The sequence below is a fragment of the Ruegeria sp. K3 genome (assembly GCF_056531845.1).
Window position 1 is genome coordinate 1 of the sequence record NZ_JBQFMM010000013.1, and the last position, 115,343, is coordinate 115,343.

Consider the following 115,343-nt stretch of genomic DNA (forward strand, 5'->3'; position numbering starts at 1 on the left):
CCATCAAACGGCCCTGCATATCGACCATGCATACCAATACGGTGTCGATTTCCCCGGCAGAAATCTGCGCCTTAAGATGCTCGAATGTCAGTGTCGCGCTCACGATGCGCCCTCCCTGATCGTGATATCGTTCAGCGCCGGTTCAAGCAGCGCCAGTATGTCCCGGGACATGTTGGCAACCTGTACTTCATTGCCCAAAAGATCATTGCGTACTTCGATCATCACATTGGCCAGCCCCCGGCTCAGCGCATGAAGACGGAGCGAATGCGTTACACCGTCAGCGGGGCCATAGGGCTGATTACGTTCCGTGCGGCGATGCGGGATCTGATCCATGTGATCCAGCATGGCATCGACCAGACGACTGTCCTCGTCATGGAGAAGTCCAAGTTCAACCGCGCGCGGCTTACCAAAATAGACTGGCGTGAAGGAGTGTATAGTCACAACGACTGTATCCGGACCGCGCGCATCCAGAACCTGTGCAACAGCCTGACAGAACGGGGCATACACTGCCTGGGTACGTGCATCGCGTTGCGATTGATCGAGGCCCACATTGCCCGGCACTTCGATCAGTTCTGATTTCTCGGGCATTGCGCTTGCCGCCTCGGGCGGACGGTTGCAATCATAGACCAATCGCGAGACGGTCGAGGCCACGACCGGAGCATCAAGCGCTGTCGACAGCGCCCGTGTCAGCGCCATTGCGCCCGGATCCCAAGCGGCATGGCTGACGCGCGCGGATGCGGACAATCCCAAATCATCAAACTCTGCCGGAATGCGGTTGCTTGCATGTTCACACAGCAGAACCACACGCCCAATGCCCGTCTCGTTCAGGATTTCGACTGATCCCGTCACCCTTTGACCTCAGTATCAGCGTCCTGCTCCATCTGTGGGAATTCTTCGATCAGGCGGGTTTCAAGCAACTGCCCGTTGCGATATAGGATCGGATAGGCGACGGCCGCGATGTGACTGTTGAATTCGCGAAAGGCGCGCAGCGTTTCGAGGTGGATGTCGCTGGTTTCAAAGCTTTCTGCGCTGCCATGTTGCAAGCGTTTAAGGTGGCGTTTGCGACTGTCACGCTCGGCCCGCTTGATTTCGGTTTTTTCCAGGCTCAGCAGACGCGCGCTTTCCAGATCGTCCGAGATCAGCACGTTCGAGGCCAGTTTCAGGTTGGCCACAATCCCCTCGTGCATTTCGACCAGCTCTGACCAACCTTCTTTCGAGAACGCGGCCCCCTTTTTGCGCATGTCATCCGCCAATGCCGTCAGGCGTTTGGCCACCACGTCGCCCGCGGTTTCCAGGCGAATGGCATATTCCATTAGGTCCCGCGCAATCTTGGCATTTTCCTTGCCGAACGCATCAGCGGGGATAGCCGCCACATATTGCCGGATACCAGAAAGGCAATCGTTCACATCAGTATCCATGTCCCGAATGGCCCGGATCTGCTCCTTGTCGCCGCTGCGATAAAGCTCCAGCGCAGGCCGGAACATCGAGCCAACCATGTCGCTCATCCGCAGAAGCTCGCGTTTGAGGTTAGACAGGGCCTGATTGGGTCTGCTGAGGGAGTCGAGATCAAGTGCGCTGATCGGTTGCCCGGGCTGCGCGCTGCTTTCAGGACTTTTCGGATCGGGCAGCAGTTTTTCGAATGGCGCGCGCAGCATGCCGCAGAACGGCAGGGCCAGAACCAGAAGCGAGGCGTTGAAAATCAGATGTGCATTCACCAGCATCTGCCCGCCTTGCAGATCGCCCAATACTCCGGTTCGCAGCGCCAGGTTGGCAGCAAACAGCGAGACAATTGACCAACTGCCCCGCAGCGCCAGATTAGCGCAGGGAATGCGCCTTGCAGACAGGGCCATGCCGCGTGTCAGCCAAACCGGGATGAAGGCGGACCCGAAATTAGCACCCAACACCAGCGAGAGCCCGGCGGCAAACGGGATCGCCCCGATTTGCACCAGGGTCACACACATCAAGATCGCAGCGACCGAAGAATGCATGACAAAGGCCAGCGCTCCACCGACCAGGAACGCTGTGATGTAATCACGCGCAAGATACTCGGCGATGGCGGGTAGAAAGGCGCTGTCACGGATCGGGTCCATCGCCTCGCGCAGAAAACGCAGTGAGATCAGGATGAATGCGACACCCATCAGAATACGGCCCAACTGGCGCGGTTTCTTGGCCTCTGTCTTGACGAACAGATAGCCGCCGACCGCAAGCAGTAGCGGCACCAACCAATCCAGTTTGAAGGACAGAACCTGAATGATCAGCGCCGAGCCGAGATCGCCACCCAGAACCATCGCGAGCCCGGTCGGAAAGGCCAACATCCCGCCCGCCGCAAATCCGGAGGTCAGCAATGCAACCGCGGCCGAGCTTTGCAAGACGACGGCCATTGTAAGCCCTACCATCGAGGCCTGCGCATAGCTGCGCTGCCCCGTCATCACCCGCTGAAACGATGCACCATAGCTACGCTCGATGCCCGTGCGCACCATGCGCACAGCGTAGAGCAGCAGCATCGTTGCACCAGCCAGACTTATGAGGAAACTGACAATCGCCATTCCGTTATCCGTTCACCAGATCAAGCAGCTCGGAATGCAGTTGCGGCGTGGCCGCCGATATGACTCGGCCGTCGGAGTTCAGACCTAGCGGCTTACCCTCCCAATCGCTCATGATCCCGCCCGCAGCTTCAACTACGGCGGAAACCGGCAGATAGTCATAAGGCTGCAGATCATAATCGATGACCGCATCAACATGGCCCATCGCAAGCAGTGCATGCGGGTAGCAGTCATAGGCAAAGCGTCGGGTCTGTCCCGAATTCATCAACCGATCAAACAGGGCCGGATGATCCCGGTAAATCTTGTCGCCTTCGTTGACGAAAAAAACTGCGTCGCTCAATTGGCGTGTAACGCTGACCGAGACAGGCTTGCCATTCAGTGTGGCCCCTTGACCTTTCATGCCGATCAGAAATTCGTTCAGGGCAGGCATGCCGATGACCCCCAATCGGGGAACACCATTCGTGAGATATCCCAACAGGAACCCAAACAACGGATGCCCCGACAGGAATGACCGGGTGCCGTCAATGGGATCTACAATCCAGACATTCTGCCGATCCTGACCTTCGAACCCCTGCTCTTCGCCAAAGATACCGTCATCTGGAAAGTTCTCAGCCAAATATTGTCGCACAACGGCCTCGACACCCTTGTCCGCCTGTGTGACCGGGCTTTCGTCCGCCTTGAACTCAACCCCCAAACGTCCCCGAAAGTACCCGCGCGCAGCCTGCGCGGCGATATTGGCGATTTCGGCGGCGTGAATCGCGATATCTGACGTACCTTCGGGCGTTGCAACGGTATTTGGTGGGGTTAGCATCTGTTTTTGTCCCTCATTGCAATGCCTTAAGCAGTATTCAGAGACGCCGTCATGGTACAGGTAAACTGGATGACTAACGGATCGCCATTGCACATGGGTGTTCCGGTTGTATCGTCACTCTGCGATGCTGCATTACGCAACATCTTTTAAGCATCAACGTCACAAAACCCCACACAGCACAGCAACATTAACCCACAAAAAACAACTTATTCAACTAAATTATTCCGTTTTTGGTTGATTAGCGGTTTCGTTTGTGGATTTTTGAGCGGTGGGTATCGCCATTCCGAGGCAAAGCAGGCAATACCGCCGCGTAGTTTTGGCAGGAATACACGCGCAGGGCCAAAGATTCGGTTCAGCGATCAGGAGCACCGGGATATGACAGACAAACACAACGTCCTGTTTATCATTACCGACCAGATGCGGGCGGATTGTTTGTTTGGGGCATTGGAGGCCCATGTTGACCTGCCTCACATGCGCGCATTGATGGAGGACAGTGTTTCTTTCACGCGGCACTTTTCCGTTACCAACCCCTGCGGGCCATCGCGCGCCTCATTGCTGACCGGGCAATACGCGATGAACCACCGGTCGGTACGAAACGGCACGCCCCTGCGCCACGATGCACCGACCATCGCCAGCGAGATGCGCAAGGCAGGGTATCTGCCGATGCTGTTTGGATATACCGACACATCACAGGACCCGCGCGTGTTTGATGCAAAAGACCCGGCGCTCAGGTCATATGAATTCCACATGGCCGGTTTTCAGGAAATGCTGGAAATGCGTTTGGAGATGTCATTCCCATGGCGTTCTCATCTGAAAAACCTTGGATATGAGTTCGAAAACTATATTGACGTGTTCAAACCGGTCGCACCCAATGGCGGCCAGCCTGCACTGAATGACCCGGCCTTCTACGCAGCCGAGGATAGCGATACCGCCTTTCTAACCGATCGGTTTCTGGAAACCATGCCGGCGTATGCGGATGATGACAGGGGATGGTTTGCACATCTGACCTACATTCGCCCGCATCCACCGCTGGTAGCCCCGGCACCATATAACCGAATGTATGACCCTGCCTCGCTACCATTGCCATCGCGACTGCTAACCGCCGAGGCCGAAGAGGCGTTGCATCCGTTTTTCGCTCCGGCACGGGCCAACAGCACGGTTGCCGGGTTTGTTGAAGGTTTCCCGGACCTTGAACCGACGGACGAGGTAGTGCAGACGCTGCGTTCGATCTATCTGGGTCTTGCCACGGAGGTAGATCATCATATCGGCCGCGTGGTTTCGTTTTTGAAAGAAACCGGGCAGTACGACAACACGTTGCTGGTGGTCACCGCAGATCATGGCGAGATGCTGGGGGATCGACACAGTTGGGGTAAGATGTCGGTTTATGATGCGGCCTATCATACACCCTTGATCGTGCGCTTGCCCGATGGAGCCCGTGGCAAACGGGTCGAGGCACCCACGGAATCGATTGATATCGTTCCGACGATTCTCGAATGGATCGGGCAGACAATACCGGATTCCATGAATGGGCATTCGCTGTTGCCCTTCCTTCAGAGTGAATCCTCAACCCCGGCTGACTGGCGCCGCTATTCATTCTCGGAGTTGGACTTCGCTGATCCGCTGAACCCAACCCGCTGGCAACGCGATCTGGAAACGGGGTTAGAGGACAGCTGCCTGAGCATCCTGCGCGACGACCGGTTTACATTGGTTGAGTTTGCGGCTGATCTTCCGCCCATGCTGTTTGACGGTGAAGGGCAGGGTGAGATGGAGAACGTGGCAGAACATCCTGAACACGCCGCCACATTGGCACGCATGACACGCGACATGTTGCGTCACCGGATGCGGAAAATGGACAAGACCCTGTCAAACTGGATGATCACCCCGGATGGTCCGCGCCATCCGTGACATTCCTATATGGCTGAGGATCGTCAACCACCCCAGGTTACAGTCATCAGCATATCCTCGAACTCTGCGGTGTCGAAAAACAGCACGATCTCACCCGTTGGGCCTGCGGGCAACGGAACCGTCGCCAACTGACCAACCGCCAGATCGCCCAGTTCCGGACGGCGGGTCAATGTGTCCTGAACCACACCTCCGTCGCTTGTATCAGAACGATCAGACACCGTGATTGTTGCCGGAGCAGCATCCAGACTGCTTTCAGCAAAAAGATCGCACCGTTTGAGCGTCGTGAGGCGACCAGCCGACCAATAGGGATAGTGCTCGGGTCGGAGTGTCAGCCGCAGCTCGTGACGCCCACCCGCAGGTGGTGTTTCGCGGCGGAAGCGTGCCCATTCTGTCGGGAACTCGTGCCGCAGTGAGAATAGCCGCACATTGCCCACAGTCCCGTCTGCCGCGATATCGGCTTTCAGATGATCAACCGCCGCATTGCGCACAGGTCCACCGCCATCCCGCGCAGTGTAGCGCAGGTGCAAGACGACGTCCGAGATCGTGTCATAGTCGAACTGTTGCGGATCGCCCTGCGTTGGGTCCGCAGGCAGCTCTAGCCGCCATTCGCTGACTGCGCCCACATTCTCGAATGGTAAATAGCGATCATCAGGCATGCCCTCGAACTGACCGGTTTCCATTTGCGCCGCACTGAACACATTGCTTTCGGCGCTGTGAATATCGGCGAAACGGTCGTCTTCGGGGCCCGTGCGAACATAGCCATCCCCGATATCCGGTCGTTGCCGGATGCTGCTCTTGAGATGCACAAGTTTCGCATGGGTTCCTATATAGGGCCCGGAAACACAGGGCAGGCTGAGCGCAACACTCTTGATCCGGCGGAAGTAATGGCCCGGCCCATCCAGATCGAACTGGGCCTCGGGGATTTTAAAGGTACACCGACCTGTTCTTCGCAGATTGACCAGGGCCAGCGGATCGATTTGTAGCAGGCTGACATGTTTGGTCAGCTCGTATTCGTTGCGATTGTGCTCGTGATACGCAAGCTCCATCCGCTTGACGTCCAGCAGCAGCGCCTCGCCTGAAAGAAGCCCCTTGCGACCGCCATCCCAATAGTTGAACTGCACCAGAGTTTTCTGATCCAGCTCGGGCCGCATCAGTTCGGCTTTCATGGTCTGCTCGGCGCGTCGCGCGGTATCGAAGGCAAAGCGGTAGTACTCGTAATACAGCTTTGACAACTCGCCTTGCAGCCAGCCATAGAGCTCTTCGTTGGTGTACTTGTCCTGCAAGAAATCGCGGGTTTGCTCTGATAGACGGATTGCCTTCTTCAAGTTCAGGTATTCGCGATGCTGCGCCTGTTCCGCGATCAACGATGTCAGAATCTGACGCCCGATCTGCATCACATCATGGGCCGCCAGATTGTGCTGCAATATCCATTCATCGGCGCGACGTTCATAGGCGGCAGTGCGGGCCGCCATCCCGGCCTGATCACGGTTCCAGTCCGCGATCATCCCGGAAACATCCCCCGCGATCCGCATGACCGAGGACAGCACGGTTCCCACCTTAAAATCGATGGTGCCGCCGAGACCCCAATAGTGCAGATCAAGTTTCGGGTCGGGGATCGGGGTAAGGGTTGCTGAAATCGAGTGGAATACCGATTTGGCCAGCGTTGTGTCACGGGCTATTGGCAGCAGAGTATTAAGCTCTTCATCCTCTTTCTTAGACAGGTGAAGGTCTCCGCCCCCGGTCTGACCCGACGTTTGTGCGCCGTCGCCATCGCCCGGGCGCTCAAGATCGGGAAACTCGAGCCGCTGAACCGGGACGTCATATTGCGCAACAAGCGCCTCATATGCTTCATCAAAATTGGCCTTTGTCAGGTTTTGACGGGTCAACTCAAGGGTTTCAGGCGCATTTGGATCAGCCTCCTGACCCAGCAGGCGCTTGTAGTAGTTCAATCGCTCAAGCGCCGCGCCGCGACTGCCGATCAGAGCTTGCGTCGCTGCCTCGGTGTTTTTCCATTGAAGGTAACGAAGATCGACCTGCAGTTTCTGCAAGCTGACTTCGTGACCTTGCCGCAACAGGGCAAGTGCCTCGGCGTCGCGTTTTTCCAAGGCGGTCAGCAAGGCCGACCCGATATTGCGGACCTCTCCGGCCAATTCCGCCGCCTTCTCGATCAACACGCGCGAGCGGACGGGGCTGACCGGTTGATTCAAACCCGAAACGACAGAGCCGATATCCAGCCCAGCCGCCGCCGCCTTGACCAGCATTCCCGGATCGATCGGCGGGTCGAACAGGGCAAGCGGACGAACCTGCCCTTCGATATCCATACAGTTGCGGATTTTGAACAGCCGGTCGGCAACCGTATCCCAATAACCCAGCAGCTTTTCATTATGCGGGATGCAGAAATACAACGTGCGGGCCATACCGAATAACGGCGCAGCGCTGTCGCTGGTGCCCGCACCTGTTGGCGTTGTGAAATTGAAGGGGAACGCGCCTTCAAGCTCGACCAATGCATTGCCCATCGGATCAAGCCCTTGCGCCCGAAGCTGCGCAAAGGTGCGTGGCGTGGTTGTTCCACCCGCAGGTGAACGCTGCGGCTTGTCGCCCAGCAAGTTCGAGGCGAGCACATAGATCTGCAGCGCTTCCATGATGGCTTCGCGCGTGAATTGCTGGAACAGGTTGTCACCCCAGGCAATCAGATTGTCGAGGTACTTCATCACCACGTGCATCATGAATGAAATCGTCCGTGTGCGCGCGACTGCAAAGGGCTGAAACGGGGTGTTTCGCACCGCTTCATACCCATTTAGGATCGCTTCTTTCTCGGCCAGCTCCGCGTCGGTGCATTCGTCGTTTGGTTTGCTGAGCAGGGTCAACAACGTATCGATGGATTGGGCTTCGCCCTCGCGAAAGGCAAGGAAACGCCAATAGCGTGTGGGCACCGGTACATCGGGGTCATTCTCGGTCGGATCGAAAATCAGATGGAACCAGCGTTGCGCTTCGGCGAAACGTTGGGTCTTGGACAAGTGCACCGCAATGGTCAGCGGCACATGGAACATCAGTTCCCAATTGTAGTTGGCATAAGGCCCACCCATCCGCGTGTCGATTTCCTTCGGGAACGAATGGATGTCGATCTTGTCGGTTTCCTGCGGGGAATAGAGGGAATTGAAGAATGACTTGCGCAAGCTTTTGTGAAACTCCGGGGACAACATCCCGGGCACACCCTGTATGTTCAGACGCTCGATCAACTCCGACACGAAGGGGTGGAAGAAGTTTTCAAACGTGTAGTCCCAGTGTTTTTCATAGCTTATAAGCTTCATCTTCTGGGGGCCGAAAATGTCCTGATCAAGCAGGTGATGATAGCCATAAGTGCTGATCTTGCTGGTATCCATGATCAAAGTCCTTTCCGGATCAAGTGCGACGCATGCGGACGGTGCTGCCCATCGGGCCGATGTCGCGGTCGCCAAAGCGGACCGTGCCACCGGTGCCCAGCGCTGTATGGACAAAGGCGTCTTCGGTCACGAATGCACGAAGAGTGCTCAGGTCGGCGCTGCCAAAGCCGGGGATTGCAGTCACCCGTTCAATCCGGTCGGGCTGCTCGGCAAGCGGCTCGAATGCCAGCACCATGGTATCGATTGTCGGGTCAACTTCGGCCACGCGGCCAAAATCAAGCCAGGTCACAACTTCGACGATCCGCTGCTTCGTGGACACGTAGAACACATGTCGCGGGTCGGCATAGAAGAACGGCGACTCCCAGGCTTCTCCATTGGTCGGGTGATGCGGCTGTGTGGCCTGATCGGGCGCCTTATTGGACAGCAACCGATGCGTGATCCCGTCATTGGAATAGATCGCTGTAAGGCGGTTTGACCCGGTCGACGTAATACGTTTCGGCAAGAAATGCGGCGCCTTCTTGGGTGAGCGCGTATCGGGTGTGCTAAACGTGTTGTACATAAAGAACGAAACGCCCAGCCAATCCTTGTACGAGATCGATATCCGCATCCCGTTGGTCCATGGGAATGAAGACAGGCGGATGCCTTTGCGGAAATTGCGCATCTCTCGGGCTGGCACGTTTTCGCGCAGCAACAGGGGCTCATCAGGATCCGAACTGCGCGGCGGTTGCCACACGCCATCCACCCGTTCAGTCCAGTTCAGCATGACCTTGACGTCAAAGGTGGGTTCATCAACATCCATCAACGATGACGCCTCAACCTCGGCCAGCGGGCCTGATCCCGCATTGGGTGTTCCTTGTGCCGTGTTTTCCGGCATCATCTTGATCCAAAACAGGAACAGACGATTGTTCCAGACCAGCGGCATGACCGGATTATCCTCGATATCCAGCGGGATTTTCTCCCACGCGCTCCACGAGCCATAGGCACGGGTCCGGTGGTAATAACTGCGTTTGGCCCCGGCGGTGCGCCCGATAACATGCAACACGTCGTCTGCAGCACCGGGATCGCCTTCGATCTGGTAGAGACCGCATACTTCCAGCTTGGCGACCTCTTCCAGTTTCTGCAGATACCCGATCAGCGAGGTGGCTGCGCGTTCCTCGGTGATGTCACCCTGCAGCAATTCACTCATCGCTTCGCGGAAGAAGGGTGACTGGTCGTCGCGCAATTCCGGCTCCATCCAGTTTTCAGGGTACAGGAAGATTTTCCGGTTTGCCTCCCACACGCGGTAACGCTTCATCCACTCCCAATGCTTGGACCGAAGGCTGGATGCAGCCACACGGGGTTCAAGGTTCATCAGGCAGCGCTCGGTAAAGATCTGGACCGAGGACAATGCGTGACGAACCCGCGAAGTGAGCATGCACGGCTCCATCTGCACATCCATCAGGAAGTATTCGAACAACTTTTCGGGCGTGTTGATATGCGCCGCATCCGGACGCCCGCGCAGATCGTGCAGGATATGCGCCACCAATGCATCACGCTGGCGCTTGCGCAGGCGGTCATTGATCGGTTGCAGGATTTTGAGCCAGTCATCCGGGCTGTAGCGCGCGCGAAGGGCGGCGCGGAAATTCCGCACAATGGGTCCGGTTGGGGCGGGTGTTGCGGCAGCGATAAGCGCTGTCGCCGGAATCCCAAGTGCCGTCAGCCATTCGGCGATGTCATGAAGCCGCTCCAGAACGGCCAGATCGCTAATATCGGCTGAGGTGAGTCCGAAATGTACCAACAGGGCGGCGATATCCACGGGATCCCAGCGCGTGACTTGGAACAACTCAGCCTCGGCGTCGGCTATGGCGAATGCTGGATTCTCGGCTATCGAGACCAGCCGGGCATTTTCAGGGGCATATGCCGCCTTTAATCGCGCCATGCGCAGGTGGGCCGTTAGCACCCCCATCAGCGCGGCAGAGGTCGGATCATCGGGTGTGCCGCTGACGGGCAGGCTGTTTGGCCAGGCCGCACCCGCAATCTGCAAATCGCCATGTGTCGTCAGGTGCAAGATCTCAGCGACGTCAAGTTTCAGCGTTTCGGACAACCGTGCAATGCGGCGCGTGCGCAGGTAGGCCGCGCCCAGATGCGATACCGGATCAGCCGGGTAGAGATGCGAAGCGCCGATGACCTCAGTTCCTCGGCCCGGTGCACTCCAACGCAACGCCAGACGGTCGGTCACATTGGCCACGCCCAGCGCGATTTCGACCAAAGTGCCTGCGCGAAGCTCGATCGCGTTGGTGTTTGACCATATGCCGCCCGCCTCGGTTAGAAGAACAGGTTCGCCTGCGATGCTGAGTGTCACGGTCGCGCCCGCATCAGCTTCGACATCAATGTTGAAGAATCCGTTTTCAGGCGCTTCCAGATATCCCCGTAACCGCATCGAAATCGAAGAACCTGGTGTGGTTTGATTGTCTGGCAGCACTGTTCCAGTGGAGGCAAAATCAATCGCGCCAGATAAGGTTTCGACCCGCGCAGGCGGTGCAGTGTGGGCCGGGCCATCGCTGATTTCAGCACCCAGACCCCCGGATTCGAGCATCAGGGCATCCTCAAGCGCGGAGCTGGCCGGATCAGTCGCCGCATGCAGAACCTCGGCCTTTTCGAACAGGGTGGTCGCCATGTCAGCCTCAACTTCGATCGCAGTTCCCAAAAGCTGCAGCGCTACCTGACGTTTCCGTCTTGAGATCAGCTGCGGCAGGATGCCTTCCAGCAGGGCGCGATAGGCCTCGGCCTTTGGAGCGACTGAACTGCGATAGGCGTCGTGCAGCGGCAGCAGCTCTGGGAAGCGGGTGAAAAATGGCTGCGATTGTGCCTCGCTGGCGTTGAACAAGGCGTCAATAGCTGGCGCGAAGGCGGCAGGGGTCCCGGCAACGGCCTGCAGGGCATCCCTGACCGTGGTCGACATGAGCCCGCTGAAAACCAGAACCTTGCGGAAATCATCATAAGCGATTTGATCGGGTGCCTCGGCCAGAATTGCAGGCTCCAACACGGGTGCGGAATGGTCATAGGCAACCTCGGTCGAGGATGTGGCCTCAAGATATCCAAAATATTGCTCGGTCGCTTCGGCCCCGTAGACCAGAGACATATGGGACCGGGCAATGCCGCCATCGGGATCATCCACCAGCACAAAGTCATTGGTGATAGCCGCAAACCCTGCACGCAGATCGCGTGCCAGGGTCGTGATGTTTTCTGCGGGCGGTGTCGTCTGGCCACTTGGGTCATGGTTCAACAGCAGCGCCAGCGCTGTTTCCAGCGACAGGCCTAGCTCGGACAGGCGATGCACCAGATCGATAACCGTCAGCAGAGCGGGTGCAGTGGCGTCTTGCGGGCCATAGGGGTCAAGACCGGTGGCTTGAAGCAAACGCTCCAATCCCGGCACGCTTTGCTCAAGCGCGCGCGTCAACCAGCCGCGACGGTAGATTGCGCTGACCGTCTCGATGGTCAGGGGTGTCGTGTCATCGAACCCCAAAACAGCGACGATCCGGTTAAATTCCGGACCCGTCAATGAAAAGGCCGCGCGCAAGGTTTCAACCTCGGGCAGCAACAGGGCCGCAGGGTCTGTAAGCACACCGCCAAAACCATCTTCGGCAAAGGCGGGGTTTTCGCGAGCAGGTCGCTGGAACATTTCACGGAATAGCGCGGCGGTTCCATTGGTGCCGATTGGTCCAAAGAGGGCCAGGATCGGGCGCAGCGCGTCCTCGGGCCTTAGCTCCAGCGCATCAAGGGCCGACATGGCGATGCCCAACTGTGGCAGGAGCTCGGCAAAGCCGGCGTCCATGCGAGCCAGGTCCACCTGCGCGTCGGCGCCGCCCGGCATCTGGTTCGTCGGATAAAGCGCCGAGATGATAGCATCCGTGTCGGCAATGCTAAGTTCCAGAACACGCCACATACGGACGAACCGGTTAATCCGGATAAAGTCATTCCATTCAAGGCGGTTGGACAGCGGATCAGGGTCTGGGTGACGCAGTTCAAGCGCGCTTAGGTCGCACATATCCGACGGGTCTTGCGGATTTGTAAGCACGATCAGACCCATGATCCGGTCGAAAGTAGTGTCATCAAGCAACCATGCCTCGATATCACCGCCATAGCGTTCAGGCTCGACCCCTGCCGCCATCCGGCTTTGTAGTTCTGCGGAGTTGATCGCGCCGTCCCGGAAGGCCCGGATATCGTCGAAGCCCAGGCCAAGATGCTCAAGCTTCGGGATCAGCGCGGCTCCGGGGTTCACGAACTCGGTCTTTAGGATGTTCACGAGATCAACCGGCGTGATCTCGGTGCGGCGGCATAGGTCGCGCACGCTTTCCAAACCATCACGCACTTCGGCTGCGCTGACACCCGCATCAAAACCATAAAGCGAACGCACTGTCAGATCGGGTCGCGCTGACCCGGCAACCGCCACGCTTTCGGTCAGGACGGCGTTGAGACCGCGCGAGATGTTCAAGCGCTGCAGCCAGATGTCGCGCCATCCGTACGGTGTATCGTCCAGCGCGTCTGACGAACGCAAGTCGGCCATAACCCGATGTAAAGGCGCGTCGAAACGATTGAAAAGGGCCTTCAGTGCCTCCAACGAACGGTCAAACGGCAGGGGGGCAGGGAATTGGGCGGTGGCCAGCGTGGCATAGGCGGCATCGCGTACAAATTGAGGGCTGGCCAGCAACTCTTCAGGCGGTGTTTGACCATCGGTCGAATGACCCTGATATCCACCCAAAGACATGCCGTTGACAACGAAATGCTCCAGCACCTCGTTCACCAAGTCGATGTATGGCACAGGCGTCAGAGTGTTTTCGCAAGTCAGAGGCAGGTGTTGAATATCAGGCCGCCGATCAAGCAACACATCAAGTGGATTGGTGAAGCCGTTCGGAATCTCGGTCGCGGGGCGATCGAGAAACAGCAGAAGATCGACAAGATAGGCTGCGGGGCTGAGGACCGAACGGCAATGCTCGCACCCGCAATAATCCATCGAACCAAATAGCTCTTCTAATGTGGAGTATGCGATCACATCGCCAAAATTGTCCGACCCGCCCGGGGTAGGGTTCAAAAACCCGTCAGCAGCACCCACGCTGGGGCCGATCGCTGGCATCATCCGGTGAGTCATATAAGCGGTGGCCAGATTCAGAACCGCTCCATGGACCTGTTCGGCCTTGCGGTAGATCTGCATCGCGACGGCCTCGTTCAGAACGGCCTTGTGGGCGCGCAGGAACTCATCTTGTGGCAGCGCCACGACCGCATAGGCCGAATCCAACCCTGCAGCCAGCATGGCATTCATACTGCTGTCGTCGGGCGAGATCTGATAGACTCGCTGAATGCGTGAGATTTCGCGCACCACTTCTGGCGGTTCGTCCAGCGCATTTTTTGCAATAAAGCGCGCTACGGGCTGCTGACCTATCTGGAAGGTATCGGCATGTTTTGCGAGGAATTCATGAACGTTGTTCGACAACCCGGTATCGACCAATGGCGTCTCCTGCGCCCGGACCATTTCCGCAACAACCGCAGTCGGGAAAGACAGCCGCACCTGAGCGGCCATGAATTCTGCATAGTTGGCGCGTCTTTCGGCGGCATCCCGGCCCTGAACTGCCTCTGGCACGGGGTCGGTATCATCCATGATCGCGGCCCAGGCGTCGGCTTTATGAAAACCCGCCTTCACTAGGCCTCCCAACGTACCGTCCGCATCGCCATCGGTGTCACGATGCAAGCGTTCGACCAGCTTGGAGTTGTTGAGCGTCAGATAGGCAAGCTTGCCATCGGTCTGCAAACGGGCGGCTTTGTCCTGACCCAACTTACCCTCTACCTCGGTCCAGAATGTATCGAGATCATCACCATGCGCCGCATGGAGCGCGGCAAAAGTTTCACGCTCGTCATCCCGCGTCAGCGAAAGTGCAAGCAAAGGCTGCATTCCGGCCAAAGTCCCGGGAGGGGGCGTATCCAGCCGCACGCGCGCGGAGACTTCGGTAAATCGGGCAAGGGAGGCATCTGTCTGATCCGCCAGTTTGGCGTCGATCAATCCTTCATCCAGCGCGGATTTCCAGATTTGCGCCACTTTAGCAGGGGGCGTGCGGAAAACCGCGGTGTCATCGGCGGGAACACCTGCACGTAAAAGCGCATAGAACAGGCCAGAGTCGATGCGTTGACCACGCCGTCCAGCGGTCTTGTCAGACAACTGCTGGGATAGCGACGCCAGTGCCACGGCGCGCGCGTCCCAACCTGTTTTATTGGCCAGATATGTGATGTCCTGACGGGTGTCGCTTTCTTCAAGTTTCGACAAGGCACCGTTGAACTGACCAGAGAGCGCCTTGGTCAGTGTGGCGTGTTCTGACGACAGTTTTGCGGCACTTTCAGCAGGCAGAACCACGGAAAGCTCGGAATCCGGTCCGGCGTCATATTCCACCGCCGAAGCGGCAACCACATCGTCATTCAAACGCACCTGCACCTGAAGGTCTGGCGCATCCTTGCCGCGCTTGGTGATCTGATCTCCGGCAAACACAATCTCGAAGGCACCGCGTTTACCGGTTGTAGCCTTCCCCAGTTCAACGTCGCCGCCGACACCTTTGTCGACAACAACAACAGCAAGGCCATCAACAGCCGCACTTTGCGCACTTATGACGCGACCGCTGACACGGTAGGTGCCAAAATCCGTCGGTGTGTCCAGTCGAGCGACCAGATCGTTAATCACAGCCGCCGTCCTTTTATCGACACTGCCGGTCGGGGACAGATCGGCCTCTTTCTGAACCAGGCGAACGGCTTCAGTGGTGCCTTTTCCGTAGGTCGGTGTGCGGCCATCCTTTTCGCGCGACACGATATCGGCCAGCGCTCGGCGCGCGCTGATATCATTGGCCAGCAGCAAGCCTTCACGCAGCAGTGCCAGCAAAGCGGATTGCAGATCGCCCACCGTAGCGCGGCGCATTCTGGGCTTTAGCGGATGCGTAACTTTGGTCATGAGGAGGTACCCTTTCTGACAACTGCGTTCACCATTTCAAATGGCCTTTGATGCCCTGGCCTTGCAGGATCGACATCGTGCCTGCCGCGCCCAGGCCAAGGTAACCAGCGGACCGTCGGAAGAAGCCGCCAACGCCGCCCTGACGATGGCCTGCATCGATTTCGTCCACCCAATAATCGGCCGCTTCGCGCGCGGCGGTTTTTTCGCCTTTGATTGCGGAGCGAGCTTCGGTTCCGGCCAGTGCAATTGAGCCGAAAGCTGCGAGCCCGGCGGCAAGGACCGATCCGGCACCACCACCCGTGACGAGCTTGCCCGACACCGAGACCACGTTGAGAGTGCCCGAGGCCGTGCCCTCGACCACATTTGCAGTGCCAACGCCGGTCTCGCCTTCGGCGATTTGAGTGATCCCTGTGCCAACCTGAATGCCGCTGGCCGCCATACCGATCACCATGAGCCCACGGCCCATGACCCCTAGGATGGCGCGGCCCCCGGACAGGGTCTGCGACACTGCCTTGCTACCCCGCATTGCTTTGGCGAGCTTGGAGATTGAGGTGATTTTGCCTTGCTTGTTCACCATGTTCATGGTGTCGACTTTTTGCACCATCGACGCAGTGTCAGGCGCAGCGCCCGGGCGGTAGACTTGCACGGTGCCCTTTATCATGCCGGTATTGGTGTCGAATGAGGTCAACATTCCGTTTCCCTGTTTCGGGATCTCGATCAGCGTCCAATTGCCGTTGCCATGCGCCACCAGGTGAGACCTGACTCCGGCGACCTTCACACCCTGGGCATGGGTGGTGTTGACGTCTGCAAAGGAAACCATGGCAGTGGGCGGGTGCGTGTGTGCGATAGCCGTCGTTCCCTTTGGAATCGAGACCTCGGGCTTGGTGGCCGTGCCCTTCAATATCTTGAACGTGTTGTTCTCTTTGATAAGGGCGAACTCCTGCACGCTGCCTTCGGTGTTCCTGACCTGAGTCGCCAGCGCATCAAGCGTCTCAAGACCCTTCTGCAACGATGCAACTTCAAGGCCTCCGTTGGGCACAGTGGGCGGCGCAGTGCCCTCGGGATCGTTGAGCGTTACCGGGTTGTTATAGGCATAGGCATAAAGGTTCAGCCCGCCTTCAATTCCGATGGGATCGGCGCTGATCCATCGGCCGAGCCAAGGGGCGGCATAGCGGGCACCATGATGGTTAAGCCCGGTTTCGGCATCCCGCTCCATCGCGGTATATCGAAAACGTTTCGGACCTAGGCCAGCGGTGGCAACGCCTTGATAGGTGGTACTGCCAAAGGGGCTGTATTCCTCGTAAGACAGAACATTGCCGTTCTCGTCCAGTTCGATCCCCACACTGCCCACATGGTTACTGTGCTGATAACGAATGACGCGGCTGACCGCACCACCGGCGATCGTCGTCTCAACCAATGCAATACGGCCAGCTTCGTCCCCCACATGCAGGGTCTCTCGGGTCCGCGGGTTTGCACCCGGTTCGCGGATAATGTCGAACCCGCCCAGCGAGATCGTCTCGCGACGGATGGCTCCTGCAACGGTTTCTGTCACTTTTCGGATGCGGGTCCCGTCAGATGCGTAAACAAAGAATGTGCGGTCCCCCTGATGGGCAAGGCCGTCCGTATCACCCGGTCCAACTGCCTGACGGCGACACATACGCAGCTGGTTGTCGTGATCCCATTCAATCTGATCGAGGTGGGAAAGCCGCAACATGTTACCCATCGCGTCATAGCCATCGCCGCCCTGACTGATGATATCATTCAAGGCACCGACCGATGTTTGACTTAAGCGGTTCGAGGATACCCCCGCGGCCAGATCGCTGTCCTCGCCATAGGTGTAGGTCCGCGTCCAACCGGGCGCCACGGGATCAGAGCCCCGGTGGCGCATCTCAATCAAGTTGCCCGCAATGTCATAGTGAAAACGCTCAAGATAACGGCCAAGGGCGAAACCATCACTGCGGTGTGGCAGCCGGGTTCGCGCGGCATCGTTATAGCTGTGGGCACCGGGTGCGCCGCCTTGCTGGCCCAGATGTTCGCGGCCCGTCGCCTCGATCAAACGATGCAGGGCATCAAACGTATAGTCGTTAGAAGCATCAACACGGCGATTGCGGAAAAAGATCTGCTGTTGCGCGCTGTCGCGGATGTGGGTCACGTGGCCAGACACATCGTAGATCATGTGCTGCGCCTGCAAGTGGCATCCTGGCCAGCCTGCAACTGGCGGTGTCGGACAGTCCGAGCCAAATCCGATTGCATCGCGCCGGGTGATGATGCGTTCGGTGAGACGGGTCAACGGATCATGTAGGATTTCTGTTTCAACCGCGTTGCCATAGGTGATGCGTTCGCGGTCGCCCCAAGGGTTGTATGCAATGCCTGTGACCGCGGCATGATCCGCAGTGGCGGGATCCAATAAAGTGTCAGGTGCCGCGGGTCGTGCGTGCCAGGTGTCCACCCGATCAAGCCGCGAGGACGGGTTATAGCGGTACTGCACAACCTGGATGCGCGCGCCCGGCCCTTGCGGTTGCAGCGGCACCAGTTGGACCGGACGGTCCAGCGCGTCAAAGCGGGTTTGCCCTGCGAAAATCTCGGGCTCAGTCGCCACGGGTGCGGCCCAATCGAGCGTGGTGCGAAACTCCTGCGCCAGTTGCCGCTGGCTGCGGATTGGGTTGCCTTTGAAATCATGGGCCAAAATTTCCATCGTGCCGGATTGGTCGCGGCTGATCGCAATGCGTTTGCGATGGTTCAGGGCTTCGGGCGTCGGCAGCGATTCTCCGTAGATCGTTTCATCGATCCGCAGCTCAGGACCCGCATTGATGCTTAGATGAGTGGCGATGGGTCGGCGCAATACATCGAATTCGTGGCGCAGCCGGTGGTCGCGCGCATCCCACGTAAACGCCGTTTCGCCACTTACATCCGTTAGCCGCCAACGGGTACCGCCCTCCATACTGTCGGTCCGAATGGCGGTGCTGAGCATGTCGAAAGCGGTACGCTGAACCTCGCGCCCAAGCTCATCCCAGGTTCGGCGCGTATTGCCTTCGATATCGATTTCGGTCGCAACGCGGTGGAGTGTCTCGGTCGGTAGGGTGCCCGGGGCCGTGTTGCTGTAGAGCGTGCGGTTCGTGGTGAGGCGCGCGATCAGCGCACCACGGGTATCCGCCAATGCCCGCATCGGTGTGTCATCATAAAGCGCCGATTTCGATGCAGCCTCAGTGGCGCGCTGCCGGTCTTCGGGATCGGGGAAACGGGTAGCCAACGCCTGCGCTTGCGCCGGATCAGTGCGCAGCGCGTGCCAAGTGGGTAAATAGGCAGCCTGCGGCAACCTGCGGAAATGGTCGCCAAGATCGGGGTCTTGGGCGGGATCCGAAATCAGTACAATATCGCCCGGGTCCCATGTCGTCTGGTCCCAAACAGAAAACCGGTGTTTGCTCCATGTATGATCGGGATTCAAAATCCCGATCTCTCTGCCCAATGCGTCGTAGAAGAAAATTGGGCTTACACCGATGCGGATGTCGGACTCATAGGTCGGGCGATCTGTGAAGAACGGTTCGAACTGTCGAACAATATTGCCTTTGTTGTTGCGCACTTGCCAGCTGGTACCGACCCAGCGTGGCGACGGCGATGCGGACATAACCGGTCGACCATCAGGACCCAACAGGATGTTCCCCGAGCCATCACGCGTTGGGACCGGACCGTCTTCGGCCTGAATCTTGCGTTGAATTTCCTGCCCCATCCCATCTGTAAAGGTAAGTTCGGCCAGGAACGGGGTGGTTTGACCCGGCAAAAGATCACTGTCGTGAACCTCTCGATGCAGGGAAAGACCGATGACGGGTGATGGGACAGGATCCCCACGAGAGTGATAATAGGCCCAGGGATCATAAACATAACGCATTGTCGCGCGCCCAAGTGCTGCCAGAGCTTCAGGTCCACGCGGATTAGTCAGCACTTGGGTGCGTGCTGCAGGCACCAGTGTCGGATCAAAGCCATCCAGCCTGTCACCTTCGTCGGGCCCATCGACCTTGCCCATTCGGGCCATGCCGGTCACGCGGCCATAGGCGTCAAAGGTCACCTCGCTGCGATTGCCGTTCTCATCGGTCAATACCGAGGCTTGCAAAACGCGATAATCCTGTCGGCGTTCGGTGATTGCGCCAGCTGGACCGGTCGAGCGTACCCCTGCCGACATGCGATTGCCCAATGCGTCCTGCGTTTCCTCGATCAGCAGGTCGAAAGCGTCATAGCGGGCTGTTGTTTCCGTATGTGTCGCAGGCTGATGGAACGGGTCCCGCAGGCGATGTGGTCGAAAGAAATGCTGTCGTGCAAATGCCAGCTCTTGCGCGGGCGTATCACCGCTTGAGGGCGACAAAAGCTGACGGTCCGATGGGCGCCACCACTGGCCGTCGCCGTCAATCTCGGTGTATCCCGCCTGCGCCATCTCGGCCGCACCAACGCGGCCTCCATAAACCTGCGTGACAAGACCCGGCGTGAAGGCCAGTTGGAAGCTTTGATGGAGAAGCCCCAAACTACCCAACTGGCCTAGCGGCAGTGGGCCGGTCAGCGTATCTTCCCTGAAGTACTGACGGCGGTGTTCGATCAGACGACGCTGCACCTGACCCGCGGTTGGGGTCGCTTCATAAGCAAGATCGGCTGCAGCGTTCGCCTCTGTCTCGATCTCATCAAAGGACAAACGCGTACCCTGCGCTGGGCTTAAGCCGGTAAGCTCAAAGCTTTGTTCTTCACATGACACCGGGGCGCGGTAGGTTTGATCTGTCGCGATCAGGTCCGTGACGCGCCGCGTGTGTAATACCGCATGTAACTGCGCCTGACGCACCTGATCTTCAGGCGTCAGCGTCGGATCAGGTGTTTGCCGGCCATACATGACATCGACGCGGCGCAGTTCAGTCCCAAACGGGTCAACCTCCAGTATGACCTGATGCTGAAGGCGCGGGTCATCGGGGATCCGCTCATAATGCGCGGTTAGACTTTCCCGGGCATGGGTCAGAAACACGGCATGACGGTTGAGTCCACGGGACTGCAGCAAATGCACAGTCTGCGTTTGCTCGACCACCTGATAGGGGTGACCATTGGGATAGCCGGGCTCCGCCCTGCCATCGAGCGCATAGGTTTCACGCCGCAGCACCGTGCCGCGAAGCGCGCGCGCAGCCTCGCGTGTTTCTTCGGTTGTCAATCCGGGTGGCACCACCGTGTCGGGCAAAAGCCGCCGCCGCGCTTCAACATCGTCGTCACGCCAAGCGGGTGCGTGCCAGTATTCCCCACGATCCTGCCCATCAAGCAGACCAGCCAAGACATCGGGCAGACTACCTTGGTCGAGATACACGCCAGTATGAAACCATGTTCTGGTCAGGACGGGCGGAACATGAGATGCCGGGTCTTCGTTTGATGCCAGTGGCCCCAGCGCATCTGACGAGAGCGCTGCGAATTCCTCGGTGTCCCATTGTTCGACCATGCCGAACCCGCGAAACTCGCGTTCGACCCCGTCGAAATGACCATGGTGAAAGGCAAAGCGAGATACGAACCGGGTTTGCGCCACACGATCATGTGTGACGATGCGATCAACCACCTGCACCGGGAACGGCAGGCGCGTGGCCCAAGGACGTCCTTCATAAAGGTCTTGCAGGTAAAACCGCGACGACGAGGCATAGCGCAATTCGGTCTCGCCACCGAAATTGTTGACATATCGGGTCATGAGGTGCGGTTTTTGTCCGCCCATCAGATCGACGTAACGCAGTGGCTGACCTGCGTCGCGGGACAAAGTAGAGGACCACACAAGACAGGCGGTGCCCGTTCCAAATAGATCGAGCAGATCAACCGAAGTTTCGGTATCAAGCGGCGGCACATTCCCTAGGCGTCGACGCGGTGCAAGCCGGTTGCCAGACATGTTGAAATAGAGGTCGATACCTTCTGCACCCAGATAGACAATGTCGGTGGTGCCCGAGCCGTCGATATCCGTCAGGCGCAGGCGGCTGCGGTCGAACATTTCGGGGCGATCAAATTGTGGCGCGTCGTCCATCGCCACTTTGGTGCCGAAACGCCCATATCCGCAATTGGGCCAATAGGCGACTTCACCACAGCGGATACGAACCAGATCAGACAATCCGTCGCCGGACATATCCGCCAGAAAAATTGCAGCCTCAGGATCGGAAAACACAAGTCGGGGTCCGTCAGTGTCGTTCCATGGCTGCGCTTGCCTGCGCGCGGGGCCAAACCCGGCCTCGCCTTCAGAGGGGTGCCAGACAAAAGCGGTGTCCTCGGTCAGAAGAATGTCTGCAAGGCCATCGCCTGTCAGGTCAACCATCTTCATGCTGTCATTGGACGCATCTACATGTGGCCAATATTCAAACGCGCGGAAGTCGGACCAACCTGATTGCGCGTCGCGCTCATGGAACCCCGGGGTTGTCCGGTCCATTACCACCAGATCCGGGCGACCATCCCCGGCAAGGTCCATCCATTGACCTGACTCGGCAAATGCAGGCCGTTCGGCAACCAGCACGGGGGCAGCAAAGCGCGCCGTTCCATTCATTGGTCCAAGGTTGCGAGTGTAATGCCAGGCACCTGGGGTCGAAGTCAAAATTCCACCAACACCGTCACCGTCCAAATCAACCCAGTTTGCCGGATCGGTAAGTCCGGCCGGAGCACCTTCGGTCTGCTCGCGGTCAAGGCCGTGCACAATATCGTTCACTTCAGCTCGGCTATAGGTGAATTCCACCGGTGGAATTGCCTGTCGTCTGTAGGCGAGGAACGTGGCTCCGTTCACATCGAGCGGTGCAACCGTATCGTCCGGAGCGAAGCCCGACTGCGCGACCGCCATGAGGAATGAGCCATAGCGCGTACTGCCGGGGTGCTGACGCTCGTCATCAGTATCAGCACCGGGAGGGGTGAAATCGTCATAGGAAAACTCGGTTGCCTTCACGAGACCGCGATAGCCCGGTTCGCCCGTCGGCAAGTCGGGGATATCATGAAAGGTCAGAATTCGATGGCAGCGGCGATAGCGCCGAACCTCAAAGCCCGCGCGGTAGCTTGATGTGGGGTCCGGGCGCACTTGCCAATTTCGGCCGGGATCAGCGGATGCATGGACAAGCTCATGCTGCGCGTCCGCCGCCACGTTGGGATCAGGTGCGATTGGCAACAGGTGGTCTTCGCCATAATCGAATACGACCGTGAACAGCCATCCAGCTGCATTCACATCCGGATCAACCAAACGAGAGACTCGATTGCCGTAGCGGATGCGTTTCAGGTACCGCTCGGCTGTGCGGGACCGATTGGCTTCGTGCGCCTGCGCCTGATCGATGCCAACTGCGTCTTCGGCGACATGCTCGTATCGGATGGCGTTGCCTTTGTCGTCAAAGGTCTCGGACAACAACCAGCGAAATACACGGGCGGGGTCGTCCGGGTCTGCCACCCTTGATAGGCCTGACGCGCCATAGATCGAAGTGACGTTTTCGCGCGACGTGACACGCCAATGCGCGATACCCGACGCCTCGTCTGTCCACCGCTCAATGCGGGCAAAAGTGCTTTCGATCCGTGGGTGGAACCTGTGGATGGTCACACCTGGAAACCGCGCGCGATCTTCCCATTGTGCCCCCTGAGAATCGAGCAGCGGCACCAGATCTTCAGACCCAGAAATCAGGAAGACATCCGATCCGGCGGCATCGTCGTATCGGGGCAGGCCTTTTTCCGTTTTGCGCGTGATCTCGGGCAGCGAAAGTGACCATCCAAAGCCGAATATGCCGCTGCTGGTGCCAGCCTCATAGCTCAGTTGCAGCTCTGGTGTGAAACCACCGCGCCCGGGGCTGACAGGAACCGGAATCGTCAAGGACGCAGACCCGGTCACCGGGTTCGAGGTAATCTTTTCACCAATACCAGAAATCGCGCCACCGCCTTTCGGCAGATTAAGCGACAGCACATCTTTGTTGGCGCCATTGTCACCTGAAATGGCGGATGCTTCCGACCTTTGAGGTCGGGAAATGGCAGTGGAGCCTAACATTCGGCCACCATAAATTCGTCATAAAAATATCAGCGCCACAGGGGTGCTTTACGTAGGGTAAGCAATCGGAAACCGCTGGGTCAATGCAATCAGATGGGATCGGCGATTGTCTGCCGTACCGTTCTGGTTGTGTTGTTAAGCACAACCTCGCAAGCCTTGGACAAGGCTACGAAGTTTCATTGCGCCGGCAGATTATCACCGGGGTTGCGGGACCTGCAGAAACAATAAACCAGTAGGGGTAAGGGCAGGGTTCGCGTGCGAATCCGGTTCATGCGGACAAGCTAGAATCAGCGATCCGACTAACGGACGCGCCTGAGGTAAACGTAATAGGCGCCATCGCCGCCATGGCTGATATGTGCGGGTGTTACCTGCAGCACCGCTTGTGCAAGTGGTGGAATAGATAACCAGTGGGGCACCTGATTGCGCAAGACCCCACGCGGTGTTGGAATGGGTCCCGGTTCGTCCCGGTCCTTGCCCTTGCCGGTTATGACCAACACCAGCCGTTTGCGCTGTGCCTGTGCGGTCAGGATGAACCGAACCAATGCGGGATGGGCTGCGCTCATGCGCATCCCGTGCAGGTCCAGCTTGCCTTCGGGCTTGAGCTTGCCGCGTTTCATGCGACCAAAAGACTTGGTGTCCATCTGCACCGGATTTGTCCGTAAACCTTCGGTGATCGATGGCTTCAGGTTATTCCGTGACGGTTTGGTTGGCGCAGTCTGACCCAGTTCAAAGGCTTCTATCCGCGCCTTGGGCGTTTTGGTCGGTTTGGGCTTGGGCAAGGTAGTGGGGTGCACAGTCTGAGGCAGTTCGGGGTGCAAACGCTCAGCCTGTTTGGCCACCTTGCGCCACAAATCGATCTCATCCGCAGTCAGTTTGCGCCGGGTCATCAGAACTCATCCGGTAACAGGGCGTAGGCCCTCTGGATCGGCAACAGCACAACCATACGGCCGGGATCCTTCAAGCGACCGGCGGCCTGCCCGGCATCATCCCCTGTGCCAAAGAAAATGTCGGCACGTTGCGCACCCTTGATCGCCGATCCGGTGTCTTGTGCGATCATCAATCGGCGCAGCGGGTTTTTGCCATCCTTTTCTACCCAAACTGGCGCGCCCAAAGGTGTATAAGCCGGATCTGCCGCGATACTGCGCATCGTGGTCACTGAGCGGTTCATGGCGCCTAACGGCCCGAACTCGGGCGCGACACGCGTCACTTCACGGAAGAAAACATACGAAGGGTTGTGTAGTAACAGCTCAGCCCCGGCTTCAGGGTTTTTGCGTACCCAGGTCCGGATCATCTGCGCGCTGACCTGGTGCGCGCCCAGCGCACCCCGTCGGACCAGTTCCGCGCCGATCGAGCGATAGGGATGCCCATTCGCACCGCCATATCCAACCCGCAATGCACCGCCATCGGGCAGACGTATCCGGCCCGAGCCTTGAATTTGCAGAAAGAACAGCTCAACAGGGTCATCGACCCACGCTATCTCAAGGCCCCGACCTGTCAGGGCGTCACCGGTCAGCAGGTCACGGCGACTGAGCCACTTGCCCGCCTCTCGCGCCTCGGGCGGCATCCGGTAGAGTGGATAGCGGTATTTGTCAGTTGGGGTTTTCGACCCATCCAGTTCAGGTTCAAAATATCCGGTGAACAGGGCGTCATCGCCGTCTTCGACCAGAACAGGACGAAAGAACAGCTCGAAAAAAGCCCGCGCCGCGCCAGGTTCATAACTCTGAGCCACGCCACACAGCGCCTGCCAATCAGGATCGTCCAGATCACCACAGGTGTTCAGAAAAACCGAAAGGGCCGCCCCGTGATCGTCGGCGGCCCAGCCATCGAGGTCATCGAATGACAGGATGGATCGCGTCGCCTCGGCTCCGGCGGCGCTGGCAGTGGTCATGACGACCCCCAGAAATAGCGACCGGAGCGCTGCAATCATGCGTCCGTGGCAACAAGCAGCCAGTTCGGATCGTCCGCGCCCATGACACGGGCAAAGGTCCAGCTGTCCTTTTGGCGTTTGACGGTGTTCGGGTTGCCTTCGACAATATCCCCGCCGCGATCGCGCACGACCGACGTCAGCTCACCGATAAAGCGCATGGTGATCTCGGCCTGATTGGTATCCTTATCGAAGGTCGCATCGACCAGAGTGGTTTCACGCACCCCGATGAATTCGGCTTCGATGGTCAGACCTTTGTCTTCGCGATCCGCAACAACCGATACAAAACTGTCGAATACTTCTTCGGACAGGAACGGCTGGATTTCGTCCAGATTGCCCTTTTCAAAGCCCATCACGATCATCTCATAGGCGCCGCGCGCGCCCTGTACAAATTCGCTGACAGAAAAACTGGGTTCGACCCGCTTCATTGCGGCCAATGTTTGCGCCTGTTCACTGTCTTCGGCCACATGGTCGGTGATGTCGTGATCTGGCCCGCCTTCAATCACTTCGAAATCACGGCGCGCGCCATTGGTATCAGGCTGTTGCTGAAGGGGCGGTTTCTCAAAACCTTCGCGTGTACCCAACACGCTTTTCAAGCGCAGGATCAGGAAAATGGCAATTCCGGCCAGCACCAGAAGCTGGATCAGGGGTGAGTTCATTTCGTCCTCTTTTCAGAACCCGGGCTTTGTATACGCTGCCCTCTGCCACTATGTAGGTGACAGTCGGGGCCAAGTCCACAGCCCGGACCATGCTAAAGGATACCGCAAATGTACTTGTTCTTGGCTTTTTTATTGGTTCCGATCATCGAGATCGCCCTGTTTATCCAGGTTGGCGGTCTGATCGGGCTTTGGCCGACGCTTGCAATCGTGGTTCTGACCGCCGTTCTGGGCACGGTTCTGGTGCGGACACAAGGTCGCATGGCGCTGGCGAATTTGCAGCGATCCTTTGCCGAATTGGACGACCCAACCGAACCGCTGGCCCATGGGGCGATGATCTTGCTGTCCGGTGTTTTGCTGCTGACACCAGGGTTTTTCACCGATGCCATTGGTTTTGCGCTGCTTGTTCCCGGCATCCGGGTCGCAGTGTTCCGCTATCTCAAGTCCAAGGCGACCATCACGCATTTTCAAATGGGCACCGGCGCACAATTCAGGTCGGGGCCAAACCCGTTTGATCAGGACGATGTGATAGATGGCGAATTCACCGAGGTTCGCCCTCGCCAGAACTCCGGAAAGCCGTCTAAGTGGGTGGAAGGCCCGCACCAGCATTGAGCTATCCGGCCCAAATTGCTAAGCAGTGCCGAATTTCAATTCCGGAGAAGTTTCATGGCTGACGAAAGCCCTGCAGAAAACACCGCCGCACAGGCAGCCCCTCAGATCCAGATGCGCGTTCTGGGACAGTTCATTCGCGACATGTCCTTTGAAAACGTCATGGCGCAAAAAGGCGTCTCAGGCGACGTACAGCCCGAGATTTCAGTTCAGGTCAATCTGGACGCAAAGAAACGCACGACCGAGCACCAGTATGAAGTCTCGATCAAGCTAAAACTGACATCCAAGGCCAAGGGCCTGGAAGACGTCCTGTTCCTGTGCGAAATCGACTATTGCGGCCTGTTCCACGTGGAAGGTGTGCCCGAAGATCAAATGCATCCGTTCCTGATGATCGAATGCCCGCGCATGCTGTTCCCGTTCCTGCGCCGCATCGTCAGCGACATCACACGCGACGGTGGCTACCCGCCGGTCAACCTGGATAACATTGATTTCGTGGCGCTCTATCGCAACGAACTGGCGCGCCGTCAGGCGGCCGCACAAGAGCAAAAAACCGACGCCTAAGGTTTTGGTCCGCGTCTGGTTCGGGTCAGGCGCGGGTCCACAGGGCGTTCTCGCCCAGCTTTTCAACAAATTTCTGATGTGCTGCGCGCTCATCCTCGGTGATCCGGGATGGCAGGGCATCGGGTCGCGCTGTCGGGCGCCATTCCTCACCACCGCCAGACGCTGCACTTGCCGACGTTGACAATCCAAAGTCGGGCTGACGGCCTCCGATCAGCTCCAGATACACTTCGGCCAGAATTTCCGAGTCAAGCAGCGCGCCGTGCAGCACCCTGTTCGAATTGTCGATGCCAAACCGGCGGCACAATGCATCCAACGAAGCGGGTGATCCCGGAAACCGTTTGCGGGCAATGGCCAGCGTGTCGATTGCCTGATCCATCGGGATCAGCGACACCCCCATCCAGCCCAGTTCGGCGTTCAGAAACTTCATGTCGAACGAAGCGTTGTGGATCACCAGCTTGGCGTCACCCACGAATTCGCGAAACCCTTGCCCAACCTTGGCAAAGACAGGTTTGTCCTTCAGCGTGACTTCGCCTTTTTCCGGCGGGCGCGGGTTTTCCAGCAGGTCGGGGCCGATGCCATGCACACCAAATGCCTCTTCCGGCATAGAACGCTCAGGGTTGATGTAGACGTGATAAGTTTCTCCTGTGGCAACGTGGTTCCACAGCTCAACCGCGCCGATCTCGACGATCCGGTCGCCGCTTTCGGGATCAAACCCTGTGGTCTCGGTATCGAGTACAATCTCACGCATCTGCCAACCCTGCCCGTATCTGCCTGACGATATCCTGCACCTGAGCGCGAGCATGGTCCAGGGTATCCGTGACAATCACGAAATCCGACCGCGCGCATTTCTCTTCGTTTGGCATTTGCTTGGAGCGAATCTGCTCAAACTGCGCCTCATTCATCGTGCCGCGCGCCATGACCCGTCTTTTTTGTTCTTCAGCAGAGATTGAAACACAAGCAACAGCATCCATCGCCGCATCACCACCGGTTTCAAACAACAGCGGAATGTCGAATACCAAGATATCGGCGGACGAGGTAGATCGAAATGAGGCGCGATCCGCCGCTACCAGAGGGTGTACGATTTTTTCAATTGTTTTTAGCGCGTCAGGATCATTCGCAATGATTTGCTTCAACGCATCCCGGCTGACCGCATCCTCGGCAATGGCGGTAGGAAACGTAATCCGCATGGGCTCAACCGCCGCACCGCCTTTTGCATAGAGCCGATGCACCGCAGCATCCGCATCCCAAAGCGCACAGCCTTCATCTGCAAGCATCTGAGCGGTCGTACTCTTGCCCATACCGATTGATCCGGTGAGCCCCAGCGCAAAACTCATGCCAAGGCCGCCGCGCGGGTTTCAGCGTCCACTTCGGGGCGAACACCGAACCAACGTTCAAACCCAGGAACAGCTTGATGTAGCAACATTCCCAGCCCGTCGACCGTTGTACATCCAACCTCTTCCGCCTGTTGTAACAGATGCGTTTGAAGCGGCGCGTATACCAGATCGGTGACAACAGCGCCGGGTTGCAATCCATCCAGTGGAACGCGTAACTCTGGCTGCCCTTGCATACCCAAAGACGTGGTGTTCACGACTAGTTCTGCGTCTTCGATCACATTTCCCGCCTGCACCCAGTCAACGACCGTAATCCGTTGGCCGAACTCTTCCTTCAAATGATCCGCACGGGTGCGGGTGCGGTTGGTCAACAGGATTTCAGGCACTCCGGCTTCTGCCAGCGCTTGAAGCACCGCCCGCGCAGCACCGCCCGCACCAAATACAACCGCAGGCCCATCCTGCGGGTTCCAATCGGGCGCACCGCTGCGAAGATTGGCCATGAACCCGTAGCCATCCGTATTATCCGCGTGAATTGAACCATCCTCGCGGAATACAAGCGTATTTGCCGCCCCGATGACTGAGGCACGGTCCGAGACATGATCCGCCAACCGCAAAGCAGCCTCTTTATGCGGTACAGTCACGTTGGCCCCAACAAACCCAGCCTTGGGTAGTGTCCGCAGAACGGTTTCCAGATCGGCCGGGGCGACATCCATTGGGATGTAGTGCCCCACCAATCCATAGGTTTTCAGCCAATGCCCGTGCAGTTTTGGCGAGCGGGAATGTGCAATGGGTTGCCCAATCACGCCGGCCAGAGGAACGCGATGCTCCGTCATTGATCGATTACTCCCTTTGCGGCCAGAAAATTGAGCAACTCTAACAGGGGCATACCCAAAACATTAAAATAGTCGCCGTCAATGGTAGCAAACAGGCGCACGCCTTCTTCTTCCAGTTTATAAGCCCCCACTGCGTGCCGAATACTGTCCCAGTTCCGCGCCACGTAATCACGTAAATAAGCATCCGAGCTGGCCCGCATCCGCAAACGCACCTGACCGACTTGCCGCCAGATGGGCTCACCATCCTGATAGATCACCGCCGCCGACAGCAACATATGTCGCTTGCCGCGCATTGCTTTAAGCTGCGCCAGTGCTTCTTCCGGCGTTTCCGGCTTCGACAGCATCTGACCTTCGAAATCCAGAACCTGATCGCAACCCATAACCATAGTGCCGGGCACTTTGTCACTGATCTTACGTGCTTTCATTTCGGCAAGCGCATCGGCAACATCACGGGGCGGAGCTCCCTCAGCCATCAGGGCGCGTTTGGCTGTGTCTTCATCCACCCGCGCGATCTGAACCGAAAACGGGACGCCTGCGTTTCTGAGCAACTGCGCGCGGATCACGGACCCTGAGGCAAGGACTATGGGGACAGTCATGTGGAAAACCCCGTGTGCAAATCAATGAGTAGTCTCGAATGGTTTGTATGGCTTTCCGGTTGACACGCAACCCCGGGAATTTGGCGCAAGACTTCCCCGAGTCGCCCGGATCCTGTCCAGACGGGACAAGGATAAGTTGGAATACTCGGATAAGCATCCCGTCCCGGATTGTTCCAATGGTTATCCACAATTCAGCCCGAGCTTTTATCTCATAATTTATTGTTATTAATAATTTTTTTTCTTGATCAACAGATTCTGCGCCGATGTGCTTCACTTTTTCCACCTGGGGAAAAAGGCAGGACAAAAAAGTAATCCACCGAATTTGACCTCCCTACAAAACCATCATCCTTTTTCTTTCTTATTTTTTTTATTAGGAGGGTTTCAGGTAAGCCCGGAATACCCAATGACCGATATTCTTTTCGCAATATACCCTTGGGTGAAATCGCTGCACATCATGGCCGTGATTTCATGGATGGCTGGTTTATTCTATCTGCCCAGATTGTTCGTGTATCACGTTGAAAAGGCGCAAGCCGTAGAGGGTGCGCAACAGATTTTCTTTGAAATGGAAGAAAAGCTGCTGCGTGTGATCATGCGCCCCGCAATGGTCGTGGCCTGGGTTTGCGGGCTGATCATGGTGTTCACGCCTGGTATTGTCGGATGGGATTGGAGCTGGCCGTGGGTCAAAGGCGCAGCAGTGATCGGCATGACATGGTTTCACCATTGGCTTATGGCTCGGCGCAAGGACTTTGCTGAGGGGCGAAATAAGCTGACTGGGCGGCAGTACCGCATGATGAATGAGGTTCCGACCGTTCTAATGGTTGTTATCGTTCTAGCGGTCGTTGTGAAGTTCTGAGGGCCTGTTTGACTCTTCTTAGGTAAGCGCTTATCTAACGCGTAACGCGCCCGTCCGGGCGAGGTATCTTCCGTTCTGAAATTCCACTCTGGTGCCGCGATCCAAGCGGCCGAGGTTCGTATCATCATGACAACTGAATCCCTGAATCTGGCCGATCTGAAGGCCAAAAGCCCCAAAGACCTTCTGGCCATGGCCGAGGAGCTTGAGGTCGAAAACGCCTCAACCATGCGCAAGGGCGAGATGATGTTTCAGATTCTGCGCGAACGTGCGGATGAGGGCTGGACCATCGGTGGCGACGGCGTGCTGGAGGTTTTGCAAGACGGGTTCGGGTTTCTGCGTTCGCCCGAAGCGAACTATCTACCCGGACCGGATGACATTTACGTTTCGCCTGACATGATCCGCAAGCATTCGCTGCGCACTGGAGATACGGTTGAAGGTGAGATCAAAGCGCCTGACGAGAATGAACGTTACTTTGCGCTGACAAATGTCACCAAGATCAACTTTGAAAATCCGGACAAGGCCAAACACAAGATTCTGTTCGACAACCTGACGCCTCTGTATCCGGATGAGCGTCTGAAGATGGAAATCGAAGATCCGACCATCAAGGACAAGTCTGCTCGCGTGATCGATTTGGTTTCGCCGATTGGTAAAGGTCAGCGATCGCTGATCGTGGCGCCTCCGCGGACTGGTAAGACGGTGATCCTGCAGAACATCGCGCATTCCATCGAGCAGAACCACCCGGAATGTTATCTGATCGTCCTGCTGATCGACGAACGCCCGGAAGAGGTGACCGACATGCAACGCTCGGTGAAGGGTGAGGTTGTGTCTTCGACCTTTGATGAACCCGCGACTCGCCATGTGGCCGTGTCGGAAATGGTCATCGAAAAGGCCAAGCGCCTGGTCGAGCATAAACGAGATGTTGTTATTCTGCTCGATTCGATAACAAGACTTGGTAGGGCATTCAACACTGTGGTGCCATCTTCGGGTAAAGTTCTGACCGGTGGTGTGGATGCAAATGCTCTGCAACGGCCCAAGCGCTTCTTTGGTGCTGCGCGGAACATCGAAGAAGGTGGATCGCTGACCATCATCGCCACCGCCCTGATCGACACCGGCAGCCGGATGGACGAAGTGATCTTCGAAGAATTCAAAGGCACCGGTAACTCGGAAATCGTTCTGGATCGTAAGATCGCAGACAAACGCGTGTTCCCGGCAATCGACATCCTCAAATCCGGCACCCGGAAAGAGGATCTGCTGGTCGACAAGGGTGATCTGGCCAAGACATTCGTTCTGCGCCGCATCCTCAATCCGATGGGCACAACAGATGCAATCGAGTTCCTGTTGTCGAAGTTGAAACAAACCAAGACGAACGGCGAGTTCTTCGATTCAATGAACACCTGACAAGGTTCTGGCACTGACGCGGGGGCTATCAATGGATACGATATTCGCCCTGGCCAGCGCCCAGGGCAAAGCAGGCGTGGCTGTGATCAGGCTTTCTGGTCCGCAGGCATATGCCTCCGCCAATGAGTTGTCTGGCGGGGGCCTGCCAAGGCGTGGAATGACAGTACGAACACTCAGCGCGTCGGATGGATCGCGGTTGGATGAGGGCTTGGTTCTGACGTTTCAGGCCCCGTCCAGCTTTACCGGCGAAGACGTGGCCGAGCTTCAGATTCACGGAAGTATGGCGTCAGTCAACGCTGTGCTGACCTCTCTTTCGGATATGGACGATCTTCGGCTGGCCGAACCTGGTGAGTTCACGCGTCGTGCATTGGAAAACGGCAAGATGGATCTGGCGCAGGTCGAAGGCCTTGCTGATCTGATTGATGCAGAAACCGAAGCACAACGGAAACAAGCGCAGACGATTTTGGCTGGTGCTTTGGGCACATTAGCAGAAGGTTGGCGGCGTGATCTGATCCGCGCGGCCTCCTTGTTGGAAGCCGTGATTGATTTTGCTGATGAAGAGGTGCCGACAGATGTATCACCTGAGGTTCGGACGTTGATCTCTGGTGTGATGGCCGAATTGACCCAAGAAGCCAAAGGTGTTCGGATCGCCGAGCGCATTCGCACCGGCTTTGAGGTCGCCATAGTTGGTCTTCCGAACGCAGGAAAATCGACCTTGCTGAATGCGTTGGCAGGGCGGGAAGCCGCAATCACCTCAGAATATGCCGGGACAACCCGCGATGTAATCGAAGTTCGCATGGATTTGGACGGACTGCCTGTCACGCTGTTGGATACGGCTGGTTTGAGACAGACCGAAGATCACGTTGAAAACCTTGGAATTGAACTGGCGCGCAAGCGGGCAGAGGCCGCTGATTTGCGGGTGTTTCTGACGGATGACCCTGATCACTTAGGTGTACCGAGGCAGACGGAAGACATTCATGTTCTGCCAAAATCTGACCTACGTGGGCCTTCTGCCGGCGGCATATCAGGAAAAACCGGGCAGGGGATTGACCAGCTGATAGACAACATATCGCGTGTATTGATAGCCCAAACTGCTAGTCATGGTATTGCAACGCGGGAACGCCATCGCGTTGCGATGACAAAAGCAGCTGACTCTCTTGCCGCTGCGCAAGCTGTTCTGGAATCAGGCCCAGATATGTATGATATAGCTGCTGAAGAACTAAGGACGGCCATTCGGTCGCTTGAGTCTCTGGTTGGCAGGATTGATGTCGAGACCCTTTTGGATGAAATCTTCGCAAGTTTCTGTCTGGGAAAATAGGGAGTGTTTCACGTGAAACATTCGAAATTTGATGTTGTCGTCATCGGTGCCGGACATGCAGGTGCAGAAGCCGCACATGCTGCAGCACGGATGGGTGCGAACACAGCACTAGTCACTCTTTCCGAACGGGACATCGGTGTCATGTCTTGCAATCCAGCAATAGGTGGGTTGGGCAAAGGGCATCTAGTCCGCGAGATCGATGCACTAGATGGCGTAATGGGGCGCGTGGCGGACCGTGCCGGTATTCAGTTTCGTCTATTGAATCGGCGTAAAGGACCGGCCGTTCAAGGGCCGAGGGCGCAGGCGGATCGAGCCCTTTATCGGGCAGCAATGGCGGGGGAAACGCAAAAACAAGACAATCTGTCGGTGATTACCGGGGAAGTGGTTGATTTCCTAATGGATGGCGACCGCGTCACCGGTGTTAAACTGGCAGATGATTCCGAGGTCCCCGCGCAGACAGTTATCCTGACGTCGGGTACATTTCTGCGCGGCGTGATCCACATAGGGGACGTTTCAAAACCAGGTGGCCGCATGGGGGATCGCCCATCGATCAGGCTGGCTGAACGCCTTGATGCCTTTGATTTGCCTACGGCACGACTAAAAACAGGTACGCCACCGAGGTTGGACGGACGAACCATAAATTGGGATATACTTGAACGACAGGATGGCGATGCAGAGCCAACACTGTTTTCATTCATGTCCCAAGCGGTGACGGCGCCGCAAATTGCCTGTGGAATAACTCATACCAATGCTCAGACGCACGGAATAATCGAGAAAAATCTATCGCGATCAGCAATGTATGGAGGTCATATTGATGGTGTTGGTCCCAGATATTGCCCTTCAATCGAAGACAAAATCGTCCGATTTGCGGAAAAAGAGTCACACCAGATATTTCTGGAACCAGAAGGCGTGCGGGATCATACGGTGTACCCAAACGGGATTTCAACGTCTTTGCCCGAAGATGTACAAGTCGAATATGTCCAATCCATCATAGGATTGGAAAACGCGGTAATCCTACAACCCGGATACGCGATTGAATACGACTACGTTGACCCGCGCGTTCTATCTGCGTCTTTGTCTGTGCCCGATGTTCCTGGTCTATATCTTGCAGGACAGATCAATGGGACCACAGGATATGAGGAAGCGGCCGCGCAAGGCCTCGTTGCGGGTTTGAATGCAGCTCTGGAAACACAGGGGCGTGCGCCAATACATTTTACACGCTCAGACAGCTATATTGGCGTAATGATAGACGATTTGACAACTCGAGGCGTTGCCGAGCCTTATCGGATGTTCACATCCCGTGCAGAGTTTCGCCTATCACTTCGCGCTGACAACGCAGATCAAAGACTGACCCCGATTGGCGAACAGCTGGGCTGTGTGGGTGAGCACCGCCGCAAGGTTTTTGCTGAGAAATCAGAAAAGCTTGTAAAAGCAAAGAATAAACTGACAGAGACCACATATACGCCAAAGAAAATTCGCGAAGCTGGTATCAGCATAAATCAGGACGGAAACCGGCGCGATGGAATGGCGGTTCTTGCTTTTCCAGAAGTATCGTTTGAAGACATGGTTTTACTCGAACCCGATCTACAGAATACAGACGATGAAATTCGCCGTCAGGTCGAGCGCGATGCTTTGTATGCAAACTATATTGCGCGCCAACAACGGGATGTCGAAGCAATGAGGCGCGATGAGGCGCATGAAATTCCTCGGGATTTCAATTATTTTGCGCTTGATGGTCTGTCGAATGAAATGAAGCAAAAGCTATCGCAGGCGAAGCCTGCGAATATTGCGCAGGCGAGTCGGGTTGAAGGTGTCACGCCTGCAGCTTTAACCCTCGTCCTGGCGAAGCTCAGGCGCGATGTGAAAGCCAGAAAAGCATGAGTTATCAGAACGCCGTTTCTGCGGAGGCTCTGGATGTTTCACGTGAAACATTCGAACGCCTGGTGATCTATGTATCTCTGCTTGAAAAATGGAATCCAAAAATCAATCTGGTTTCAAGAAATAGTCTTGAAGAGATTTGGATCCGCCATATCAAGGATTCCATTCAAGTTTTTCAGAACGCAGATCGCGTAGATCATTGGGTGGATTTAGGCAGCGGAGGCGGCTTTCCAGGCATGGTTTGCGCCATCATGGCAATTGAATCTGCGCCTGAAACGCGTTTCACATTGGTCGAAAGCGACCAACGTAAATCCGCATTTCTTCGAAGTGTGACCAGAGAGAGTGGCGCCAATTGTTCCGTGATCTCTCGTCGAATTGAAGCCATTGATCCCTTGCATGCAGACGTGCTTTCAGCTCGGGCTCTGGCTGATCTGACCACTCTAATGTCATTTTGTGACAGGCATTTAAGTAAAAACGGTACAGCGTTGTTGCCAAAAGGCGCAACCTGGAAAAAAGAGCTGGAAGATGCGCGCAAAGAATGGAAATTCGAGGCTGAACCCATTAAGAGTTCAACAGAACCCCAAGCCGTTATCCTGAAAATCAAAGGAGTTGCACGTGGTTGATCTGTCTCGTCCTGCTGGGCCTCGGATTATCGCGGTTGCCAATCAAAAGGGCGGGGTCGGGAAAACCACTACAGCGATCAATCTGGCAGCCGGCTTGGCCGAGGCCGGATGCAAGGTTCTTGTGGTCGATCTCGATCCTCAGGGAAATGCCTCTACGGGTCTAGGGGTCGAAGATCGCGACTGGACGACATATGATCTTCTTCTCGACGATGCACCATTGGAAGCTGTGGTGCAGGAGACCGAGATCGGTAATCTTTTTGTGGTTCCAGCGACCGTAGATCTCAGCTCGGCAGATATTGAGCTGATCTCGAATGAAAAGCGCAGTTATTTGCTGCATGACGCGCTTCGACAGACTGCAATTGATGCTTTCGATCTGGACTTTGTGCTGATTGATTGTCCGCCGTCCTTGAACCTGCTCACCGTAAACGCAATGGTAGCAGCGCATTCCGTCCTTGTACCATTGCAAAGTGAGTTCTTTGCGCTGGAAGGCCTGTCACAATTGATGTTGACCATTCGCGAGGTTCGTCAGACCGCCAATCCTGACCTCAGAATCGAAGGTGTTGTGTTAACGATGTATGACAACCGCAACAACTTGTCCCGTCAGGTCGAAAAGGATGCGCGTGACAATCTGGGTGAGATGGTATTTAAAACCAAGATACCCAGAAATGTGCGGGTCAGCGAAGCACCATCTTACGCGCTTCCTGTGCTGCAATATGATTCGGGTTCGCTCGGGGCGATGGCGTACCGGTATCTCGCCCGAGAGGTTATGCACAAGAACAACAAGGTAGCCATTTAAGTGGCCGTGAGGAGGGCAACATGAATGCCAGGAAAGGAAAACCCCGAGGATTAGGTCGCGGGCTATCTGCGTTGATGGCTGATGTCGCACCAGAAGCTGACGGTCGGATTGTATCTGAACCCCGCCGTCCGGATCTCACGGTACCGATCGAAAAACTGCAGGCGAACCCAGATCAGCCGCGCCGCCGTTTCGCGCAAGAGCAATTGGATGAGCTTGCGGCCTCGGTCAAGGAAAAGGGTATTATCCAGCCGCTGATTGTCCGCAGCATCGATGGTGGCCAATACGAAATCGTTGCGGGTGAACGGCGCTGGCGTGCTGCGCAGATGGCGCAACTGCATGATATCCCAGTTATTGTTCGCGAATTTGATGACACCGAAGTGCTTGAGGTCGCGATTATCGAGAACATTCAGCGCGCAGATCTGAACGCGGTGGAAGAGGCGGCAGGCTTTAAGCAATTGATGGATCGCTTTGGTCACACGCAAGAAAAGCTGGCCGAAGCGCTTGGTAAAAGCAGAAGCCATATCGCTAATCTGCTGCGTCTTTTGTCACTCCCATTGGATGTACAATCCCTTGTAATAGAAGGAAAATTATCCGCCGGTCATGCAAGGGCATTGATCACGGCAGAAAACCCATCGGAGCTGGCGAAACAGGTGGTTCGTGAGGGCCTTTCGGTGCGTGCGACCGAGGCATTAGTGAAAAAGCAGCAAGGTGGAGCGGATAAGCCGGCTCCGAAATCCAGAAACCTGAATGCTGGGAAGGACGCAGACACCCGAGCGCTTGAAAAGGATTTGTCTGCGATTCTGGCGATGAAGGTGACGATCAACCATAAGGCCGGATCTGAATCCGGGCAGGTTGTGTTGGCTTATGAGAACCTGGATCAGTTGGATGATCTGTGCGCGAAGCTCAGCCGTTAGGTCGGGTCCAGATAAAGAGCATCACAGCGCTGAGCACAATGGCCTGAATGATCAGGACGTGAGAAGGAACCGACAGTAGAACCGATAAACCAAATACGGCGGCAACCGAAAGGGTGGCCGCCTTTTTTGCGCCGGGTCTGATCGCGCCAGAGCTTTGCCAATCGACGATCATAGGGCCAAAGGTTCGATGGCTCAGCAACCAGTTATGCAGCCGTGACGATGAGCGGGCAAAAAAGAACGCGGCCAACAGAAGAAATGGTACCGTCGGCAGCAGCGGCAGAGCGACTCCGATCATGGCAAGCGCAACGCATAGTAACCCCAATCCTGCCCAGAGAAATTGCATCTGTTACTCCAACAGCTCTCGGATTACCGCGTTGAGCACGGCGCGCCCGTTTGAAGTGGCGCGCAATTGATTGCGATCAAGGGTTAGCATGCCCAGATCGATCAGCGAATCAAGTTTGTCATGCGAAAGTTCTTCACCTGCAAGCAGAGTGTATCTGTCTATATTAAGGCCCTCGACCAAACGCAGACACATCATAAGGTATTCTGAGGCTTGTTCACGTTGGCTAAGCTCGAACCGATTGCTTTCGCCGTGCCCATTGGAGGCAGCCGTCAGCCATTTGTTTGGTGAAAGATGAGTTTCCGTCGCGAATTTCCGGCGATCCAGGGTGATCCGACCATGTGCGCCGGGTCCAATACCGATGTAATCACCATAGCGCCAATAGATGAGGTTATGCCGTGATTCCGCTCCGGGCCGGGCGTGGTTTGAAATCTCATAGGCAGGCAGCCCATGCGCTTCGCAGATTTCCTGCGTCGCCAGATACATATCCGCGGCGTTGTCATCCTCGGGCAGACCGCGCAGCTTGCCCAGGGCATAGCGATCACCAAAGGCTGTGCCTTCCTCAATGGTCAGTTGGTATAACGACAGGTGATCAACTGCCATCGATAGGGCTTCGGTCAGCTCAGCACGCCAGGCGTCCAGAGTTTGATGCTGGCGGGCATAGATCAGATCAAAGCTCACACGGTCAAAGCAAGAGCGCGCGATATCGAAGGCAGCGCGAGCCTCGGCAACCGTGTGAATGCGCCCCAGACGACGCAGGTCATCGTCGTTCAAGGCCTGAACACCCATCGAGATGCGGTTCACGCCCGCATCATGATAGGCCGCGAACCGCCCGGCCTCGACCGAGCCTGGATTGGCCTCAAGCGTGATTTCCATATCGTTGGCCGATCGCCAAAGGGCGCGGGTCTTGTCGATGATGGTGGCGACGGTCTCGGGGGCCATCAGTGATGGAGTTCCGCCGCCAAAGAAGATTGTGTTCAAAACCCGGTCAGGAGTTTCGATGGCCAAGCGGCTCAGTTCACTAAGATAACACTCAAGCCATTGTTTTTGATTAATATTCTTGGAAACGTGGCTGTTGAAATCGCAATAGGGGCACTTGGCCTCGCAAAAGGGCCAATGCACATAAAGGCCAAAGCCCCCGTTTCGCCAATCATCCGCCAAAGCAGCCTTTCACGAACATCTCCACCGCGCGCCCGCGATGGCTGATCTTGTTCTTTTCCCAGCGATCCATTTCGGCAAAGGTAATGTCGTGCCCCTCAGGGACAAACATCGGGTCATAGCCGAACCCGTCCTTGCCACGGATCGGCCAAGTCAGGTGACCGGGCACGACGCCCTCGAACACTTCGTCATGCCCGTCGGGCCAGGCCAGAACCAGAGTGCAGCGAAACTGGGCCATACGCGGGTGGGGGGCGTTTTTCGCCTCTAGCTCATTATGGGCGCGAGTCATCGCCATCAGGAAATCGCGGCCACTGCCGGTTTCGGCCCAATCGGCGGTGTAAACACCAGGTGCGCCATCCAATGCATCGATGGTGATCCCGGAATCGTCCGACAAGGCAGGTAGGCCGGTCGCCTTTGCAGCTGCGTGGGCTTTGATCCGGGCGTTACCGACGAAAGTGTCCTCGGTCTCTTTCGGTTCGGGCAGGTTCATTTCGCCCGCGCCGACAACCGTTACGCTAAAGGGCTCAAGCAGATGCGCCATCTCCTCGAGCTTGCCTTTGTTGTGGGTGGCGACCAGCAGTCGATCACCTTCGAACCTGCGAGTCATGCGGTTGCAGCTTTCTGGGCAGCAGCAAGTTCGCTCACGCCTTTCTCGGCAAGGTCCATCAGCTGATCCATCTGTGTACGGCTAAAGACTGATCCTTCGGCGCTCATCTGCACCTCGATCAGCTTGCCCGAGCCGGTCATGATGAAATTGCCGTCAACGCCAGCTTCGCTATCTTCGGGATAGTCCAAATCTAGCACGGGCTGACCGGCATAAATTCCGCATGAAACGGCGGCAACAGGGTCTAATAAAGGGTCAGAGATCACATCGCCTGTTTTCATCAGCTTGTTCACAGCCAGACGCAGCGCCACCCAACCGCCAGTGATCGAGGCACAGCGGGTGCCGCCGTCGGCTTGAATGACATCGCAGTCAATAGTGATCTGCCGTTCTCCCAAGGCAACCCGGTCTACACCGGCGCGCAAGGCGCGGCCGATAAGGCGCTGGATTTCCACGGTGCGTCCGCCTTGCTTGCCGCTGGCAGCCTCGCGCCGCATCCGCGTATTGGTCGCGCGGGGCAGCATGCCATATTCAGCGGTGACCCAGCCCAGGCCCGAGCCCTTTATAAAAGGCGGCACGCGATCCTCAATCGTGGCGGTGCACAGCACATGCGTGTCGCCCATCTTGATCAGGCAAGAGCCTTCGGCATGTTTGGTGAACCCCGTTTCAATTGAAACGGCGCGCATTTCGTTTAGATCACGTCCTGAGGGTCGCATGAGAAATCCTTTATCTGCTGGGTTGGGGATACCGTCCTGCGGCGTTACGATGCAAGCCCGATTGACCTTTCATTTGCCTGCGATTTAATGACGATCCAGCAGAGGGCCGCCGATGAGCGAAGCAAGCAAAATTCTGGACGAGATGAATGACCGGTCGCGCGAGGTGTTCCGGTTGATTGTCGAAAGCTATCTGGAAAGCGGTGAACCCGTGGGCAGCCGGACTCTGACGCGCACATTGTCCGAAAAAGTCAGTGCTGCGACCGTACGCAATGTGATGCAGGATCTTGAATTTCTGGGTTTGCTCGACAGTCCGCATGTCAGCGCTGGTCGAATTCCAACACAGCAGGGGCTGCGCATGTTCGTGGACGGATTGCTGGAAATGGGCGATCTGGGTGCGGATGATCGGCAAAAGCTGGACGAAACACTAGGCCCTAACGCAGGCGATGTGGGTGGTATGCTCGATCGCGTCGGCGCGGCGCTATCACACGTGACACAAGGGGCTTCGCTGGTTCTGACGCCAAAGCATGAGGCCGAGATCAAGCATATCGAGTTCGTCTCGCTTGGGCATGACCGGGCCTTGGTGGTTTTGGTGTTTTCGGACGGGCAGGTGGAAAACCGGCTGTTTACACCTCCGCCTGGCCAAACACCCAGTTCGATGCGCGAGGCAGCCAATTTTCTGAATGCACTGATCGAAGGTCGAACGCTTGGCGAAGTGCGGCGGCAGATGCTGTCACAGATCGACGCGCGGAAACAGGAAATCGATGTTCTGGCGCGTGAGATGGTCGAGAGCGGCATTGCCGCTTGGGACGGGGACGGCGGCGACTCGGCCCGGCTGATCGTGCGCGGGCGGGCGAATCTGTTAAATGAGCCGGGTCAGGCAGAAGAACTTGATCGAATCCGCACCCTGTTTGACGACCTTGAACGCAAACGCGATATCGCCGAATTCCTTGAATTGACCGAAGAAGGCGAAGGTGTGCGCATTTTTATTGGCTCTGAGAACAAACTTTTCTCACTTTCGGGTTCCTCTTTGGTGGTGTCTCCATATATGAACGCTGATCGTAAGATAATCGGTGCGGTTGGGGTCATTGGACCCACACGTCTGAATTACGGGCGAATCGTACCAATCGTGGATTATACGGCGCAACTGGTCGGCAAGCTGATTTCCGACCGGAGCTAGAGGGTAAGAGATGGCAGAGCCCAAGAACGAAGATTTTCTGGACGACATCATGTCCGCCGAGGCGGAAGAGTTTGCCGAAGATTTTGCTGAGATCAGCGATGAGGCGCTTGAGGTCGATCAACTGCGTGCTGAGCGCGATGATTACAAAGACAAGTTCATGCGTGCGCTGGCCGATGCCGAAAATGCGCGCAAGCGTGGCGACAAGGCGCGTCGGGATGCGGAACAGTATGGCGGTTCAAAACTGGCCCGCGACATGCTTCCGGTTTACGACAATATGAAACGCGCGCTTGAGGCCGCAACGGATGAGCAGAAAGAGGTTGCCGCCGGTTTGCTGGAAGGTGTCGAGTTGACCATGCGCGCGCTGAAGGATGTGTTCCAGAAGCATGGGATTGAGGTGATTACGCCTCAGGTCGGGGACAGGTTCGACCCGAATGTGCATGAGGCGATGTTCGAGGCCCCGGTGCCCGGAACCAAGGCCGGCGACATCATTCAGGTGTCGGCAGAAGGCTTCATGCTGCACGACAGGTTGTTGCGACCGGCGCAGGTTGGGGTGTCGTCAACGCCCGCAAGCTGAACAGTTCCTGGGTCAACCGGGTTCGAGGCGGTCAGGATCTGGCCGCCTCTTTCAGTTTGTAGATCAAGTCCAAGGCTTCGCGGGGGCTGAGTTCATCTGGAAGGATGGTTTCCAGCATATCAGCAACGGGCGAGGTTTTTGGCGCAGGGGGAGGCGGCGGCGCGGCTGAAAACAGGGGCAGATCGTCGATCAGTGCTTTCTGCTTACCGCCTTCACGTTCGGTTTTTTCTAATTGATCCAACACGATACGGGCGCGGTCCACGACCGAGGCGGGCAAGCCAGCCAATTGTGCAACCTGGACGCCGTAAGACCGATCGGCAGCGCCTTTATGTACTTCATGCAGAAAGATGACTTCACCCTCCCATTCTTTGACTGCAACGGTCGCGTTTTCTACTCCGTTCAGACTTCCAGCGAGTGCAGTTAATTCGTGGTAGTGGGTGGCGAGCAATGCGCGGCATTGGTTTGCCGCGTGTAGGTGTTCCAGTGTGGCCCAGGCAATGGAAAGGCCGTCGTAGGTCGCGGTGCCTCGGCCGATCTCATCAAGGATTACGAGCGCGCGGTCGTCGGCCTGATTCAGAATAGCTGCGGTTTCGACCATTTCGACCATAAAGGTCGAGCGGCCGCGCGCCAGATCGTCTGACGCTCCGACGCGGCTGAACAATTGACTGACTAATCCGATTTGCGCCTGTTCCGCCGGAACATAGCTGCCCATCTGCGCCAGTAGGGCGATCAGCGCATTCTGACGCAGGAAGGTTGATTTACCGGCCATGTTGGGACCGGTGAGCAACCAAATTGCAGCGCCTGCATCGGCGCTCAGATCGCAGTCGTTGGCGATGAAAGCATCGCCGCTTTGCTGCCTCAGGGCATGCTCGACCACCGGGTGACGGCCTCCTTTGATGTCGAATGCGCGTGACCCGTCGACCTTTGGACAGCACCAGCTTTCGCCGCGAGCCAGATCGGCGAGTGCAGTGGTTAAATCCAGCTCAGCCAGTCCGCGCGCAGCCTGATTTAGCCGTGCGGCAATATCCAGAATAGCCCCAGAAAGCCTTTGATAGAGCCGTTTTTCGATCTCTAACGCAAGATTTCCGGCATTCAGAATCCTTGTTTCGATCTCGGACAGCTCCACCGTGGTGAAGCGCACCTGATTGGCGGTGGTTTGGCGGTGGATATAAGTCTCGCTAAATGGCGGGTTCAACATTTTCTCGGCATGGGTTGCCGTGGTCTCGATGAAGTAGCCAAGCACATTGTTGTGTTTGATCTTCAGTGACGTGATGCTGGTATGCTCGGCGTATTTCTGTTGGAAACCTGCGATGACCGAACGGCCTTCGTCACGCAAGGTGCGCGCTTCGTCCAATTCGGTATCAAACCCGGGGGCGATAAAGCCGCCATCGCGGGCCAGCAAGGGTGGATCGGCAACCAATGCTTCGTCCAGCAAAGCCAACAGATCGTCAAATCCGACAAGGTTCTGGACGGCAGTGGCCAGCAGAACAGGCAGATCCTGTGAGGCACAGGTTTCGGCGATTGTTGCGGCTTGTTCCAATCCATTGCGGATAGCGGCCAGATCACGCGGGCCGCCTCGATCCAGCGAAAGACGAGACAGAGCGCGATCCAGATCGGGTGTTTTGCGTAAAGCTTCGCGCAGATCTGAGGCGATCAGGTTATCTTCGACCGCTAAAGATACTGCGTCCAGTCGGGCGTGGATCACATCCAGATTACGCGAGGGGCTGGACAGTCGCTGTTCCAGAAGTCTTGCGCCACCTGGCGTTACTGTTCGGTCGACCACGGACAGCAGCGACCCGGCGCGCCCACCAGACAGCGACCGGGTCAGTTCCAGATTGCGTCGCGTTGCGGCGTCGATCTGAACCACGCGATCCTCGGATTCCTTTAAGGGCGTTTGCAGCAGGGGCAGTTTGCCCTTTTGCGTGATCTCCAGATAATCGATCAGCGCGCCCATGGCCGAAACCTCGGCGCGCCCGAAGTTCCCAAATGCATCCAGAGCGCCCACGTGAAACAACCCGCAGATGCGTTTCTCGGCTGCAGCGCTGTCAAAACTGGCGCGTCCGACAGGCGTAAGCGATATGCCAAGGTCCATGACGGTTTCATGCAGCTTTTCCTCGGACCCATCGGCTACGATCAGCTCAGATGGGGCCAGCCGAGCGAGTTCAGGGCTCAACCGGATTGACGTCAGCGGCATCACGTGAAACGCACCGGTTGAGATATCGGCCCAGGCCAGCGCAGCTTCGTCCCGAACCTCGGCATAGGCGGCCAGAAAGTTGTGCCGCCGCGCCTCTAGCAGGGCATCTTCGGTCAGTGTGCCGGGCGTCACCAGACGCACAACACCGCGCTTTACCACCGATTTAGAGCCTCTTTTCTTGGCTTCCGCCGGGCTTTCCATCTGCTCGCAGACCGCGACGCGGAATCCTTTGCGGATCAAGGTCAGCAAGTAGCCCTCGGCAGAATGCACCGGCACGCCGCACATCGGGATATCGTCGCCATTGTGTTTGCCGCGCTTGGTCAGCGCGATATCCAACGCCTCAGCCGCGTTCACCGCATCCTCGAAGAACATCTCGTAGAAGTCACCCATGCGATAAAACAGCAGGGCATCTGCATGAGCCTCTTTGATCTCAAGGTACTGCGCCATCATCGGCGTGACTGTGGACAAATTCGGCCCCCTTCTGGCGTGTTCCGGGCGCGACCTTACAAATCCCGCATCTTCAGTAAAAGGTGAAAACTCATTCTCGTTGAGGCGCGGCCCCGCCTGCGTTATGAGGCAAAAGCCCCAAAGTCATGGAAACGACCTGTAAGATGCCCAAAGCGAAGATCACCAAAGAAGAGGCGCTGGCCTTTCACCTAGACCCGACCCCCGGCAAGTGGGAGGTGCAGGCCACCGTACCCATGACCACGCAGCGTGATCTTTCGCTGGCCTATAGCCCTGGCGTTGCGGTTCCCTGTGAAGCCATCGCTGAAGCACCAGAGACGGCGTATGACTATACAAACAAAGGCAATCTGGTTGCCGTGATCTCGAACGGTACCGCCGTTCTAGGCCTTGGAAATCTGGGTGCGCTGGGCTCAAAACCGGTGATGGAAGGCAAATCGGTCCTGTTCAAGCGGTTCGCTGATGTGAACTCGATCGATATCGAGCTGGATACCGAAGACCCGGACGAGTTCTGTCGCGCTGTGCGCCTGATGGGTCCGACCTTTGGCGGTATCAATCTGGAAGATATCAAAGCACCTGAATGTTTCATCATCGAACAACGCCTGAAGGAAGAGATGGATATCCCGGTCTTCCACGATGACCAGCATGGCACGGCAGTGATTTGTGCGGCGGGCCTGCTTAACGCGTTGCATATCTCGGGCAAAAAGATCGAAGATGTAAAAATCGTCCTGAACGGGGCAGGCGCTGCAGGAATTGCCTGTATCGAACTGCTCAAGGCCATGGGTGCACGGCACGAGAATTGCATCGTCTGCGACACCAAAGGCGTGATTTATCAGGGCCGGACCGAGGGCATGAACCAGTGGAAGTCGGCCCATGCCATCACGACTGATCTTCGCACTTTGGAAGAGGCCATGAAGGATGCGGATGTATTTCTGGGCGTTTCGGTCAAAGGGGCGGTGACACAAGACATGGTCGCCAGCATGGCTGACAATCCGGTGATTTTCGCCATGGCGAACCCTGACCCGGAAATCACCCCGGAAGAGGCGCACGAGGTGCGCGTTGATGCGATCGTCGCGACGGGCCGTAGCGATTATCCGAATCAGGTGAATAACGTTCTGGGTTTTCCTTACCTGTTCCGCGGTGCGCTGGATATTCATGCCCGTGCGATCAATGACGAGATGAAAATCGCCTGCGCCCATGCTCTGGCGCGATTGGCACGTGAAGATGTTCCGGATGAGGTTGCCATGGCCTATGGCAAGTCGCTGACTTTTGGGCGCGACTACATCATTCCAACGCCTTTTGATCCGCGCCTGATCCACCGTATCCCGCCTGCGGTTGCCAAGGCTGGTATGGATACCGGCGCGGCGCGACGTCCGATCATCGATATGGACGCTTATGAGCTGAGCCTGAAATCCCGCATGGACCCGACGGCCAGCATCCTGCGCGGCTTGAACGCGCGGGCGCGTCAGGCGCAAAGCCGGATGATCTTTGCCGAGGGTGACGATCCGCGCGTATTGCGCGCGGCCGTTATGTATCAACGCTCGGGCTTTGGTAAGGCTCTGGTTGTGGGCCGGCCAGACGACGTAAAGGAAAAGCTCGAATCCGCAGGCCTTGGGGACGCGGTGCGTGAGATCGAAGTGGTGAACGCCGCCAATACCTCGCATCTGGAGACCTACAAGAATTTTCTGTATCAGCGCCTGCAACGGAAGGGCTTCGATCACAAAGACATTCACCGCCTCGCTGCACGGGATCGGCATGTGTTTTCGTCTTTAATGCTGGCGCATGGTCATGCGGATGGTCTGGTGACAGGGGCCACTCGTAAGTCGGCGCATGTGCTGGACCGCATCAACCATGTGTTCGATGCGGATGCCGCCCATGGTGCGGCGGGGGTTACCGCATTGCTGCACAAAGGACGGATCGTTCTGATTGGCGACACGCTGGTGCATGAATGGCCGGACGAGAATGATCTGGCCAACATCGCAGAACGTGCCGCTGCCGTGGCACGCCATATGGGGCTGGAGCCTCGGGCGGCGTTTGTGAGTTTCTCGACCTTTGGTTATCCGGTCTCCGAGCGCGCGGAAAAAATGCACCGTGCTCCGGCAGTGCTGGACGAGCGCGGCGTCGATTTCGAATACGAAGGCGAGATGACGGTTGATGTGGCCCTGAACGTGGACCAGCAAGAGGCCTATCCATTCCAACGCCTGACAGGTCCGGCCAATATCCTGATTGTTCCAGCACGGCACTCGGCATCGATCTCGACTAAGCTGATGCAGGAGATGGGCGGAGCTACCGTAATCGGACCGATCCTGTCTGGGATCGATAAGCAGATCCAGATCTGTTCGACGGTCTCAACCGCGAATGACATTCTGAACATGGCCATCCTAGCCTCTTGCGATATCGGGTAAATCATGACGATCTGGAACCTCGGCTCTATCAACGCGGATATGGTTTATGCCCTGCCGCATTTGCCTGAAGCGGGTGAAACCCTTGCGGCCAGCGGGTTGCAGAGGTTTCTGGGCGGCAAAGGCGCCAATATGTCGGTGGCGGCAGCCCGGGCAGGTTCCCGGGTATCGCATATCGGTGCTGTGGGTTCAGATGGTCTTTGGGCGCGGGACAGGCTGACCGAATATGGCGTGGACACGCGGCATATTGCCGAGGTGGATGTGCCAACGGGTCACGCGATCATCGCGGTGGACGCGCAGGGTGAAAACCTGATCGTTCTGTATCAAGGCGCCAACCATGCCATCTCGAACGACCAACTTGGGCAGGCGTTGTCCTCGGCGGTATCAGGTGATCTTCTGGTGATGCAGAACGAAACCAATGCGCAGATTGAGGCCGCTAAACTAGGTTGCGAAATGGGGCTGACTGTCTGCTACGCCGCCGCCCCATTTCAGGCAGACGCAGTTCAAGCGGTTCTACCGTATTTGGATTTTCTGATCCTCAACGAAGTCGAGGCCGAGCAATTGCAGGATGCAACGGGTCTCACCCCTTCAGACCTGCCGGTCGAACATGTGATCGTCACCTTTGGCTCAAAAGGTGCGCGCTACTATCAGCAAGATCATCAACCCCAAGCGTTTCAGGCCCATAAGGTCAACGCTGTGGATACCACCGGGGCAGGTGACACATTCACCGGCTATGTGTTGGCTGGAATGGACCGGGGTATGCCGATGGCGCAGGCGATTGCCCAAGCAAACCGTGCCGCGGCCCTGATGGTCACGCGGCACGGCACTGCAGATGTCATTCCTGATCTGAAAGAGGTGCGCGAAGCGCTGTTTGACTAGGACCCTGCAAAGGGCGCTTCGTTGCCCCACAATTGTTTGACCCGCGCATCGCGACCGCAGGCTTCGCGGTAGGCCTTATAGGCGTTCTTTTGGCGCTTGGGGCCAAAGCGGGTCAGTACCAGCTTGCTACCCTTGTAATAATCCTGGTGATACGCCTCGGCTGGATAAAACGTTCCGGCTTGCAGAATCGGCGTGACCACAGTCTGCCCCAGCGCGTTTTGTGCGCTGGTCTTGGCTTGCTGAGCCTGCGCCTTTTCCCCTTTGTTAGAGACGAAAATTGCTGTGCGATAGCTGTCGCCGCGATCGCAGAACTGGCCGCCCGCATCCGTGGGATCGACTGAGCGGAAGAACATGTTCAGCAAGGTTGCACGGGAAACGCGGGCGGGATCGAAGGTGATCTGGACCGCCTCGTAATGCCCTGTTCCGCCTTTCGAGACCTGATCATAGGTGGGACTATCCGTCTTGCCGCCGGTATAGCCCGAGACCGCGCCGATCACGCCGGGCACGGACTCGAAATCGGATTCCACACACCAGAAACAGCCACCGGCGACTGTTAGCGTCTCAGTGCCAGCGGCCGGAGCAGGTAAGGCGCGCAGCATTGCTGCCAACAAGATCAGCACAAACAGAAGTGAAGGTTTCAGGCAATCAAGGTAAGTGATCCGGGTCATGGCAGGTCTCCTTCCGAAACCAAGCTGCCCGCAGATTTTTGCGCTTGCAATGCGCTGACATGATTTGTCACGCGCTGGTGAGACGAGTTTATCAGCCCAGCAGTTGCCCCAGCTTCATCGCAACACCCATGTTGCCCGAGATTTTTAGCTTGCCCAGCGCAACCCCGGTCATTGGGTTCAGCTTACCGGTCAGCAACTTAGAGAGGTTCTCGCGCGAGATGCGGATAGTGCAGTCTGTGTCCCGATCCTGGGTTGAGGCAGTATTCTCCGCCAGAACGATCACGCCCTCGTCGCCACAATCGAACTTAAGCGATCCGTCAAAGTTTTTGCCGTTCAAACCCTTTTGAATTCCGTCGGCGATGTCTTGCAGCATTATTCGTCCTTCCCTGATTGACGTATGCGTAAAGACAATCGCCTGATCCGGGCAAGCCCGACCCGACGGAAACCCGGCAAAGAAAAACCCCGGTGCCTGATCAGACACCGGGGCCAGATCTAAAATTCTAAACGCTTACTTGCTCAGCCGTTTGTCACGCGCGGCCAGAAGCTTCAGGCGCAGTGCGTTCAACTGGATGAAGCCTGCCGCATCTTTCTGGTCATATGCACCAGCGTCTTCCTCAAAGGTCACGTGCGCCTCGGAGTACAGCGAATGATCCGACCAGCGGCCCACGGTTGAGGCAAGACCTTTGTACAGTTTCACGCGAACGGTGCCGGTGACATGCTCTTGCGACTTGTCGATGGCTGCCTGCAGCATCTCCCGCTCGGGCGAGTACCAGAAGCCGTTATAGATCAGCTCGGCATATTGCGGCATCAATTGGTCTTTCAGGTGCATCGCGCCCCGGTCCATGGTGATGGACTCGATCCCACGATGCGCTTCCAGCAGGATGGTGCCGCCGGGGGTTTCGTAAATACCGCGCGATTTCATGCCCACGAACCGGCCTTCAACCAGGTCCAAACGACCGATGCCGTGCTTGCCGCCAAATTCGTTCAGCTTGGTTAGGATGGTCGCGGGGCTCATCGCCTCGCCATTGATGCTGACCGCGTCGCCTTTTTCAAAACCGATCTCGATAAACTCCGGCTCGTTCGGCGCATCCTCGGGGTGGACGGTGCGCTGATAGACATAGTCGGGTGCCATATCGGCGGGGTCTTCCAGAACTTTGCCCTCGGACGAGGTGTGCAGCAGGTTGGCATCGACCGAGAACGGGGCCTCACCACGCTTGTCCTTGGCGATCGGGATCTGGTTCGCCTCGGCAAATTCCAACAGCTTGGTACGGCTGGTCAGGTCCCACTCACGCCACGGCGCGATCACCTTGATTTCGGGATTCAGTGCGTAAGCAGCCAGTTCAAAACGAACCTGATCGTTGCCCTTGCCAGTCGCGCCGTGGGCCACAGCGTCAGCACCGGTCGCTTCGGCGATCTCGACCAGACGTTTCGAGATCAGAGGCCGTGCGATCGAGGTGCCCAGCAGATACAGCCCTTCGTACTGTGCATTGGCGCGGAACATCGGGAAGACAAAGTCGCGAACGAATTCCTCGCGAATATCTTCGATATAGATGTTCTCGGGCTTGATCCCCAGCAGCTCGGCTTTTTTGCGGGCGGGCTCCAGCTCCTCGCCCTGACCCAGATCGGCGGTGAAGGTCACGACCTCACAACCATACTCGGTCTGCAGCCATTTCAGAATGATCGAGGTATCAAGGCCACCGGAATAGGCCAGAACAACTTTCTTGGGCGCGGACATCTGACTTCCCTTTATGCGTAGAACGACTGGCCCCTAACGGGTTTTGGGCGTGGGGGCAAGCTGTGTGGATTGACGCAGCCCGGGAATTGGGGTGAAACGGGCGGATAGAGAACAAGGATTGGTTGAGAGGGCGGTATTTATGCTGGGATTAGAGATTTTCGTGCATTCGGTGAGGATGGTTCTTAGGAACCTGAAGCAGGCGCTACAGATTTCAGTCGTACCGGCGCTCATTGGCGGCTTTTTAGCCATCGGCCTGTTCTTCCTGTTTGGCATCCCTTTCGAAGAATTCAACAGTGAAACCAATGGCTTCCCTGAAGGCGTAACGGCCGCGTCCTTCACCGGATTTCTGCTCTGCCTTATGGCCGTTGTCTTTGGGGTCATGCTGTGGATTGTCGTGTCGTGGCACCGTTTTGTTCTACTTGAGGAATATCCAAGCGGTTTGGTTCCGCCTTTCAGGTTCGACCGTGTGCTCGCCTATTTCGGACGCCTTCTGATGCTCGGCCTAATCGCTCTTATCATCATGATACCGGGAGCGCTGATCATGGGCATGATGGCGCAATCCTCTGTGGCGCTGGGAATTCTGGTTTGGCTGGGTTTGATCATCATTCTCACGATCGGATTCTATCGGGCCTCCCCGATTTTACCCGGCGCAGCGATCGGAAAACCAATAAAGCTGTCTGAAGCGTGGCAAGCAACCTCGGGCGCAAGCGGAGCCATCGCACTTCTGGTCGTCTTATCCATCCTCTTCCAAATATTGCTTCAGCTACTGGCGTCTTTGCTGCTTTTCGTCCCGATCATCGGTGTCTTGATTGTCTTGTTTGCGAGCATGCTGATCGTCCCATTGATCAATGTCAGTATCTTGACGACGATCTATGGTGTGTTCATCGAAAAACGCGAGCTGGCCTAAGCCCGTACACATATGTATTCCTTGCCCTTTCGACGATGATGGGGCAGGGAATCCAACATGACTGATTTCACGACCCGCGCCCGCGCTGCCGAAAAGGCAATGCGCTCAGTGTTTCCGGCAACTCCGTTTCAGCGGAACGCCCATCTGTCCGACCGTTACGGCGCGGATATCTGGCTCAAGCGCGAAGACCTCAGCCCGGTGCGGTCGTATAAAATCCGTGGTGCGTTCAATGCGATGCGCAAGCAGCAGGGGCAGGGCCTTTTCGTTTGCGCCAGCGCTGGCAACCATGCGCAGGGCGTGGCCTATATGTGTAAGCATCTGGGTGTGCGGGGTGTGATCTTCATGCCGGTGACCACGCCGCAGCAGAAGATCCAGAAGACGCGCATTTTCGGCGGCGACAATATCGAGGTTCACCTGATCGGTGACTATTTCGATGACACGCTGGCTGCGGCGCAAAGCTGGTGCGCAGAACAGGGCGGATATTTCCTGTCTCCGTTCGATGATGCGGATGTGATCGAGGGGCAGGCCTCATTGGCGGTTGAGATCGAAGAGCAATTGGGCCGAGTGCCTGATCATGTAATTCTGCCGGTTGGCGGCGGCGGTATGTCTTCGGGGGTGGCGACCTGGTTCGGGGACCGGGCGCATTGCCTGTTCGTGGAACCGGCCGGCGGGGCGTGTTTGCGCGCGGCGCTTGCAGCGGGGCACCCGGTGGCTCTGGATCATGTGGATACCTTTGTCGATGGCGCAGCAGTAGGCCGGATTGGTGAGAAACCGTTTGAATTGCTGAAATCGCGGCATCTGTCGGACGTGCTGACTTTGTCCGAAGACCGCATCTGCACCACCATGATCGAAATGCTGAATGTCGAGGGCATCGTTCTGGAACCTGCCGGTGCATTGGCGGTTGAGGCCGTGGGTGACGTGCAAAGCTTTGTGCGTGGCAAGACGGTGGTCTGTGTGACATCGGGTGGCAACTTCGATTTCGAACGCTTGCCTGAGGTCAAAGAGCGCGCGCAGCGTTATTCCGGGGTCAAGAAATACTTCATCTTACGCCTGCCGCAGCGTCCTGGCGCTTTGAAAGAATTTCTGGGTATTCTGGGGCCCGAAGACGATATCGCACGGTTCGAATACATGAAGAAATCGGCGCGCAATTTTGGTTCGGTGCTAATCGGGATCGAAACCCGCAAGCCCGAGAATTTCATGCGCCTGTTTGCGCATCTGGATGAAGCCGGGTTTACTTATACGGATATCACCGAAGACGAGACGCTGGCACAGTTTGTGATCTAGCGCAGGTTTTCGGCCAGACCGGCCTGAAACAGTTTTTTCGACTCGTCGTAGGCCGCGATAATCGCCAGCAAATCAACGGCGGCGCTTTCACCTGCGGCTGCGCGTCGCTCACCGTCCTGGCACAGTTTCGAGAAACTATCAAAGCCAAGACTCAGCGCGCTGCCCTTCAGGAAATGAAGGTTCTGTTCGATCTCGGAGCGGGTAGTGTCATCGCGTAGCTTAGTGATAACTTCCTGAACCTCGTCCAAAAAGATTTCGACAACCTCGGTGAACTCGTCTGCGCCGACTTCATCACGTAATTGTCTGACTCTGGACCACTGAATCATGCCATCCTCTTGCGGTTGCATATTGTTAGACCGTCACGGGTAAAGATGGGGTTAAATCGCGGCCATTTGGTTTTTCATAGGATGTTAAGCTGAGAGGCATAGCGTTGCGACAACTGGAGAGTTGAGCAAGTACAGGGACTTCATGGTGCCGGATGCCAGTCAAGTAGAGGCCCGGGTCGAGCTGGATTTTGGCGCGATCCGCAAGGTTCTTGTTGTGGACGACAGCCGTCTGCAGCGGCGCATTCTGGTGGCCTCGCTAAAAAAGTGGGGATTCGAGGTTCTTGAAGCCGACAGTGGTGAAGCCGCGATAGAGCTTTGCACCTCGGACCCGCCTGATCTTGTTCTAAGCGACTGGGTCATGCCAGGTATGGGCGGGCTTGAGTTCTGTCGCGCCTTCCGAGAGCTGGACAGTGAGCAATATAGCTATTTCATTCTTCTGACCTCAAAAAGCGAAAAGCAGGAGGTCGCGCGCGGTCTGGATGCTGGGGCAGACGATTTTCTGATCAAGCCGCTTGAGGCTGATGAGCTGCGTGCGCGCATATCGGCCGGGGCGCGTATTCTTGACATGCAACGCGAATTGTCCCGAAAAAACCAGTTGATCGAAACAGCGCTGAACGAACTGAAGCTTGCCCATGATGCGATCGATAAAGATCTGATGCAGGCCCGAAAGATTCAGGACTCGCTGGTGCCCGAATTGAAGGGAACCTTTGGCAACTCACAGGTCAGCCTGCTTCTGAAACCTTGCGGTCATATCGGCGGTGATCTGGTGGGGATGTTCTCGCCCGGTGTCAATCGGCTGGGGTTTTACAGCATCGATGTCTCCGGCCACGGGATCACCTCTGCGATGATGACGGCACGGCTGGGCGGGTATCTGTCCAGCACGCATTTCGATCAGAACATTGCGATGGAGCGTCGTTTCAATAAATTCTACGCCCTTCTGCCACCCGAAGAGGTCGCTTCGCTGCTCAACTCGCGTCTGATCGCCGATGCCGGGATCGAAGAGTATTTCACCATGGTCTATGCCATCATCGATCTGCGCAACGGACATCTGAAAATGGTGCAGGCCGGACACCCGCATCCGCTGTTGTTGCGCCGTGATGGTAAAACCGAGTTTCTGGGCGAAGGCGGGTTGCCCATTGGCCTGCTGCCTGAGGCGCAGTTTCAGCAGACGGAAACCTATATGCAACCGGGCGACAAGCTGCTCTTGCATTCGGACGGGTTCACCGAATGCCAGCTCGCCGACGGCAGTTTGCTGGATGATGACGGGTTAAAGGCGATGGCTGTTGAATGCGCCGCCGATCACGGTGGACCGGAATTCCTGGATGACATGTTCTGGCGTCTTACACAGGTGATGTCACCGGACAGCGGAATTGCGGATGATGTCTCTGCAGTGTTTTTTGAATATAACGGACCTTAAAGCCCATGCAGGTGGCGCTGGGCGAAATGGGCGTCGCCCTCATTGCCCAACAGATGAACGGCATCTGCGGTCTCCATCCAAATGGCCTCGTGTAGGTCTTCGGTCGGAGGGCCTAGGCGTCTGACCGGGTGGGCGCGGTAAATCAGGCAGACCTTCTCGGCCCACAGGTCGTATTCCGGCATGTAGGTATATCGACGAAACGCACCCACTCTCCGGGGCGCGGCGATCAGCCAGCCGGTTTCTTCGTAAACCTCACGGTGAAGCGCTGTAATGGGTGATTCCCCCGGATCGATGCCGCCGCCCGGCAGCTGCAGATCGGGTCCGGGTTCCAGCTGACAGGTCAGCAGCAATCGGTTGCCTTGTGGCAATAGGGCATAAACGCCGGCCCGCCGGGTGTATTTTCGCTCTGCCTCGGGGCTTTCACCGAACCGTCTGATCATGTAAGGCCCCTTTCAACCCAAACTGTTCAACCTATATGGTGGCGGTATGCCAACCTGTGGCGCTTAAGGAAACCCCATGTCTATTGGAACCAAAATCGCGTGGGACGATACCGTCCTGCCCTTTCAACTCGATATACCCGACATGCGAGGCCGCGTGGCCCGGCTGGACGGCGTGTTGGGCGGCATCTTGAAACAGCACGACTACCCCGAGGTGGTCGAGGCGCTGGTGGCCGAGATGGCCCTGCTGACTGCATTGATAGGGCAAACGGTATCGCTGCGCTGGAAGCTGTCTCTGCAGGTGCAATCCAAGGGCGCGGTGCGGATGATCGCAACCGATTATTATGCGCCACAGGTCGAGGGCGAACCCGCGCAGATCCGCGCCTATGCGAGCTTTGACCGCGACCGGCTGACCGATGCAGCCCCTTTCGATCAGGTGGGTGACGGGTACTTCGCCATCATGATCGACCAAGGTGAAGGTACACAGCCTTATCAGGGCATCACCCCACTGGCTGGGGGATCACTGAGCGCGTGTGCTGATGCCTATTTCGCGCAGTCCGAACAGCTGCCGACCCGGTTTTCGTTGAGCTTCGGCAAATCGACCGAACCCGGTGTCGGTGAACACTGGCGCGCTGGCGGGATCATGCTGCAGCACATGCCCAAAGCCTCGCCCTTTGCCGCTTCCGGGGAGGGCAGCGGAGAGATCCTGTCTGCCTCGGATCTGGTGGATGGTGAAGAGGGCGAGAACTGGGATCGCGTCAACATCCTGCTCGATACCGTGGATGATCTGGAGATGATCGGGCCATCCGTTGCGCCAACCGACCTTCTGGTGCGTCTGTTTCACGAGGAACAGCCTCGCGTCTATGATGCACAGCAGGTAAAATTCGGTTGCACTTGTTCCGAAGATCGCGTGCGCCAAAGCCTGTCGATCTATTCGGCGCAGGATATTGCGACAATGACCACGGACGAAGGCACCGTCACAGCAGACTGCCAATTCTGCGGTGCGCACTATGTGCTGGACCCTGCGACCGTCGGGTTCGAGGCCGAAGGCCCGGATGGCGCGTGATCTGATCACAGACCTGACCGAGGCGCTGAGCCGTGATGGGTCCGGGTCCAGTGACTTTGATCTGAACCCGGAAACGGTGCTGCCGGCGGGGCGCAAACTGCGCCCTGCGGGCGTGTTAGTGCCTGTTTCTGTGACCGGAGACGCACCGCGATTGATTCTGACCAAACGCTCTTCGGCGTTGAAACACCATCCGGGCCAGATCGCCTTTCCGGGTGGAAAACAGGATGAGGGCGACATCGACGTTACTGCGACAGCTTTGCGCGAAGCACAGGAAGAAATTGGTCTCCCGCCAGAACTACCCAGTATTCTGGGTCATCTGCCGACTCATGAAACCGTGACATCCTTTTCGGTCACGCCGGTTGTTGCGATCCTTGAAGCCAGTTTTGAACCAGTCGCCGAACCGGGCGAGGTGGATGAGATCTTCTTCGTTCCGCTTGCGCATGTCCTGAACCCAGAGAATTATGTCGTCGAGTCGCGCCGTTGGCGTGGCCAAAGACGGTATTACTATGCTGTGCCCTATGGCCCCTATTATATCTGGGGTGCGACGGCACGGATGCTGCGGGGATTGGCAGCGCGGATGAGTGAATGAAGCGGATCACAGAAGATTGGTTAACCGACCAAGCCACGCAGGATGTATGCACCGCCCTGACCAACGGCGGGGCGCAGGCGCTATTCGTTGGCGGTTGTGTGCGCAATGCTCTGCTGCAGGCGCCGGTTTCTGACATTGATATCGCCACAGACGCTGAGCCGGAACACGTCGTGGAACTGGCGCAGAAAGCTGGGCTGAAGCCGATACCAACAGGGATAGACCATGGCACCGTGACGATTGTCAGCAAAGGTATCCCGCACGAGGTCACGACGTTTCGCCGTGACGTCGAAACGGATGGTCGGCGTGCTGTCGTCGCCTTTTCCGACAAGGTCGAAGAAGACGCCGCGCGTCGTGATTTCACCATGAACGCGCTTTATGCCAAACCTGACGGCACAATCCTTGATCCGCTGAACGGTTTGCCGGATCTACAGGCGCGTCGCGTACGGTTCATCGGGGAGGCCAGTGATCGCATCCAAGAAGACTACCTAAGGTCGCTCAGATATTTCAGGTTTCATGCTTGGTACGGGGATGTGGATGGTGGCTTTGACCCCGCTGCACTGGATGCAATAGCTGCAAATTTGGACGGGTTAGAGACACTTTCGCGCGAACGGGTCGGGGCAGAGATGCTTAAACTGCTCGCTGCGCCTGACCCCGCGCCGTCGGTTGCCGCCATGCGCGTCACTGGCGTTTTGGCGCAGCTCTTACCCGGGGCTGATGACCGGGCACTGCCGATCCTGATTCAGCTGGAACAAGACGCCCATGCAGCGCCCGAAGCGATTCGTCGTTTGGCAGCGATTGCGTCGCCCGAAGTGGCCAAAACCCTGCGTCTCAGCCGCGCGCAACTGCAGCGTCTGGCTCGGATGCGCGACGAAGCGATGGCGACGACCAGTGTCGCAGAATTGGGTTATCGCTATGGGTCGGAAGGCGGATTGCACGAGACACTTTTGCGTCATGCATTTCTTGAACAGCCTTGGTCCGAAGACCTGAACCGAGCTTTGCAAAAAGGGTCCGCGGCCAGTTTCCCGATCAAGGCGGCGGATTTGATCCCCGCCTTCTCGGGCCCCGCGCTGGGCGCAAAACTGGCCGAGCTTGAGGCGCGTTGGATCGCGTCGGATTTCGCGCTTAGCCGCGAAGAATTGCTGGCCGACTGATTTGAAGTCTCAAAAAGGGATGACAAACCCGATTTGATTTGGCAGGGTGCGCCTGACTCATATGGAGGGAGGAATGCGAATGTATTACGGGATCTGGTTCGGCTAAAGCCCGGAACACTTTGACCCGTAGGGGTGGTGTTCTGGCGCCATCTTTCTTCGCATGACCTATTTTCTGCTCAATCGGAGCACTCTCCATGTTTCGCTACTTCGAAAATCTCATTGACCCTTTTGTTGCCTATGAACAGGTAGACAAGCCACCGACGCGGCTGTGGCCTTTCATGCTGGGCTACTCGCAGCCTTTCAAACGCGTTTTCGTATTGGCCGCGCTGATGTCCGTGGTCGTTGCTGCTGTCGAGGTCGGGCTGATCTTTTATATGGGTCGCGTTGTGGACCTGTTGGGCAGTTCTCCTGCTGAATTCTGGCAGGCGCACGGGACTGAATTGATCGTGGTTGCCGCCTTGATCCTGTTTATTCGTCCCATCCTTCAGCTTGTTGACGTCTTGCTGCTCAACAACACAATCCTGCCGAACTTTGGCACTCTGATCCGTTGGCGGGCGCATAAACATGTTCTGCGTCAATCGGTTGGCTGGTTCGAGAATGACTTTGCCGGGCGCATCGCAAACCGGGTCGTGCAGACCCCACCCGCCGCGGGCGAGGTGGTCTTTCAGGTCTTTGACGCGATCTCGTTCTCGATCGCCTACATGATCGGTGCGGCCATTCTGCTGATGGCGGCTGATCCGCGCCTGTTGTTGCCGTTGCTGATCTGGCTGGTGTTTTACGGCGCGCTTGTGCGATGGACCGTTAAGCGGGTCGGCCCGGCATCTCAGGCGGCGTCGGATGCACGCTCGACCGTGACGGGCCGGGTGGTGGACAGCTATACCAACATCCACTCGATCAAGATGTTTGCCCATGACACTCAGGAACAGGACTATGCGCGCGAGGCGATTGCGGAAACCCGCCGCACTTTCCAGATCGAGATGCGGATTTTCACCATTATGGATGCCGCGCTTGTTGCGTTGAACGGTGTGCTGATCGTGGGTGTCGTTGGTTGGGCGATCTTGCTTTGGACGCAAGGTAGCGCAACGGTCGGTGTGGTGGCCGCCGCCACAGCCTTGACGCTGCGGCTGAATGCCATGACCGGTTGGATCATGTGGGCGCTGACCAGCTTCTTTCGCGAATTGGGTATCGTTGCCGAGGGTATGCAGACCATCGCGCAGCCCATCGATCTGTTGGACGAACCTGATGCGAAACCTTTGCGGCTGGGTAATGGCCAGATCGAAATACGCGATCTGTCTCATCACTATGGACGGGAAGCCGGTGGTTTGGATCACGTCAACTTGACTATCCGGCCAGGCGAAAAGATCGGCCTGATCGGTCGGTCAGGTGCGGGAAAATCGACCCTAGTAAAGCTGCTTTTGCGGTTTTACGACGTCGAGAAGGGTGCGGTCCTGATCGATGGTCAGGATATCTCGAAGGTCACGCAGGACAGTTTGCGCAGCCATATTGGCATGGTTCAGCAGGACAGTGCTCTGTTACACCGCTCGGTTCGGGCCAACATCCTCTATGGTCGGCCTGATGCGACCGAAGAACAGATGATTGCCGCTGCGAAACAGGCCGAAGCGCATGAGTTCATCCTCGATCTGCAAGACCCGGAGGGCCGCACTGGCTATGATGCGCATGTGGGCGAGCGGGGCGTGAAACTGTCGGGCGGTCAGCGGCAGCGTGTAACGCTGGCGCGGGTGATCCTGAAAGACGCGCCGATTTTGCTATTGGACGAGGCGACATCTGCCCTAGATTCCGAAGTCGAAGCCTCGATACAGGAAACACTCTACGGCATGATGCAAGGCAAGACCGTGATCGCCATCGCGCACCGGCTCAGCACGATTGCTCAGATGGATCGCATCCTTGTGATGGATGGCGGCCGGATCGTTGAACAAGGTGGTCATTCCGATCTGTTGGCGCAAGGAGGGCTTTACGCTCAGTTCTGGGCGCGGCAATCTGGAGGCTTCCTGAACCCGGAGGCCGCTGAATGAGGATTGCCGACCTCATCCAACCGTTCAAAGACACAGAAACGCCCCCGCCGCAAACGCTGGGGGCGTTCATCCGTTGGAGCTTGTCCGGCGCCTGGCCGATGCTGTTCGTCGCAGCCGCCTTCTCGGCGATCGCGGGTGCGATGGAAGCTGGCACCGCCTGGGTCCTGGGCCGCGTCATTGATCTGACCACCAACAGCAGTCCCGAGGCGTTTCTGACCGGCGGCAATCTCGCGATCATTTTGGGTGCTGTCGCATTCTTCATGCTTCTACGCCCCGCACTGTTCGGACTGTCATCGGTGGCAAACAACTACATCGTCATGCCCAACATCACGCCGTTGGTTTTGGCAAAACTGAACCGCTGGACGCTGGGCCAGTCGGTGACCTATTTCGATGACGATTTCGCCGGACGTATCGCCCAAAAACAGATGCAGACATCGAACGCCATGACGCAAGTGGTGTCCGAAACAATCAGCGCTATTGTCTTCGCTATTGCCTCTCTTGCAGGCTCATTGCTTTTATTAGGGTCTATTCACCCGCTTGTGATGCTGCCATTTGTTGCCTGGCTTGTTGTCTATTTCCTGCTGGTGCGCTGGTATCTTCCACGCATCCGCGTACGCTCTGCCGCGCGGGCGGGGGCGCGGGCGATGGTATCGGGGCAGGTGGTCGATACGATCACCAACATCAAAACCGTCAAGCTGTTTGCCCATTCCGAGTTCGAAGATCATACCGCCCGAAATTCCATGGTCGACCTGCGTGAACGGTCGCTGGAATTCGGCAAGCTATCGGCTAGTTTCCGGTTCATCCTAATGACTCTGGCGGGGGTGCTGCCGGTCCTGTTGATCGGCGCGACACTGTGGTTGTGGCAGGCGGGCATCGCGACGGCCGGAGACATCGTGGCGGCCGGGGCCGTGGCGATACGCATCTCGCAAATGACCGGCTGGGTCAGTTTCACACTGATGGGTCTTTACGCAAATGTCGGTGAGATTGAAAACGGTATGCATACTCTGACCAAGCGCGTTCGCGTCGAGGATGCTCCGAATGCATCGACACTTGTGGTCTCAGAGGGCGAGATTGCCTTTGACAACGTCAGCTTTGCCTATGGCCGCGATATCGGTGGTGTTGCTAATCTTAATTTCACCGCCGCACCGGGTGAAAAGTTGGGCATAGTCGGGGCCTCAGGTGCTGGGAAATCCACTTTGGTTTCACTTTTGCTAAGGCTCTATGACGGGGAACATGGCGTTATTGCCATCGACGGGCAGGATGTCTCTCGCGTGACACAAGACAGCCTGCGGCAACAGATTGGGATGGTCACGCAGGAAACCGCGATGTTCAATCGTTCGGCGCGCGAGAACATCCTCTATGGTCGTCCTGACGCGACTGAAGATGAGCTGATAGAGGCCGCGACCAAAGCCGAGGCGCATGAATTCATACTCGGTCTAGAGGATGCGCAAGGACGCAAGGGCTATGACGCGCATCTGGGCGAACGCGGCGTGAAGCTGAGCGGCGGGCAACGACAGCGGATCGCTCTGGCTCGCGCTATCCTGAAAGACGCACCGATATTGGTTCTGGACGAGGCGACGTCGGCATTGGATTCCGAGGTCGAGGCAGCGATTCAGACGGCACTGCACCGGGTGATGCAGGGCAAGACCGTGCTGGCTATTGCCCACCGCCTGTCCACGCTTAGCGAGATGGATCGGATTATTGTTCTGGACCACGGTCATATCGTTGAAAGCGGCACACATGAGGCTCTGCTGGAGCGTGGCGGGTTGTACGCCCGGTTCTGGCATCGCCAATCGGGCGGCTTCATTCAGGCCGAGGCTGCAGAATAAAGGGTTTTGTTGCGCTCAAACCCCAGTTATCAGGCCTCCATGACGCAGCAATACACAATAAACCGCCTTGGACATCAGGGCGACGGAATCGCCGATGGTCCGATCTATGCGCCACGCACTCTGCCGGGTGAAGTGGTCAGCGGTACGTTGCTGGGTCAGTTTCTGAACGATATTCGCGTCGAAACACCCTCGGATCAGCGGGTCAAGGCACCCTGCCGTCATTACAAGGCCTGCGGCGGCTGCCAGTTGCAACATGCGACCGATAATTTTATCGCCGAGTGGAAAATTGAGGTGGTGCGCAACGCGTTGGCCGCGCAGGGGCTCGATGCCCCGATGCGGCCCATTCACACTTCGCCTGATCGATCCCGCCGTCGGGCCACCATCGCCGTGCGGCGCACCAAGAAGGGTACGCTGGCCGGGTTTCATGGTCGCGCTTCTGACACGATTACCGAAATCCCGGATTGCCATTTGCTGCACCCAACCTTGATTGCTGCCATCCCGGTGGCCGAAGCCTTGGCGTTGTTGGGTGGCAGTCGGAAAGGTGTGTTGGCCGTAACGCTGACCCTGTCCGAAGGCGGTTTGGATGTTGCGGTCAAGGGCGGCAAACCGCTGGATGGACCGTTGGAGCTGGCGCTCGCGCAAGCGACCGAGCATCACGGTCTTGCCCGGCTTAGTTGGGATGATGAAGTTATCGCCATGCGTGAGCCTCCGATCCAACGCTTTGGAACCGCTGGCGTCACCCCACCGCCCGGAGCGTTTTTACAAGCCACAAAAGACGGAGAACAGGCTCTATTACAGGCTGTTTCCGACGCTACGTCGGGGGCAAAGCGGATTGTCGATCTGTTCGCCGGATGCGGGACATTCTCGCTGCCGCTGGCACAGACTGCTGAAGTTCATGCAGTCGAAGGTGAGGCCGAGATGACGAAGGCCCTGGATCAGGGCTGGCGCAAGGCGCAAGGCCTGAAACAGGTCACGACCGAGGCCCGAGACCTGTTCCGCCGCCCGCTCATGCCCGATGAACTCAAGAAATCCGACGCCGTTGTGCTTGACCCGCCGCGTGCTGGGGCCGAGGCGCAGGTGGCCGAGTTGGCGCAGGCCATGCGCCCGGTGGTTGCTTATGTCTCGTGCAACCCGATCACCTTTGCCCGTGACGCAAAAATGCTGGTTAACGCCGGATATGCCCTTGAATGGGTACAGGTGGTTGACCAATTTCGATGGTCGTCACACACCGAACTTGCCGCTCGGTTCATTTTGAACAAATAACCCTGAGATAAGGACCGCCCGCATGGTGATCGCCCAACGACTGCTGCCCATCATCGAAGCACCGGCTTTCGGGAAATTCATCACCGGTGTGATCCTGTTCAACGCGGTACTGCTGGGGATGGAGACATCGCCTACGCTGATGGACGCAGCGGGCCCGCTGATCGTGACGCTGGACAAGCTGTGCCTTTCCATATTCGTTATCGAAATCGTCATGAAACTGATCGCCACAGGGCGCCGGTTCTTCACCAGCGGCTGGAATGTGTTTGATTTCGTGATCGTGGGCGTGGCCCTAGTTCCCAGTGCAGGGGCGCTTTCAGTTCTGCGGGCACTGCGTATCCTGCGGGTCCTGCGCGTTATCTCGGTCGCGCCGCGCCTGCGCCGAGTGGTCGAAGGCTTCATCTCAGCCTTGCCGGGCATGGCCAGCGTGTTCCTGCTGATGGCGATCCTGTTTTACATCGGCGCTGTGATCTCAACCAAACTTTTCTCGGGCACATTCCCCGATTGGTTCGGCGATCTGGGTCTGTCGGCCTATACGCTGTTCCAAATCATGACGCTGGAAAGCTGGTCCATGGGCATCGTCCGCCCTGTGATGGAGGTGTATCCCTACGCCTGGCTTTTCTTTGTTCCTTTCATCATGGTGACCACCTTTGCGGTGGTGAACTTGCTGGTCGGTCTCATCGTGAACTCGATGCAGGACGCGCACCATGCCGAGGATGAGGTCAAGACCGATGCCTATCGTGATGAGGTTCTTGAAAGGCTGGAATCGATCGAACGCCGCCTGACGGAACAGTCGAACAGCAAAAAGTGATTTAAGTTTCGCGAAAATCTGACATAATAATTGACAAAAAAGAGCATCAGGCAGTGAAAATAATGGATCGTCGAGCATTCGGAATGGGCGCAATGGCAACGCTGAGCCTTTCAGCATGTGCCTCAGCCAAACCCAGATTTCTTTCTTATCGCGGGCCCGAGGTGACCTCGATGGTCATCAACAAAGGTGCACGCAAGCTGTATTTGCTCCATAACGAGCAGATTTTGCGGGAGTACGATATCGATCTAGGATTTGCGCCCAACGGCACGAAAAACAAAAAAGGCGATGGTCGTACGCCCGAGGGTACCTATCTGATCGACCGCCGCAATCCGCGCAGCAGGTATCATCTATCGTTGGGTATATCGTATCCGAATTCGGAAGACTTGGCTAAAGCCAAGGCCGCAGGTGTTGATCCGGGCGGCGATATCTTCATTCACGGACAACCCAATCTACGATCCGAGTTCAAGCGGGCGAAGAAGACCCCGGATTGGACGGCAGGTTGTATTGCGGTCAAGAATGATGAGATCGAAGAGATCTACGCCATGGTGAATGAAGGAACCGTGATTACCCTGCGCCCCTAAGCAAGGTTCAAAGCGGTTTCCAGTCACCAAATCCAAATATTGTATAGTCGCGCTGGTATGCTTCCTTCGCCAGCGCTTCAAGCTGTGCGTCGTAAATCTGGTCAAGTGCAAACGGCGCGTCCGGCTTGGCCTTGTTTGGGGTTGGCGGGGCTGTATGCCCAACTTTGTAGGCAAGGTCGGGCAAGGCGGTTTCCATCTCATCCTCGCGCAGGATCAGGTCGGGCATGGTGAAACCGGCCATGCCTTCCAGCGTCTGCGCCTGTCCGCACCATTCCCCATCCACACGGATCGGGGTTTGACCCGCCAGAATACTGCGCAGCATGCCCAGAAAGGCCGCGAACGCCTCGGAATGCTGATCGCGGGAATAATTGCTGAGATCACCCTTGGCAGGCAGCGGCACCTTGTACCGTCGGCTCAGCATATTGCGAATGCTGACATATGCGCCGGGGCCTGTGTGCAGAATACGGTCGCAGAACACAGCGTGCGCGCGCGCCAGCGGATGGCGTAGCACCGTGAATTTGCGGTGACCGGGATGATCCTGCATCCATTGACGGGTCTGTTTTTGATTGCGGCCGGTGATCAGGTCGGCTTGAGACACCCCGTCCAGATCGGCAATCCACCGCACCACTACAGCCTCGGGGCCGCCGCGCACCGGAAGGTACATCAGCGAAGTTTGCGCAGCACCCACATAGCGCGAAACAGCCGGCCCGCGGTGCGGCTCGAAACTTGGGATATGGTGTAGCTTGAAGCGGTCACGTTGCGACACGGCCAGCTCCATATCATCCGGATTGGTCACTTTCGACAGGGCAGGCGCCGGGTTTTGGCGTTTGAGATGCTGGTTCAGTTCCTCAAGACGTGCGCTGACGCCCAGCCATCCGGCAAGGCCGTTCAGAACGTCCAGATCATTCAGATCGTCATAGTCGATATAGAACGGTGTTTGCCCGGTGGTCTGCAGATGTTTGAGCACTGTTTGTTGAAATGCTTGCCGCTGGTCGAGCTGTTCGGCGAATTCTTCGGCATCGAAGGTGATTTGCGCCTCCCGCCGTTGCTTGATGTTCACCAGCCGCCACTGCTTTGTTTCCAAGGCGATTTTCCACGATATGTAGCTATCCAGAGGATTGCGCATCAGAATGATTTTGGCGCAGCGCGGATCATCCAGCGCCGGTGGCAGCGCCCGCGCATCGTGGTCGCTGAAAAAACGAAAGCCGTTCATCTCGCCCGGCGCGTTTCGGATGGCGTCGATCAGCGCCATCGGGTCGCGTTCACGATCTTCCAGGGTAAAGCCCAGAACGCTGTCCAGTTTTGGCAGGCCGACGAAATAGGGGTTAAACGCTTCTCCGTGACACGTGACGCCATCCAGCGTGTTCAGCTGTAATTCAAGCAGGTTCGAACCGGTGCGCATATCGGCCAGAACGATGAAATAATCGAAGCGGCGGGTCATTTTAGGTTACTGCACCAAATAGGGCTTCTTGAACGATTTGGACTGTGCGCCAAACACGTCATTCACAGGGAAATCCCCCATCAGATAGGGATGCATCCCTTGGTTCTTGAGGTTTTGCAGGAACTTTCCGAACCCGGTCAGATCCACCATCGTCGGTGCCTCGGTCAGATGGGTGGGTTTGGGCGCGCCCATGTCTTCCAGAACGGTCTGCAGTTGCTCCATAGGGGATTCCACAAACTCTGCCATTGTCCATATTCGGATGCGCGTCTTTGCCCGAGCGGCATCCAGAAGCTTGAGCTGTTTGCTTTCGATCTGTTGTAGGCGGGCAGCTTCGCACCGGATATCGGCAAAATTCAGGTTCGAACGAAACAATGGAACCGCCCAGGCCCCCGAGATGACCGCAATATGTGCATTCTGGTCTTGCGTAAGGAATTCATTGATTTTCTGAATATCCGTTGGCCCGAATTGAAAGCACTGACGCTCGCCTCGTGTATTCCAGATGAGGTTCGACAGAAAGGCCGAGGGGTTATAGTCGCGTAGCGTGGCGCAATCGCTGAGCGCACCGTTGATGATCGTCTCATCTTCGGCAAATTGCGCCCGTTCGGAACCGAACAGGTGCCCATGCACCCGCCCGCCGATGGCGTTTGTCAGCCAGGGTTCGAAATCTTCGAACAACTCGGTAAAGCCTTGAAACACCGAATAGGGAAAGGCTGTCAGGCTGCGTTCCGTAGCCGCGCGGGGGAAGCGGCTTTGCATATAAAGACCATCTCGTCCGCGAACGCGCCGTTCGACCGCTTTGGAAAACACCCGGTCGATCTTGCCGGGGTTGGGCTCGGCCGGGGTCAGTGCGCCTTCGTGGTCGGTCAGGAAGGTCTGATACAACCGGTTCGCGCTGTGCCAGACTTTGCGCGCCACGAAACAGTCGGACCGGCGCAGCAATTGCAGGTGATCGTCGTAGAACATGTGCGGCCGACCTTGATAGTCGAACTTCGACAGGGTCAGCGATCGGCTTTCGATATGGGTGGAATAGAGTCGTGCCAGTGTCTGAAAATAGCTTTCATCGGGAATCCAGACCTGGCGGAAATAGCGATCATATTCGGCGCGCTTGGGATCCTGAAGGATGGCCGACAAGGTTTGGCGGGTCAGACACCACCATTGACTGCCCATATGCGGTACAAGGCCTTCGGGAATTCTGCGGCGCAGACCGAGGGCGCGTTGCAACCGCACGTAATTGTCAAACAGTTTTCGTTGCCTGCGCCATGAGAAGGGGAACCTCAGGGTGAAACGTTCCAGATCCAACCCGCCAATCGTCCAGCTGACGTCGCGCGTGGTTGCGCTTTCGATGAAATCGACACGGGGCCGGTCGGCCAGATAGTCGATCAGATCAGCGACCGGACGCAGCGGCAGACACGCGCCTGAAGACAGATATACATGCCGGACATCTGGAAACCTCTCCAACATCAGCGATGCGGCAGATTGTGATGCGGCGACAATACCCCAGCCGCCCCATTCACAGACATGGCGTTTTGAAAACAGGATCAGTGGTTCATCCGAACAAGCGGCGACAAAATCGGAATAAGCCGGATCGCCGACTTTCTGATCTACATGAATGACCACAGGACAGCCCGAGGCGGCCCAATGGCGTGCCACCTGCTCAACCCGATCCAGCGCGGTGTGCACCAGCATTACGATGCCCAAGCTGCTCATGCCCAGTTCCCCTTAGACATCAGGCCGAGGATCTCAATCTGTCGCCAGTTGATGTATTTCTCGGACCATTTGTTCCAGAAAACCGGATTATCCTCTAACTGCTTGGCATAAGCCTTGTACTCGCCCGACGCAGCATAGTGCTGTCCGCGCAGCAACTCTTCTTTAGCTTTTTCCCCAAGCGTATTGATCAGCTTTGCATGCAGCAGCGCTCCGCTGGTTTTTTCACCGCCCTGCTCTTCATAGACCTGATTGAGCCCGCGCGGCAGCAAGGCGTGGGTTGAGCTGACATAGGCGTAGCGCCGGTGCCATTTCACAAGAGGTATCTTGTTCAGGGCCGGAGCCTTCAGGGGATTGTTCTGAAAGAAAACCCGTGCGCGTGCACCGCCTTGAATCCACAGATTCCCATAGGTCGGGTTGCGGGTAATCATGAAGTTGCCTGAATCGAACCAAGGCGCGACTTCAAAAGGGTTCTGGCCCTCATGATAGGGCGCATCCATGATTCCGGTTTCGGGATACATGTCGATCAGCATGGTGCCGAAACTGCGCACACCAGTATCGTCCAGCCAGTCGGTCAGGGCGCGGATCGGGCGGGTATCGCAAAAAGGATAGATAAAGAATTCATCCGGATCGACCGTCAGAACCCAGTGCTTATGCGCATAGCGGCGCAGCAGGTAGTTGGACCAATCCAGACCAAAGGTCGCATTCTTGTAACCTACATCCGTCCACCACAGCGAAACGTCCGGCTGGCTGCTCAGGTATTCGTGGGTGCCGTCATCGCTGTTGTTGTCCACGCACAGGAAGTGATTGATGCCAAGCTTTCGATAGTAGTCTAAGAAATAGGGAAGGCGGATCTTTTCGTTCCGCATTACGCTCATCAACAAGATGTCGTTTTCTTTGATCTTGTTGGTGTTATCTTGCACCGCTTTCAGATCCCGACGCCGACGTAGGCAACGCAGCAGGCGGCGCTTGCGCCGCAATCTCATGCGATAGGAATCCAAAAGGCTCACGCGGCTGCCCAACCTTTTTTGATACGCGCGTCTGCCCGGGGCCGCCTGAGGCCTGAGTGGTGCCGGACATTAACGTTTTATGACATCTCTGCACCTTGTGAGGCAACGGGTTTAAATCCGGTTTACTTCCCCCCTGTGGCAGGAAATCCGCCCGCGTTCATGAGCCCAAGGTCTTGTAACTGTTGCCAATCACCTAGTTTGACCGAGTCAGAAGTCCAAAGATCAGGCCCGCTGATGATCCCGTCATAATAGGCGCCGAACCGATCGGGGTCGTGAAAATGTTGCCGCCTCTGTTTTTCGATCCGCGATTTGTCGACAACCTCAGGCAGGAATTTCGTATGGAGCAACACGCCCGAGGCGGTCTGCCCACCCGGACCGTCATATTCAAAATTCAAGAACCGGGGCAGCGCGGAATGGCACGAATTCACATAGGCCGTATGTCGTGACCACCGGGTCAGAGGGATCTTGTTCAGCGTCGGTGATTTTTGGGGCTGATCTGCAAAAAACACCCGCTCGCGTACGCCTCCCTGAACCCAAAGGTTGCCCATCGGCCTTTGGCGCTGGGCACGATAGGGGCCGGGGTCAAACCAGTTCAGGCAATCGGTTGGATCGGAATGCGGATCATAACTTTGCTTGCCCAACCGACCTTTGGGATAGAGGTCCAGCATCATCGCCCCAAACGTGGTTTGACCGCGCGCGTCCAGCCATGCAGCTAAATCGCGCATCGTATGGGTGTTGTGATGGGCGTAGATCAGCAACTCATCGGCGTCGACCATCAACGTCCAGTGGTCGTGCCCAAATTTCCACTGCAGCCAAGTCAGCCAATCCAACCCGAACCGAGACGCGCGATAGCTTGCCGTAGTCCGCCACAGCGACACATCCGGCTGTTTAAGCAAATACGGGACTGAGCCGTCATCGCTGCCATTATCCACCATCAGAAAATGATCAATGCCCAGCGTGCGATAATGGTGAAAGAACCACGGCAGGCGGGTGATCTCATTCCGCAGCGTGGTAAAGGCCAGAATGGCGCCGGGTGTGATCTTTTGCGTGTTGTCAGTCAACGACTTCAGTTGATGGCGGCTGCGAAAGGATCGCCACAACAGCCGCTTGCGTTTCAGGCGCAGCTTGTAGCGCTGCACCCAGCTTAGCGGCTGATCCTCAAGCCTCACTTGGTGTAGCCGCCATTCTGATGCCAACGCCAGGCATCCGTGATCATCGTCTCTAACGTTGATCTTTTTGGTGTCCAGCCCAGCTCTTCCTTGGCTCGGACCGAGCCTGAAACTAGACGCGTACAATCCCCGGCCCGGCGCGGGCCGATGCTATACGGCACCGCACGGTTGGTGACGGCTTTGGAATGCTCGATGACTTCCATCACCGAAAACCCCGACCCGGTGCCCAGATTGAACACGCGGCTTTCTTTGCCCTGTTCTAGCCACTTTAGCCCCAGTACATGTGCATCGACCAGATCACAGACGTGTACATAATCGCGGATGCAGGTGCCGTCGGGTGTGTCGTAATCGGTGCCGAATACAGTCAAGCCACCCCGCTTGCCATCGATGGCGTCCAGCATCAGCGGCACCAGATGGGTTTCTGGTTGGTGAAACTCTCCAACTTCGGCATCCGGGTCGGCCCCGGCCACGTTGAAATAGCGGAAGATCACGTGCTTCAGGCCATATGCGGCTTGGAAATCACGTAAGATGTCCTCGATCGCTCGTTTCGAAGCACCATAGGCATTCAATGGCTGCTGCTGAGTGCTCTCGTCCAGCACAACGTTGTCATGTTCGCCATAGGTGGCGCAGGTCGACGAGAACACAAAGTTCAAACATCCCGCATCCACAGCCGCTTGTATCAGTGTCAGCGAACCGGTGACATTGTTCGACCAATACGTTCCGGGCTCAGCCATCGCTTCGCCGACCTGACTGAGGGCGGCGAAATGTATCACGGCGGCGGGTTGGTATTTGGCGAACACTTCGTCCAGCCGGGCGCGGTCCAGCAGGTCGCCCTGCTCGAAAGGGCCGAATTTCACCGCGTCCTGCCATCCGGTGACAAGATTGTCATAGGTTACGGGCGTATACCCCGCACTTGCCAGTGCCTTGCAGGCATGAGAGCCGATATAACCTGCACCACCTGTAACCAGAATATTTGTCATTCAAGCCCCATAGCGGCCATCATTTCTTCGATCTTGGCCACGTCCTGCGGGTTGTTCAGCTCCCAGAACTGACGACCTTTGGCTTCAACTTCGACACACAGAACCTTGCGGCCGTTTTCCATGAAGCGCAGCTGTTCCAACCCTTCCAGTGTCTCCAGCGGACCGCTAGTCCAGCCCGGATAAGCAGTCAGAGCGTCAGGCCGATAGGCATAAACTCCGACGTGGTGGAATACCGGTGTCGGGTCACTGCTGGCATAGGTCTCGGCTGTGAAAGGGATCACTTCTTTCGAGAAGTAAAGCGCGCTGTGGTCATTGCCGAACACCGCTGTAGTGCCCCCGACCCGGCCTTGCTTGCGATCGTTCAGTAATCCGTTCAGTGCGTCCCCGTCACAGCGCAGCACGGGGGTGGCCACACCCGCATCTGGCGCGTTGCGCAGACCCGAGATCAGGTCTTCAACAAACCAATGCGGGGTCAAAGGCGCATCCCCTTGCAGGTTGACGACGATGTCATAACCGCCACCCAGAGCCGAGTGCGCCTCGGCGCAGCGTTCGGTACCGTTGCGGCAGGTGTCTGAAGTCATCACCACCTCGGCACCAAATCCCTCTGAGACTTCGCGGATACGGTCATCGTCGGTTGCCACAACCACGCGATCTACGCCTGACACGGAAATCGCGGCGCGCCAGGATCGTTCGATCAGAGTCATGCTGGTTCCGTTTGCCCCGGTCAGCGGAACCAGAGGTTTGCCTGGATAGCGGGTCGAAGCGTAGCGCGCGGGAATGGCAATCAATACTGACATCAGGCTTCCTTCAGCTCAACGCCCGGAGCATAGGCGATGAAAAATGGATTGGCATAGCCGTCTTTGCCATAGGTCAGCGGCGAATGGTCGTCAAAGCGCACCACATGTCCGCCCGCACCGGCCAGAACCGCGTGGCCCGCAGCGGTGTCCCACTCCATGGTGCGGCCAACACGGGGGTAGAGGTCGGCCTCTCCCGTCGCCACCAGACAGAACTTCAGCGACGACCCGGCACTTTTGCTGTCGCGCACCTGATATTTGTTGATGTAATCCTCGGTCGCCTGATCCCGATGCGACTTGGATGCAACGATCATCAGCGCCGAATTGTTTGGTTTAGAGACTGATATTGGCGTCAACACACCCGGCTGATCTTTGTCCAGTGCGCCGGTTTCCTCGACAGCTTGCCCATCGGCTTGCGTATAGAACATCCGCCCCCGCGCCGGTGCGTAGACCACGCCACGCGTCGGTACGCCGTTTTCGACCAAAGCGATATTTACGGTAAAATCGCCGCGCCGATTTATGAATTCCTTGGTGCCGTCAAGTGGATCAACAATCAGAAAGGTCTCGCCCTTTTCGGAATGCGAAGCCGCCTGTTCCTCGGTCACCAGCAGGATATCTGGAAAAGCCTCGCGCAATCCGGCCGAGATCAAAGCATCCGCCGCCTCGTCCGCCTCGGTTACCGGGCTTGAGTCTGACTTGACCTTGACGTCGAAATCATCTGCTTCATAGATCTGCATGATCTTGTCGCCTGCCTGCAAGGCCAGCCGCCGGATGACGGGAATAAGCGCGTCATAAGTCACAAAAAAGCTCCGTTCCTGTGGTTTGTTGATCAGGGCATCTCACGGACTTATGATGCGATGGATACGGAACAGCAAGAATTTCGTGCCAATTTGCGGCTGACACAGCAGGAAAGAGTATTCGAGTGTTTCACTACAAGCGAAATCAGTCGTTGCTGGGCGGGGTTTTCACCACCGCCGAGCTTATATTCCATGCGGTGGTCCGCAATATCCGCTCGCAGCATTCAAATGCGGTGATCGCAATCCTGATAAACATTGTTCAGGTCGTTCTTCTGGTGACGGCGTTTTATATACTTATGACGCTAATTGGTCGAATGACCGGCATGGCCAAAATCCGGGGCGAGATGGTTTTGTTCCTGCTCTCCGGAGTTTTTCTGTTCCTGACGCATATCAAGTCTGTCGCTGCTATCGCCGGGGTTGGATCCGGCAACAATCCGATGACACTGCATTCGCCGATGACCATGATGGTGATGTTGTCAGCATCTGCCTTCGGTATTCTGTACACGCAGCTTGTCTCGATCCTGGTCATCCTGTTCGTCTACAGCGTAGCCGTCTCGCCCCTTGTAATTCAGGAGCCCGGCGGTGCTTTTGGGATGCTTTTGCTGGCATGGTTTGTAGGATGCTCGGTCGGTCTTGTGTTTCTGGCGCTAAAGCCCTGGTTTCCAAATACAGTAAGCATCCTGACAAGTATGTACCGTCGTCTGAACATGATATTTTCTGGCAAGATGTTCGTCGGCAACGCATTGGGTGGGTTCATGCTGACTATGTTTGCGTGGAACCCGCTGTTTCACATCATAGATCAATGCCGTGGTTTTGTGTTCCGAAACTACTTTCCCCGCAACTCCAGTTGGGAATACGCGCTTTGGGTCGGGATAATCCTGACGATGATCGGCCTGCTGGGCGAGTTCTATACCCGTAAGCAGGTCTCGAAAAGCTGGGATGCGCGACGCTGATCTTGGCGGTGCACACTTTATCCTGAAAAGCTGATCCCGAATTTGGATTGTGTTTCACGTTGCGACTCTCAAAGTCAGGTTGATGCGTCCGCCCTTTGGCAAAAGTTTGGATGATCCAAACCGGATGCGATCAACCCCGTGATAGGTCAAGCGTGCCGGGCCGCCCATGATCACCACATCGCCCGAGCTCAGCCAGATCGACTCGGTCTTGCCGCCCCGCGTGGTGTTACCGATACGGAACAGCGCGTCATCGCCCAATGAAATCGACAGCACGGGCCACGAAAAATCGGCCTCATCCTTGTCCTGATGCAGGCCCATCTTGGTGCCTTCACCGTAATAGTTGATCAGACAGCAATCGGGCTGGCGATCTGCGCAGGTCAGGTCCTGCCAGATGGTCAAAATCTCATCTGGAATCGCGGGCCATGTCATGCCTTTTGGGTGCGTGTCCTGATACCGATAGCCCGCCCGGTCAGTGACCCATCCCAGTGCCCCGGCCGAGGTCATCCGCACTGACATTTCCTTGCCCGAAGGTGTCACGGGCCGATAAAGCGGTGCCACTTTCAGAATCGGCCTAAGCAGGTCAACTAGATGCGACTGCGCCGCCGCATCCAAATAGCCTTTCCGAATATCAAATCCGCGCAATAACAGCCGCGCCATTCCAGAATCCCCAAACCTTGCCAAAACCTTGCCAAAAAAGGCCACAGATTCCCGAAAACCTGCGTTTCTGAACGCTTGCAGGCCCCTGTTCTCGCCCTTATATACGCCTCGACGCGCGATGGTGTAGTGCTGTCGCGCACATCAATCGGGGGCAGGATGCCGCAACGGGTCCAACCCTCGGGACATCGCCTTGAATGGAAAGGGATTGAAAATATGGGAAAAGTAATCGGGATTGACCTCGGTACCACCAACTCGTGTGTGGCCATCATGGACGGCTCGCAGCCGAAGGTCATCGAAAACGCCGAAGGGGCGCGGACCACGCCCTCGATCGTCGCTTTTACAGAAGATGAGCGTCTGGTCGGTCAGCCTGCAAAACGTCAGGCGGTCACCAACCCCGACAACACGATCTTTGGCGTCAAGCGTCTGATCGGTCGTCGTGTGGATGATGCAGAAGTCGAAAAAGACAAGAAAATGGTGCCCTACGCCATCGTTGATGGCGGCAATGGCGACGCGTGGGTTGAAGCCCGCGGTGAAAAGTACTCCCCAAGCCAGATCTCGGCCTTCACTCTGGGCAAGATGAAGGAAACCGCAGAAAGCTATCTGGGTGAGGAAGTCACGCAGGCGGTTATTACCGTTCCGGCATACTTCAACGACGCTCAGCGTCAGGCCACCAAAGACGCCGGTAAAATTGCCGGTCTGGAAGTGCTGCGGATCATCAACGAGCCGACAGCAGCTGCGCTGGCCTATGGTCTGGACAAAGAAGAAACCCAAACCATCGCGGTTTATGACCTTGGTGGTGGTACTTTCGACGTAACCATTCTGGAAATCGACGACGGCCTGTTCGAGGTGAAGTCGACCAACGGTGACACCTTCCTGGGTGGTGAAGACTTTGACATGCGCATCGTCAACTACCTGGCGGATGAGTTCAAAAAGGAACACGGTGTCGACCTGTCTGCCGACAAGATGGCCCTGCAGCGTCTGAAAGAAGCTGCTGAAAAAGCCAAGATCGAGCTGTCCTCGACCTCGCAGACCGAGATTAACCAGCCGTTCATCTCGATGGGTTCGAACGGTCAGCCGCTGCACATGGTCATGAAACTGACCCGTGCCAAGCTGGAATCGCTGGTTGGCGACCTGATCAAGAAGTCGATGAAGCCTTGCCAGGCTGCCCTGAAAGACGCGGGCCTGTCGGCTGGCGACGTGGATGAGGTTGTTCTGGTCGGTGGTATGACCCGGATGCCGAAAGTGATCGAAGAGGTCACCAAGTTCTTCGGTAAGGAGCCGCACAAGGGTGTGAACCCGGACGAAGTTGTTGCTATGGGCGCCGCCATTCAGGCCGGTGTTCTGCAGGGCGACGTCAAAGACGTGGTTCTGCTGGACGTGACCCCGCTCAGCTTGGGCATCGAGACGCTGGGTGGCGTATTCACCCGACTGATCGACCGCAACACGACCATTCCGACGAAAAAGTCCCAGGTCTTCTCGACCGCCGAGGACAACCAGAACGCCGTGACCATCCGCTGTTTCCAGGGTGAGCGCGAAATGGCTGCGGACAACAAGATCCTCGGTCAGTTCAATCTGGAAGAGATCCCGCCCGCACCGCGCGGCATGCCTCAGATCGAGGTGACTTTTGACATCGACGCCAACGGCATTGTCTCGGTTTCGGCCAAGGACAAAGGCACCGGCAAAGAGCAGAAGATCACCATTCAGGCCTCGGGCGGTCTGTCGGACGAAGATATCGACAAGATGGTCAAGGATGCCGAGGAAAACGCCGAGGCAGACAAGGCGCGCAAAGAGCTTGTCGAAGCCAAGAACCAGGCCGAAAGCCTTGTTCACGCGACCGAGAAATCGATCGAGGAACATGGCGACAAGGTCGACCCGTCGACCGTCGAAGCGATCGAACTGGCCGTTGCTGCGCTCAAGGATGAGCTGGAAACGGACAATGCCGACAAGATCAAGTCGGGCATCCAGAACGTGACCGAAGCGGCCATGAAACTGGGTGAGGCGATCTATAAGGCACAGACGGAAGAGGGCGAAGATGAGCCCGCAGCCGCAGATGCCGCGCCGGGTGACGATGACATTGTCGACGCCGAGTTTGAAGATCTGGACGACGACAAGCGTAACTAACGGGTAACCGGGCCAATTTGGGCCGGTCCGGTTGCCGGGCCGGCCCGATTACGTTGAGGCAGAAGGAAATACTGATGTCCAAACGCGACTATTACGAAGTGCTCGGCGTGTCCAAGGGCGCTTCTGCGGATGAGATCAAGAAAGGCTTTCGCTCGAAAGCCAAACAGCTGCATCCCGATCGCAACAAGGACAACCCCGATGCCGAAGCGCAGTTCAAAGAGGCCAACGAGGCTTACGATGTTCTGCGCGATGCTGAAAAGAAAGCCGCTTATGACCGCTTTGGTCACGCCGCGTTTGAAAACGGCATGGGCGGTGGCGGCGGCCGTCCCGGTGGCGGCTTCGGTCAGGGCGATTTCTCCAGCGCGTTCTCTGACGTGTTCGACGATCTGTTCGGCGACTTTATGGGTGGCCAGCGTGGGGCAGGCGGGGGCCGTCGCGCCGCACGCGGTTCAGACCTGCGCTATAACCTGCGGGTCACGCTGGAAGAGGCTTATGCAGGCCTGCAGAAAACCATAAACGTTCCTACGGCTGTGGCCTGTTCCTCTTGCGAGGGAACTGGTGCCGAAGGTGGAGTTGAACCTACTGCATGTCCGACTTGTTCCGGCATGGGCAAGGTTCGCGCGCAACAGGGCTTTTTCACGGTTGAGCGCACCTGCCCGACCTGCTCTGGTTTGGGTCAGATCATCAAGAACCCTTGTAAGTCGTGCCAAGGTGCGGGGCGCGTTGAAAAAGATCGCGCATTGTCCGTGAACATCCCTGCCGGTGTCGAGACCGGCACTCGGATTCGTCTGGCCGGTGAGGGCGAGGCCGGAATGCGTGGTGGTCCTCCCGGTGACCTCTATATTTTTGTGGAAGTTTCCGAGCACAAGCTGTTCGAACGTGACAGCGTGAACCTCTATTGCCGTGTGCCAGTCAGCATGGCCAAGGCAGCACTTGGCGGTTCGATCGAGGTTCCGACCATCGACGGTGGTCGCGGTCGTGTTCAGATTCCTGCCGGCAGCCAGTCGGGCCGCCAGATGCGCCTGCGTAGCAAAGGCATGCCCGCCCTGCGCGGCGGAGGCATCGGGGATATGTTCATCGAACTTGCCGTGGAAACTCCGGTCAATCTGACCAGTCGTCAGAAAGAACTTCTGCGTGAGTTTGACGATTTGGGTGAAGATAATCACCCGGAATCTAAAAGCTTTTTCTCTTCTGTAAAGTCCTTCTGGGATGGCATGAAGGGTTAAACGGTTAAGCAGGGGCTCTGCCCCCATCGCCCTTTGGGCGACTCCCCCGAGATATTTATGGCCAGATGAAACAGGGGATCCGTCTGTTGCCGATCCGGCGGGCAGGGATAGGGCGCGTTAACTTTTCGGAAACCGATTCTGCGTCAGAGTGGTGTTATGACCCAAGACGCCTTTGCCGAAGCCCCCATGCTGTTCGATACGGATGAAGCACCGGCGCAGCCGCTGCCCGTTGGTCGGTTACCCTCCTACATCAAAGACCATCGCAAGCGGCTGCGCGAAAGGTTCATGTCTGGCGGATCAGCAGCGATGCCTGATTATGAACTGCTGGAACTTGCTCTGTTCCGATCCATCCCGCGTCAGGATGTGAAACCGCTGGCTCGGGCACTGATGGATGCGTTTGGTGATTTCAATCGTGTGTTGACGGCACCCGAGGAACGGCTGCGTCAGATCAAAGGCGTTGGGGACACGGTGATTACCGATCTGAAAATCCTTGAGGCCTGTGCCCATCGCATGGCGCGTGCCCGGGTGATGCAACGGCATGTGATCTCGGGGTGGGATGCGCTTCTGGACTATTGTCACACCACGATGGCGCACCGCGAGATCGAACAGTTTCGTGTGTTTTATCTAGATCGCAAGAATGTGCTGATTGCGGATGAAGAGCAGGCCAAAGGCACAGTGGATCATGTGCCGGTCTATCCGCGAGAGGTCGCGAAGCGGGCGTTGGAACTCAATGCCTCGGCTCTGATCCTGGTCCACAATCATCCATCCGGTGATCCGACGCCGTCGCAGTCGGATATCGATATGACCAACCGGATTCAGGATGCGTGTTCCGCCCTTGGTCTGACTTTGCATGATCACCTGATCATCGGGAAATCGACCGAACTGAGTTTCCGCTCGCAAGGCTATTTGTAAGGGTTATCGGATCCAAACTTCGACCCGACGATTCACCTTACGGCCCCATTCGGTGTCGTCGCAGGCCATCGGCATGGCCTCGCCAAAGCCCTCGACACTGATTTCGATACTGTCGGGGAGGCTGGTTTCGACCGATGCCAGCACTGCGTTTCGGACGGTTTTGGCACGCTGCAGGGCAATACGTGAATTGGCGACCGCCGCGCCCTCGCCGTCACTAAACCCAACAAAGATCAATTGACGCGCCTCCAACGTTCCGCTTTCCAAAGCTTGCGCAAGGTTCAAGATGTTTGACCGGGACTGAGCATCGGGCCGCGAAGACCCCGGTTCGAACCGAAAGGACAAAGATAGCCGCGAAAGTGGACGGAGGGTTTCGATCATGCGCTGCAACTCTTCCAACCCGACCTCAGCTCCACCGGTGCTGATCGCATTGGCCAGCCGATCGCCTTGCAGCCCAACCTGGATTGTTTCAAGGGATTGATCGACAAATCCGGCTTGCCGGATGACCATCTGTGCGGCGCTGCTTTGGGTATAGGCCAGAAACTGTCGCGCGACTTTGGGCAATCGTCGTTGCGGCAAATAGAAAAACATGGGTGAGGTCAGCGGATAGTCTTCGGTCTTGACCGACTGCCGCGTTGCCGGCAGGGCATGTCCGCATCCACCGGTCAGAGGCAGGGCGCGTGCAGTCCCGGCTTCGGCAAGGCTGGCGATGCCGATCGCGAATGGGTCGTTCGAGACTGCGCGCACCAAATCGCTGTTGCGGGTATGGCGTATGATCTTTGTGGTCATTGGTGCGTTCGTCGGCGACAACAGCAAATTCTCGACCGCCTGATCCAGCCCGGAACCGACCTGTGGCAGGTGCAGAGAGATCGGCGCATCAGGCCCACCGAGATCGCCCCAATTTGCGACCTCGGCGGTGAAAACCTTCACCAGATCAGCAAGCGATATCTGGCGCACGGGATTGTCGGCCGACACGATTGGCACGATTGCATCCAGAGCCAAGACGCGCGACCGGCGGGTTTGCGTCAGATCTCCGAGCCCAGCGGCTTTGGTCAACTCCAGTTCGTCCGATCGAATTTCCCGCTGCGCCAACACGACATCTGCGGTGTTCTCAACCAGATCGATAAAGCCGTCAGCCGTATCCGTTGCACGAAATATGAACCTCGCCAAAGGCGCCTGCCGATCAGGGTGATTCAGAGCGTAGACCCGCAGGTCTCCGGTACCCTCGGGCTGTGACAGTGTTAACCCTTCCTCGATGGCAAAGCCCTGTGCAAGCGCGGGCAGCAGTGTCTCGGCGATCACTGATGAGCCAGAGAAACGAACTTCGGCCACAAAATCCGTCAGGTTGGGGCAGGCTGGGCCGTCGCAGGTGACCCCTGATCCATCGACCGTCAGCTCTCCGAATTGCGTATCGACACGGTAGAATTCACCGTCGTAACCAAGAAGGGTGCCGATCACTTCTACCTTGCCGTCATGCGAGGTCAAAGTGATGTCCTGCGCGAATACGCTTTGTGCCAAGGATAAGGCAAAAAGCGCGGCGAACGCCGCACGAAGAATGCTCATTGGAAACCGTAGATCTGCCTGCTGCTTATTTGGCAGCGATTGTCAGGTCTGAGAACAGATTATTCAACACCAGAAAATCGCCAGCTGCCTCACAACCGGGCATATCCAGCGACAGGTCGCGTGAGCGTAGCCGTTCCGCGCGCCATTCCAATGATTGCACGCTTAGGGGCTTGCCGCAATTTGCTTCAGTGACCTCAGTTTCAACCGACAGAGTGATACTTCCGGCCTCGGTTGCGGTCTCAATGGGATATGAATAAACCTCGATGTTGCGCGCGACGTCCGAACCGCCCTGACCCAGATGGATCACCGAGCCCGCGCCGCCGGTCTGGGACCCGGACCACACGTGGCCTTCTTCCCCGTAACCTGCGCCGAATTCCAGCGCATGAAGCTGCAGATCGGTTTCGCCCTGCCACTGCAAGGCAACCCGGTTGAAGCTGTTGATCTCGGGCACATGCGTCGTCGCAACGGTGCCTTTCTCATCCGGCAGCGAGATCAGGAAAATAGCGTATTCCGACAGCGCCGGGATGGTCAGGTTCAAGCCGCCAAGCGCATCGGTCTCGGTGCTGAAAACCAGCCCGTTGTGATGAACCTCAATGGTCTCATTGGCGTGGCAGGGGGCCTTGACCCGCAGCCGTACGTTGGCGCCGGGCACAGCCATGGCGCGCGCGCTCATATCGCAATTCGAAGGCAAACGGCTGGTTTCTGGCGCTGAGCGTATGGATTGAGATAGATCCTTGGGACGCGCTTCTGTCGGGGAAGAAGAGGTCAGGACAACGCTTTCCAGTCCGGTCAGGTCCGAGTCCTGTTCCGAGATCGAAGCGACGCGTTCACCGCTCGGCTCAGCATTGGGTTGCTGCGCCGATCCGCTTTGCATCAAATATCCAATGGCCAGAGCGCAGGCAACGGTTCCGCCCGTGGTCACGTAGTTCTTAATGACAAACAAGACACCCTCCCCAGTTGAAGGAGCGAGTCGCAATTTGCTTCCCAATCAAGGCCAATATGTGGCCGTGAGGCGGACTCATTGTGGTGGAAAGCAGGTGACGTTAAGTCAACCTGCCGTGGCAATGTTTGAATTTTTTCCCCGAGCCACAGGGGCAAGGATCATTGCGTGACGGGTTACCCCAAGTCGAAGGATCATCCTCGACAAAACCCGGACGACTGTCACCAGACGCTTCGGCTTCGGCGATCGCCTCAGCATTCCCGGCAGTTTGATCCACAGCTTTCTGCGCCTGTGCCTGTTGCGCCGCCATCTGTGCGAGCATTTCCTTCTGTTCTTCTTCGCTCAGCGGGCGCACGCGCGACAATTGCTGAGTGACGGTTTCGCGCAAGGAATCTAGCATCCCTTCGAAAAGCTGGAAGCTTTCGTTCTTGTACTCGTTCAGCGGATCGCGCTGTGCATAGCCACGGAAACCCACGACCGAGCGCAGATGTTCCAGCGTCAAAAGATGTTCGCGCCATTTGCCATCGATAGTCTGCAGCAGAACCTGCTTTTCGATGTTTCGCATGTTTTCCGGGCCAAAGGCCACGGCCTTCTGCGCCATCATTTCATCGGCGGCCTTGATCAGACGTTCGCGGATTTGCTCGTCATCTACGCCTTCCTCGGCGGCCCAGTCCTGAACCGGCGCATCGATGGTCAGCTTGTCTTTGACCGCTTCGTGCAGACCTTCTGTATCCCATTGATCTGCATATGATTTTGGCGGCATGAATTCGTCGATCATATCGTCGATCACCTGCTCACGCATATCGGACACAACATCCGACAGATCATCCGCTGACATGATTTCACGCCGCTGGCTGAACACGACTTTCCGCTGATCGTTCATCACGTCGTCGAATTTCAGAACGTTTTTGCGCATGTCAAAATTGCGACCTTCGACCTTGGATTGCGCCCGTTCCAGCGATTTGTTCACCCAGGGGTGAATGATTGCCTCGCCCTCTTTCATACCCAGCGTGGTCAGGACCTTGTCCAGACGTTCCGAACCGAAGATGCGCATCAGGTCATCTTCCAGGCTCAGGTAGAACACGGTGCGGCCCGGGTCACCTTGGCGTCCCGAACGCCCGCGCAGCTGGTTGTCGATCCGGCGGCTTTCATGACGTTCGGACGCCATTACGTAAAGACCACCGGCCTGCAGCACCTTTTCCTTTTCTTCCGCGTGCTTGGCTTCTTCTGCCGCACGCAACTCGGCCGGGTCAGCCTCGGGGTTTTCCGCCAGCGCCTGCAGCACCTTCATCTCAACGTTACCGCCCAGCTGGATGTCAGTACCGCGACCCGCCATGTTGGTGGCGATGGTCACCGCACCCAGACGGCCGGCATCTGCCACGATCTGGGCTTCCTGTTCGTGCTGACGGGCGTTCAGAACATTGTGCTCGATACCCTCCTTAGTCAGCATCTGGCTGATCACTTCGGACTTTTCGATCGACGTGGTACCGACAAGAACCGGCTGACCTTTTTCACCGGCCTTTTTGACCTGTTCAATAATGGCACCGTATTTTTCGGCTGTCGTGCGATAGACCTGGTCGTCTTTGTCCTCACGCGCGATTGGTTTGTTGGTCGGAACCTCGACCACACCCAAACCATAGATTTCCTGAAATTCTTCCGCCTCGGTCAGCGCAGTGCCGGTCATGCCGGACAGCTTGTCATAGAGGCGGAAATAGTTCTGGAATGTCACGCTGGCCAGAGTCACATTCTCGGGCTGAATCTGTACGCCTTCCTTGGCTTCGATGGCTTGGTGCAGACCCTCCGACAAGCGGCGGCCCGGCATCATCCGACCGGTGAATTCGTCGATTAGCACCACATTGCCATCCCGAACGATATAGTCCTTGTCACGTTGGAACAGTTTATGCGCGCGCAGGCCCTGATTGACGTGATGCACTACAGTGGTGCTTTCGGGGTCGTACAGCGAATGCCCCTCGGGCAGCAGACCCGCTGAAAGCAGTTGCTGCTCCAAAAACTCGTTGCCTTCATCGGTGAACGTCACGCTGCGGCTTTTTTCATCGAGCGAGTAATGATCGTCCTGCAGCGTCGGGATCACGGTATCGATGGCAGTATAAAGGTCCGATCGGTCTTGTGCCGGCCCCGAGATGATCAGCGGCGTCCGCGCCTCATCAATCAGGATCGAGTCGACTTCGTCGACGATCGCGAAATTGTGGTGCTTCTGATAGACCTGTTCCAGATCGGCCTTCATGTTGTCGCGCAGATAGTCAAAACCCAACTCATTATTTGTGGCATAGGTGATGTCACACTTGTACGCCGCCATCTTCTCGGCATCCGGTTGGCCCGACCAGATCACACCGGTCGTCATGCCAACGGACGCAAACACCTTGCCCATCCATTCCGAGTCGCGCTTGGCCAGGTATTCGTTCACCGTGACCACATGTACGCCCTTGCCGGTCAGTGCATTCAGATAGGCGGGGAAGGTGGCGACCAGGGTTTTGCCTTCACCCGTTTTCATTTCCGAGATATTGCCCTGGTGCAGGAACAAACCACCCATCAACTGCACGTCAAAGGCCCGAAGACCTAGGGCGCGCTTGGCCCCTTCGCGGACATTGGCAAATGCTTCCGGCAGCAAGTCATCCAGCTTTTCACCGTCCAGCGCTCGTTTGCGCAGCTCAGCGGTTTTCTCGATCAGGCCATCGTCGGTCAGGATCTCGAACTCCGGCTCCAGCGCATTGATCTTTTCGACCAGCGGGCGGGCCGCCTTGATCTTGCGGTCGTTCGGTGTTCCGAACACCTTTTTGGCGAGCGTTCCGAGTCCCAGCATGTTCACTCCAGCGGATCTGTTTTTTTCTTGGTTGCGACAGGCTTGCCCACCTTGCGCGCAGCCCCTAGATACGGGGGGTGAAAGGCGGCCCTGTCCAAGGCTTCAAAGCGATGTAAGGGGCAGGTTCCACAGTGTCAACGCTGCGCCCTGTCGCGGCAAAGAAATAGGATAATTCCATGCCCAAAGGCCTCACTTTTCTGCCATCGCTTGCGCTTGCTGCCGTGATGGCGTTGCCGCTGGCCGCCCAGGACGCACCGGATGCCAACACCGTGGTTGCCCGCGTGAACGGCGACGAGATCACATTGGGTCACGTCATCGCCACCGCCTCGGCGCTGCCGGCGCAGTATCAGCAGCTTGAAGATGAGGTGCTATATGATTTCATCCTCGAGCAACTTGTCCAGCAGCACCTTCTGAGCCTTGAACAGGAAGAGCTGAATACACTCAACGCCCTTCGACTGGAAAACGAAACCCGGTCCCTGCGCGCCGTGCAAACCGTCGAAGCGCTGACAGCCGCCAGTGTCACCGATGAGGCCATACAGGCCGCCTATGACACGCAATTCGCCGAGTTTCAGGGCGAAGACGAGTTCAATGCCAGCCACATTCTGGTCGAATCCGAGGACGAAGCCAAAGCTGTCAAAGCCCAACTGGAAGAAGGTGCAGATTTCGCTGAGCTAGCGAAAGAAAAATCCACAGGACCCTCTGGCCCCAATGGCGGTGCGCTGGGCTGGTTCGGCAAAGGCCAGATGGTGCCCGAGTTTGAAGGTGCCGTGCTTGGCCTTGAAAAGGGTCAGGTCTCGGATCCGGTGCAAACCCAGTTCGGTTGGCACGTGGTCACGCTGAACGACAAGCGCAAGACCGAGGCCCCCGAATTGGCGGTCGTGCGCGATGAATTGGCTCAGACCATTCGGCAAGAAGCAATTCAGGCCAAGATTGACGAGTTGACGCAGCAAGCGCAGATCGAGCGTCCCGCGCTCGAGGGCGCCGGCCCCGAGGTCATGCGCCAGCTGGAGCTGCTGCAGGAGTAACCCCGTGGCCACGATAACCAAGGTTTCACCGCTGGCCCCGGCGGCCTTCCCCGAATTGCCCGCGATCGACGGTGTGCGCTTCGCCACTGTCGAGGCTGGTGTCCGATATCAAGGCCGCACCGATGTGATGCTGGCCGTTCTTGATCCGGGCACTTCGGTGGCGGGGGTGTTCACCCGCTCGGCCACCCGTGCGGCCCCCGTTCTGGATTGTCAGGACAAGATCGGCGGGCCCGGCGACGGGCCTGCAGCGATCCTTGTGAATTCGGGCAACGCCAATGCGTTTACCGGCCATTACGGGCAGACCTCAGTGGCCGAGGTGACACAAGCCGTTTCCAAAGCTACCGGAGTCGCGGTAGATCGGGTTTTTACCTCGTCGACCGGTGTCATCGGCGAGCCGCTGCCCCATGACCGCATCGTTGCACAGCTTGAGGCGTTGAAGGCGGGCCTCAGCCGTCACGCGATCGAGGACGCGGCGCGCGCGATCATGACCACCGACACCTTCCCGAAGGGGTCGTCGGCGCAGGTCGATATTGGCGGCCAAACAGTCTCTATTGCGGGGATAGCGAAGGGTTCCGGCATGATCGCGCCCGATATGGCGACGATGCTGGTTTATATCTTCACCGACGCTCAGATCGAGCAGACAGCGCTGCAGGCGATGCTAGGCGCGCAGACCGACCGGACCTTCAACTGCATCACCGTGGATAGCGATACCTCGACATCCGACAGCCTCTTGCTTTGCGCCACCGGGGCATCGGGCGTCGATGCCGCCGGCAATGCCGCTTTCGCGCAAGCGCTGGAAACAGTGATGTTGGACCTTGCGCAGCAAGTGGTCCGCGACGGCGAAGGGGCCACGAAATTCGTCGAAATTCGTGTGACCGGCGCCGCCACGGATGCTGATGCCAAAACCCACGGGCTGGCTATCGCCAACTCCCCGCTGGTCAAAACCGCCATCGCGGGCGAGGACCCGAATTGGGGCCGCATCGTCATGGCCATCGGCAAATCCGGTGCTGCTGCAGACCGCGACCTTTTGAGCATATCGTTCGGAGACATCCTTGTGGCTGAAAAAGGCTGGGTCAGCCCCGACTACCGCGAGGAAGACGCTGCGGCCTATATGAAAGGTCAGGATTTGGTGATCGCAGTCGATCTGGGACTGGGTCAGGGCGCTTCCACCGTCTGGACCTGCGATCTGACCCACGGCTATATCGAAATCAACGCGGATTATCGCTCGTGAAGACAGTGTTAGTGTCTGCTGTCGCTCTGATCGACATCGAGGGCCGCGTCCTGCTGGCCCAACGCCCCGAGTGCAAATCCATGGCCGGTCTGTGGGAATTCCCCGGCGGCAAGATCGAACCCGGAGAAACCCCCGAGGCCGCCCTGATCCGCGAATTGCACGAGGAACTGGGCATCGACACCTGGGCCTCGTGCCTCGCCCCGCTGACCTTTGCTAGCCACAGCTATGACGATTTCCATCTGCTTATGCCGCTATTTGCCTGCCGGAAGTGGGAAGGCATCCCACAGTCCAAGGAAGGCCAGGCGTTGAAATGGGTGCGGGCAAATGACCTGCGGAACTATCCGATGCCCGCGGCGGATGTCCCGTTGATTCCGATTTTGCGGGATTGGTTGTAGTTTTTTCCATATATATCGAGAAAAAGTTGTGAAGAATATTTCTGCAGTTTTGATTTTTGTTTCTACGACTGCGTACGCGGGCGAAAGGGAAGAACTCGTCGCGGCTCTGATGCAAGGGGGAAGCCATCAATTCGAAGATGAACGCCGTGAAGTTCAGGTTGATGGGTGTCAAATGACCACCTTTAGGTGGCGCGAAATACCCAACCATGGCTGGGTTCTCTGGACTTCATTCCAATTCGATATGATTGACGCTCAACTCAATGAGGACAATCGTTTTCCTGGAAAGAAGTACGCCTATGGCAAGCTTTACGACGGTACACCTGAGGTAGGTTTGGCGCTGTACGGATTCACAATGCGAGATGGCACGCTTACGAGACAAGAACGATCGGTGTTAAGAGAGCCCTCGTCGGATACGTCTCCCTCTCCTAGAGGTGACGGAAATAGCCACTACTACGAGTGGCGAGATAGCATGGTGATTTCGATGACAGGGCCCGGTGTAGAAACAAAAGCTATTACGTTTACAGAGGCTTATGACGCATACGTCAGCAAGTACTGCTCCTTCTCAAGTTAACATTCCTGTATTTCTTAGCTCGTTGGAATTATCAATTGATGTAACTGGAACCAAAGTCACTCATGCCGTTAAACGGCCACTCTTCGCCAACGCATGACAGCTGGTAAGCCTTCTTACGCGTTTCGTACAACTCGAAAGATCACCCCTCCACGCCTGTTACAATTCGTAAGAATTGAGAAAACATCAGGCAAAACTTGACGCTGATCGTTACGACGACGTCCCTTATCGGGGCATTGGCGTTCGGGCACCATCCCGAACCCGCCATTTTCGGCCCGGGGAGGGGTCGGATGGGGAGGAGAGAAAGATTGGCTCAGACGCAGTCGGGCGCTGAAGGGATGGACTCTCTTCCGGCGCTATTACACCGCAATGTGACCCAGTTCGGGGATGCCCCGGCCTATCGGGAAAAGGAATTCGGGATCTGGCAATGCTGGACCTGGGCGGAAGCCGCCAAAGAAATCCGTGCCATCGCGCTTGGGTTTCTAGAACTTGGCGTTGAAAAGGGTGACCATATTGCTGTGATTGGTCGGAACCGTCCCGCCCATTACTGGTCGATGGTTGCCGCTCAGATGGTAGGCGCGGTGCCGGTGCCTCTGTATCAGGATTCGGTCGCCGAAGAGATGGCCTATGTGCTGGAGCATTGCGGCGCGAAATATGTCGTCTGCGGTGACCAGGAGCAGGTCGACAAAGTCATCGAGATTCAGGAAAACCTGCATCAAGTCAAACACATACTCTATACCGACAAGCGCGGGATGCGGAAGTATGACCACTCGCAGATGAACGCGCTTGAGGACATCATGGCCGAGGGCAGTGCGGGGCACGCGCGGTTTGATGCGGAACTGGACAAGCGCATTGCGGCGATCACTTACGATGATACCTGCGTGATGCTTTATACCTCGGGCACCACGGGCAAGCCCAAGGGCGTGGTGCTGTCGAACCGCAATGTTATCGAAAGCGCTAAGAACTCGGCGGAATTCGATCATCTGACCCGGAACGAAGACATCCTGTCTTACCTGCCGATGGCTTGGGTTGGCGATTTCATATTCTCGATTGGTCAGGCTTATTGGTGCGGCTTCTGCGTGAACTGCCCCGAAAGCGCCGACACGATGATGACAGACCTGCGCGAGATCGGGCCGACCTATTTCTTTGCCCCGCCGCGGGTGTTCGAAACCCAGCTGACCAACGTGATGATCCGGATGGAGGATGCGGGCAAGCTGAAGCAGCGCATGTTCCATTATTTCTTGGCCCATGCCAAGAAGGTGGGTGGCCTGTTGCTGGACGGCAAGGCGGTGGGCTTTGGCGACAAGCTGAAATACACGCTGGGCAATTTGCTGGTCTATGGCCCGCTGAAAGATACGCTTGGCTATGGCCGGTTCCGTGTGGGCTATACGGCGGGTGAAGCGATCGGGCCGGAAATTTTTGATTTCTACCGCTCTTTGGGCATTAACCTGAAGCAGCTTTACGGTCAGACCGAAGCGACCGTGTTCATCACCGTGCAGCCGGATGGCGAGGTACGGGCGGATACGGTTGGTGTTCCGGCCCCAGATGTCGAGCTGAAGATCGATGATAAGGGCGAGATTCATTACCGCTCACCTGGCGTGTTCGTCGAGTATTACAACAACCCGGATTCGACGGCTTCGACCAAGGATGCCGAAGGTTGGGTGGCGACGGGGGATGCCGGGTTCATCGAGGAGAATTCCGGCCATCTACGGATCATTGACCGTGCCAAAGACGTGGGCAAGATGGCTGATGGTTCGATGTTCGCGCCGAAATATGTCGAGAACAAGCTGAAGTTTTATCCCGATATTCTTGAAGTCGTGCTGTTCGGGAATGGCAAGGATCGATGCGTGGCTTTCATCAATATCGATTTGACAGCGGTTGGAAACTGGGCGGAACGCAACAACGTGGCCTACGCGTCCTATCAGGAACTTGCGGGACATCCTCGTGTGTTAGAGACGATTCGGAGCCACGTTGAAGAGGTAAACAAGTCGGTCGCGGCGGATGAAATGCTATCGGGCTGTCAGGTGCATCGCTTTGTGGTTCTGCACAAGGAACTGGATGCCGATGATGGCGAGATGACTCGGACCCGCAAGGTGCGGCGTGGGTTTGTCGAGGACAAATTCAGCGACATTATTGCGGCGTTGTATGACGGGTCGTCGAGCGTTTCGACCACGACTGAAGTGACCTATGAAGATGGTCGTAAGGGATCGATTTCTGCGACGTTGGAAATTGTCGATGCGCCAGTGGTTCCGGTCGCGCAGCACAAGGTGGCGGCGGAATGAGTGGGCTGACGCGCGCCGCTCGACCTGCGGTCATCGCCCCGCCCGCCGTCCCGTTTTTGTGTCAGGGAGGTTCTGATGCTGGATAACTCCGAAGGATATGTCACCGAAGACGGCCGCAAGATCGGCGGTGTGGTGATGGAGATGAAGAACATCACCCTGCGCTTTGGCGGCGTGGTGGCTATCAAGGATATCTCGTTCGACATCCGTGAGGGTGAGATCCGTGCGATCATCGGGCCAAACGGGGCGGGTAAGTCCTCGATGTTGAACGTGATCTCGGGCTTTTATGTCCCGCAAGAAGGTGAGGTTTGGTTTCACGGCTCCAAGCGCCCTCCGATGCGGCCGTTTGAGGTGGCGCAGCAGGGGATCGCGCGGACGTTTCAAAACATCGCACTGTTCGAAGGCATGAGCGTGTTGGATAACGTGATGACCGGGCGTTTGGGTTTTATGAAGACCAATATTCTTCAGCAAGCGCTGTGGAAGGGCAAGGCCGAGGCAGAAGAGACCGAGAACCGCGAGGCGGTCGAGAAGATCATTGATTTCCTTGAGATTCAGCACATCCGCAAAACGCCGGTGTCCCGCCTGCCTTACGGGTTGAAGAAACGCGTCGAACTGGCGCGCGCGCTGGCGGCGGAACCGAAACTGCTGCTGCTGGATGAGCCGATGGCCGGGATGAACGTCGAAGAGAAAGAGGACATGAGCCGCTTTATCCTCGACGTGAATGACGAGTTTGGCACCACGATTGCGCTAATCGAGCACGATATGGGCGTGGTAATGGATCTGAGCGACCGTGTGGTTGTGATGGATTACGGCAAAAAGATTGGTGACGGCACCCCGGATGAGGTGCGCAACAACCAAGAAGTCATTGATGCCTATTTGGGGGTCAGCCATGACTGAGGTCCGGGCAGAATTGGGGAGGGGCTGGCATGCCTGAACAATTAATCTTCGCGATGGAGGTCATCCTCAACGGTCTGATGGCTGGGGTGCTGTATGCGCTGGTCGCACTGGGCTTTGTGTTGATCTACAAGGCGTCGGGGATTTTCAATTATGCCCAAGGGGTTATGGCCCTGTTTGCGGCGATGACGCTGGTCGGAATCATGAATGGGCAGGTACCTTTTGCGCATCTGATCAACGCGACTTTCGGCACGCATGTCTATAATTTTGGTTGGAATGTGCCCGCGTTGCTTGCGATTATTCTGACCATGGCCGTGATGGTGTTGCTGGCCTGGTGCGTGCAACGGTTCGTCATGCGCCATCTGGTCGGACAGGAACCGATCATCCTGTTCATGGCGACCATTGGTCTGGCCTATTTCCTTGAGGGCGTCGCCGACCTGATGTGGGGGTCCGAGATCAAGACGCTGGATGTGGGTCTGCCGCAGGGTATCAACCTGTGGATTGACGAGACGACCTTTAATATCTTCGACTACGGTTTCTTCATCGACAATCTGGACATCGTGGCCACGATCATCGCAGCACTTCTGGTGGCGGCTCTGGTGGCGTTCAGCCAGTACACCAAGCAGGGTCGGGCGATGCGTGCGGTGGCGGATGACCATCAGGCGGCGCTATCGGTCGGGATTTCGCTGAACTTCATCTGGATCATGGTCTGGTCGGTCGCCGGGTTTGTGGCGCTGGTCGCGGGCATCATGTGGGGCACCAAATCGGGCGTTCAGTTCTCGCTGTCGCTGATCGCGCTGAAGGCGCTGCCGGTGCTGATGCTAGGCGGGTTCACCTCGATCCCCGGAGCCATCGTCGGTGGCCTGATCATCGGTGTGGGTGAGAAACTGTTCGAGTTCGCCATCGGCCCAATGGTTGGCGGTGCGACTGAGAACTGGTTTGCCTATGTATTGGCGCTGATATTCCTCGTGTTCCGACCTCAGGGCCTGTTCGGCGAGAAGATCATCGAGAGGGTGTAGGGCGTGACCAAGCTGATTGCCATCATCAACGTGATCGCATGGGCGGGGTTTTGGGCCTTCGGCTACATCGCCCTGACATCGAGCGATCTGACCGAGGGCCAACTTGTGATCGCTGTAATTCTGGCCTTTGCCGGGCTGGTCATGGGCATCCTGGCTTACATGAAACTGGTGCGCGCTTCCGAGGCCACCGGATATGCCAAAGGGTCCAATCAACTGGACGCCGCTGCCCGCAATCGGGCGCAGGAAGAATGGGGAAAGTAAGACATGTTCTATCGTGAGGCCGGGGATTTCAAAACCTCATATATCGCCGACAGCCAGACTTTCCCGATCAAGTTTGACCGGTATCGGTATTATGTCGTGCTGGCGGTGGCGTTCGGGATCATTCCGTTCATCATCAACGACTATTGGGCCAACGCGCTGCTGCTGCCATTCCTGATCTATGCGATTGCGGCGATCGGGCTGAACATTCTGGTGGGCTATTGCGGACAGGTGTCGCTGGGCACCGGCGGGTTCATGGCTGTGGGGGCCTATGCCTGTTACAAGTTGATGACGGCTTTTCCGGATTTCAGCATGTTCATCCATGTGATCCTTGCAGGCGGCATCACCGCGATCGTGGGTGTCCTCTTCGGCTTACCTTCTCTGCGGATCAAAGGATTCTATCTGGCGGTGGCCACGCTGGCGGCGCAGTTCTTCCTTGTGTGGCTGTTTAACCGGGTGCCGTGGTTCTACAACTACTCGGCCTCGGGACAGATCAATGCGCCGGAACGCGATGTGTTCGGTATCATTATCACTGGCCCGAATGCTCCGGCATGGGCGACTTATTTGTTCTGCCTGACCTTCTTGACCGTCTGCGCAATCATCGCGCGTAACCTGACCCGCGGCACCACTGGTCGTACCTGGATGGCAATCCGCGACATGGACATCGCGGCCGAGATCATCGGGGTGAACCCGCTCAAGGCCAAGCTGACCGCCTTTGCTGTCAGTTCGTTCTTCGTGGGCGTGGCCGGCGCGCTGTTCTTTGCGGTCTATCTGGGCGCGGTCGAGGTTGGAGAAGTGTTCGGCATTCAAAAATCGTTCCTGGTGCTGTTCATGGTGATTATCGGCGGATTAGGGTCTATTTTTGGATCCTTTGCCGGTGCCGCCTTCCTCGTGTTGCTGCCAGTCGTTTTGAAACTGCTTGGCGTCGATCTGCTGGGCTGGCCCACAGATATCGTGGCGCACCTGAACCTCGTCATCGTCGGTGCTCTGATCATCATGTTCCTGATCCTCGAACCGCACGGTCTGGCGCAGCTTTGGCGTGTGGCGAAAGAGAAACTCAGACTCTGGCCGTTCCCGCACTAAGGACCGGCCCAACGAAAAGACGGGTGTGAAACCCGAAACCCAACATCGGATCAACCAAGGGAGGAGACACCCGATGAAAAAGAAACTGGCAACCCTGGCGCTGGGCGCCGTGATGGCCGCAGGTCCGGTCATGGCCGACCTCGTATTCCCGTCGCTCAGTTACCGGACCGGGCCTTATGCGGCCGGCGGTATCCCATTTGCGGACGGATATGCCGACTACTTCACACTGCTGAACGAACGCGATGGCGGTATCGGCGGTGTTGCGGCCAACGTGATCGAATGCGAGACCGGATATAACACGGAAAAAGGCGTGGAATGTTATGAATCGACCAAGGGCGAAGGTGCTTTGGTCTATCAGCCCCTGTCCACCGGCATCACCTATCAGTTGATCCCTAAAGTGACCGCAGACGGCATTCCGCTGCACACAATGGGTTATGGCCGCACCTCGGCGGCGAACGGTAAGGTGTTCAGCAACGTGTTCAACTATCCTGCCAATTACTGGAACGGGGCGTCGGGCGCGATCAACTATCTGCTGGACGAAAACGGTGGCGACTTGAGCGGCAAGAAGATCGCGCTGGTCTATCACAACTCGGCCTATGGCAAGGAACCGATCCGTACGCTGGAAACACTGGCTGAAAAACATGGCTATGACCTGACCCTGCTGCCCGTCGACCACCCCGGTCAGGAGCAGAAGTCGCAGTGGCTGCAAATCCGCCGGGAAAAGCCCGACTATGTGATCATGTGGGGCTGGGGCGTGATGAACCAGGTCGCCGTGCAAGAAGCCGCCAATATCCGCTTCCCGATGGAGAACTTCATCGGTGTCTGGTGGTCCGGGGCCGAATTTGATGTTGAGCCTGCGGGTGATAAGGCCACCGGTTACAAAGCGCTGACCTTCACCGGTCTGGGCGACGACTATCCTGTCTATGACGACCTGAAGAAATATGTCGTCGATGCGGGCAAAGCTGCAGGCGCCGGTGATCAACTGGGTACGGTGCAGTACAACCGCGGCCTCTATGCTGCGATGCTGGCCGCAGAAGCAGTGAAAACCGCGCAAGAGATGCACGGCACTGCCGAGATCGACGCATCGATGATGCGCGATGGCATGGAGGCGCTGGAGATCACCAACGCCAAGATGGAAGCGCTGGGTATGGCCGGTTTCGGACCTGAATTCGCGGTCTCATGCGAAAACCACGGCGGCCCAGGCCTTGTCGGCGTTGTTCAGTGGGATGCAGCGGCGGGTACCTGGAACTCGATTCAGGGCTTCGAACCGACTGACGCTGAGGTCATCAACGCACTGATCGACGAAGACTCGGGCGCATATGCTGCTGAGAACAATATTTCTCAGCGCTGCGAATAAGGTGCTCTGAACCAAACGGGGCGGCGGATCGCTGCCGCCCCGAACCCCACACTCGCACAAGGACACGCGCTGATGTTGGATGCGGCACAAACCACTGACGTGCAGGCGGAAACCCTGCTTGCGGTTAACAATATCGAGGTGATCTACAACCATGTGATCCTTGTTCTGAAAGGCGTCAGCCTGACTGTGCCCAAGGGCGGCATCACAGCCCTACTGGGTGGCAATGGTGCGGGCAAGACAACCACATTGAAGGCCGTGTCGAACTTGCTGCATTCGGAACGGGGCGAGGTCACCAAAGGCTCGATTAAATATCGCGGCGAGGGCGTGCATGAAAGCGACCCGGCTGCCTTGGTGGAGCAGGGCGTCATTCAAGTCATGGAAGGCCGCCACTGTTTCGAACACCTCACAGTCGAAGAAAATCTGCTGACCGGTGCCTATACCCGTAAGGACGGGTCTGCCGCGATCCAGCAGGATCTGGAACTGGTCTACAATTACTTCCCGCGCTTGAAGGAACGCCGCCGTAGTCAGGCCGGTTATACTTCGGGTGGTGAGCAGCAGATGGTTGCGATGGGCAGGGCTCTGATGTCACGGCCCGAAACCATCCTTCTTGATGAACCCTCAATGGGTCTGGCTCCGCAACTTGTCGAAGAGATTTTTGGCATCGTAAGGGACCTGAACGAGAAGGAAGGCGTGTCCTTCCTGCTGGCTGAACAGAATACAAATGTGGCTCTAAGGTTTGCTCATTACGGTTATATTCTGGAATCTGGCCGCGTGGTGATGGACGGCCCCGCCGCTGAATTGCGCGAAAACCCGGACGTAAAGGAATTTTATCTCGGCATGTCTGACGAAGGCCGCAAGAGCTTTCGAGACGTGCGCTCATACCGCCGCCGCAAGAGATGGCTGTAAGCGGGTGGAGGATATTTCAATGACCTATTTTGATAAGCTTGAAACCCGATCCGCTGACGAGCGCACCGCTGATCACGCGCGCGCCTTGCCAGAACAGATTGCCCGCGCGCAAAAAGCGCCCGGATATGCCGGCATCCTGTCCAACGTGGACGCCGGCACAGTGACAGACATGCAGGCGCTGGCACAACTGCCGGTTCTGCGAAAATCTGATCTGACAAAGGCGCAGGGCACCCGGCCTCCGTTTGGAGGGTTCACCGTCAAACCGGCGCGGAATTTCCAGCATGTCTTTCAATCTCCGGGGCCAATCTATGAACCCGGCAGCACTGATCACGACTGGTGGCGCATGGGCCGGTTCCTGAATGCAGCCGGGGTTGGTCCGGGCGATATCGTTCAGAACTGTTTTGGCTATCACCTCACCCCCGCGGGCATGATCTTTGAAAGCGGCGCGCAGGCTGTTGGCGCGTCGGTCCTGCCTGCAGGTACAGGTCAGACCGAGTTGCAGGTGACAGCTGCGCGCGATGTGGGTTGCACCGCATATGCAGGAACGCCTGACTATCTGAAAGTCATTCTGGATAAAGCCGAAGCCATGGGCGTCGCGCTGAAATTTTCCAAGGCCGTTGTGGGTGGCGGGGCGCTGTTTCCAAGCCTACGACAAGATTACGCCGATCGGGGCATCGTCTGCCTGCAATGCTACGCGACCGCTGATCTGGGCAACATAGCTTATGAAAGCCCTGCGATGGAGGGTATGATCATCGACGAACACGTGATCGTTGAGATCGTCACCCCCGGCACAGGAACCCCGGTTGCACCTGGTGAAGTAGGTGAGGTGGTTGTGACTACGCTGAACCCCGATTACCCGTTGATCCGATTTGCCACCGGTGATCTGTCGGCGATCATGCCCGGAGAGTCTCCGTGCGGGCGCACAAATATGCGTATCAAAGGCTGGATGGGTCGCGCCGATCAGACCACCAAGATCAAGGGCATGTTCGTCCGCCCCGAACAGGTGGCCGCGCTGGTCGACAAGCATGATGAAATCGTCAAGGCGCGTGTCATTGCGGCGCGACAGGGCGAGATGGATACCATGACCGTTCAGATCGAAAGCCCCTGCGAGAACGATGGTGCCTATGCAAAATCGGTGGTCGAAGTCCTGAAACTGAAAGGCGCGATTGAAGTTGTGGCGCCGGGCTCATTACCAAAAGATGGCTTGGTGATCGAGGATCAGCGCGTTTATGAATAGGGATCTGCGGCGAACATTGCCGCAGTTTTTGTTAGTCCGCCCACTGGTGTTTCTTAGAGTTTTAGTCGATTAAAGGCAGACCCTACGGGATTCTCAGTCAGACGCCATGGCCGAAGTCGAATATTCAGAACACGGAACGCATAATCGCGGCGCACTAGGCACACGCTTTGTGGGCGGCATTGCCTATGTCGTGGCAGCCGCCTGTCTGTTGCCAATGGTGGCGGTTGTTCTGGCGGCGGTGACCGGTGGCACCGACACAATTTCCCATTTGTTAGAGACTGTTTTGCCTGGCTATGCGCTGACCACGGTGATCCTGGTGGTGCTGGTCGCAGCAGGGACGTTTTCGATTGGCGTCGGCGCTGCGTGGCTGGTCACGATGACCCGCTTTCCCGGAGTGCGGTGGCTGGAAATCGCTCTGGTCCTGCCGCTGGCCTTTCCGGCTTATGTGCTGGCCTATGCCTATACCTTCATTCTGGATCACCCCGGAATCGTTCAAACCACGCTGCGGGATGTGACCGGCTGGGGCCCGCGCGACTATTGGTTCCCCGAGATTCGCTCGACCGAGGGTGCGGCGGTGATGTTGATCCTGGTGTTGTATCCCTATGTCTATTTGCTGGCGCGCGCGGCGTTTCTGCAGCAAAGCGCCACGGCCTTTCTGGCGGCCCGGGCGCTGGGCAACGGCCCCTGGCATGCCTTTTGGCGCGTATCCCTGCCGATGGCACGCCCGGCGATTGCAGGGGGCGTCTTGCTGGCGGTGATGGAAACCATCGCCGATTTCGGCACAGTCGCCTATTTCGGTGTGCAGACTTTTGCCACTGGCATCTACACAAGCTGGTTTTCCATGGCTGATCGCGCTGCTGCGGCGCAACTCGCCCTTTGTCTGTTGGGTTTTGCGCTTGTCATGGCCGTGGCCGAGCGGACACAGCGCGGCAAGGCCAAATACTATCAGGCAGGCAAGCGCCACGCAGGCCTGCCAGCGGCGCAACTCAAGGGATGGCAATCACTTGCGGCATTTCTGCTATGCGCAATTCCCGTCCTGTTCGGATTCCTACTGCCTGTGGTTATCCTGGTGCAGATGGGGTTGGAATCCGAGCAGAACCTGCTGTCGCGCCGATATATCGGGTTCATACAGAACTCGCTGACACTGGCGGGGACTGCGGCGGTTATCACCGTCAGCGCGGCGATTTCGATAGGATTTTTCCAACGCCTGCGCCCCGGACGCGGGTCCGCCATGGCGGCTTATGTGGCGCGGTTGGGCTATGCGGTGCCGGGTGGCGTGATCGCCGTGGGGCTGATCGTCCCCTTTGCGGGTTTCGACAACGCGCTGGATGCGTGGATGCGCCAAACCTTTGGTATCTCGACCGGACTGCTGGTCACTGGATCCATCTGGTTGTTGATCGCGGCCTATATGGTGCGTTTTCTGGCCGCCGCGCTCAGCGCCTATGAGGGTGGGCAGAGCACGGTTCACGCCAATATGGATGCCGCCGCGCGGTCACTGGGTCAAACCCCGTTAGGAACGCTGCGCCGGGTGCATCTGCCGATCCTTACGCCTTCGCTGCTAACGGCACTGTTGATTGTCTTTGTGGATGTGATGAAAGAGCTGCCCGCGACCCTGATCATGCGGCCTTTTAACTTCGACACGCTAGCAGTGCAGGCCTATCGTCTGGCCTCGGATGAGAGGCTTGAAGGTGCAGCGGTTCCGTCGCTGGTTATTCTGGCTGTCGGGTTGCTGCCGGTGATCTTGATTTGCCGTCAGGTTGGGCGCAGATAGCGGGCGGGCGATCCAAAAATACAACACCTTGATGCCAGTGGGCTTGATTCGACGGCGATTTCCGGCAAGGCTTGTCATATGAACATGCAGCCTCCCAGCCGGTTCGGGTCCGGCTCTGCCCAGATGCCGGTCGCGTTTGACCGGCGCGAGATGTCTCAAATCCTGTCTGTTTATGGCCGAATGGTTGCTGCCGGTGAATGGCGCGACTACGGAATCTCGAACCTGCGGGATATGGCGGTGTTTTCGATCTTTCGGCGCACGGCGGAACATCCCATTTACAGGGTCGAGAAGCACCCGCGCCTGCGGCTACGTCAGGGCATGTATTCCGTGGTCGGCATGGATGGGCGTATATTGAAGCGCGGGCACGATCTGCGCGCGGTTCTGAGAGTTCTGGAACGCAAGCTCATCCGTGCGGTTGACCTGGATTAGAGCCTTTTGTGCGCTGTAACCGGCCCGTCGCCCTGGGCAGCGATCCGGGCAATCGCTTGATCCATCGGTTCGAGCGCGACAGCCATGTGATAGGCGTTGGCGTGAAGTAGAAGGTTTTCGGCGGCAACCCAGGCAACATGGCCTTTCCAGAACAGCAAGTCTCCGCGCCGTGCGGGATCGCCCTCGGGCACCGATCCACCAACTTCGCGTTCCTGATCGCCGCTGTCTCCGGGACAAGGAACGCCGCAGGCGAGCAGTGCGAGCTGTACGAGGCCCGAGCAATCCAGCCCGAATCGACTGTTACCACCCCAAAGATAAGGGGTGCCGAGAAAAAGTTCGGCCGCGGAAACGGGATCGGTCAGCAGGGAATAGGCGGGCACGGCATGCACCCCCGGAATGAACCCGATTGGCGTTTCCAGAAACCCGCCCTCCTCAGACAGAGCCCTGATTTTACTGCCAAAGCTCAGCGAGGTCAGATCGCGGCTTTTTATATCGGGCTTCTCATAGGCATGGGTCGAAGCGGCGACGATCCAGTGAGTCTGTGGCTCAATTGGTCCCAGATGGTCCGTCGCCACCCATCCGGTATAGCCGTCCTTGCTGGCTGAGATCTTGCTCCAGCCGTTTTGGTCGTCCAAAACAGTGACCGTGTCGCCGAACAACAATTGCCGGTCGCGCGGACCGTCAGGGTGGCGTAGCAGGTCTATGACCGGTTGAATGATGCGCGCCTGAGTCATAGGCCAAGGATCTCTGGCAAAGCCCCCAGGAGGGCACGCGGGCCTTGGCCCAAACCACCCTTGCTGCGACCGGGTTCCTTACTGCGTTGCCACGAATAGATGTCAAAATGCATATAGCGACTTTCGGCAGCGAACCGGCGCAGGAACAGTGCCGCGGTGATAGAGCCCGCAAATCCACCAGAAGGCGCATTGTCGAGGTTAGCGATGCCGGGTTCGATCATCGCTTCATAGGGGTCATGAAAAGGCATACGCCAGACCGGATCAGCGGCAGCCCGGCCAGCACGCGCCAGCACGTCCGCGGCTTTGTCGTCATCGGTATAAAACGGGGCCAAATCAGCGCCCAATGCAACCCGGGCCGCGCCAGTCAAAGTGGCCATCGAGATGAGCAGGTTTGGTGCCCCTTCATGCGCCAGAGCAAGGGCATCGGCCAGCACCAACCGACCCTCGGCATCAGTGTTGTTGATCTCAACCGTTAGCCCATTACGCGCCGTCAGGATGTCGCCGGGGCGGAAAGCATTGCCCGCTACTGCGTTTTCGACCGCCGGGATCAGGACCCGTAATTGCACCTTCAGATCCAGCGCCATGATCATACGGGCCAGACCCAGCACATTGGCCGCTCCGCCCATATCTTTTTTCATCAACCCCATCGAAGCACCGGGTTTCAGATTCAGGCCGCCGGTATCGAAACAGACCCCTTTCCCAACTAATGTTAGTTTTGGCCCGTGGTCACCCCAGTTCATCTCGATCAGACGCGGGGCCTGTTCGGCAGCACGCCCGACCGCGTGGATCATCGGAAAATTCTGTTCCAGCAACGCATCGCCTGTGATGACCGAGATGTCTGCGCCGTGTTCCCGTGCCAGTGCCTCAACCGCGTGTTGTAATTGCGCCGGGCCCATGTCCGAAGCGGGTGTGTTGACCAGATCCCGTGTCAATGCCTCGGCATTGGCCATGATTTCGATCCGCCGGGCATCTACGCCCTCGGGCGCGATCAGCGTGGCGTTAGCCGGGCTTTGCGCCGCATAGCGATCAAAGGCATATCCCGTCATCAGCCAGCCCAGGCATTCGGCCTCAAGCACATCTGCGGGAACGCCCGAGGCGATATGATAGGTGCCCTTGGGCAGCGATTCTGTCGCAGCGGCTAGCGGAAACCGCTTGCGTACCCGTTTTGCCGCGCTGCCATATCCCGCCAAGGCAAACTGCGGATTACCATCTGTGCCGGGCACCAGAAGTGTTTGACCCAGAGCTCCGGAAAACCCATCGGCCGCAACCCAAGCTCGGATATGATCCGGCTGATCGGTCAGCCAGCTTTCAAAATCTGATTGCTCTAACACATGTAGTGGCAGCGATGGGTCGGAGGCAGGGGCGAAGGACAGGGTCATGCGTGTCTCGGCTGGTTGGATTTTCGCCCAGACTATCTGTCTGCGGCGCACTCGCAACCCCCCTCAGACGGATAGATCTTGCTGGTCCCAGACGGCGGTCAGCGATCGCTCACCCACCCGGATTAGGCGGCTCAGAGTCGCCCCTGTCGCCACAGCATCGCCAGCGTCGACAGTACAGGCTACATCGCCTGCCACACGTGCCAGTGCTGTCATGCCGATTTGCTCGGATATGGCTACGAGAGATTTTGCGCATTTGCGCAGCCCGGCCCAATCGCGTTGCCGCCAAAACCGTTCACAATTCGACAGCCGCAACGCCAGTTCTTCAACCGTGCGGCACAGCACGTCCATCGCGTTGGTGTCGCCGAGCTGATTGTACAGGCTGCTCAGGCGGTCCGGGTCCAGACGCACGGGTTCTTTCTGTTCCAGTGTGATAATCTTGTCCACCACATTCACCCCAATTGAAGTGCCCCCACGGCACTGTCAGAGATTGGCGGCAAAATACTTTGCAAAACCTTGCACCGGTTCAAAAGAATGGGTCGAATTTTCTGAGAATTCAGGCTTCCACGCGGTTCTGTGGGCAAAACCGGGCGAGAGTCAGGTCACACCTCTTGCGTTGACGCTCACTTGCTGCCAGTACCATAGAAACCGGACAGAGAAGGACAGGATCATGCCGATTACCACTGACGAGCTGGCCGCTGCCCGTACCGCCTGGGGCGATGGGTTGATTGCGATCTCCAAAGCTTTTGAAGACGGTGGGATCGATGCGGCCCGTTCCGTTGCCGAGGGTGTTCTGGATGCGGCATACGGCTATAATCTGGGTCCGGTCCTGTTCAAACCAACTATGGCGTCCGGAGATCAAACCTTTCGCCCGACTCGCCACGGTGCACTGGCCTATTTTGTCGGTCACGATGCCGAATTTCCGCTTGATGGCGGTTTCGGAATCAAGGGTTGGCGCGAAATGGCAAGTGAGACATCGGCCAGCTTCGTCGAAGGCGATGTCGCCATGTGGATGGGCAAGGTCATTCTGACGGATAGCCAAGGTAACATCACGCAAGTCGACAAAAGCTTCGGCTACAAAAAGGACGCTGACGGAGTGCTTCGCATCGTGCTGCACCATTCGTCGCTGCCTTACCAGCCACCGGCCTGATCCTGCGGGTCATACGATCGGGCCTCTGAAATTACGTCGATTTTTTGATATGTTTCCGATGATGTTTTCAGAATCGGATCGAGCTCATGAAATTGATTAAACGCATTCTCGTCACCCTACTGGTGATCATTCTGGCGCTTGTCGGAGTATCATATCTTTTGCCTGGTCAGGCCGAGGTGTCCCGCAGCATCACAATCGACGCACCAGCCTCGGCGATCTTTCCCTATGTGAATTCGATGCAGGAGACCGAGAAATGGTCCCCCTGGCTGTCCCGAGACCCCGAAACCAAGCTGAGCTATAGTGGCCCGGAGGCGGGTGTCGGAAACACGCTGAACTGGGCCTCGGACAACCCGCAGGTGGGAACCGGTTCGCAGGAAATCACCGAGAGCACCCCGGATCAGTCCGTGCAAACCGCACTGGATTTTGGCCCGATGGGGACAGCCACCGCCTCGTTCCAGTTGCGGCCAGAAGGATCAGGCACACAGGTTACCTGGGGATTCGTATCCGACCTTGGTATGAACCCCATGTCCCGCTGGATGGGCCTAATGATGGACAATTGGGTCGGCGGAGATTACGAGCGCGGGTTGGAGAATTTGAAGACGCTGGTTGAGGGACAGGGGTGAAGGATCAGGCAGGAGGCATCTCTCTGATGACTGCTTTGAGGCCATACCAGAAACGATTGTTGAAATGTACGTGCGCCCATAGCAGTCCCTTTGCCGCGCAGGAGGCTGGGATCAAGCCATCGTGCAGCGCAAATAACCTCCGCTGACGCGGTGTTCAACTCGGTTCAAGCCCATACAGAACGGGGCGTGGATCGTTTGGTCCTTCGCTTCAATGCCATTTGTAGTGCCTACCATTTTGACGACAGCTTAATCGGGGCGACCACCGACAACCCGTCTGTTATTGAATATCAAATCGTGAAGACCGTAGGTTCGAATGTGCAAGTTGGTTTCTCGAAAGCCACAGATTCGATTTTGATGCTCTGAACATTTGGAAAGGTGTGTTTATGAGGCGAACGGTATTGATGTTAGCTGTTTTGGCATTAGCGGGATGCGCTTCAACCACCACTCCTCCATCAGCACCTATTCCAAACCCCGGTCGCGCGAGCGCGCCCGTCAGTTCACAACAGGCACAAATAAGGTTCCGTCAGGTCGCCTCACGAATAGAACCTGTGGCAGAACGAGAATGCCTCCGCCGCACTAAGAATGTGAATTGTGATTTTTTGATCCGCATTGATCCAGACAAAAAAGCACCCTCAAACGCGTATCAGAGTTTAAGCAAGTCGGGGCGCCCCGTTATCACAATGACTCAAGCGCTGATACGGAATGTAAACAACACTGACGAACTTGCATTTGTTATGGCGCATGAGGCCGCTCACCACATTCAAGGGCATTTGGCGCGACAGGCCCAAAATGCGGCGGCTGGTGCGGTGCTTTTGGCCGGTCTAGCAACAATTGCGGGGTCGGGGCCGAATGACATTGCCGCAGCACAAGACATTGGAGCCTTTGTTGGCGGCCGCAGCTATTCAAAGAACTTTGAATTGGAAGCTGATCGACTAGGCACTGTAATAGCCTACAAAGCGGGTTATGATCCACTCAAGGGTGCGCTGTACTTCGCACGAGTTCCTGATCCTGGTGATCGCTTTCTAGGGACGCATCCCCCAAACTCTCAAAGATACCATGCGGTAAAAGCGACAATGTCCCAGATCGGTGGCTGACCAACTGGTGCTGGATAGGCAATGGCAACGCATGCACAGGGCGGCTTTGCCCCGCAATATTGCCATCTCTGCCCGTCCACAAAATAATAAACCCCACTGGCGGTACAGCGGGGTTTAATAGAGTCATAACCAACTGGCGAAGGTTACCCCTTCTTCAGAACTTCACGGCCCAGCAATTCTGCAATTTGAACAGCGTTCAATGCCGCGCCTTTGCGCAGGTTGTCCGAAACGCACCACAGGTTGATGCCATTCTCAACCGTCGAATCCTGACGGATGCGGCTGATGAACGTGGCGAAATCGCCCGCGCATTCGATGGGCGAGACGTAACCACCGGCTTCACGCTTGTCGATTACCATGATGCCCGGTGCTTCGCGCAGGATGTCGCGGGCTTCGTCTTCGTCGAGGAACTCTTCGAACTCGATATTCACGGCCTCGGAGTGGCCAACGAATACCGGAACGCGAACGCAGGTTGCGGTGACCTTGATCGACGGATCGACGATCTTTTTGGTCTCGACAACCATCTTCCACTCTTCCTTGGTCGAGCCGTCTTCCATGAAGACGTCGATTTGAGGGATGACGTTGAAAGCGATCTGTTTCTGGAACTTCTTCGGCTCAACCTCGGTCGTCGGGTTGTAGATGGCCTTGGTCTGATCCCAAAGCTCGTCCATGCCTTCCTTGCCGGCTCCCGACACCGATTGATAGGTCGAGACGACCACGCGCTTAATGCGTGCACGGTCATGCAGCGGCTTCAGCGCGACGACCATCTGCGCGGTCGAGCAGTTGGGATTGGCGATGATGTTTTTGTTTTTATAGTCGTGGATCGCCTCGGGGTTACATTCCGGCACGATCAGCGGAATGTCCGGGTCATAGCGATAGAGCGAGCTGTTATCGATCACCACGCAGCCAGCCGCTGCCGCCTTGGGGGCGTAAACCTTTGTGGCCTCGGAACCCACGGCAAACAGCGCCATGTCCCAACCAGTGAAATCGAATGTGTCCAGATCTTTGGTAGTGAGCGTCTTGTCGCCAAAGGTCACCTCAGTACCCAGCGAACGACGGCTTGCCAGAGCAGCAAGTTCATCGACAGGGAACTGGCGTTCCGCCAGGATGTTCAGCATTTCGCGGCCCACGTTGCCCGTGGCGCCGACGACTACGACGCGATAGCCCATTTCATGTCTCCAAAGTTAAGGACGCGCGTTCATAGCCGCGTTGCGGCAAAGAAAAAAGAGGGGTTTCGGCTTATTTCACCCCGTCACACCGATTTGACACAGTTCAGTACCGTTCAGGGTTGTTTCAGCAAGGATCGATAAACCTCGACAATCGCCCTCGCTTCGCCTTCGATTCGAAAATTCTGCTCGACATGGGCGCGCGCGGCTAGTCCCGCAGCGGCCAGCGCAGCGCGGTCCTGCAGCATATCCTCCAGCGCGTCGGCCAGTGCAGGGGCATTGTCTTTCTCGACCAGTCTTCCGGTCTCACCATCCTTGATTTGCGCACTGAACGCTCCGACCCCGTGACTGGCTATGGCGGGCACGCCCGAGGCCATCGCTTCAAGCGGTGTAAGGCCGAACCCTTCGTGTCGTGCGGGCGCAACGAACAGATCGAGCGCGCGATAGGTCTCGACGATCTCATCCCAGGGGCGCTCACCCAGAAAATGAACGCGGTTGCCCAGCCCGGCGTCCTGCAGCTTTTGCTCCTGCTCAGCCTGAAACGCCTCAAATTCGTTGGTGGTACGCCCGGTGAAGATCACATGCGCATCGGGGTGATTAGGCAGCACCTTCAGGGCGGCATCGACCAACAAGTCGACCCCTTTCTGAGGGCGGATACGGCCAAAACACCCGATCAGCAGCCCGTCTGGCAGGCCAAGTTTTTGGCGCAGGGCGCTTTTGTCCTCGGCTGGGTGAAACAGCTCGGTGTTGACGCCATGCATGATGACAGTAGCGGGATGCTCCAGAAAGGAAGCGGCCTGAGGCGTCGTCGCGATCAACGCGTCCATTTTCGAAATCAGCCGCTTGGTGAACCCGGAATGATCACGTTGCGCGGCTGAGGTGAATAGCAGTTTGTAGTTGCGTCGAAGCACCGAACGCAAGACCAGACCCATCAACATCTCGGTATTCCGGCGTGCATGCCAAACCCGTTTGCGATTAGGCAGAAACAGCAGTTTCCAGAATCTGATATGGGGCAAATCTGCCGGCAGGCCGGGACCGGTGGCGCGGATGCCGATCATTTTCTGCTGGATTGGCAGCAGTCGGATCACCGTCGTTGTCACGCCCGACAGGGAATGCTTCAGATTGGGTGCAATCACCTCAATGTCCTGCACGGGCGGTCTCCGGTTTCAGTCCACGCTGTCCCGACTGAATAGATAGATCACACAGCCAATGGCAAGGGTGACTGCGAAAAATCCGAAGATCGCCGTATAAGGTGCGGAAGGGCTGATCCCGGCGCTGGCCGCATGGATGCGCCCGGTGGCAAATTGCGCCAGACCAACGCCGCCAACGCCAAAAAGGTTCAGCAGGGTAACGCCCCGCCCGACCAGATGCGGCGGCACGAAGGCCCGGCCATGGGCCATGATCACCGGAAAACTGGCGCCCAGAAAGCCGATCACTGCCAACAGCAGCACCGAGACCCAAACGCCGCTGTCAATCCACAGGCACAGCAGGCCCAGTGCTGCGACTCCCAAGGTATTACCGCCCAGGATCACCCATTTCCGGGTGCCCAGGATACGGTCCAGCGGCCCATAGGCGAAGGTTCCCGCGATCATCGCGGCCCCCATGATCAACGTTGCCGTCCCGATCTGAGCGGTGCTGAGCCCGAACACGTCATTCAAATACGGCCCGGCCCAAAGACCTCGGATCGCACCCGATGGCGCATAAGACACAAGCATGAGAGGCAGAATGGCCCAAAGTGCAGGTTCTTTCAGCAGGTCTAGAAGTGATCCTTTTTGCTCGGTTTTTACCTTTTCAGGGTCATGCACCGTCAGCCAGATCCCCGCAGCCACCGCAGCAGAGATAATCGCCAGACCGGCCAGCGTCGCGCGCCAGCCCATCAGCTCGACCGCCAGCGCCGTGGGGTATGAGGCGACCAGATTGCCGACAGATCCCACGCCCAGCATCACGGCGGCGAGCGTGGCGAATTTGGCAGGTGGAAACTCTCGTGCAAAGATATAGTAGGATGCCATCAGAACCGGCGAGCATCCTACCCCGATCAACGCCATGGCGAGCGCCACATGGAACGGGGTCGTTGCGACCGCGAACAGGCCAGCCCCGCCAGCCCCGCCGATCAGCAGCAGCACCGCAGAACTGCGCCGAGGACCGACGCGGTCCAGTGCCCAGCCCACAGGAATCTGCATCGCCGCAAAGATTAGAAACCAAAGACCTGAAGCAAAGGCGAGGTCTTCGGGTGTTGCGCCGATATCGCGTCCCAGATCAGTGGTCAAAACTGCCAGAAAAGCTCGGAAAAACTGGCTGAGTACATAGGCCAGACACAAGATCACCAAACCTGCCTGCATTTCTTGACCTATTGTCTAGCTGCGCCGCCCCGATGCTTTGCACGCCGCGTTGATCGGCACAAGTGCCATGATTGAATCGATTGGGGCGGACATTCTTCACAATTGAGCTATCATCACTGCAGATTTAGGATTTCCCGAGTGTGTTATGACCCTCTCAGACTCTGTATTTTATGCCTCCGTCCCCATTTCGGACAATTTCCTCAGCCTCAGTGACCCCGCGCAGTTCACACCTTTGCCAGAGACATGGGTTCTGGGCGTCGCCGATATCGTAGATTCGACCGGTGAAATCGCGCGGGGCCGGTACAAGACCGTCAACATGGTGGGGGCGGCCGTGATTTCAGGCATGATCAATGCGCTGGGCGGGCGCATATTCCCCTATGTCTTCGGTGGTGATGGTGCTGGATTCGCCGTATCGGACGAGGATGCCGAGATCGCGCGAGATACGCTGGCAACATTGCAAAGCTGGGCCGAAACGGAATTCTCAATCACTCTGCGTGCAGCGCTGGTTTCGGTGGCCGACATCCGCGCCGCTGGACGTGATCTGCGTGTTGCTCGCTTTGCGCCGTCCACCGGCGTTGACTATGCGATGTTTACCGGCGGGGGACTGGCCTGGGCCGAGGCTCAGATGAAATCCGGGCAACTTGTTGTGCAACCAGCCGGACCTGACGCGCAGCCCGATCTGACCGGCCTATCTTGTCGTTGGTCCAACAGTCCAGCGAGGGTTGGTCAGATCGTTTCACTGGTTATTCAGCCTACATCAGAGTCTAATGAGGCTGAATTCGCCGCCCTGACTCAATCCATCCTGTCCGTCGCCGAAGGGCTAGAACGCGCCGGTCACCCGGTTCCGGCCAAAGGACCTCCGATGAGTTTCCCTCCGCCCGGCGTCGATATCGATGCCCATGTCTCACGCGCGGGTCGGAATCTTCTGATGCAGAAAACACGCTTGATGATCGGGAATATGTTGATCGGCTTGTTGTTCAAAACCGGGATGCGCCTGGGTCAATTCGAACCCAAGCATTACAAGGAGATGGTCAGTAGCAACGCTGATTTCCGAAAGTTTGATGACGGTCTGAAAATGACGCTGGATTGTGACTCGAGCACGTTGGAACAGCTCACTCAGATGCTGGACGACGCGCAAACAAAAGGCAAAATCAGATATGGCATGCACGCCCAGCAAGAGGCGATGATGACCTGCTTTGTTCCCTCGGCCATGCGCGACGACCATGTGCATTTTGTTGACGGGGCCTCGGGGGGATACGCGCAGGCTGCAGCGTCAATGAGGGCCTAAAGCCCTCGAGCGATTTCAGTGATCACGTCATAGGCCATCATCACGTCCTGTTCTTTGGTTTCAAACTGACCTGCCTGAAAGCGGATGACCATATCGCCATCCACGCGGGTCTGTGTCAGGTAGATCCGCCCATCATCATTGATTGCATTCACCAGCCGCAGGTTCAGATCATCCAGATCGTCGGCCCCATCCGGCTCGTATCGGAAGGTCCAAAGAGACCACATTGGAGGCGTCACGATCCGAAAATCCGGTTCTGCTGCTAGACGGTCATGCAGCGCGCGCGACCAATTGACGTGATTCCGCAGCCGTTCGCGCAGCCCCTCCAGCCCATAGGTGCGGATGACGAACCACAGTTTCAGCGCGCGGAACCGACGTCCCAATGGCACCGACCATTCCGAGTAATTGATGATCCCGTCCTTGCCGTGGGTTTTCAGATATTCCGGGCTGATCGCAAGCGTGCGGACCAGATCATCGGGGTTTTTCAGGAAATGCGCACAGCAATCGAATTGCACGCCCAGCCACTTATGGGGATTGAATACAATGCTGTCGGCCTGATCGATCCCCGGCCAGTAGTGACGATATTCGGGGCAGATCATCGCCGACCCCGCCCAGGCTGCATCGACATGGGAATAAAGGCCGTATTTCTGTGCGATCGCAAGGCAGCGATCCACTGGATCAGTTGCCCCGGTTCCGGTCCCTCCAACACAAAGGATCACGCCCGCCGGGTGGAAACCAGTCTCTAAATCTGATTGAATCGCTGCTTCAAGCGCCTCGGGGTTCATTCCACGCCAATCACCTTGCACGGGGATGCGCACCAGATTGTCCTGTCCAATCCCCGCAACCCAGATTGCGCGGTCGATTGAGGTATGAACCTCGGAAGAGCAATAAATGCGCAGTGGCTTTTGACCGAACAGCCCCAGCGTGTTGCCCTGCCAGTTCATCGCCTTCTCGCGCATGGTCAGCACAGCCGCCAATGTCGCAGATGACGCCGAATCCTGAATGACCCCGGCAAAACCTTTGGGCAGGTCCAGCGCTTCGCGCAGCCAGTCCATCATTCGTGTTTCCATCTCGGTTGCGGCGGGCGAGGTCTGCCACAGCATACATTGCGGCGCGATGGCGCTGGCCAGGAACTCGGCCAGAACAGACGGGGCCGAGGCGTTCGAATTGAAGTAGGCGAAGAACCGAGGGTGTTGCCAATGGGTAATGCCGGGCATCACGATTTGTTCGAAATCATGAAAGATGTCCTCGATCGGCTCGCCCTGCTCAGGGGGATGCGCGGGCAGAGCGTTCAGGATATCGCCCGGCTCGGTCCGGGCGCGCACGGGCTTGTCGCCCACCCTCAGGTGATAGTCTTGCGTCCACTCGGCAACCTTCTTGCCCCAATCGGAGAATTCATTCCATTTCATCTTATCCGCCTCGGTAGCCTTTTTGTCAGTATCATATGCTAAACAAGTTAAGTAAAGTCCAGTAAACGAAACTCAACCACAACCAACGTTCTATTGCGAAATATTTGGAATTGCGCGAAAATTCCATATGTCAAAGAACTTACCACAGACGTCCCGATCATTGCCGATAGCGCTGTTGCGCGCTCGGGAAAGGGTGATGGGGCCTATTCGTGGTGTGCTAACGGATGCTGGCGTCACCGAGCAACAATGGCGCGTTCTGCGCGTTTTGCAGGAAGAAGGGCCTCAGGAGCCTACTCAGATCGCCGAGCGCGCCTGCCTCTTGTTGCCCAGCCTGACGCGCATTCTGAAAAAGCTAGAAGACAGCAAGCTGATCATGAGGCGGCCGGATACCAAAGACCGCCGCCGACAGATTGTCGAAATCAGCGAGAATGGGTTGCAAATTATCGACGCAAATCTGGCGGAAATGTTGGAGCTGGCGGAACACACCCGCTCTTTGCTCGGGGCAGAGCAGCACGAGAAGTTGCTGGACCTTCTGGTAGAGCTTCACCAGCTGGAAGGCTGAGCGCAATGCTCAGAACAGGCTCTAACCAAGTTGTTTGCCGTCGTTCAGACCTCGTTTTAGGCCCCAAACTATAAGCATTGTGGGCGGAGAAGGTAATATTCGTTGCCCGTAGATGGTTCGCGTCGTAGCCTCATCCTTACCTTTAACAAACGGTTCAATGCAGATGGATGGGCCCAAACCGCCAGAACCGGCACCGCCTGCACATATTGCAAAGCAGGATTTGAGCGAACGAGTGGGCGCGCGTGTACGCCGGGCGCGTCAAATGCGAGGCATCCCGCGCCGGATCCTGTCTGAGAACTCGGGCGTTTCCCCACGCTATTTGGCGCAGCTTGAGGCGGGTGAGGGCAACATCTCGATCGGCGTGTTGCACCGTGTCGCACAGGCACTGGATTACAAAGCCGAATGGTTGATTGGTGAAGATGATCCGTGGGATTCGGATGCTTTGCAGATAGTTGAGCTTTTCCGACAAGCCAGCGACGACGTCAAAGAAAGCGTCAGGCGTGCATTGCAACCTCACCCAGATGAGGATGCACGTGCGCATCGGGTTTGTCTGATTGGGTTACGCGGAGCGGGTAAGTCAACTCTTGGTGCTATGCTGGCCGCTGCACAAAGACTGACGTTTGTTGAGCTCACAGCCATGATTGAAGAGATGGCCGGCATGCCCATGTCTGAAGTGATGGCGTTCTACGGGCAAGACGGGTATCGCAATCTGGAAGCGCAGGCGCTGGATCGGGTGATTGCAGAGCATGATCGGGTCGTGCTGGCAGTCGCGGGCGGGATAGTATCAGAGCCTTCGACCTATGCTACCCTGCTTGGCCGGTTTCACACCATCTGGCTGCGCGCGTCACCGACCGAGCATATGGACCGCGTGCGCGCCCAAGGCGACGAACGCCCGATGGCTGGAAATCCCAAGGCGATGGAGCAGCTCAAGAACATATTGGCCAGTCGCGAGGCTTTGTATGGGCGGGCAAATGCGCAGCTAGATACATCGGGCAGGGCGCCCCATGTTTCGCTGAACGAGCTGCGCCTACTGATTGAGGAACAAGGTTTCCTGATCGAAAAATTGGGTTCTATTTAGGATCTTTCAGCCAATCCTTTTCAAATTCCACCCCGTCCAGTTCCGCAAATCGCCGTACCCGGTCCAATTCGGCCTGCAGGCGGCGGGTTCTTGCGTCAGACCAACGCACCGACCGTTCTGGCCATACGGATCGGACTTGCAACAGTCCACGGTCTCGCTGGGCCTTCATGTCGATGCGTCCGATCAACCGGTGCCCTTCAAGCAACGGAAAGACATAATAGCCGTAGGTACGCTTGGGTTCGGGTACGAACACCTCGATCCGATAGTGGAATCCGAACAACCGCTCGGCCCGGTTCCGGTCACGCAACATAGGGTCAAAAGGGCTGAGAACTCTGATCCGGCCCGGCGCATCGGGCAGCTCTGTAGCGTGTTCACATAGACCGGGGCGGGCGAACACTTTTCGTTCCCGCCCGTCTGCGCATTCGGCGCAGATCTCTTCGATTTCACCCTGTGTTAGAGCCTGTTGGCACCAGGATTTTGCCTCGGCAGCGCTTACCGTATCCCAGAACGCGGCAAGCTCTCCCGATGTGGCGAACCCCAGCCGGTCGAGTGCGGCGTTACACAACCAATCCACAGTTTCATTTGCGTCGCAATGCAAATTGCCGGGGCAAAGTTGAGTTTCTATAACCCGCTCTGTCAGATCATAGCGTTTCTGAAACCCATCGCGTCCAACCACGGTCAGCGCGCCGGATCGCCAGAGATATTCCAGCGCGGTCTTGGATGGATGCCAGTCCCACCAACCGCCAGATCCCTTTTTCTCGTCTTTTCCGACATCGGACGAGCCAACCGGACCATGGTCGCGGATATGTTGTAGGACGGTTTCGAACTTTTGCTCAAACCCGTCACGCCGCCAGTTCTTCCAGCGGGCTTTCAACATGTCGGCATCGCGCAGGAACCGCAGATGCCAATGGCGATAGAATTCCATTGGGATCACCGCCGCATCGTGCGTCCAATGCTCAAACAGCGCGCGGTCGCGTTCATAGAGGTGTTTGAGGTGGCGCGCGCGATAGCTGGGCTTACGCGCATATAGGATCATGTCATGCGCGCGAGCGACGGTGTTGATACTGTCGAGCTGGACAAACCCTAAACGATGGATCAGCTGTAACAAGTCATCGCCTTTGGAACTTCCAGCAGGCTGTTCCAAAAGCGCGTGCCGATCCATGAACAGCGCCCGCGCCGCGCGGTTGTCCAGACGTTGCTGCGCCATCGGGAGTTATCGCCGTTTCAGCGTGTCGCCATAGCTGATTTTGGGGGTCAGGGTAACACGGGTTTCAACCTCGGAATCCGGATCGGCCAACTTCGCCGCAATGATCTCGGCCGCGGTGCGCCCAATCTCGGTCCGGCAGGCATCCATGGTGGCCAGCTTGCGTGGTAGTCCCTGCAGCAGCTCCACATTGTTGAATCCGGCCAAACCGATCTGACCGGGCACATCGATCCCTTGGTCCAGCAAATACAGCAGCCCACCCGCGCCGATCATATCGTTGGAATAATACAGAAAATCCAACTCGGGCGAGCGTTCCAGCATCGCTTGTGTCATCTCGCGCCCCTTGGCCAGCGCTGAGCCACCCGAATAAAATTCACGGTCCTCAATCTCGATCCCGTGCTTGCCCAATACTTCGGTGAAGCCTTCGAACCGTTTACGGGCACGGTGGTCTAACGGCATCTTGGTGCCCATAAACCCGATATGCTCATAGCCCGCCTTCAGGATTGCCTGCGCCATTTCGCGCCCGGCGCGGCGGTGAGAGATTCCCACCATCGCATCCACCGGTTTGCCATCAGTATCCATGATCTCGACCACCGGTATGCCAGCTGAATCCAGCATAGCGCGCGCGGCTTCGGTATGCTCCAGTCCGGCAATGATCACGCCTGAGGGCCGCCACGAGAGCATCTCGTACAGCACTTTTTCTTCTTTTTCTGGCAGATAGTCCGTGACGCCAACCACCGGCTGCAGTTCAGTATCTTCCAGCACCTGATTGATACCGGTTAGAACTTCGGGGAAGACCATATTTGACAATGACGGGATGATCACAGCGACCAGATTCACCCGACTTGACGCCAATGCTCCCGCGATCTTGTTGGGCACATATCCCAACTCTTTTGCGGCGGCCAAAACACGGGTACGGGTGGCATCCGACACATCCCCGCGATTACGTAGCACCCGGCTAACGGTCATTTCGGATACTCCGGACGCTTCCGAGACATCACGAAGGGTAAGCGGGCGTTTTGTTTCTGTTGTCACCGAGATACCTGCATTGTTTGTTTGGCCGATGGTAGCGTGAACAGGGCGAATTGTTCAACTGTTGTGCAAAGCCCATGACAATCTGAAAAAACCCCGCTAGAGAAAACGACGCGCGGCCCCGTGGCTCAACTGGATAGAGCAGCCCCCTCCTAAGGGGCAGGTTGCAGGTTCGAATCCTGCCGGGGTCGCCAAGCTTTTCTGAACGTACCCGATTAAATGCGTTACAGATCAAGCGTTCTAATTCTCTGCCCTTTGGGAGACGAAGGAATTATACCCTCGTCACTTCTTGCCGGGTGTGCCGTCGAATTTCTTTTCGATGTCGCTCCAACAGTCGATGTAATCGTCCTGCAGTGGTGCCTCATTGGCGGCGAACGCTGTGAGATGCTGCGGAAAGCGGGTTTCGAACATGAAGGACATGGTGTTTTCCAGCTTGTCTGGCCCCAGGTTTGAATTCGACGCCTTTTCAAAGGCTTCGCGATCCGGTCCATGGGGCAGCATCATGTTGTGCAGGCTCATACCGCCGGGAATAAAGCCCTGCGGTTTCGCATCATATTGGCCGTAAATATTGCCCATCAGTTCGGACATGATGTTCTTGTGGTACCAGGGCGGACGGAAGGTATCTTCCATGACCATCCAGCGCTCGCGAAACAGAACAAAGTCGATATTGGCGGTGCCGGGCTGGCCTGAAGGTGCGGTTAGAACGGTGAAAATCGACGGATCCGGATGATCGAACAGGATGGCTCCGACCGGGCAATATGTACGCAGGTCGTATTTGACGGGTGCATAGTTGCCGTGCCACGCCACCACGTCCAGCGGGCTGTGACCGATTTTGGTCTGGTGAAACTGACCGCACCATTTGACGGTCACGGTTGAGGGCACTTCGCGGTCCTCAAACGCCGCGACCGGTGCTTTGAAATCACGCGGGTTGGCCATGCAGTTGGCGCCGATCGGGCCGCGGCCAGGCAGTTCGAATTTCTGGCCGTAGTTTTCGCACACGAACCCGCGCGCAGGGCCTTCCACGACTTCGACCCGGTAGACAAGGCCGCGTGGAATGATAGCGATTTCCTTGGGTTCAAGGTCGATGATCCCTAATTCGGTGTAGAATCTCAGAACGCCCTCTTGCGGCACCACCAGCAGCTCGGAGTCAGCCGAGAAGAAGTAATCATCCTGCATTGAAGTATTCACCATATAGATATGGCTGGCCATCCCGACCTGAGTGTTCACATCCCCGGCAGTGGTCATGGTGTGCATGCCCGTGACCCAGGTTGTCTGTTCACCGGTATGGGGCACCGGATCCCAGCGGTACTGTCCCAAGCTGACAACGTCAGGATCTACATTGGGCGCTGATTTCCAATAGGGAACATCGATTTTTTCATAGCGATGTGAATGCTTTACCGACGGGCGGATACGATAGCACCAGGTACGCTCGTTCTGGTGCGAAGGTGCCGTGAACGCAGTGCCTGAAAGCTGCTCACCATAGAGGCCGTAATTGCATTTCTGCGGGCTGTTCATACCCTGGGGCAGAGCATCAGGAAGCGCTTCAGTTTCGTAATCGTTGCCAAAGCCCGGCATGTACCCTTCGTGCGGCCCTTTCAAGGATGGGGCAACTGTCATGCGTTCATTCTTGGTCGGCTCATTCATTTTGCACGTTCCTTCCGGACAGATACGATCGAATTTAATCGGTGTGGTAATAGTTGACTTTGTAACTAACAAGCGTGACGGGAAGGTATCTTCAAAAAAGATGAGTTTGATTTGCAGGAAATTGCCATAGCCTTGCACCATGTCCTTCTTCGACTGGCAAAAGGTAGTGCAACAGAGATTGTTAATTCCGCTACCTGCGGGTCAATTTTCGGGGTCAAACAAAGAAATTGTCTCAGACAGGCCAAACCAGTCTAATTGTACATCGGTCAAGTGACCGGAAGTGCTAGGGGTTCAAATTTTATGGAAAATTTGGTGCCCAGGAGAGGACTCGAACCTCCACGTCCATACGGACACTAGCACCTGAAGCTAGCGCGTCTACCAATTCCGCCACCTGGGCAGGTGTCGTGGAGGGGCGTTTAAGCTGACTGGCAGGGGGCGTCAACCAGATTCGGGGGTGTTTTTGAAAGTTTTTTGATGCGTGCCCCAACTTCTGGTTCACGCGACGGATTTTCAGAGAAGCGCGGCGTTATTGCGCCTTGTTCGACGGGCTCGTGGGCGCTAGATCAATTCAGACCAAGACAGCAGGAGCGCCATCATGTCGAAACTCGTCACGATTTACGG

Annotated in this window: 94 protein-coding genes and 2 tRNA genes (1 of these 96 running past the window's edge); 51 read left to right on the plus strand and 45 right to left on the minus strand. The window is 57.1% G+C overall.

Annotation, left to right across the window (positions count from 1 at the left end):
- Positions 1-99: 99 nt before the first annotated feature.
- Genes ACR0MP_RS19245 through ACR0MP_RS19255 form a run of 3 tightly spaced genes read right to left on the minus strand, consistent with a single transcriptional unit; the run spans position 100 to position 3,354 of the window.
- On the minus strand, positions 100-849 hold the full coding sequence (locus tag ACR0MP_RS19245) for an N-formylglutamate amidohydrolase (protein ID WP_170408819.1): 750 nt from the start codon (positions 847-849) through the stop codon (positions 100-102).
- Positions 846-2,546 (minus strand): Na/Pi cotransporter family protein, encoded by a 1,701-nt coding sequence (locus ACR0MP_RS19250; RefSeq protein ID WP_480887605.1) that lies wholly within the window; start codon positions 2,544-2,546, stop codon positions 846-848. Before ACR0MP_RS19250 ends, ACR0MP_RS19245 begins: the two co-directional genes overlap by 4 nt.
- Before the next feature lie 4 nt (positions 2,547-2,550).
- On the minus strand, positions 2,551-3,354 hold the full coding sequence (locus tag ACR0MP_RS19255) for an inositol monophosphatase family protein (RefSeq protein ID WP_170408817.1): 804 nt from the start codon (positions 3,352-3,354) through the stop codon (positions 2,551-2,553).
- Positions 3,355-3,729: 375 nt separating this feature from the next.
- On the opposite strand from ACR0MP_RS19255, the gene ACR0MP_RS19260 reads away from it, so the two are divergent.
- Positions 3,730-5,259 carry a sulfatase-like hydrolase/transferase gene (locus ACR0MP_RS19260; RefSeq protein WP_170737251.1) on the plus strand — a complete coding sequence of 510 codons (1,530 nt, stop codon included), beginning with the start codon at positions 3,730-3,732 and terminating at the stop codon, positions 5,257-5,259.
- Positions 5,260-5,282: 23 nt separating this feature from the next.
- On the opposite strand, the gene ACR0MP_RS19265 is transcribed toward ACR0MP_RS19260, so the two are convergent.
- From ACR0MP_RS19265 to ACR0MP_RS19290, 6 genes are all read right to left on the minus strand, one after another.
- The gene (locus tag ACR0MP_RS19265) at positions 5,283-8,642 is read right to left on the minus strand and encodes a Tc toxin subunit A-related protein (RefSeq protein WP_480887608.1); all 3,360 of its coding nucleotides are present in this window, start codon (positions 8,640-8,642) and stop codon (positions 5,283-5,285) included.
- A 19-nt stretch (positions 8,643-8,661) separates the two neighbouring features.
- Entirely contained in the window at positions 8,662-15,609 is a 6,948-nt protein-coding gene (locus tag ACR0MP_RS19270) for a neuraminidase-like domain-containing protein (protein WP_480887609.1), read from the minus strand.
- Between the two features lie 28 nt (positions 15,610-15,637).
- The gene (locus tag ACR0MP_RS19275) at positions 15,638-23,605 is read right to left on the minus strand and encodes a SpvB/TcaC N-terminal domain-containing protein (protein WP_480887611.1); all 7,968 of its coding nucleotides are present in this window, start codon (positions 23,603-23,605) and stop codon (positions 15,638-15,640) included.
- A gap of 299 nt (positions 23,606-23,904) precedes the next feature.
- Positions 23,905-24,492, minus strand: coding sequence for a Smr/MutS family protein (locus ACR0MP_RS19280; RefSeq protein WP_170567303.1), 588 nt, complete (start codon positions 24,490-24,492; stop codon positions 23,905-23,907).
- Entirely contained in the window at positions 24,492-25,532 is a 1,041-nt protein-coding gene (gene mltA, locus ACR0MP_RS19285; RefSeq protein WP_170408811.1) for a murein transglycosylase A, read from the minus strand. The genes ACR0MP_RS19280 and mltA overlap by 1 nt, the downstream gene beginning before the upstream one ends.
- Entirely contained in the window at positions 25,529-26,188 is a 660-nt protein-coding gene (locus ACR0MP_RS19290; RefSeq protein WP_170399461.1) for a Tim44/TimA family putative adaptor protein, read from the minus strand. The genes mltA and ACR0MP_RS19290 overlap by 4 nt, the downstream gene beginning before the upstream one ends.
- Positions 26,189-26,296: 108 nt before the next feature.
- Between ACR0MP_RS19290 and ACR0MP_RS19295 the strand changes: the two genes are divergently transcribed.
- Complete coding sequence (locus tag ACR0MP_RS19295) at positions 26,297-26,797, plus strand: FxsA family protein (RefSeq protein WP_170399458.1); 501 nt, start codon at positions 26,297-26,299, stop codon at positions 26,795-26,797.
- Between the two features lie 54 nt (positions 26,798-26,851).
- Positions 26,852-27,355 (plus strand): protein-export chaperone SecB, encoded by a 504-nt coding sequence (gene secB / locus ACR0MP_RS19300; RefSeq protein ID WP_170399455.1) that lies wholly within the window; start codon positions 26,852-26,854, stop codon positions 27,353-27,355.
- A 25-nt stretch (positions 27,356-27,380) separates the two neighbouring features.
- Here secB and dnaQ read toward each other — a convergent pair whose 3' ends face one another.
- The 4 genes from dnaQ to ACR0MP_RS19320 are packed head-to-tail and all read right to left on the minus strand — an operon-like array spanning position 27,381 to position 30,115.
- Positions 27,381-28,103 carry a DNA polymerase III subunit epsilon gene (gene dnaQ, locus ACR0MP_RS19305; protein ID WP_170399452.1) on the minus strand — a complete coding sequence of 241 codons (723 nt, stop codon included), beginning with the start codon at positions 28,101-28,103 and terminating at the stop codon, positions 27,381-27,383.
- Complete coding sequence (gene coaE / locus ACR0MP_RS19310; protein WP_170737260.1) at positions 28,096-28,689, minus strand: dephospho-CoA kinase; 594 nt, start codon at positions 28,687-28,689, stop codon at positions 28,096-28,098. Before coaE ends, dnaQ begins: the two co-directional genes overlap by 8 nt.
- Entirely contained in the window at positions 28,686-29,519 is an 834-nt protein-coding gene (locus tag ACR0MP_RS19315) for a shikimate dehydrogenase (protein WP_170399446.1), read from the minus strand. Before ACR0MP_RS19315 ends, coaE begins: the two co-directional genes overlap by 4 nt.
- A complete protein-coding gene (locus tag ACR0MP_RS19320) occupies positions 29,516-30,115 on the minus strand; it encodes a Maf family protein (RefSeq protein WP_480887613.1) in 600 nt (199 codons plus the stop codon). The genes ACR0MP_RS19315 and ACR0MP_RS19320 overlap by 4 nt, the downstream gene beginning before the upstream one ends.
- A 403-nt stretch (positions 30,116-30,518) precedes the next feature.
- On the opposite strand from ACR0MP_RS19320, the gene hemJ reads away from it, so the two are divergent.
- From hemJ to ACR0MP_RS19355, 7 genes are all read left to right on the plus strand, one after another.
- Positions 30,519-30,968 carry a protoporphyrinogen oxidase HemJ gene (gene hemJ, locus ACR0MP_RS19325; RefSeq protein ID WP_170399440.1) on the plus strand — a complete coding sequence of 150 codons (450 nt, stop codon included), beginning with the start codon at positions 30,519-30,521 and terminating at the stop codon, positions 30,966-30,968.
- Between the two features lie 126 nt (positions 30,969-31,094).
- Positions 31,095-32,366, plus strand: coding sequence for a transcription termination factor Rho (gene rho, locus ACR0MP_RS19330; protein WP_170399438.1), 1,272 nt, complete (start codon positions 31,095-31,097; stop codon positions 32,364-32,366).
- Between the two features lie 31 nt (positions 32,367-32,397).
- A complete protein-coding gene (gene mnmE, locus ACR0MP_RS19335) occupies positions 32,398-33,684 on the plus strand; it encodes a tRNA uridine-5-carboxymethylaminomethyl(34) synthesis GTPase MnmE (protein WP_170408804.1) in 1,287 nt (428 codons plus the stop codon).
- A gap of 12 nt (positions 33,685-33,696) precedes the next feature.
- The gene (gene mnmG / locus ACR0MP_RS19340; protein WP_170408803.1) at positions 33,697-35,565 is read left to right on the plus strand and encodes a tRNA uridine-5-carboxymethylaminomethyl(34) synthesis enzyme MnmG; all 1,869 of its coding nucleotides are present in this window, start codon (positions 33,697-33,699) and stop codon (positions 35,563-35,565) included.
- On the plus strand, positions 35,562-36,185 hold the full coding sequence (gene rsmG, locus ACR0MP_RS19345) for a 16S rRNA (guanine(527)-N(7))-methyltransferase RsmG (RefSeq protein WP_170408802.1): 624 nt from the start codon (positions 35,562-35,564) through the stop codon (positions 36,183-36,185). The genes mnmG and rsmG overlap by 4 nt, the downstream gene beginning before the upstream one ends.
- Positions 36,178-36,981 (plus strand): AAA family ATPase, encoded by an 804-nt coding sequence (locus ACR0MP_RS19350; protein WP_170408801.1) that lies wholly within the window; start codon positions 36,178-36,180, stop codon positions 36,979-36,981. The genes rsmG and ACR0MP_RS19350 overlap by 8 nt, the downstream gene beginning before the upstream one ends.
- Positions 36,982-37,001: 20 nt before the next feature.
- Positions 37,002-37,895: a ParB/RepB/Spo0J family partition protein gene (locus ACR0MP_RS19355; protein ID WP_170408800.1), complete on the plus strand. Its 894-nt coding sequence runs from the start codon at positions 37,002-37,004 to the stop codon at positions 37,893-37,895.
- Here the strand turns inward: ACR0MP_RS19355 and ACR0MP_RS19360 are convergent.
- Genes ACR0MP_RS19360 through rph form a run of 4 tightly spaced genes read right to left on the minus strand, consistent with a single transcriptional unit; the run spans position 37,885 to position 40,710 of the window.
- The gene (locus ACR0MP_RS19360; protein WP_170408799.1) at positions 37,885-38,238 is read right to left on the minus strand and encodes a YbaN family protein; all 354 of its coding nucleotides are present in this window, start codon (positions 38,236-38,238) and stop codon (positions 37,885-37,887) included. The two genes, ACR0MP_RS19355 and ACR0MP_RS19360, sit on opposite strands and share 11 nt — an antisense overlap.
- A 3-nt stretch (positions 38,239-38,241) precedes the next feature.
- Positions 38,242-39,396 (minus strand): radical SAM family heme chaperone HemW, encoded by a 1,155-nt coding sequence (hemW, locus tag ACR0MP_RS19365; protein WP_480887616.1) that lies wholly within the window; start codon positions 39,394-39,396, stop codon positions 38,242-38,244.
- Entirely contained in the window at positions 39,386-40,000 is a 615-nt protein-coding gene (rdgB, locus tag ACR0MP_RS19370; RefSeq protein WP_170408797.1) for an RdgB/HAM1 family non-canonical purine NTP pyrophosphatase, read from the minus strand. Before rdgB ends, hemW begins: the two co-directional genes overlap by 11 nt.
- On the minus strand, positions 39,997-40,710 hold the full coding sequence (gene rph, locus ACR0MP_RS19375) for a ribonuclease PH (protein WP_170408796.1): 714 nt from the start codon (positions 40,708-40,710) through the stop codon (positions 39,997-39,999). Before rph ends, rdgB begins: the two co-directional genes overlap by 4 nt.
- Before the next feature lie 112 nt (positions 40,711-40,822).
- On the opposite strand from rph, the gene hrcA reads away from it, so the two are divergent.
- The gene (hrcA, locus tag ACR0MP_RS19380) at positions 40,823-41,887 is read left to right on the plus strand and encodes a heat-inducible transcriptional repressor HrcA (RefSeq protein ID WP_480887618.1); all 1,065 of its coding nucleotides are present in this window, start codon (positions 40,823-40,825) and stop codon (positions 41,885-41,887) included.
- A gap of 10 nt (positions 41,888-41,897) precedes the next feature.
- Complete coding sequence (locus tag ACR0MP_RS19385; RefSeq protein ID WP_170399405.1) at positions 41,898-42,461, plus strand: nucleotide exchange factor GrpE; 564 nt, start codon at positions 41,898-41,900, stop codon at positions 42,459-42,461.
- 31 nt (positions 42,462-42,492) lie between these two features.
- On the opposite strand, the gene mutS is transcribed toward ACR0MP_RS19385, so the two are convergent.
- Positions 42,493-45,105 carry a DNA mismatch repair protein MutS gene (gene mutS, locus ACR0MP_RS19390; protein ID WP_480887669.1) on the minus strand — a complete coding sequence of 871 codons (2,613 nt, stop codon included), beginning with the start codon at positions 45,103-45,105 and terminating at the stop codon, positions 42,493-42,495.
- A gap of 161 nt (positions 45,106-45,266) precedes the next feature.
- Between mutS and ACR0MP_RS19395 the strand changes: the two genes are divergently transcribed.
- Both ACR0MP_RS19395 and ACR0MP_RS19400 read left to right on the plus strand, forming a co-directional pair.
- A complete protein-coding gene (locus tag ACR0MP_RS19395; RefSeq protein ID WP_170408795.1) occupies positions 45,267-47,522 on the plus strand; it encodes an NADP-dependent malic enzyme in 2,256 nt (751 codons plus the stop codon).
- Positions 47,523-47,525: 3 nt separating this feature from the next.
- A complete protein-coding gene (locus tag ACR0MP_RS19400) occupies positions 47,526-48,398 on the plus strand; it encodes a ribokinase (protein WP_480887620.1) in 873 nt (290 codons plus the stop codon).
- On the opposite strand, the gene msrA is transcribed toward ACR0MP_RS19400, so the two are convergent.
- The 3 genes from msrA to ACR0MP_RS19415 form a co-directional block, all read right to left on the minus strand.
- A complete protein-coding gene (msrA, locus tag ACR0MP_RS19405; protein ID WP_170399396.1) occupies positions 48,395-49,066 on the minus strand; it encodes a peptide-methionine (S)-S-oxide reductase MsrA in 672 nt (223 codons plus the stop codon). The genes ACR0MP_RS19400 and msrA overlap by 4 nt on opposite strands.
- A gap of 91 nt (positions 49,067-49,157) precedes the next feature.
- Positions 49,158-49,439: an SCP2 sterol-binding domain-containing protein gene (locus tag ACR0MP_RS19410; protein ID WP_170598637.1), complete on the minus strand. Its 282-nt coding sequence runs from the start codon at positions 49,437-49,439 to the stop codon at positions 49,158-49,160.
- A gap of 135 nt (positions 49,440-49,574) precedes the next feature.
- Positions 49,575-50,801: an argininosuccinate synthase gene (locus ACR0MP_RS19415; RefSeq protein ID WP_170734068.1), complete on the minus strand. Its 1,227-nt coding sequence runs from the start codon at positions 50,799-50,801 to the stop codon at positions 49,575-49,577.
- Between the two features lie 139 nt (positions 50,802-50,940).
- Between ACR0MP_RS19415 and ACR0MP_RS19420 the strand changes: the two genes are divergently transcribed.
- Complete coding sequence (locus ACR0MP_RS19420; RefSeq protein WP_480887622.1) at positions 50,941-51,708, plus strand: hypothetical protein; 768 nt, start codon at positions 50,941-50,943, stop codon at positions 51,706-51,708.
- Positions 51,709-51,765: 57 nt separating this feature from the next.
- Positions 51,766-52,992 (plus strand): threonine ammonia-lyase IlvA, encoded by a 1,227-nt coding sequence (ilvA, locus tag ACR0MP_RS19425; protein WP_480887624.1) that lies wholly within the window; start codon positions 51,766-51,768, stop codon positions 52,990-52,992.
- Here the strand turns inward: ilvA and ACR0MP_RS19430 are convergent.
- Positions 52,989-53,318 (minus strand): Hpt domain-containing protein, encoded by a 330-nt coding sequence (locus ACR0MP_RS19430; RefSeq protein WP_223118324.1) that lies wholly within the window; start codon positions 53,316-53,318, stop codon positions 52,989-52,991. The genes ilvA and ACR0MP_RS19430 overlap by 4 nt on opposite strands.
- 142 nt (positions 53,319-53,460) lie before the next feature.
- Between ACR0MP_RS19430 and ACR0MP_RS19435 the strand changes: the two genes are divergently transcribed.
- Entirely contained in the window at positions 53,461-54,735 is a 1,275-nt protein-coding gene (locus ACR0MP_RS19435; RefSeq protein WP_170399510.1) for a SpoIIE family protein phosphatase, read from the plus strand.
- Here ACR0MP_RS19435 and ACR0MP_RS19440 read toward each other — a convergent pair.
- Positions 54,732-55,175 (minus strand): NUDIX hydrolase, encoded by a 444-nt coding sequence (locus ACR0MP_RS19440; RefSeq protein WP_170734069.1) that lies wholly within the window; start codon positions 55,173-55,175, stop codon positions 54,732-54,734. The genes ACR0MP_RS19435 and ACR0MP_RS19440 overlap by 4 nt on opposite strands.
- A 76-nt stretch (positions 55,176-55,251) precedes the next feature.
- On the opposite strand from ACR0MP_RS19440, the gene hslO reads away from it, so the two are divergent.
- The 8 genes from hslO (at position 55,252) to ACR0MP_RS19480 (ending at position 64,492) form a co-directional block, all read left to right on the plus strand.
- Positions 55,252-56,238 carry an Hsp33 family molecular chaperone HslO gene (hslO, locus tag ACR0MP_RS19445; protein ID WP_480887627.1) on the plus strand — a complete coding sequence of 329 codons (987 nt, stop codon included), beginning with the start codon at positions 55,252-55,254 and terminating at the stop codon, positions 56,236-56,238.
- Positions 56,228-56,827, plus strand: coding sequence for a CoA pyrophosphatase (locus tag ACR0MP_RS19450; protein ID WP_170399354.1), 600 nt, complete (start codon positions 56,228-56,230; stop codon positions 56,825-56,827). Before hslO ends, ACR0MP_RS19450 begins: the two co-directional genes overlap by 11 nt.
- Positions 56,824-57,978 carry a CCA tRNA nucleotidyltransferase gene (locus ACR0MP_RS19455; protein WP_170515472.1) on the plus strand — a complete coding sequence of 385 codons (1,155 nt, stop codon included), beginning with the start codon at positions 56,824-56,826 and terminating at the stop codon, positions 57,976-57,978. The genes ACR0MP_RS19450 and ACR0MP_RS19455 overlap by 4 nt, the downstream gene beginning before the upstream one ends.
- 194 nt (positions 57,979-58,172) lie before the next feature.
- On the plus strand, positions 58,173-60,011 hold the full coding sequence (locus tag ACR0MP_RS19460) for an ABC transporter ATP-binding protein (RefSeq protein ID WP_170408786.1): 1,839 nt from the start codon (positions 58,173-58,175) through the stop codon (positions 60,009-60,011).
- Entirely contained in the window at positions 60,008-61,840 is a 1,833-nt protein-coding gene (locus ACR0MP_RS19465) for an ABC transporter ATP-binding protein (protein WP_170408785.1), read from the plus strand. The genes ACR0MP_RS19460 and ACR0MP_RS19465 overlap by 4 nt, the downstream gene beginning before the upstream one ends.
- A gap of 39 nt (positions 61,841-61,879) precedes the next feature.
- On the plus strand, positions 61,880-63,103 hold the full coding sequence (locus ACR0MP_RS19470; protein WP_480887630.1) for a class I SAM-dependent RNA methyltransferase: 1,224 nt from the start codon (positions 61,880-61,882) through the stop codon (positions 63,101-63,103).
- Positions 63,104-63,125: 22 nt separating this feature from the next.
- Positions 63,126-63,911 (plus strand): ion transporter, encoded by a 786-nt coding sequence (locus tag ACR0MP_RS19475; RefSeq protein WP_170408783.1) that lies wholly within the window; start codon positions 63,126-63,128, stop codon positions 63,909-63,911.
- Positions 63,912-63,973: 62 nt separating this feature from the next.
- The gene (locus ACR0MP_RS19480) at positions 63,974-64,492 is read left to right on the plus strand and encodes a L,D-transpeptidase family protein (protein WP_170408782.1); all 519 of its coding nucleotides are present in this window, start codon (positions 63,974-63,976) and stop codon (positions 64,490-64,492) included.
- Positions 64,493-64,499: 7 nt separating this feature from the next.
- Here ACR0MP_RS19480 and ACR0MP_RS19485 read toward each other — a convergent pair whose 3' ends face one another.
- The 7 genes from ACR0MP_RS19485 to cysQ form a co-directional block, all read right to left on the minus strand.
- Positions 64,500-65,933: a nodulation protein NodH gene (locus ACR0MP_RS19485; protein WP_480887632.1), complete on the minus strand. Its 1,434-nt coding sequence runs from the start codon at positions 65,931-65,933 to the stop codon at positions 64,500-64,502.
- A 6-nt stretch (positions 65,934-65,939) separates the two neighbouring features.
- Positions 65,940-67,640: a DUF5927 domain-containing protein gene (locus ACR0MP_RS19490; protein WP_170613534.1), complete on the minus strand. Its 1,701-nt coding sequence runs from the start codon at positions 67,638-67,640 to the stop codon at positions 65,940-65,942.
- The gene (locus tag ACR0MP_RS19495) at positions 67,637-68,623 is read right to left on the minus strand and encodes a glycosyltransferase family 2 protein (RefSeq protein ID WP_170408823.1); all 987 of its coding nucleotides are present in this window, start codon (positions 68,621-68,623) and stop codon (positions 67,637-67,639) included. Before ACR0MP_RS19495 ends, ACR0MP_RS19490 begins: the two co-directional genes overlap by 4 nt.
- Before the next feature lie 146 nt (positions 68,624-68,769).
- Positions 68,770-69,816 (minus strand): glycosyltransferase family 2 protein, encoded by a 1,047-nt coding sequence (locus tag ACR0MP_RS19500; protein ID WP_170737273.1) that lies wholly within the window; start codon positions 69,814-69,816, stop codon positions 68,770-68,772.
- Complete coding sequence (gene galE / locus ACR0MP_RS19505; RefSeq protein ID WP_170408778.1) at positions 69,813-70,796, minus strand: UDP-glucose 4-epimerase GalE; 984 nt, start codon at positions 70,794-70,796, stop codon at positions 69,813-69,815. The genes ACR0MP_RS19500 and galE overlap by 4 nt, the downstream gene beginning before the upstream one ends.
- On the minus strand, positions 70,793-71,593 hold the full coding sequence (locus ACR0MP_RS19510) for a 3-deoxy-manno-octulosonate cytidylyltransferase family protein (RefSeq protein WP_170408777.1): 801 nt from the start codon (positions 71,591-71,593) through the stop codon (positions 70,793-70,795). The genes galE and ACR0MP_RS19510 overlap by 4 nt, the downstream gene beginning before the upstream one ends.
- Positions 71,593-72,390: a 3'(2'),5'-bisphosphate nucleotidase CysQ gene (cysQ, locus tag ACR0MP_RS19515; RefSeq protein ID WP_170408776.1), complete on the minus strand. Its 798-nt coding sequence runs from the start codon at positions 72,388-72,390 to the stop codon at positions 71,593-71,595. The genes ACR0MP_RS19510 and cysQ overlap by 1 nt, the downstream gene beginning before the upstream one ends.
- A gap of 122 nt (positions 72,391-72,512) precedes the next feature.
- On the opposite strand from cysQ, the gene ACR0MP_RS19520 reads away from it, so the two are divergent.
- The gene (locus ACR0MP_RS19520) at positions 72,513-73,340 is read left to right on the plus strand and encodes an ABC-2 transporter permease (protein WP_170408775.1); all 828 of its coding nucleotides are present in this window, start codon (positions 72,513-72,515) and stop codon (positions 73,338-73,340) included.
- Between the two features lie 54 nt (positions 73,341-73,394).
- Here ACR0MP_RS19520 and ACR0MP_RS19525 read toward each other — a convergent pair whose 3' ends face one another.
- Positions 73,395-73,997, minus strand: coding sequence for an alpha-ketoglutarate-dependent dioxygenase AlkB (locus ACR0MP_RS19525; protein ID WP_170408774.1), 603 nt, complete (start codon positions 73,995-73,997; stop codon positions 73,395-73,397).
- Between the two features lie 213 nt (positions 73,998-74,210).
- Between ACR0MP_RS19525 and dnaK the strand changes: the two genes are divergently transcribed.
- From dnaK to radC, 3 genes are all read left to right on the plus strand, one after another.
- Positions 74,211-76,118, plus strand: a complete 1,908-nt coding sequence (dnaK, locus tag ACR0MP_RS19530) for a molecular chaperone DnaK (RefSeq protein WP_170408773.1) — start codon at positions 74,211-74,213, stop codon at positions 76,116-76,118.
- A 74-nt stretch (positions 76,119-76,192) separates the two neighbouring features.
- Positions 76,193-77,344 (plus strand): molecular chaperone DnaJ, encoded by a 1,152-nt coding sequence (gene dnaJ, locus ACR0MP_RS19535; protein ID WP_170408772.1) that lies wholly within the window; start codon positions 76,193-76,195, stop codon positions 77,342-77,344.
- Positions 77,345-77,500: 156 nt separating this feature from the next.
- Entirely contained in the window at positions 77,501-78,256 is a 756-nt protein-coding gene (gene radC / locus ACR0MP_RS19540; protein WP_170408771.1) for a RadC family protein, read from the plus strand.
- A 3-nt stretch (positions 78,257-78,259) separates the two neighbouring features.
- On the opposite strand, the gene ACR0MP_RS19545 is transcribed toward radC, so the two are convergent.
- From ACR0MP_RS19545 to secA, 3 genes are all read right to left on the minus strand, one after another.
- Positions 78,260-79,816 (minus strand): phosphate ABC transporter substrate-binding/OmpA family protein, encoded by a 1,557-nt coding sequence (locus ACR0MP_RS19545; RefSeq protein WP_170408770.1) that lies wholly within the window; start codon positions 79,814-79,816, stop codon positions 78,260-78,262.
- Positions 79,817-79,841: 25 nt separating this feature from the next.
- Complete coding sequence (locus tag ACR0MP_RS19550; protein ID WP_480763843.1) at positions 79,842-80,759, minus strand: hypothetical protein; 918 nt, start codon at positions 80,757-80,759, stop codon at positions 79,842-79,844.
- 100 nt (positions 80,760-80,859) lie between these two features.
- A complete protein-coding gene (gene secA, locus ACR0MP_RS19555) occupies positions 80,860-83,577 on the minus strand; it encodes a preprotein translocase subunit SecA (protein WP_480887637.1) in 2,718 nt (905 codons plus the stop codon).
- A 176-nt stretch (positions 83,578-83,753) separates the two neighbouring features.
- Between secA and ACR0MP_RS19560 the strand changes: the two genes are divergently transcribed.
- The 14 genes from ACR0MP_RS19560 (at position 83,754) to ACR0MP_RS19625 (ending at position 98,029) form a co-directional block, all read left to right on the plus strand.
- Positions 83,754-84,602 (plus strand): peptidylprolyl isomerase, encoded by an 849-nt coding sequence (locus ACR0MP_RS19560; RefSeq protein ID WP_170399297.1) that lies wholly within the window; start codon positions 83,754-83,756, stop codon positions 84,600-84,602.
- A 4-nt stretch (positions 84,603-84,606) separates the two neighbouring features.
- Positions 84,607-85,833 (plus strand): bifunctional glutamate N-acetyltransferase/amino-acid acetyltransferase ArgJ, encoded by a 1,227-nt coding sequence (gene argJ / locus ACR0MP_RS19565; protein WP_170636727.1) that lies wholly within the window; start codon positions 84,607-84,609, stop codon positions 85,831-85,833.
- Positions 85,830-86,228, plus strand: coding sequence for a (deoxy)nucleoside triphosphate pyrophosphohydrolase (locus ACR0MP_RS19570; protein WP_480887639.1), 399 nt, complete (start codon positions 85,830-85,832; stop codon positions 86,226-86,228). The genes argJ and ACR0MP_RS19570 overlap by 4 nt, the downstream gene beginning before the upstream one ends.
- A gap of 28 nt (positions 86,229-86,256) precedes the next feature.
- Complete coding sequence (locus tag ACR0MP_RS19575) at positions 86,257-86,799, plus strand: hypothetical protein (protein ID WP_170737276.1); 543 nt, start codon at positions 86,257-86,259, stop codon at positions 86,797-86,799.
- A 335-nt stretch (positions 86,800-87,134) separates the two neighbouring features.
- A complete protein-coding gene (locus tag ACR0MP_RS19580) occupies positions 87,135-89,078 on the plus strand; it encodes an AMP-binding protein (RefSeq protein ID WP_480887671.1) in 1,944 nt (647 codons plus the stop codon).
- A 75-nt stretch (positions 89,079-89,153) separates the two neighbouring features.
- Positions 89,154-89,972: an ABC transporter ATP-binding protein gene (locus ACR0MP_RS19585; RefSeq protein ID WP_170399285.1), complete on the plus strand. Its 819-nt coding sequence runs from the start codon at positions 89,154-89,156 to the stop codon at positions 89,970-89,972.
- Between the two features lie 29 nt (positions 89,973-90,001).
- Positions 90,002-90,988, plus strand: coding sequence for a branched-chain amino acid ABC transporter permease (locus tag ACR0MP_RS19590; RefSeq protein WP_170408767.1), 987 nt, complete (start codon positions 90,002-90,004; stop codon positions 90,986-90,988).
- A 3-nt stretch (positions 90,989-90,991) separates the two neighbouring features.
- The gene (locus tag ACR0MP_RS19595; protein ID WP_170408766.1) at positions 90,992-91,249 is read left to right on the plus strand and encodes a hypothetical protein; all 258 of its coding nucleotides are present in this window, start codon (positions 90,992-90,994) and stop codon (positions 91,247-91,249) included.
- Positions 91,250-91,252: 3 nt separating this feature from the next.
- Positions 91,253-92,329: a branched-chain amino acid ABC transporter permease gene (locus ACR0MP_RS19600; RefSeq protein WP_480887641.1), complete on the plus strand. Its 1,077-nt coding sequence runs from the start codon at positions 91,253-91,255 to the stop codon at positions 92,327-92,329.
- 73 nt (positions 92,330-92,402) lie between these two features.
- On the plus strand, positions 92,403-93,686 hold the full coding sequence (locus tag ACR0MP_RS19605) for an ABC transporter substrate-binding protein (RefSeq protein WP_170408764.1): 1,284 nt from the start codon (positions 92,403-92,405) through the stop codon (positions 93,684-93,686).
- Positions 93,687-93,758: 72 nt separating this feature from the next.
- Positions 93,759-94,592 (plus strand): ABC transporter ATP-binding protein, encoded by an 834-nt coding sequence (locus ACR0MP_RS19610; RefSeq protein ID WP_480887643.1) that lies wholly within the window; start codon positions 93,759-93,761, stop codon positions 94,590-94,592.
- Between the two features lie 19 nt (positions 94,593-94,611).
- The gene (locus ACR0MP_RS19615; RefSeq protein WP_170426281.1) at positions 94,612-95,829 is read left to right on the plus strand and encodes an acyl-CoA synthetase family protein; all 1,218 of its coding nucleotides are present in this window, start codon (positions 94,612-94,614) and stop codon (positions 95,827-95,829) included.
- A 106-nt stretch (positions 95,830-95,935) separates the two neighbouring features.
- The gene (locus ACR0MP_RS19620; RefSeq protein WP_170567252.1) at positions 95,936-97,600 is read left to right on the plus strand and encodes an ABC transporter permease; all 1,665 of its coding nucleotides are present in this window, start codon (positions 95,936-95,938) and stop codon (positions 97,598-97,600) included.
- 78 nt (positions 97,601-97,678) lie between these two features.
- Positions 97,679-98,029: a DUF2794 domain-containing protein gene (locus ACR0MP_RS19625; protein ID WP_170399260.1), complete on the plus strand. Its 351-nt coding sequence runs from the start codon at positions 97,679-97,681 to the stop codon at positions 98,027-98,029.
- On the opposite strand, the gene ACR0MP_RS19630 is transcribed toward ACR0MP_RS19625, so the two are convergent.
- The 3 genes from ACR0MP_RS19630 to ACR0MP_RS19640 all read right to left on the minus strand — a co-directional run bounded on the left by ACR0MP_RS19630 (position 98,026) and on the right by ACR0MP_RS19640 (position 100,595).
- Positions 98,026-98,763 carry an NlpC/P60 family protein gene (locus ACR0MP_RS19630; RefSeq protein WP_170408761.1) on the minus strand — a complete coding sequence of 246 codons (738 nt, stop codon included), beginning with the start codon at positions 98,761-98,763 and terminating at the stop codon, positions 98,026-98,028. The genes ACR0MP_RS19625 and ACR0MP_RS19630 overlap by 4 nt on opposite strands.
- Positions 98,760-100,142: a M17 family metallopeptidase gene (locus ACR0MP_RS19635; RefSeq protein ID WP_170408760.1), complete on the minus strand. Its 1,383-nt coding sequence runs from the start codon at positions 100,140-100,142 to the stop codon at positions 98,760-98,762. The genes ACR0MP_RS19630 and ACR0MP_RS19635 overlap by 4 nt, the downstream gene beginning before the upstream one ends.
- A 63-nt stretch (positions 100,143-100,205) precedes the next feature.
- Complete coding sequence (locus ACR0MP_RS19640) at positions 100,206-100,595, minus strand: hypothetical protein (protein WP_170399254.1); 390 nt, start codon at positions 100,593-100,595, stop codon at positions 100,206-100,208.
- A gap of 214 nt (positions 100,596-100,809) precedes the next feature.
- Between ACR0MP_RS19640 and ACR0MP_RS19645 the strand changes: the two genes are divergently transcribed.
- The 3 genes from ACR0MP_RS19645 (at position 100,810) to ACR0MP_RS19655 (ending at position 103,006) form a co-directional block, all read left to right on the plus strand.
- Positions 100,810-101,289, plus strand: coding sequence for a phosphoribosyl-AMP cyclohydrolase (locus tag ACR0MP_RS19645; RefSeq protein ID WP_170399250.1), 480 nt, complete (start codon positions 100,810-100,812; stop codon positions 101,287-101,289).
- Positions 101,290-101,375: 86 nt separating this feature from the next.
- Positions 101,376-101,912, plus strand: coding sequence for an SRPBCC family protein (locus ACR0MP_RS19650; RefSeq protein ID WP_170408759.1), 537 nt, complete (start codon positions 101,376-101,378; stop codon positions 101,910-101,912).
- Between the two features lie 401 nt (positions 101,913-102,313).
- Positions 102,314-103,006 carry a M48 family metalloprotease gene (locus ACR0MP_RS19655; RefSeq protein WP_480762162.1) on the plus strand — a complete coding sequence of 231 codons (693 nt, stop codon included), beginning with the start codon at positions 102,314-102,316 and terminating at the stop codon, positions 103,004-103,006.
- A 143-nt stretch (positions 103,007-103,149) separates the two neighbouring features.
- On the opposite strand, the gene ACR0MP_RS19660 is transcribed toward ACR0MP_RS19655, so the two are convergent.
- From ACR0MP_RS19660 to ACR0MP_RS19670, 3 genes are all read right to left on the minus strand, one after another.
- Entirely contained in the window at positions 103,150-104,172 is a 1,023-nt protein-coding gene (locus ACR0MP_RS19660) for an aspartate-semialdehyde dehydrogenase (protein ID WP_170408757.1), read from the minus strand.
- A 113-nt stretch (positions 104,173-104,285) separates the two neighbouring features.
- Complete coding sequence (locus tag ACR0MP_RS19665; protein WP_480887648.1) at positions 104,286-105,320, minus strand: glycosyltransferase family 4 protein; 1,035 nt, start codon at positions 105,318-105,320, stop codon at positions 104,286-104,288.
- A gap of 15 nt (positions 105,321-105,335) precedes the next feature.
- A complete protein-coding gene (locus ACR0MP_RS19670; RefSeq protein ID WP_170408755.1) occupies positions 105,336-106,508 on the minus strand; it encodes an MFS transporter in 1,173 nt (390 codons plus the stop codon).
- A 145-nt stretch (positions 106,509-106,653) separates the two neighbouring features.
- Between ACR0MP_RS19670 and ACR0MP_RS19675 the strand changes: the two genes are divergently transcribed.
- Entirely contained in the window at positions 106,654-107,796 is a 1,143-nt protein-coding gene (locus ACR0MP_RS19675; protein ID WP_480887650.1) for a DUF3095 domain-containing protein, read from the plus strand.
- On the opposite strand, the gene ACR0MP_RS19680 is transcribed toward ACR0MP_RS19675, so the two are convergent.
- A complete protein-coding gene (locus tag ACR0MP_RS19680) occupies positions 107,793-109,202 on the minus strand; it encodes a pyridoxal-dependent decarboxylase (RefSeq protein WP_170408753.1) in 1,410 nt (469 codons plus the stop codon). The two genes, ACR0MP_RS19675 and ACR0MP_RS19680, sit on opposite strands and share 4 nt — an antisense overlap.
- Positions 109,203-109,329: 127 nt before the next feature.
- Between ACR0MP_RS19680 and hpaR the strand changes: the two genes are divergently transcribed.
- Positions 109,330-109,764, plus strand: a complete 435-nt coding sequence (gene hpaR / locus ACR0MP_RS19685; RefSeq protein ID WP_170408752.1) for a homoprotocatechuate degradation operon regulator HpaR — start codon at positions 109,330-109,332, stop codon at positions 109,762-109,764.
- 163 nt (positions 109,765-109,927) lie between these two features.
- Positions 109,928-110,842, plus strand: a complete 915-nt coding sequence (locus tag ACR0MP_RS19690) for a helix-turn-helix transcriptional regulator (RefSeq protein WP_170408751.1) — start codon at positions 109,928-109,930, stop codon at positions 110,840-110,842.
- Here ACR0MP_RS19690 and ACR0MP_RS19695 read toward each other — a convergent pair.
- Positions 110,835-112,049, minus strand: a complete 1,215-nt coding sequence (locus ACR0MP_RS19695) for a DNA glycosylase AlkZ-like family protein (RefSeq protein ID WP_170408750.1) — start codon at positions 112,047-112,049, stop codon at positions 110,835-110,837. The two genes, ACR0MP_RS19690 and ACR0MP_RS19695, sit on opposite strands and share 8 nt — an antisense overlap.
- A 6-nt stretch (positions 112,050-112,055) precedes the next feature.
- Positions 112,056-113,081: a LacI family DNA-binding transcriptional regulator gene (locus tag ACR0MP_RS19700; RefSeq protein WP_170399205.1), complete on the minus strand. Its 1,026-nt coding sequence runs from the start codon at positions 113,079-113,081 to the stop codon at positions 112,056-112,058.
- 114 nt (positions 113,082-113,195) lie between these two features.
- Here ACR0MP_RS19700 and ACR0MP_RS19705 point away from each other — a divergent pair.
- Positions 113,196-113,272, plus strand: a tRNA-Arg gene (locus ACR0MP_RS19705).
- Positions 113,273-113,360: 88 nt separating this feature from the next.
- On the opposite strand, the gene hmgA is transcribed toward ACR0MP_RS19705, so the two are convergent.
- A complete protein-coding gene (hmgA, locus tag ACR0MP_RS19710; protein ID WP_480887653.1) occupies positions 113,361-114,722 on the minus strand; it encodes a homogentisate 1,2-dioxygenase in 1,362 nt (453 codons plus the stop codon).
- A 310-nt stretch (positions 114,723-115,032) separates the two neighbouring features.
- Positions 115,033-115,119 (minus strand) — tRNA-Leu (locus ACR0MP_RS19715).
- Between the two features lie 198 nt (positions 115,120-115,317).
- Between ACR0MP_RS19715 and ACR0MP_RS19720 the strand changes: the two genes are divergently transcribed.
- Positions 115,318-115,343, plus strand: partial view of a complex I NDUFA9 subunit family protein gene (locus ACR0MP_RS19720; protein ID WP_170515229.1) — the 5' portion only. 958 nt of this gene lie beyond the right edge of the window; the window shows 26 of its 984 coding nt (coding positions 1-26); the start codon lies at positions 115,318-115,320; its stop codon lies beyond the right edge, outside the window.

Excerpts from the sequence above, each read along its gene's own strand:
- ACR0MP_RS19475 (WP_170408783.1), top strand. The coding sequence starts at position 63,126 with ATGGTGATCGCCCAACGACTGCTGCCCATCATCGAAGCACCGGCTTTC.
- ACR0MP_RS19360 (WP_170408799.1), bottom strand. The coding sequence starts at position 38,238 with ATGCAATTTCTCTGGGCAGGATTGGGGTTACTATGCGTTGCGCTTGCC.
- ACR0MP_RS19260 (WP_170737251.1), top strand. The coding sequence starts at position 3,730 with ATGACAGACAAACACAACGTCCTGTTTATCATTACCGACCAGATGCGG.
- ACR0MP_RS19430 (WP_223118324.1), bottom strand. The coding sequence starts at position 53,318 with ATGATTCAGTGGTCCAGAGTCAGACAATTACGTGATGAAGTCGGCGCA.
- ilvA (WP_480887624.1), top strand. The coding sequence starts at position 51,766 with ATGACTGATTTCACGACCCGCGCCCGCGCTGCCGAAAAGGCAATGCGC.
- ACR0MP_RS19495 (WP_170408823.1), bottom strand. The coding sequence starts at position 68,623 with ATGAGATTGCGGCGCAAGCGCCGCCTGCTGCGTTGCCTACGTCGGCGT.
- ACR0MP_RS19315 (WP_170399446.1), bottom strand. The coding sequence starts at position 29,519 with ATGACGGAGCATCGCGTTCCTCTGGCCGGCGTGATTGGGCAACCCATT.
- ACR0MP_RS19275 (WP_480887611.1), bottom strand. The coding sequence starts at position 23,605 with ATGTTAGGCTCCACTGCCATTTCCCGACCTCAAAGGTCGGAAGCATCC.
- ACR0MP_RS19490 (WP_170613534.1), bottom strand. The coding sequence starts at position 67,640 with ATGAGCAGCTTGGGCATCGTAATGCTGGTGCACACCGCGCTGGATCGG.
- ACR0MP_RS19680 (WP_170408753.1), bottom strand. The coding sequence starts at position 109,202 with ATGAAATGGAATGAATTCTCCGATTGGGGCAAGAAGGTTGCCGAGTGG.
- rsmG (WP_170408802.1), top strand. The coding sequence starts at position 35,562 with ATGAGTTATCAGAACGCCGTTTCTGCGGAGGCTCTGGATGTTTCACGT.
- ACR0MP_RS19690 (WP_170408751.1), top strand. The coding sequence starts at position 109,928 with ATGGATGGGCCCAAACCGCCAGAACCGGCACCGCCTGCACATATTGCA.
- hmgA (WP_480887653.1), bottom strand. The coding sequence starts at position 114,722 with ATGAATGAGCCGACCAAGAATGAACGCATGACAGTTGCCCCATCCTTG.
- ACR0MP_RS19650 (WP_170408759.1), top strand. The coding sequence starts at position 101,376 with ATGAAATTGATTAAACGCATTCTCGTCACCCTACTGGTGATCATTCTG.
- ACR0MP_RS19545 (WP_170408770.1), bottom strand. The coding sequence starts at position 79,816 with ATGAGCATTCTTCGTGCGGCGTTCGCCGCGCTTTTTGCCTTATCCTTG.
- ACR0MP_RS19280 (WP_170567303.1), bottom strand. The coding sequence starts at position 24,492 with ATGACCCGGCGCAAACTGACTGCGGATGAGATCGATTTGTGGCGCAAG.
- ACR0MP_RS19460 (WP_170408786.1), top strand. The coding sequence starts at position 58,173 with ATGTTTCGCTACTTCGAAAATCTCATTGACCCTTTTGTTGCCTATGAA.
- hrcA (WP_480887618.1), top strand. The coding sequence starts at position 40,823 with ATGAGCGAAGCAAGCAAAATTCTGGACGAGATGAATGACCGGTCGCGC.
- hpaR (WP_170408752.1), top strand. The coding sequence starts at position 109,330 with ATGTCAAAGAACTTACCACAGACGTCCCGATCATTGCCGATAGCGCTG.
- dnaK (WP_170408773.1), top strand. The coding sequence starts at position 74,211 with ATGGGAAAAGTAATCGGGATTGACCTCGGTACCACCAACTCGTGTGTG.
- ACR0MP_RS19435 (WP_170399510.1), top strand. The coding sequence starts at position 53,461 with ATGGTGCCGGATGCCAGTCAAGTAGAGGCCCGGGTCGAGCTGGATTTT.
- ACR0MP_RS19290 (WP_170399461.1), bottom strand. The coding sequence starts at position 26,188 with ATGAACTCACCCCTGATCCAGCTTCTGGTGCTGGCCGGAATTGCCATT.
- ACR0MP_RS19450 (WP_170399354.1), top strand. The coding sequence starts at position 56,228 with ATGGCGCGTGATCTGATCACAGACCTGACCGAGGCGCTGAGCCGTGAT.
- ACR0MP_RS19600 (WP_480887641.1), top strand. The coding sequence starts at position 91,253 with ATGTTCTATCGTGAGGCCGGGGATTTCAAAACCTCATATATCGCCGAC.
- rdgB (WP_170408797.1), bottom strand. The coding sequence starts at position 40,000 with ATGACTCGCAGGTTCGAAGGTGATCGACTGCTGGTCGCCACCCACAAC.
- galE (WP_170408778.1), bottom strand. The coding sequence starts at position 70,796 with ATGACAAATATTCTGGTTACAGGTGGTGCAGGTTATATCGGCTCTCAT.
- ACR0MP_RS19625 (WP_170399260.1), top strand. The coding sequence starts at position 97,679 with ATGAACATGCAGCCTCCCAGCCGGTTCGGGTCCGGCTCTGCCCAGATG.
- ACR0MP_RS19295 (WP_170399458.1), top strand. The coding sequence starts at position 26,297 with ATGTACTTGTTCTTGGCTTTTTTATTGGTTCCGATCATCGAGATCGCC.
- ACR0MP_RS19585 (WP_170399285.1), top strand. The coding sequence starts at position 89,154 with ATGCTGGATAACTCCGAAGGATATGTCACCGAAGACGGCCGCAAGATC.
- ACR0MP_RS19270 (WP_480887609.1), bottom strand. The coding sequence starts at position 15,609 with ATGACCAAAGTTACGCATCCGCTAAAGCCCAGAATGCGCCGCGCTACG.
- ACR0MP_RS19580 (WP_480887671.1), top strand. The coding sequence starts at position 87,135 with ATGGACTCTCTTCCGGCGCTATTACACCGCAATGTGACCCAGTTCGGG.
- dnaQ (WP_170399452.1), bottom strand. The coding sequence starts at position 28,103 with ATGCGTGAGATTGTACTCGATACCGAGACCACAGGGTTTGATCCCGAA.
- ACR0MP_RS19385 (WP_170399405.1), top strand. The coding sequence starts at position 41,898 with ATGGCAGAGCCCAAGAACGAAGATTTTCTGGACGACATCATGTCCGCC.
- ACR0MP_RS19395 (WP_170408795.1), top strand. The coding sequence starts at position 45,267 with ATGCCCAAAGCGAAGATCACCAAAGAAGAGGCGCTGGCCTTTCACCTA.
- ACR0MP_RS19670 (WP_170408755.1), bottom strand. The coding sequence starts at position 106,508 with ATGCAGGCAGGTTTGGTGATCTTGTGTCTGGCCTATGTACTCAGCCAG.
- ACR0MP_RS19470 (WP_480887630.1), top strand. The coding sequence starts at position 61,880 with ATGACGCAGCAATACACAATAAACCGCCTTGGACATCAGGGCGACGGA.
- hslO (WP_480887627.1), top strand. The coding sequence starts at position 55,252 with ATGTCTATTGGAACCAAAATCGCGTGGGACGATACCGTCCTGCCCTTT.
- ACR0MP_RS19250 (WP_480887605.1), bottom strand. The coding sequence starts at position 2,546 with ATGGCGATTGTCAGTTTCCTCATAAGTCTGGCTGGTGCAACGATGCTG.
- dnaJ (WP_170408772.1), top strand. The coding sequence starts at position 76,193 with ATGTCCAAACGCGACTATTACGAAGTGCTCGGCGTGTCCAAGGGCGCT.
- ACR0MP_RS19560 (WP_170399297.1), top strand. The coding sequence starts at position 83,754 with ATGCCCAAAGGCCTCACTTTTCTGCCATCGCTTGCGCTTGCTGCCGTG.
- ACR0MP_RS19645 (WP_170399250.1), top strand. The coding sequence starts at position 100,810 with ATGCCGATTACCACTGACGAGCTGGCCGCTGCCCGTACCGCCTGGGGC.
- mutS (WP_480887669.1), bottom strand. The coding sequence starts at position 45,105 with ATGATGGCGCAGTACCTTGAGATCAAAGAGGCTCATGCAGATGCCCTG.
- msrA (WP_170399396.1), bottom strand. The coding sequence starts at position 49,066 with ATGACCCGGATCACTTACCTTGATTGCCTGAAACCTTCACTTCTGTTT.
- ACR0MP_RS19620 (WP_170567252.1), top strand. The coding sequence starts at position 95,936 with ATGGCCGAAGTCGAATATTCAGAACACGGAACGCATAATCGCGGCGCA.
- ACR0MP_RS19465 (WP_170408785.1), top strand. The coding sequence starts at position 60,008 with ATGAGGATTGCCGACCTCATCCAACCGTTCAAAGACACAGAAACGCCC.
- ACR0MP_RS19525 (WP_170408774.1), bottom strand. The coding sequence starts at position 73,997 with ATGGCGCGGCTGTTATTGCGCGGATTTGATATTCGGAAAGGCTATTTG.
- ACR0MP_RS19440 (WP_170734069.1), bottom strand. The coding sequence starts at position 55,175 with ATGATCAGACGGTTCGGTGAAAGCCCCGAGGCAGAGCGAAAATACACC.
- ACR0MP_RS19255 (WP_170408817.1), bottom strand. The coding sequence starts at position 3,354 with ATGCTAACCCCACCAAATACCGTTGCAACGCCCGAAGGTACGTCAGAT.
- ACR0MP_RS19415 (WP_170734068.1), bottom strand. The coding sequence starts at position 50,801 with ATGTCCGCGCCCAAGAAAGTTGTTCTGGCCTATTCCGGTGGCCTTGAT.
- rph (WP_170408796.1), bottom strand. The coding sequence starts at position 40,710 with ATGCGACCCTCAGGACGTGATCTAAACGAAATGCGCGCCGTTTCAATT.
- ACR0MP_RS19590 (WP_170408767.1), top strand. The coding sequence starts at position 90,002 with ATGCCTGAACAATTAATCTTCGCGATGGAGGTCATCCTCAACGGTCTG.
- ACR0MP_RS19660 (WP_170408757.1), bottom strand. The coding sequence starts at position 104,172 with ATGGGCTATCGCGTCGTAGTCGTCGGCGCCACGGGCAACGTGGGCCGC.
- ACR0MP_RS19655 (WP_480762162.1), top strand. The coding sequence starts at position 102,314 with ATGTTAGCTGTTTTGGCATTAGCGGGATGCGCTTCAACCACCACTCCT.
- ACR0MP_RS19695 (WP_170408750.1), bottom strand. The coding sequence starts at position 112,049 with ATGGCGCAGCAACGTCTGGACAACCGCGCGGCGCGGGCGCTGTTCATG.
- hemJ (WP_170399440.1), top strand. The coding sequence starts at position 30,519 with ATGACCGATATTCTTTTCGCAATATACCCTTGGGTGAAATCGCTGCAC.
- radC (WP_170408771.1), top strand. The coding sequence starts at position 77,501 with ATGACCCAAGACGCCTTTGCCGAAGCCCCCATGCTGTTCGATACGGAT.
- secA (WP_480887637.1), bottom strand. The coding sequence starts at position 83,577 with ATGCTGGGACTCGGAACGCTCGCCAAAAAGGTGTTCGGAACACCGAAC.
- ACR0MP_RS19355 (WP_170408800.1), top strand. The coding sequence starts at position 37,002 with ATGAATGCCAGGAAAGGAAAACCCCGAGGATTAGGTCGCGGGCTATCT.
- ACR0MP_RS19410 (WP_170598637.1), bottom strand. The coding sequence starts at position 49,439 with ATGCTGCAAGACATCGCCGACGGAATTCAAAAGGGTTTGAACGGCAAA.
- ACR0MP_RS19400 (WP_480887620.1), top strand. The coding sequence starts at position 47,526 with ATGACGATCTGGAACCTCGGCTCTATCAACGCGGATATGGTTTATGCC.
- ACR0MP_RS19510 (WP_170408777.1), bottom strand. The coding sequence starts at position 71,593 with ATGTCAGTATTGATTGCCATTCCCGCGCGCTACGCTTCGACCCGCTAT.
- ACR0MP_RS19455 (WP_170515472.1), top strand. The coding sequence starts at position 56,824 with ATGAAGCGGATCACAGAAGATTGGTTAACCGACCAAGCCACGCAGGAT.
- ACR0MP_RS19630 (WP_170408761.1), bottom strand. The coding sequence starts at position 98,763 with ATGACTCAGGCGCGCATCATTCAACCGGTCATAGACCTGCTACGCCAC.
- ACR0MP_RS19605 (WP_170408764.1), top strand. The coding sequence starts at position 92,403 with ATGAAAAAGAAACTGGCAACCCTGGCGCTGGGCGCCGTGATGGCCGCA.
- secB (WP_170399455.1), top strand. The coding sequence starts at position 26,852 with ATGGCTGACGAAAGCCCTGCAGAAAACACCGCCGCACAGGCAGCCCCT.
- ACR0MP_RS19615 (WP_170426281.1), top strand. The coding sequence starts at position 94,612 with ATGACCTATTTTGATAAGCTTGAAACCCGATCCGCTGACGAGCGCACC.
- ACR0MP_RS19635 (WP_170408760.1), bottom strand. The coding sequence starts at position 100,142 with ATGACCCTGTCCTTCGCCCCTGCCTCCGACCCATCGCTGCCACTACAT.
- mnmE (WP_170408804.1), top strand. The coding sequence starts at position 32,398 with ATGGATACGATATTCGCCCTGGCCAGCGCCCAGGGCAAAGCAGGCGTG.
- mltA (WP_170408811.1), bottom strand. The coding sequence starts at position 25,532 with ATGATTGCAGCGCTCCGGTCGCTATTTCTGGGGGTCGTCATGACCACT.
- ACR0MP_RS19610 (WP_480887643.1), top strand. The coding sequence starts at position 93,759 with ATGTTGGATGCGGCACAAACCACTGACGTGCAGGCGGAAACCCTGCTT.
- ACR0MP_RS19480 (WP_170408782.1), top strand. The coding sequence starts at position 63,974 with ATGGATCGTCGAGCATTCGGAATGGGCGCAATGGCAACGCTGAGCCTT.
- ACR0MP_RS19420 (WP_480887622.1), top strand. The coding sequence starts at position 50,941 with ATGCTGGGATTAGAGATTTTCGTGCATTCGGTGAGGATGGTTCTTAGG.
- ACR0MP_RS19675 (WP_480887650.1), top strand. The coding sequence starts at position 106,654 with ATGACCCTCTCAGACTCTGTATTTTATGCCTCCGTCCCCATTTCGGAC.
- ACR0MP_RS19320 (WP_480887613.1), bottom strand. The coding sequence starts at position 30,115 with ATGACTGTCCCCATAGTCCTTGCCTCAGGGTCCGTGATCCGCGCGCAG.
- coaE (WP_170737260.1), bottom strand. The coding sequence starts at position 28,689 with ATGAGTTTTGCGCTGGGGCTCACCGGATCAATCGGTATGGGCAAGAGT.
- ACR0MP_RS19265 (WP_480887608.1), bottom strand. The coding sequence starts at position 8,642 with ATGGATACCAGCAAGATCAGCACTTATGGCTATCATCACCTGCTTGAT.
- ACR0MP_RS19485 (WP_480887632.1), bottom strand. The coding sequence starts at position 65,933 with ATGACCCGCCGCTTCGATTATTTCATCGTTCTGGCCGATATGCGCACC.
- rho (WP_170399438.1), top strand. The coding sequence starts at position 31,095 with ATGACAACTGAATCCCTGAATCTGGCCGATCTGAAGGCCAAAAGCCCC.